This is a genomic window from Pseudomonas sp. HD57-3 (assembly GCF_056113135.1).
This window is the reverse complement of the sequence record NZ_CM148568.1, coordinates 1,396,084-1,511,426: the sequence shown is the minus strand read 5'-3', so window position 1 is coordinate 1,511,426 and position 115,343 is coordinate 1,396,084. Positions and strand designations below refer to the sequence as shown.

Below are 115,343 nucleotides of genomic sequence, written 5' to 3'. Positions count from 1 at the left end.
GCGACGCAGCGTCGAGCGCACTTTCGAGGCCAGCGGGTCGTTGAAGGTGCGGTTGAGGTCGCAGACCTGAATCAACGTTGGATCGATCTGTCCGCCAGCTCCACCGGTGGTGATGATCTGGATCTTGCGCCGCTTGCACCAGGCGATCAGCGCAGCCTTGGCGTTGACCGCGTCAATGCAGTCGATCACACAGTCGATGTTCGGCGTGATGTATTCGGCCATGGTGTCGCGGGTGACGAAGTCCGCCACGGCGTGCACCTTGCAGTCCGGGTTGATCCCGCGCAGACGCTCGGCCATCACCTCGACCTTGGGTTTGCCGACGGTGCTGTCCAGCGCATGCAGCTGCCGGTTGGCGTTGCTGACGCAGACGTCGTCGAGGTCGAACAGCGAAATCTCGCCCACCCCGCAACGGGCCATGGCTTCCGCCGCCCAGGAACCGACGCCGCCGACGCCGACAATCGCCACATGGGCTGCACGCAGGCGCTCGAGGCCCTCGATGCCATACAAACGGGCGATGCCTGCAAACCGCGGATCTTCTGTACTCATGACCATTACCCTAAAAACCGGCGCGCATTATAGGGCCGTCGGCGGCCAAGAGCATCTTTGCGCTATGAACGGCGAACGCGCCTGCTTTAATTAAAGCTGCACGTAACAAAGATTTGTCTCACACGCTGAAACGAAAGAACTTAAGTCAGGTTGGATTGCCCAACGTCCGGCATTTCCCCGTCTCTTGTAGGACTCGGCGAACTGCCGGTGTAGGATGCGCGCCCTCTTGGCGCCAATCAGCCGACCCTTCGTTCCACAGCCTTTGGAACCCGACACAGCTATGTCATCGCGTAAATTTGGACTCAACCTGGTGGTGGTTCTGGCAATCGCCGCCCTGTTCACCGGTTTCTGGGCGCTGATCAACCGCCCCGTCTCCGCGCCGAACTGGCCGGAGCAGATCTCCGGTTTCTCCTATTCACCGTTCCAGCAGGGACAGTTCCCACAGAAAGATCAGTATCCGTCCGACGATGAAATGCGCCGCGACCTGGAGATCATGAGCAAGCTGACGGACAACATCCGCATCTACTCGGTCGACGGCTCCCTGCAGGACATCCCGAAACTGGCGGAAGAATTCGGCCTTCGCGTGACCCTGGGGATCTGGATCAGCCCCGACCAGGAGCGCAACGAGCGGGAAATCACCCGCGCCATCGAACTAGCCAACACCTCGCGCAGCGTGGTCCGTGTAGTGGTCGGCAACGAAGCGATCTTCCGCAAGGAAATCACCGCCGAACAACTCAGTGTTCTGCTCGATCGCGTTCGCGCGGCAGTAAAAGTGCCGGTGACCACCTCCGAACAGTGGCACGTCTGGGAAGAGCACCCGGAGCTGGCCAAGCACGTCGACCTGATCGCCGCGCACGTGCTGCCGTACTGGGAATTCATTCCGGTGGACAAGGCCGGGCAGTTCGTTTTCGACCGCGCCCGCGACTTGAAAAAGATGTTCCCGAAAAAACCGCTGTTGCTGTCCGAAGTAGGCTGGCCGAGCAACGGCCGCATGCGTGGTGGCGCCGATGCGTCGCCGGCGGATCAGGCGATCTACCTGCGCACGCTGGTCAACAAACTCAACCGCCAGGGCTTCAACTACTTCGTGATCGAAGCGTTCGACCAGCCGTGGAAGGCCAGCGATGAAGGTTCGGTCGGCGCCTACTGGGGCGTGTTCAACGCCGCGCGCCAACAGAAATTCAACTTCGAAGGCCCGGTGGTGGCGATCCCGCAATGGCGCGTGCTGGCCATCGGTTCGGTGGTGCTGGCGCTGTTGTCGCTGACCCTGCTGATGATCGACGGCTCGGCCCTGCGTCAGCGCGGTCGTACGTTCCTGACCTTTATCGCGTTCCTGTGCGGTTCGGTGCTGGTGTGGATCGGTTACGACTACAGCCAGCAATACAGCACGTGGTTCAGCCTGACGGTGGGCTTCCTGCTCGCGCTCGGTGCGCTCGGGGTGTTCATCGTGTTGCTGACCGAGGCCCACGAACTGGCCGAAGCGGTGTGGATTCACAAGCGTCGCCGTGAATTCCTGCCGGTGGTCGGCGACTCGGACTACCGCCCGAAAGTCTCGATTCACGTGCCCTGCTACAACGAGCCGCCGGAGATGGTCAAACAGACCCTCAACGCCCTGGCCAACCTCGACTATCCGGACTTCGAAGTCCTGATCATCGACAACAACACCAAGGACCCGGCGGTCTGGGAGCCGGTGCGCGACTACTGCGAAACCCTCGGCCCGCGCTTCAAGTTCTTCCACGTCTCGCCCCTGGCCGGTTTCAAGGGCGGCGCGCTGAACTACCTGATCCCGCATACCGCCAAGGATGCCGAAGTGATCGCGGTGATCGACTCGGACTACTGCGTGCACCCGAACTGGCTCAAGCACATGGTGCCGCACTTCGCCGACCCGAAAATCGCCGTGGTGCAGTCGCCGCAGGACTACCGCGACCAGAACGAAAGCACCTTCAAGAAGCTCTGCTACGCCGAGTACAAAGGCTTCTTCCACATCGGCATGGTCACCCGCAACGACCGCGACGCGATCATCCAGCACGGCACGATGACCATGACCCGTCGCTCGGTGCTTGAAGAACTGGGCTGGGCCGACTGGTGCATCTGTGAAGACGCCGAACTCGGTCTGCGGGTATTCGAGAAAGGCCTGTCGGCGGCGTATTACCACGACAGTTACGGCAAGGGTCTGATGCCGGACACCTTCATCGACTTCAAAAAGCAGCGTTTCCGCTGGGCCTACGGTGCAATCCAGATCATCAAGCGCCACACCCGCAGCCTGCTGCGCGGCAAGGACACCGAGCTGACGCGCGGCCAGCGTTACCACTTCCTCGCGGGCTGGCTGCCGTGGGTCGCGGACGGCATGAACATCTTCTTCACCGTCGGCGCGCTGTTGTGGTCGGCGGCGATGATCATCGTGCCGCAACGGGTCGATCCGCCGCTGCTGATCTTTGCGATCCCGCCGCTGGCGCTGTTCGTGTTCAAGGTCGGCAAGATCATCTTCCTCTACCGTCGCGCCGTGGGCGTGAACCTCAAGGATGCGTTCTGCGCGGCACTGGCCGGCCTGGCGTTGTCGCACACCATCGCCAAAGCGGTGCTGTACGGCTTCTTCACCAGCAGCATTCCGTTCTTCCGCACCCCGAAAAACGCCGACAACCATGGTTTCTGGGTGGCGATTTCCGAGGCCCGGGAAGAGCTGTTCATCATGCTGCTGTTGTGGGGCGCGGCGCTGGGGATCTTCCTGGTGCAGGGGATTCCGAGCAACGATATGCGCTTCTGGGTGGCCATGCTGCTGGTGCAGTCGCTGCCGTACGTGGCGGCGCTGATCATGGCGTTCCTGTCGTCGCTGCCAAAACCATCGGCTGCGCCTGAACCGGCACCGGTGGTCTAAATCCTTCCGGATGCACTAAACGGCGGCCAATGGTCGCCGTTTTGCTTTAAGATAACCGCCATTTTGCGCGCCTTGCCCCCCAGCTTTCGGAGTTTTCCATGACGGCCCACGCCGACCTTTCGCCGACCCTCCAACTCGCCATCGACCTGATCCGCCGTCCGTCCGTGACGCCGGTCGACGCCGATTGCCAGAAGCAGATGATGCAGCGCCTGGGCGATGCCGGTTTCCAGCTGGAACCGATGCGCATCGAAGATGTGGATAACTTCTGGGCGACTCACGGCAAAGACGACGGCCCGGTGCTGTGCTTCGCCGGCCACACCGACGTGGTGCCGACCGGCCCGGTGACTGCCTGGCAGATCGACCCGTTCAACGCGGTGATCGACGAGCACGGCATGCTTTGCGGTCGTGGCGCGGCGGACATGAAAGGCAGCCTCGCCTCGATGACTGTGGCGGCCGAGCGTTTTGTCGCCGACTACCCGGATCACAAGGGCAAGGTCGCGTTCCTGATCACCAGCGACGAAGAAGGCCCGGCGCATCACGGCACCAAGGCTGTGGTCGAGCGTCTGGCAGCCCGTAACGAGCGTCTGGACTGGTGCATCGTCGGCGAACCGTCGAGCACCACGCTGGTGGGCGACGTGGTGAAGAACGGTCGTCGCGGCTCCCTCGGCGCCAAACTGACCGTGCGCGGTGTGCAGGGCCACGTGGCCTATCCGCACCTGGCGAAGAACCCGATCCACCTCGCTGCCCCGGCTCTGGCCGAACTGGCCGCCGAGCATTGGGATCACGGTAACGACTTCTTCCCGCCGACCAGTTTCCAGATTTCCAACGTCAACTCCGGCACCGGCGCGACCAACGTGATTCCGGGCGATCTGGTGGCGGTGTTCAACTTCCGCTTCTCCACCGAATCCACCGTCGAAGGCCTGCAGAAACGCGTCGCCGACATCCTCGACAAGCACGGCCTGGACTGGCACATCGACTGGGCGCTGTCCGGTCTGCCATTCCTCACCGAGCCGGGCGCGCTGCTTGACGCTGTGTCGTCGAGCATCAAGGACATCACTGGCCGCGAGACCAAGGCGTCCACCAGCGGCGGCACCTCCGATGGCCGTTTCATCGCGACCATGGGCACCCAGGTTGTTGAACTGGGCCCGGTCAACGCGACCATCCACCAGGTCAACGAGCGCGTGCTGGCGGCCGATCTCGACCTGCTGACCGAAATCTACTACCAGACCCTGATCAAGTTGCTCGCCTGATGCTCGCGTGCCCGATCTGCAGTGAACCGCTGACCGCGGTGGACAACGGCGTGGTCTGCCCCGCCGGCCACCGCTTTGACCGCGCGCGCCAGGGTTACCTGAACTTGCTGCCGGTGCAGCACAAGAACAGCCGCGATCCCGGCGACAACCAGGCGATGGTCGAGGCCCGCCGCGACTTTCTGAACGCCGGGCATTACGCGCCGGTGGCCAAGCGTCTGGCGGAGCTGGCGGCGGGTTACGCGCCGGCCCGCTGGGTCGATATCGGTTGTGGCGAGGGTTACTACACCGCGCAGATCGCCGAGGCTTTGCCCGATGCTGACGGTTATGCGCTGGATATCTCGAAGGAAGCGGTCAAGCGCGCCTGCAAACGCAATCCTTCGCTGACGTGGTTGATTGCGAGCATGGCCCGGGTGCCACTGGCTTCCGGCAGCTGCCAGTTTCTGGCCAGTGTCTTCAGTCCGCTGGACTGGGAAGAGGCCAAGCGTCTGCTCAGTGTTGGCGGTGGCCTGATGAAAGTCGGCCCGACCAGCGGCCATCTGATGGAACTGCGCGAGTGCCTGTACGACGAAGTGCGCGAATACACCGACGACAAGCATTTGGCCCTGGTGCCGAAAGGCATGGCGCTGGCGCACAGTGAAACCCTGGAATTCAAACTGACGCTGGACAAGCCCGAGGATCGCGCCAACCTGCTGGCGATGACACCCCACGGCTGGCGCGCCAGTGCCGAGCGCCGCGCGGCGGTCATCGAACAGCCCGAGCCGTTCGTGACCACCGTCTCGATGCGCTACGATTATTTCGTTCTTCAATAACTTTTGGTCTCGGGCAACGACCCGGGGCCGGCTAAATCCGCGAATGGATTTTTCAGACCCGCAGTGAGGACATCCATGCGCCAACCGGACATCGAGATTTACCTGAAAGACGCCGACGTCGACCACAAGGCCATTTCCGCCTGGCTGGGCGCCGCCCTCGGCCCTTGCAGCGACTGGGTACAGAAAGGTCAGACCTACAAGTGCAAGGCCGGCAACATCCCGGTGACCTGGCTGCCGAAAGCCGTGGGCAAGTGGAACAGCCTGTACCTTGAAAGCGACCAGACGCCGTGGGACGACGACATCGCCTGCGCCCGCGCAGCCTTTGCCGCGCTGAACGTTGAAGTGCGTTGCGCGCCGGGGACGTGGGTCGAGGAAGAAGGTGAGGAAACGGCGGATCGCTGGATTCGCATCAGCGCCGATGGTGAAGAAGAGATCACCTGGAAAACAGCCTGACTCTCATTGATCGTTCCCACGCTCTGCGTGGGAATGCAGCCCGGGACGCTCCGCGTCCCAAAGCGGACGCAGAGCGTCCATTGAGGCATTCCCACGCAGAGCGTGGGAACGATCATCAGAGCCCTACAACGTCTTCAGCCTGCAAGCCCTTCTGCCCTTCCACCACCGCGTATTCAACCTGCTGACCCTCGGTCAGCGAACGGTGGCCTTCGCCGCGGATCGCGCGGTAGTGCACGAATACGTCCACCCCGTCTTCGCGCTGAATGAAGCCGTAGCCCTTGGCGTCGTTGAACCACTTCACGTTGCCGGTTTCACGTGTTGCCATCTGTTCATACTCCTTTTTTATTATTGAACAGGCTTTTCGCAGGAAAGCCTTTGAGGAACGTCAGCCTGCGTCCGACGTCCATAAAAGGGCCCCGGCGACAGATCGCCGAGTATATGACAGGCGGCAAAACTCTCAACAGGAGATTACTTCGCCGCTTTTTTGCCGATTTTCCATGAATCCGGCACACTATCGACCGCCCGAGCAAACGCTCGGTTTATCCACTCACGCAGAAGCCGTATGACCCGTTCCCCGTTCCGCCGTCTTGTGTTTGGCACCTTGCGCCGACTGTTGTATCTCTGGGTTCGCTCCGAGACGATCAACCAGTCGTCGTTCACCCTCAACCTCGACCGCAGTCGTCCGGTGTTCTACGTCCTGCAAAACCCATCGCTGACTGATCTGGCGGTGGTCGACACCGAGTGCACCAAGGCCGGCCTGCCGCGTCCGGTGCTGCCGGTATCCGTGGGTTCGCTGATCGAACCGGCGGCGTTCTTCTACCTGACGCCGGACCCGGACTGGCTCGGCCGTCAGGACAAGCGCGGTGCGCCACCAACCCTGACCCGACTGGTCAGCGCCCTGAGCCAGAATGCTGCCGAAGACGCGCAGATCATTCCGGTCAGCGTGTTCTGGGGCCAATCACCGGACAGCGAAAACAGCCCGTGGAAACTGCTGTTCGCCGACAGCTGGGCCGTCACCGGGCGCCTGCGTCGTCTGCTGAGCATCATGATTCTGGGGCGCAAGACTCGCGTGCAATTCTCCGCACCGATCCACCTGCGCGAGCTGATCGAACACAACAAGGGCCACGAACGCACCGTGCGCATGGCCCAGCGGATCCTGCGGGTGCACTTCCGCAATCTGAAAGCTGCGGTGATCGGCCCGGACATTTCCCACCGCCGCAACCTGGTCAAAGGCCTGCTCAACCAACCGCTGGTCAAGCAAGCGATCCTCGACGAAGCCGAGCGCGAAAACATTTCCCCGGAAAAAGCCAAGGCTCAGGCCCTGCGCTACGGCAACGAGATCGCCTCGGACTACACCTACACCGCGATCCGTTTTCTGGAAGTGGTGCTGAGCTGGTTCTGGAACAAGATCTACGACGGGATCAAGGTCAACCACATCGAAGGCGTGCAGAAGGTCGCCCAGGGTCACGAAGTGATCTACGTGCCGTGCCACCGCAGCCACATCGACTACCTGCTGCTTTCGTACCTGCTGTTCCGCAATGGCCTGACCCCGCCGCACATCGCCGCCGGCATCAACCTCAACATGCCGGTGATCGGCAGCCTGCTGCGCCGTGGCGGGGCGTTCTTCATGCGCCGCACGTTCAAGGGCAATCCGCTGTACACCTCCGTGTTCAACGAATACCTGCACACCCTGTTCACCAAAGGCTTCCCGGTCGAGTACTTCGTCGAAGGCGGCCGCTCGCGTACCGGACGCATGCTGCAACCGAAAACCGGGATGCTCGCGATCACCATGCGCAGCTTCCTGCGTTCGTCGCGGATGCCGATCGTGTTCGTGCCGGTGTACATCGGTTACGAGCGCGTGCTCGAAGGCCGCACCTACCTCGGCGAACTGCGTGGCGCGAGCAAGAAGAAAGAATCGATCTTCGACATCTTCAAAGTCATCGGCGCACTCAAGCAGCGTTTCGGCCAAGTGGCGGTGAACTTCGGCGAGCCGATCAAACTCGCGGAATTCCTCGACAGCGAACAGCCGGACTGGCGTCAGCAGGAACTCGGCCCGCAGTACAAACCGGCCTGGCTCAACGAAACCACCAACCGCCTCGGCGAGAAAGTCGCGCAGCACCTGAACGAAGCCGCAGCGATCAACCCGGTCAACCTGGTGGCGCTGGCGCTGCTGTCGACCACTCGCCTGGCGCTGGATGATCGCGCCATGGCGCGGGTGCTGGATCTGTATCTGGCATTGCTGCGCAAAGTCCCTTACTCGCCGCATACCACGTTGCCGGAGGGCGATGGCCGGGCGCTGATCGAGCACGTGAAGGACATGGATCTGCTGTCCGAGCAGAACGACGCGCTGGGCAAGATTCTGTATCTGGACGAGCAGAACGCCGTCCTGATGACCTACTACCGCAACAACGTGCTGCACATCTTCGCCCTGCCGGCGCTGCTGGCGAGTTTCTTCCAGAGTACTTCGCGCATGAGCCGCGAACAGATCCTGCGCTACACCCGTGCGTTGTATCCGTACCTGCAATCGGAACTGTTCATCCGCTGGACCCTGGACGAACTGGATGCAGTGATCGATCAGTGGCTGGAAGCGTTCGTCGAACAAGGCCTGCTGCGTTTCGAGAAAGACGTTTACCTGCGCCCGGCGCCGAGCTCGCGGCATTTCGTGCTGCTGACGCTGCTGTCGAAGAGCATCGCCCAGACCCTGCAACGCTTCTACATGACCGTGTCGTTGCTGCTCAATGCAGGCCAGAACACGATCAGCGCCGAAGAACTGGAAGACCTGTGCACGGTCATGGCCCAGCGCCTGTCGATCCTGCATGGCCTCAACGCCCCGGAATTCTTCGACAAGAGCCTGTTCCGCCACTTCATCCAGACCATGCTCGACCTCGACGTACTGCGTCGCGACGAAGCCGGCAAGTTGAGCTACCACGAACTGCTCGGCGAGCTGGCCGAAGGTGCGGCCAAACGGGTACTGCCGGCGGAGATTCGCCTGTCGATCCGTCAGGTGGCACTGCATCGCAGCGAAGATGCGGCCGATCAGCCCGCTGCCCCTGTGCAAAGCGACTAAATTCCTACAGGCGCCAGGCTTCTTCTGGCGCCGTCGATACGGAGATCTCCGATGAAAAAACTTTCCCTTCTTGCCGCCGCCACCCTGCTCAGCGCCTGCCAGTCGACCTCACCGGCCGGCAAGGTCAGCCTCGACGGCGAAGTGTTCTACCTGCAACGCATCGCCCTGCCACCCAGTGCAACCTTGAGCGTGAGCCTGCAGGACGTCTCGCTGGCCGACGCTCCGGCCGTGATACTCGACGAACAGAAAGGCCCGGTCAAAGGCCAGGTGCCGCTGCCGTTCCACTTGAGCTACGATCCGGCCCAGGTCAAACCCGGCCACCGCTACTCGGTCAGCGCACGCATTGAAGTCAACGGCGAGCTGATGTTCATCACCACCGAAAACCATGCCGTGCAGCTTGATGGCAAGGATCCGCAGCCGCTGAAGATCCGCGTCGATGCCGCCCGCTAACTCTCTCCGAACAAGGAAGCCGCCATGCTCCGCCCTACCCTTCGCTTCGCCGGCCTATGTGCGGGCCTGATGATCTCTGCCAACGCCCTGGCCCTGTCCCTCAGCGACCTGTCGCAAGGCGACGCCACCGGCGGCCTCAAGGACGCCCTGACCCAGGGCGCGCAACTGGCCGTCAAACAACTCGGCACCCCGGGCGGCTTCAGCAACAACCCGGACGTGAAGATCGAACTGCCGGGCAAACTCGGCAAAGTCGCCGGCAAGATGAAAGCCTTCGGCATGGGCGCCCAGGTCGACGAACTGGAAACCGCCATGAACAAGGCCGCGGAAACCGCCGTCACCCAGGCCCAACCGATCCTCGTCGACGCCGTGAAGAAAATGAGCGTGGAAGACGCCAAAGGCATCCTCAGCGGCGGCAACGACTCCGCCACCCAATACCTGGACAAATCCAGCCGCGAACAGATCCGCACCAAATTCCTGCCCATCGTCAAACAAGCAACCGACAAAGTCGGCGTAGCCCAGAAATACAACGCCTTCGCAGGCCAGGCCGCGACCTTCGGCGTGGTGGATGCGAAGAGCGCCAACATCGAAAGCTACGTGACCGAACAAGCGCTTAATGGTCTGTTCGAAATGATCGGCAAACAGGAAGAAACCATCCGCAAGAACCCGGCCGCTGCGGCGACGAGTCTGGCGAAAAAGGTGTTCGGTACGCTCTAAGCCGACACGACACGGGAGTGAGCTGTCTCACTCCCGTTACTCAATCCGCCACCAGCAGATACACGTAAAAAGTACACCCACTCGCGCCCCATTTTCTTCTTCTCGAAAACCTGCAGCTCAACCAACCCGCTCAACGCCGACACCGCTGTGTTGTAGGCACAACCAAGGTGCTCCTTGACGTTCCCCGCCGTGAACTCCTTCGCCACCCCACTTCTGGCCACCTGATAAATCGCTCGCTGCCGCTCTGTCAGCCGATCAAAAAAACCCGAACAGGTCAGCCAGTGCTCGAAGTCTTCGCTGTACGCCACACTCTTGCGATACACATCGGTAAACCCCTCGACCGCCCGCAGAATCACCGAACACTGAAACTCGATGAAGTACGTCAGATCGAGTTCATCAGCCTCGCTGTGCAAATACGACCGCCCGTACTTCACAGGCGCGTTGCGCAGTAAAAGACTGATCGCGATATAGCGGAACGCCGAAAACTCGTGTTTGAACATGAACCAGTAAAACAGCGCCCTGGCGACCCGCCCGTTACCGTCACGAAACGGATGTTCGTAACCCAGGGCAAAGTGCAGCGTGATCGCCTTGATCAGCGGATGCAGGTATTTTTTTTGCCGAGGTGAACCCTGTGGTTGATTGATCCACTGCGAGAGCAAATCCAGTCGCCTCACCAATCCGGCGGCAGGCGGTGGCGTGTGTACGGTATTCCCTTCGCCGTCCTGCACCACCACTTCATCGTTGGTCCTGCAAAGCCCCGGGTCGTACTGCTCGTCATCAATGCCCTCGACACCAACTCGATGGATCGACGCAATCAACTCCACGCTCAATGGCTCGTAACGTTTTTCCCAGGCGAAATTCATCATCCGGTAATTACCCATGACCATCCGCTCATCCGGCGTACGCGGCTGACGCCGCTGCTTGAGCATGTCTTTGGCAACTCGAGTGGTGGTCGCGGCGCCCTCCAGCTGACTGCTGCTGATCGCCTCATCCTCGATCAGATCGTTAAGCAAATAACTGAAATGCGCCCGCTCGCCTATCTGGCTGGTCATGTACTCCAGCGACGCCGTCGTGGTTTGCCGATCAACCACTGAAAGGGCCTTCTGCGCGGTGGGCGTCGGCACAAACTTCCCCCACTGCGCCGGCTCCCCCAGCGGCAGAAGATGAATGTACTGAGCGACCCGCGCCTTCTTGACCAGCGCCCAACACAAACGCGAATCCAGCCCGCTGGCCCAGCGATAACGCAAATCTTCAAAAGGCAGATACCGCCCCTGATCATCCAGCGGCTTGAGCAACGCAAGATAATCCGCCAGACGCTGCTTGTGAGGCGCGCGCATCAACAACTCAAAGACCGGATCGGCCCGACCCTTCAATACCGGCGGTTTCTTCATCAACACTGACTCAAACAAGGCTGAAAAACAGCCTCGAGTACAGCACCGCCAACACAGCGACTCAATATCGGAGCCGTCTGAAAAACATGTAGGAGAGAACACCCCCTCCTACAACGAGCAAATAAAGGCGTAAACCACAATGAGCGTTAGCTCGAGTAACGCTTTTGACGTGCCGGCCCCTTCGGCCGGCTGAGTGGAGGGATTTATCCGGGGGTAGGCGCGCAGCGCCGTTCGACGAAGTCGAACACATCGAGAGGAGGTGCAGCGAAGCAAACCGGAGGCGATGCCCCCGGATGAATCCCGGAGCGAAGGAACCCCGAGCCCCAGCGAGGGGCCGAACGCCGGGGCCCAGCGTTTTGCTTACTTTTGGGCGTCTGCAAAAGTGAGCCGCTGTAAGAGCGGAACCGCCAGCCGCAACACTCGCAGAAACGGATATTCACCCAAACCACCCAGAGCATGGTCGGCCCAAAGGCCGCCACGCTCAAACAGCCTCAAGCCTCCTTGCGAACCCTGAACCAAGCCGCATACAACGCCGGCAAAAACAAAAGCGTCAAAGCAGTAGCAACAATCAACCCCCCCATAATCGCCACCGCCATCGGCCCAAAAAACACACTGCGAGAAAGCGGAATCATCGCCAGCACCGCCGCCAAAGCCGTCAACACAATCGGCCGGAACCGCCGCACGGTCGCCTCGATAATCGCCTGCCAGGGCCTGAGCCCTGCCGCGATATCCTGCTCGATCTGATCCACCAGAATCACCGAGTTACGCATGATCATCCCCGACAGCGCGATCGTCCCCAGCATCGCCACAAACCCGAACGGCTGGCGGAACACCAGCAGAAACAGCGTCACCCCGATCAACCCCAAAGGCGCCGTCAGAAACACCATCGCCGTGCGCGAAAAACTGCGCAACTGCACCATCAGCAACGTCAGCACCACGACAATGAACATCGGCACCCCGGCGTTCACCGACTTCTGCCCACGCTCCGAATCCTCCACCGTACCGCCGACATCCAGCAGATAGCCGTCCGGCAATTCGGCGCGGATCGGATCGAGCGTCGGCATGATCTGCTTCACCAGCGTCGCCGGCTGCTCCTTGCCGTAGATGTCCGCGCGCACGGTCACGTTGGGCAGGCGATTGCGGTGCCAGATGATGCCTTCCTCGAAGCCATATTCCAGCGTGGCAATCTGCGACAGCGCAACGCTGCGACCGTTGTCGGTCGGCACCGCCAGACTCGGCAGCAACGACAGTTCGGTGCGCTCGTGCACGGTGCCGCGCAGGAGGATTTCGATCAGTTCGTTGTCCTCGCGGTACTGGCTGACACTGGATCCGGTCAGCGAACTCTGGAGGAATTTCGCCAGATTCGCCGTGCTCACGCCCAACGCCCGGGCGCGATCCTGATCGATGTTCAGGTACACAACCTTGCTCGGCTCTTCCCAGTCCAGATGCACGTTCACCACATGCGGGTTCTCGCGCACTTTGGCTGCGACTTTCCGGGCCAGTGCACGGACTTCCTCGATGTGCTCGCCGGTGACGCGGAACTGCACCGGGTAACCGACCGGCGGGCCGTTTTCCAGGCGCGTGACCCGCGAGCGCAGGGACGGGAACTGCTCGTTCAACGTGTCGATCAGCCACGTGCGCAGCGCTTCGCGCTCCTCGATGGTTTTCGCCAACACGACGAACTGGGCGAAGCTCGCCGCCGGCAGTTGTTGATCCAACGGCAGGTAGAAACGTGGCGAACCGGTGCCGACGTAAGCGACATAGTTGTCGATGCCGGCGTGATCCTTGAGCATCGCTTCCAGGCGTTTGACTTCGCCCGTGGTATTGGCCAGCGAGGCGCCTTCGGCAAGCTTCAGATCGACCATCAATTCCAGTCGCCCGGAGGCCGGGAAGAACTGCTGCGGCACAAACCGGAACAACGCCACCGACGCCACGAACAGCAGCACGGTGAGCACGATCACAGTTTTGCGCCGACGTACGCACCACTCCACCAGACGCCGCACACGTTGGTAGAACGGCGTGCCATAGGGATCGGTCTGGCCGTCAGCCGTACCGTGTTTGGCTGCGTGAATCTTCGCCAGATCCGGCAGGAGTTTTTCCCCCAGATACGGTACGAACACCACGGCCGCCACCCAGGATGCGAGCAAGGCAATGGTCACCACCTGGAAGATCGAGCGGGTGTATTCGCCGGTGCCGGACTGCGCCGTGGCAATCGGCAGGAAACCGGCGGCGGTGATCAGCGTACCGGTGAGCATCGGGAATGCGGTGCTGGTCCAGGCGTAACTGGCGGCCTTGATCCGGTCGAAACCCTGCTCCATTTTGATCGCCATCATTTCCACGGCGATGATCGCGTCGTCCACCAGCAAGCCCAGCGCCAGCACCAGCGCGCCGAGGGAGATCTTGTGCAGGCCGATGCCGAGGTAATACATGCAGGCGAAGGTCATCGCCAGCACCAGCGGAATGGTCAGCGCCACCACCATGCCGGTGCGCACCCCGAGGGAGAAGAAGCTCACCAGCAACACGATGCCCAGCGCTTCGACCAGCACCTGGACGAACTCGCCGACACCGGTTTTTACTGCTGCGGGCTGGTCGGAAACCTTGCGCAACTGCATGCCGGCCGGCAGGTTTTTCTGAATGCGGGCGAACTCGATTTCCAGGGCCTTGCCCAGCACCAGAATGTCGCCGCCATCCTTCATCGCCACCGCAAGACCGATGGCGTCTTCGGCCATGAAGCGCATGCGCGGCGCCGGAGGATCGTTGAAACCGCGCCGCACGTCGGCGACATCGGAGATGCGGAACGTACGATCACCGACCCGGATCGGAAAGTTCTTGATCTCGTCGACTGTCTGAAAATTCCCCGAGACCCGTAGCTGCAATCGCTCACTGCCGGTTTCGAAGAAGCCGGCGGTGGACACCGCGTTCTGTTCTTCCAGCGCCTGCTGCACCGCTGCCAGCGGCAGGCCGAGGGTGGCGAGTTTGACGTTGGACAGCTCGACCCAGATCTTCTCGTCCTGCAAACCGAGCAGATCAACCTTGCCCACGTCCTTGACCCGTTGCAGCTGGATCTGGATGCGGTCGGCGTAATCCTTGAGCACCGCGTAGTCGAAACCGTCGCCGGTCAGCGCATAGATATTGCCGAAGGTGGTGCCGAACTCATCGTTGAAAAACGGCCCCTGAATGCCCGGCGGCAGGGTCTGGCGAATGTCGCTGACCTTCTTGCGCACCTGATACCAGAGATCCGGAATCTCCACCGAATGCATGGAGTCGCGGGCAATGAACGTGACCTGGGACTCACCGGGGCGCGAGAACGAAACAATCCGCTCGTACTCGCCGGTTTCCATCAGTTTCTTTTCGATGCGCTCGGTGACCTGGCGCGAGACTTCCTGCGCCGTTGCGCCGGGCCAGCGGGTCTGGATGACCATCGCCTTGAAGGTGAACGGCGGGTCTTCGCTCTGGCCGAGCTTGGTGTAGGACAAGGCGCCGACGATCGCCAGCAAAAGCATCAGGAACAGTACGATCTGGCGATTGCGCAGCGCCCAGGCGGAAAGATTGAAACCCATCGGGGATTACTCCTTGTCCGCCAGATTGACCACGCGGTTGGAGCGATCCACCGGACGCACCTGCTGCCCTTCCAGCAGCACATGCACGCCAGCGGCGACCACCCAGTCGCTGGCGTTCAGGCCTTCGAGCACCGGCACGGTTTTCTCACCGAAGGGGCCGGTGCGCACCGGGGTCTTTTTCAGGGTGTTGTTGGCGCTGACGACCCAGACGTAGGTCGCGCCGTTTTCGGCGGTCAGTGCCGAGAGCGGCACCGACAGCGGGATGACATCGGCGGTCTGCACGAAGACCCGGGCGCTCTGGCCCAGTTCTGCCGGGACTTTGCCGGAGGTGAATGAAATGCGTGCGGCGAAGGTGCGGGATTTCGGATCGGCGGCCGGCGACAGCTCGCGGATCTGTCCGGCGAAGCGCTGGTTCTGTTGCGTCCACAGCTCCACCGAGACCGGCTGACCGACCTTGAAGCGGCCGAAGCTCTGCTCCGGCAGGCTGATCAGCACTTCCCGTTCGCCGTCAGTGGCGAGGGTGAAAACGGTTTGCCCGGCGGCGACCACTTGCCCGACTTCCACCGAACGCTTGGCCACCACGCCATCCTGCGGCGCGCGCAGTACGGCGTAACTGGCCTGATTGGTCGAGACGTTGAATTCGGCTTTGATCTGTTTGAGGCGGGCTTCGCCGGAGCGGTAGAGGTTCTCGGCATTGTCGTAGGCCGAGCGGCTGACCATCTGCCGTTCCATCAAGGTCTTGTAGCGATCACGCTCGGCGCGCACCAGATTCAGGTTGGCTTCGGCGGCCGCGACCTGGGCCCGGGTGGCTTCCAGTTGCAGGCGTACATCCTGCGGATCAAGTTCGGCGAGTGGTTGATCGGCCTTCACGCGCTGGCCTTCCTCGACCAGTCGTCGGCTGACTTTGCCGCCAATGCGGAACGCCAGATCGGGTTCGTAGCGGGCACGAACCTCGCCCGGATAACTTTCCATCGCCTGCGCCGACGGCTCTGGCTGCACCACCATGGCCGGTCGCACGCTGACTTGCGTCACCTCTTCCTTGCCACATGCCGACAATAAAAACGCCAGACTGACTGGCACCGCAAAGGACAACGCATGGCGGAACATGGTGAAGGACCTTTCGCTAAGGAGGCTTGGAATAATTATACTGGCCGGTATGTTATTAATAGCAAACTCACCAGTCCAGTATTAAAAGCGAAGAATGTCGAACAATCTTTCAGCTCCAAACGGCCCCGGCCGCCCGAAGGATCCGGCCAAACGCCAGGCGATTCTCGAGGCGGCGAAAATCCTGTTCCTGAGTCATGGCTATGCCAACACCAGCATGGACGCGGTGGCCGCCGAGGCCGGGGTGTCGAAGCTGACGGTCTACAGCCATTTCAACGACAAGGAGACGCTGTTCTCCGCCGCCGTGGTGGCCAAATGCGAGGAGCAATTGCCGCCGCTGTTCTTCGAATTGCCGGACGGCATCGCGGTGGAAAATGTGTTGCTGAACATTGCGCGAGGGTTTCACCACCTGATCAACAGCGATGAATCGGTGAACCTGCATCGTTTGATCATGGCGCTGGGCAGTCAGGATCCGAAGCTGTCGCTGATCTTCTTCGAGGCCGGCCCGCAGCGCATGGTGCAGGGGATGGAACGGTTGCTGCGGCGGATTCACGAAACCGGCGTGCTGAGCATCGATAACCCGCACAACGCCGCCGAGCACTTCTTTTGCCTGATCAAGGGCGCGGGGAATTTCCGCCTGTTGTACGGCTGCGGTGAACCGCTGACCGACGAGGCGGCGGAAAGTCATGTGCAGGAAGTGGTCGGGCTGTTCATGCGGGCCTTTCGACACTGAAAACAAAAATCCCACGCCATGCGTGGGATTTTCTTATGCGACGGCTCAGGCCTTGAGCGCTTTCTTCGGGTAGATGTCATAACGGCTGGATTTGCCATCCAGCGCATGACTCGGTTTCGGCCCTTCGATGCACGGCGCCTTGCGCGGGCGCTTGACCACCACCCGGTGCGTGGCCAGTGCCAACGCCGCTTCCAGCAACGCCGGTGCATCCGGATCATCGCCCACCAGCGGGCGGAACAGGCGCATTTCCTTCTTCACCAGCGCGGTTTTCTCACGATGCGGGAACATCGGGTCGAGGTAGATCACCTGCGGCGGCTCGCCCTCCCAGTTGCGCATCACGTCGATGGAGTTGCCCTTGAGCAGCTTCATCCGCGCCACGATCGGCGCCACATCGAAGTCTTCCGCCGCACGCGCCAGACCATCCTCCAGCAAGGCGCCGATCAATGGCTGGCGCTCGATCAGGCTCATCTCGCAGCCGAGACTGGCCAGCACGAACGCATCTTTCCCGAGCCCCGCCGTCGCATCCAACACCCGAGGACGTACGCCCTGGGCGATGCCGACCGCCTTGGCGATCATCTGCCCGCTGCCGCCGCCGTACAACCGGCGATGGGCCGCGCCACCTTCGACGAAGTCGACCCGCACCGGGCCCGGCGCATCCGGCCCCAGCTGTTGCAGCTGCAAACCCTGCTCGCCGACCTGCAGGGCAAACTCGCCGTCAGCCACCTGCAACGGCAGGTTCAGGCGCTGCGCCCACTGCTCGGCCTGCGCTTCGAACGTCGGGCCGAGGGCCTCGACATGGATGCGGCAGGCCGCGGGTTGCTCAATCATGGAAAACACGCTCAAAAAAGTTAAGGATCGGCAAAATCCGCCGATAACCCAATCAACGCGCATTTTGCCAGAGCTGAGCGTCAACCGAAAAAAATGTCAGGCATTCTTCCCACATCGATTGGCTACATTTCGCCCACAGGCGACTTCAGCCGTCATAACACTCAAGCATTGGGCGGCGTCAGCCACCTGTGGCAGGATTTCTTTGCCCAGGCACTGGCCGAACAATCGAGTGATGTGGTGCCGGCCTGCGGCACTTTCCCGCCGGTTGATCTGGAAAGTCCTGACGAACCGACCGTCGGCAGCGAACTGCACGCGCACATCATCAGCCAGCGTGAATGCGATGTGGTTGAAACCGAGGTGCGTCCGCCGGAGCCGCTGTTCCTGCCGATCGCCGAAATCGACATGACACTGGCCGAGCCGTACCCTCCGTTCCCGGCAGAAGAAATCAAGACTCAGCAAAAGCAGCAGGATTTCGACAGCAGCTGGGTTCGTCCGGTCGTGATCAACAACGGCCAGCCGATTCCGGAACCGGGCCCAGCCCCGCAGAAAAAACCGCTGTACCTGCCGATTGCCGAGTTCGACCTGGACCTGCTGCAGCCTTATCCGCCGTTCCCGCCGGAAAAGATCGTCGAGCAGCAGAAAGCCCTGGACTTCGATAACGGCTGGGTGCGCCCCATCGTTCAGCAGAACCTGCGCATCGCCGCCTGATCCCTCAGCGACACACGCTCCAGCGCCCGACATCGACATGAAAGTGATTGCGATGGGCTGTGTTGTAGTCCGGACTCAACACCACACTGAACGCCTCGCAGGCACCGTCGCGTACCTGACGTAGAAACTGCGCGTCCTGGTTTTGCTTCGGCCAGTCCTTGAGCACACTGATCGCGCGACCATTCGCCAACCGGAAGCCGGCGATGTCCAGCGCATCGGCGCTGGCATGGCGGCTGAGCGCGCCGTTCTCGCGGTTGTAAACGTTGCGACAGGCAAAGCTGCCGAGGTGATCGACCCGCGCAACAGCCTGGCCGTAGGCCTGCTGCGCCGCCGGTTGCAGCGTATGGCGCTCGAACATCGCAAACGCCACGGCCAACGGGCAACTGGCGAGAAAGCTGCTGCTGAGCCCCACCCCGCCGCCCTGCACGCGCAAGGCGCCGATCAGCGGGCATTTGGCATCGGGACTGTCGGCCTGTGGCGAAACCCGCAGGCCGGAGCTGCCCAATGCCTGCTCACACAAGGCCGGATCGCTGCGCAGGCGCATCAACTTGTAGCCCGTGAGCCAGTTGGGCGTCGCCTGCACGTCCAGCGGCGCCCACGGGTTCCACTGCGGCGGCACATCGAGCCAACCGCGCCAGACGCCGATCAGCCCGCCACCAATGATCAGCAGCCCCGCCAACAGCAGCCAGCGCCCCATGCTCATCCCTTGAAGAATTGATTGGCCTTGGCGTACGGCATCGAACGAGAGGTAAAGGTGAACGTGCCGGACTGCTGGATTTCTTCAGCCGCGCGGAAAAACTCGCCGAACGCCGCCAGTGCCAGCGCCGAACCGGTGCTGATCCGCTTCACGCCCATTTCTTCGAGCTGCTGCACGGTCAGTTTCAAGCCGCCGGACATCAACACATTGACCGGTTTCGGCGCCACCGCGCGCACCACCGCCAGGACTTCTTCAGCCGTCCTCAAACCCGGAGCGTACAGCACGTCGGCGCCGGCTTCGGCAAAGGCCTGCAAGCGGCGGATGGTGTCGTTGATATCGGGATTGCCATGCAGGTAGTTTTCCGCACGGGCCGTCAGCATGAACGGAAAGGGCAAGGTGCGCACGGCAGCGACGGCGGCTTCGATCCGCGCCACGGCGTGTTCGAAGCAATAGATCCGCGACTCCTGCCGGCCGGTGGCATCTTCGATCGAGCCGCCCACGGCACCCGCCTCGGCTGCGCGGATCAGACTTTGAGCCGATTCGGCCGGGGCGTCGGCGAACCCATTTTCCAGATCCACCGCCACCGGCAGATCGGTGGCCGCAACAATCGCCCGGACATTGGCCAGCGTATCGTCGAGACTCAGGCCGCCATCGGGCTTGCCCTGGGAGAACGCATAACCGGCGCTGGTGGTCGCCAGCGCCTGATAGCCAAGACTGGCGAGCATCTTCGCGGAACCGGCATCCCATGGATTGGGAATCACGAAAATCCCGGGGCGTTCGTGCAGCGCTTTGAAAGTTTCGGCTTTACGGGCTTGAGCGTCCATCGGCAGGCTCCTGGGCAGGAAAAGAATCCGCCTCAGAGCAGGCCAAGTTGCTCAGCGGCGGGTTCTCTGTATAGCTCAGGCAAGGATTGCAGGCCAGGCAAACGTTGCATCAGTTGTGCGTGAAAACGTTGCGCCAGCTTCGCCGCGAGGAGGTTGTCGGCGGTGTGCAGGAAGATGTATGGCGTGCGGCCCTCTTCGATCCACTCGGCGATCTTCGTCACCCACGGCACCAGGAACGGGTCATTGGCCTCAAGCTCCGGATGGCCGATGAAGCGCACCTGCGGGAATTGAGTGAACGCTGCCGGACGCGTTGGTACGCGGGGCTTTTTCGATTGGGCGTGGATCACCGATGATTCGGTGGACAGACAACTGAACAGCGCGCGCGGATCGAGACAGATGCGCTCCACGCCGCGATCCAGCAAAAGCCGATTGAGCAGTCGCTCACTCTCACCCTTGGCGAAGAACTGTTCGTGGCGCACTTCCACCGCCAGCGGACAATCCAGCGCATCGATGAACGCGGCGAGCTCCGGCAAGCGGTGCGGGGTGAAGCTTTTCGACAGTTGCAGCCACATTGGCGAGACGCGCTCACCGAGCGGCTTGAGTAACTGGAGGAAGGTTTCAGCGGCGGTCAGTTGATCGCGCAAGTCGCCGCTGTGGCTGATGTCACCGGGGAACTTGGCGGTGAAGCGAAAGTGCTCAGGCATCACCTCGGCCCAACGCTGCACGGTGGCCGGCGACGGGCTGGCGTAGAAGGTCGTGTTGCCTTCCACGGCGTTGAACACTTGTGAATAGAGTCCGAGGAAATCGGAGGTCTTGGCGTCTACCGGATACAGATACTCGCGCCAGGCGTTTTCGCTCCAGGACGGGCAACCGAGGTAGTAAGGCAAACCCATCAGATGTACAGATCGAGGCCCAGCACGTCAGCATCCCAATCGACAAAACCGGCGGTGCTCAGGTAGCTGGCCAGGGCCATGGCCACGCTTTTCTTCATCGCACGGTGATAAATCATGTCTTGTTGGCGGGCGGGCAGATTGCTCAGGCGTTGCGCGGTGGCTTTGGCGGCACGGGCAGCCAGTTGCTCTTCGGTCGGGAATTCCAGCTCGCCGTCGATATCGTCGACAGACTCATCCAGCGCCGGATTGCCTTTGCGAGGCTTGCGCTTGATGGGGTAGGAATGAGTGGAAACGCCGTCTATACGCATAAAGTCATGCTCGGTATCGATGATGGCAATTTAGCGGCACCTGACCGACTTAGCAAATCGCCGAGTGATAACTAGAACACATAAAAGGCAAAAGGTTTAAAGCGCGGGGTTAGAAACGGACGATTGGCGTTTGCCGATGAGCGCATCGCGAGCAGGCTCGCTCCAACATGATTTGCGACACTCATGTGGGAGCGAGCCTGCTCGCGATTGGGAAAACTTGATTTCGAGGATCAACGAGCCTTGGGGGTGGCCACTTTGTCGCGCAGGTAAACCGGCTGGGCGTCGTCTGCCGGAATCGCTTCACCGCGCTCCCAGGCAAATCGCGCCAGGGTCAGCAGGTCTTCGGCATGGGGCAGCATGCCGGCATCGGATCCGCTCAGGTTTACAGCGATGCGTTCGCCATAACCCCAGCCCGTGCCGGCACCGAACCAGTCACCCGAAGCATCGTCCGGCAGCGCAGCGACTTCCGGCGGCAGCACCGCCTCGGCGCCGACCAGACGCATCTCCCCGGCCGTCTCGCGGTAGCAGCCCCAATACACCTCGTCCATCCGCGCATCGATGGCGGCCGCGACCTGGCTCACGCCGTGCTCGCGATAAGCCCGTTGCGCCAGCACGGCCAGGTTCGACACCGGCAACACCGGGCGATCCAGCGCAAAGGCCAGGCCTTGCACCACGCCAATGGCAATCCGCACACCGGTGAATGCGCCCGGGCCACGTCCGAAGGCGATGGCGTCCACCGCTTGCAGGGTGGTGCCGGCGTCGGCCAGCAGTTGCTGGATCATCGGCAGCAGTTTCTGCGCGTGCAGGCGCGGGATCACCTCGTAATGGCTCGTGACCTTGCCGTCATGCAGCAAGGCAACGGAGCAAGCTTCAGTCGCGGTGTCCAGGGCCAGCAAGGTGCTCATCGATGTGTCCGTAAATCAGGTGGGGAAAAGTGCGCCAGTATAAACAACTACGGCCCGCAAGCGGGCCGTGGATGATGCAGCGGATCAGGTTTTTCAGCTCAGGGCTTCAAGCACCTTGGCAGTGATCGCTTCAACCGAACCGACGCCAGGGATATGGCTGTACTTCGGCTTGCCACCGTTTTTGGCGGACAGGTTCTGGTAGAACTCCACCAGCGGCTTGGTCTGCGAATGGTAGACCGACAGGCGATGACGCACGGTTTCTTCGGTGTCGTCCTTGCGCTGCACCAGCTCTTCGCCGGTGATGTCGTCTTTGCCGGCCAGTTTCGGCGGGTTGTAGACGATGTGGTAAACGCGGCCGCTGGCCTCGTGAACGCGACGACCGGCGATACGCTGAACGATTTCTTCGTCTTCAACGGCGATTTCGACCACGGCGTCCAGCTCGACACCGGCAGTCACCAGCGCTTCAGCCTGAGGAATGGTGCGCGGGAAGCCATCGAACAGGAAACCCTTGGCACAATCGGCTTGAGCGATACGGTCCTTGACCAGCGCGATGATCAGGTCATCCGACACCAGGCCGCCGGCATCCATGATGCTCTTGGCCTTGATGCCCAGCTCGGTGCCGGCCTTGACCGCAGCACGCAGCATGTCGCCGGTGGAGATTTGCGGAATGCCGAATTTCTCGGTGATGAACTTAGCCTGAGTACCTTTACCGGCCCCGGGAGCTCCCAGCAGAATGACGCGCATCGATGTGCTCCTCAATTTTTTATATAAAAAACAATGGATTCGCCTCGTGGGGCCAATCTCATAAAACGGGTCGTGGCCGCCCAAACGGCCAAAGGCTGATCAAGATACACAGCAGGCTGCGCCCACACAAGACGCCAAAAGTCGGAGAAACCGGCGCCCGCCGCGACCTTGCGACGTGGTTCCCCAAGTCGCAACCCCATCATTAACTGTCGCCTGACCGCATTTTTCCTACAGTCAATAAACGGCACCCGAGGTTCGCCCCGGGTGCCCCGCCCCACGCAGAAAACCTTAGCCGGTATTTCGCAAACCGGCGGCAATCCCCGCCACAGACACCAGCAACGCCTGTTCCACCGGGCTGCCCTGCTCGACATTCTGCTGCCGCGAACGCGCCAGCAACTCGGCCTGCAATAGATGCAGCGGGTCGAGGTAGGTGTTGCGCAGACGGATGAATTCCAGGGTGTCTGGGCTATGTGCCAGTAGCTGCGACTGACCGGTCAGGCCGAGGACAACGGAACAGGCCTGCGACAATAGGTCGCGTAAGTGCGCACCCAACGGCAGCAACTCCGGCTCCACCAGACGCTCGTCGTAGGACTGCGCGATATCGGCGTCGGCCTTGGCCAGCACCATTTCCAGCATGTCGATGCGGGTGCGGAAGAACGGCCACTGCTCGCGCATCTGCCCCAGCAACTCGCCTTCGCCGCGCTCCAGCGCATTGTTCAGTGCGGTTTCCCAGCCGAGCCAGGCCGGCAGCATCAGGCGGGTCTGGGTCCAACCGAAGATCCACGGAATCGCCCGCAGGCTTTCGATGCCACCAGCACGGCGCTTGGCCGGACGGCTGCCCAATGGCAAGCGGCCCAACTCCTGCTCCGGTGTGGACTGGCGGAAATACTCGACGAATTGCGGATTCTCCCGCACCACCGCACGGTAAGCAGCGACGCCGTCGGCGGCCAGTTCGTCCATCAGATGCCGCCATTCGGGAGTCGGTGGCGGCGGAGGCAACAGGGTCGCTTCGAGCACCGCCGCCAGATACAGATTGAGGTTTTGCTCGGCGATGTCCGGCAGGCCGAATTTGAATCGAATCATTTCCCCCTGCTCGGTGGTGCGGAAACGTCCGGCCACCGACCCCGGCGGCTGCGACAGAATCGCCGCGTGCGCCGGACCGCCACCCCGGCCCACGGTGCCACCGCGACCGTGGAACAGCAGCAGTTCGACTTGCTGCTCACGGCAGATTTCCACCAGCCGCTCCTGCGCCCGGTACTGCGCCCAGGCCGCGGCGGTAGTGCCGGCGTCCTTGGCCGAGTCGGAATAGCCGATCATCACTTCCTGCGGGCCTTGCAGGCGCGCGCGGTAACCCGGCAGCAGCAACAGGCGCTCGATCACCGGGCCGGCGTTGTCGAGGTCGGCGAGGGTTTCGAACAGCGGCACCACGCGCATCGGCCGCAGTACGCCGGACTCCTTGAGCAGCAATTGCACCGCCAGCACATCGGAAGCGGCACCGGCCATGGAGATCACGTAGGAGCCCAGCGAAGCGCCCGGCGCGGCGGCGATTTCCTTGCAGGTGGCGAGCACTTCGGCGGTGTCGGCCGAGGGTTTGAAATGCGCCGGCAGCAGCGGCCGACGGTTTTGCAGTTCGCGGGTCAGGAAGCTGATGCGCTGTTCTTCGTCCCACTCCTCGTATTTGCCGAGGCCGAGGTAATCGGTGATTTCGCTCATGGCCGCGCTATGGCGGGACGAGTCCTGACGCACATCGAGTCGCACCAGGAACAGACCGAAGGTCACGGCCCGGCGCAGGCAATCGAGCAACGGCCCGTCAGCGATCACGCCCATGCCGCATTCGTGCAGCGAGTTGAAACACAGCTCCAGCGGATCGAGCAGGTCGCGGTTGTTGTGCAGCACGTCGGCCGGTGCCGGGGTGGTTGCGGTCAGCGATGCATGGGCCCAGTTACGTGTGGCGCGCAGCCGTTCACGCAATTGTTTGAGCACTGCCCGATACGGCTCGGCACTGTCGCCGGCCCGGGCCTTGAGCGCTTCGCTGGCCTGCTGCATCGAAAGTTCGGCCGCCAGGTGATCGACGTCACGCAGGTACAGATCCGCCGCCATCCAGCGTGCCAGCAACAGCACTTCGCGGGTCACGGCAGCGGTCACGTTCGGGTTGCCGTCACGGTCGCCGCCCATCCACGAAGCGAAGCGGATCGGCGCGGCTTCCAGCGGCAAGCGCAAACCGGTGGCGGCGAACAGCGCCTGATCGGCCTTACGCATATGGTGGGGAATCGCCTGCCACAGCGAATGTTCGATCACCGCAAACCCCCACTTGGCTTCGTCCACCGGGGTCGGTCGGGTGCGGCGGATTTCTTCGGTGTGCCAGGCTTCGGCGATCAGGCGTTGCAGGGTGTTGTGGATCTGCTCGCGTTCGGCCGTGGTCAAGTCACGATGATCTTGGGCTGCCAGTTGCGCGGCAATCGCGTCGTACTTCTGGATCAGCGTGCGCCGGGCCACTTCGGTCGGGTGCGCGGTGAGCACCAGTTCGATTTCCAGCCGCGCCAGTTGCCGGGCCAGGGATTCGGCGCTGTGCCCTTCGTTGCGCAGGCGGGCGAGCAGTTCCGGCAGCACGCGGGACTCGAACGGCGCGGCCTGGGTCTCTTCGCGGCGATGAATGAGCTGGTACTGCTCGGCGATGTTCGCCAGGTTGAGAAACTGGTTGAAGGCCCGCGCCACCGGCAGCAGTTCGTCTTCGCTCAATTGATTGAGGCTGGCGCTGAGTTCGGCGTCCATCGAGCCGCGCCGGTCGGCCTTGGCGCCCTTGCGAATCTGCTCGATCTTGTCGAGAAACGCCTCGCCGTACTGGTCACGAATGGTGTTGCCCAACAGTTCACCGAGCAGGTGAACGTCTTCGCGCAAGCGTGCATCAATATCGGTCATCAGCATCTCTCCAGCAGTAATCGGTGACGGATCGCAAGTGAGTGGATGAACAGAGAGTGCCGCTCTGGGACGCTTCTTACAAGCAGACGACGAAGGGACTTTAAACCTTGAGCGTTAAAGCTAGTCTCAACCGTAAGCCGCACAACGGCTTGCCGCCGGCTGACGCCGGACACTCACCAAGACCTGCCATGAGCAGGTGCGACATGAGGTTTTTATGAAAATCCGTGAACTCGCCCAGCATTGGGAAGAAACCGCCAAGGGTCGCCTGACCGATACCGGCTACACGATTCATCTGGATGTGGAAGCTGCCGCACGGCTGGCGGCGATCGCCGAGATGTACCCCAAACGTCACGCCGAAGAACTGCTCGGTGAATTGATCGGCGCCGCCCTCGAAGAGTTCGAAGCAAGCCTGCCGTATGTGAAAGGTTCGACCGTGGTCGCCACCGACGAGGAAGGCGATCCGCTGTATGAGGATGTCGGCCCGACGCCACGTTTTCTCGCGTTGTCGCGGCGTCATCTGCATGACTTGTCGGCGGCTGCCGGCAAGCAAAAACACTGACACTACAAAAATCGAAACGTGGGAGCGAGCTTGCTCGCGAAAGCGGTATGTCAGGCACTGTAGTGGTGACTGATCCATCGCTATCGCGAGCAAGCTCGCTCCCACATTGACTGTGTTCAGACTCAAAAAACGCACGCTTTATTACCCCGCGCGTACCACTCTCCCCCGTCAAAGTTCCCGGTTTAGAGCCTTGTCCACTTGGTCAGAATATTTTTTGGCGATGAGCCATCTTTTCTGAACTTTTGAAAATTGCCTTCGGTCGGAACAGGTAACCACGCCTGGAACGAGCGTTTCAAAACGCACTTGCACATGACGGTTGCGGCTCCGCTACCAGGATGGATTTCGAAGCTTTCAAGGAGTTAACCAATGGAGTTGAAGACCATGAAGACCCAAACCTCGTTCTCCCACCTGCGCGGTCTGAAACTGGCCGCTCTCGCCATCGGCACCAGCTTCGTGCTGGCCGGTTGCGCCGGCAATCCACCGACCGAGCAGTACGCCGTGACTCAATCGGCGGTCAACAGCGCGGTCAGCGCCGGCGGTACCGAATTCGCCGCCGTCGAGATGAAGCAAGCGCAGGACAAACTCAAACAAGCCGAAATCGCCATGCACGACAAGAAGTATGACGAGGCTCGCACATTGTCCGAACAGGCCGAGTGGGACGCTCGCGTAGCGGAACGCAAGGCTCAGGCGATGAAAGCCGAACAAGCGGTGAAGGATTCCCAGAAAGGTGTTCAGGAACTGCGTCAGGAAAGTCAGCGCACCGTGCAGTAAGCGCGCATCCCGACCGCAAGGCTGAAACTCTTATCGATAGAAAGGACGAACGATTATGCGTAAACAACTGATGATCCCCGCTCTCCTGGCCGCAAGCGTTGCCCTGGCTGCCTGCTCGACGCCGCCGAACCCGAACCTGGAACAGGCACGCACCAACTACGCCGGCCTGCAAGCCAACCCGCAGGCCAGCAAAGTCGCGGCGCTGGAAACCAAGGATGCCAGTGATTACCTGGACAAGGCCGACAAGGCTTATCTGGACAAGGAAGACCAGCACAAGGTCGACCAGCTGGCCTATCTGACCAACCAGCGCGTGGAAGTGGCCAAGCAGACCATCGCTCTGCGTACCGCTGAAGCCAATCTGAAGAACGCCGCCGCCCAACGTGCCCAGGCCCGTCTGGACGCTCGCGATCAGCAGATCAAGCAGCTGCAGGACAGCCTCAACGCCAAGCAGACCGATCGCGGTACTTTGGTGACCTTCGGTGACGTGCTGTTCGCCACCAACAAGGCCGACCTGAAATCCAGCGGTCTGGTGAACATCAACAAACTGGCGCAGTTCCTCCAGGAAAACCCAGATCGCAAAGTGATCGTCGAGGGCTACACCGACAGCACCGGCACGGCGAACTACAACCAGTCGCTGTCCGAGCGTCGCGCTACCTCGGTGCAGGTTGCACTGATCAAGATGGGTGTCGACCCATCGCGCATCGTCGCCCAGGGTTACGGCAAGGAATACCCGGTAGCGGATAACACCTCCGTCTCGGGCCGTGCCATGAACCGTCGGGTGGAAGTGACCATTTCCAACGACAACCAGCCAGTGGTACCGCGTTCGGCCGTGAGCTCGACCACGCACTGATTCGCTGAGCTGTAAATGAAAAGCCCCGCCTGAGTGATCAGGCGGGGCTTTTTTGTCTGACGCAGATTTACTCTTCGAGCTTCTGCGGCGTCTCCTGGCCCATGCAGCGCACGGCCTTTTTCTGGCTGTTGACCAGCACCCCGGTCAGGCCTTTCTGTTCGGTGTCGAACAGCACCAGCACGCCATCGATGCACTGCGCCACTTGCGGCGCCGGGGTCAGGGAGACTTTGTAGTCTTCGCCGGGAATGGTCTTGAGCATGGTGAATTCGTTGAGCAGCAACGCATCCTCGGGTTTGGCGAAGTGCAGGTAGCCGTAGTACCACAGGGCGCCGACGGTGCCGAGGATGCTGCAGATGCCGGTGATGATCAGCGGGATGGCGTTACGTTCTTCACTCATTGCGGACTCTCTGGTGGTTCGTCTTCAGAATTCGGGGGTGTCGGATAATTCGGGATCTCGCCGAGGCGGCGCAGGCCGTTGAAGTGTTCGGGATCGTCAAGGTAGCGCAGCATCACCTGACGCCAGACCGGATCGCCGAAGGTCTGCACATGGCCGCCGCGAGTCAGTTGCAGCACGCGCGGTGGCGGCGCAGCTTGATACAGACGGATGCCGTTGGAAAGGGGCACCAGAGGATCGTCAAGGCTGTGGAAGATCAGTTTCGGCACGCCGTTGAGCTGCGGCATCGCGTTGATCGCACTGTCGCCATCCGGCACCAGCCACGACAGCGGCACCTGAAACGGCCAGGTCAGCCACGAAGTGCTGAGGGCGTATTGGCCGACGCTGCGGTAACTGGCAGGCACACCGTCGAGCACCAGGGCCTTGAGCTGTTTTTGTCTTTCCGGATGTTGCACCAGCCAATGCACGGCCATTGCACCACCCAAGCTCTGGCCGAGCAGGATCAGCGGTTTGCCTTTGACCTCAGGCGCCTTGTCCAGCCAGGCGAAGGCGGCATCGATGTCCTGATAGATCGCCGGCAGGCTCGGTTCGCCCTCGGACAAGCCGTAACCGCGATAGTCCACCAGCAGCACTTGATAGCCGTTTTTCGGCAGCCACCAGCTTCCGCCCAGGTGCATCGGCAGATTGCCGCCGTTGCCGTGCAGATGCAGCACCGTGCCCTTGACCTCGACCCCGGGCTTGGCCGGCAGCCACCAGGCGTTCAGTTTGAGGCCGTCGGCGGTGGTCAGGGTGACGGTGCGGTATTCGAGTTTGGCCTTTTCCGGGGTGAAGATCTGACCGGGCTCGGGGTAGAACAGCAAGGAGCTGCAACCGCCGAGGGTCAGGAGCAGGCAAAGGATGCCGAGGATTCTCATCCGGTGAAACCTCGCAAAATTTCGGGTTGGAATTCAGTAGATCGCTCCCATGCTCTGCGTGGGAACGCCGCCATGGACGCTCCGCGTCCACTGTGACGCGGAGCGTCACGGGATGCATTCCCACGCAGAGCGTGGGAACGATCAACGTGGGAACGATCAATCGGTGTTGTTACAGGATGTTGGAGTAATCCGCCTCGATCCGGTCCAGGCTCAAGTGATTGAGGAAGTTGGAGAAGCACATCCACGCCGACAGCGCGTTCATGTCGCGGAACTGGTCCGGCAGGTACTTGGGCGGCACCACCAGGCCTTCGTCCACCAGCTGACGCAGGGTTCGCATGTCCTCAAGCGTGGTCTTGCCGCAGAACAGCAACGGGATCTGTTCGAGCTTGCCCTTGCGCACGGCCAACTGAATGTAGTTGTAAACCATGATGAAGCCCTTGAGGTAGGACAAGTCTTTGGTGAATGGCAGACCGGTCGGTGTCGATCCACGGAAAACCCGACTGGCGTTGCCGTAGCTTTCCGCCATCTCGAAGCCCTGCTCGCGGAAGAACTCGAAGATCTGCAGGAAGTCAGCGCCCTCCTCGACCATGTGAATGGCGCGGGTGCGGTTGGTCAGTTTGCGCAGGCGGCTCGGGTAGGAGGCGAAGGTGATGATTTCCATCAGGATCGCCAGACCTTCCTGAGTCACCGTCGACGAGGGCGGGCCCTTAGACAGGAAGGTGCAGATCGGCTGGTTCAAACCGTTGAGCGTGGTGCCGACATGCACCAGGCCTTCGTGGACTTCCAGCGCCCGCACGTCACGGTCGTTGAACATCGCGTCGGTGCGGATCTTGATGTAGTCGGCGCCCGCCGCCGCGTCGGCGACGATGCCGTCGGACTCGAACACGCGGATGGTTTCCTCGGCCTCGCCGAACACCTTGTTCAGACGAGTTTGCAGCAGGTGCACGGCGTCCTTGGCGGTAAGGGTCTTCGGTTCGTCCTTCAGATCGCCACGACCGTCGATGTTGTTCAGGTAATCCGACATCATCAGGCCGAGGTCGGCCAGGGTCGGGTCACCGGCGTGGAACGCGTCGGACGCGGCGCCATACAGTTCCTGGGAAATCAGGCCGAAATCCTCGGTGCCGCGCGCTTCGAGCATGCGCACCACCATCCGGTATTCCTTGCACATGCGACGCATGATCTGGCCGACCGGGTTGAACTGGCCGAGCTGACGGGTGATGTCGCGCTCGATGTTCTGGAATTCCAGCTTGACCTTGCTCGAATCGAAGGACAGCGGCCGGTTGAGGTAGTAGTCGCGATCCACCGCCGGCAATTCCTTACCCTTGGCCTTGAGGAAACCCTTGCGGATGTTCTCGTCCCACTTGACCGCGTCGAGCACGCGGATCGGCGTCTGCGCCAGCACTATGCGATCGGACAGAATGCGTATCGTCTGCTGGTAATCGTCCACCCGAAACTCCTGTAGAAAACGTGACGAACTGAATTATTTGGCTTTGGCCTGATGCTGATAGCGCGCCGCTTCGACGAAAACGTCGGAATTTGCCGGGTCGTCGAGGTAAGCAAAGACCTTTTCAAGCGGGCTGTCGACCTGCACGCCCTCGCCGTCATCGGTCTGGAAGCCTTGGCCGTCGAGGGTCTTCTGGGCGATGGCCTGGTTGATCTGTTCGAGGTCGAGGTTGTAGATCACCAGTTCGCGCTTGTCGGTGATCTCGAAGCCGGCGATGGTGAAGTGCCCGCCGTATTGCGCCGGCACCTTCGCCGACAGGTACCAGCGGCTGCCGTGGCGCGACACCGTGAACGGATAGGCTTCACGCTCGCGGGGTTTGGCTTTGAAGTATGCAACCGCCTGATAGCGATCGTTGCCCAGGCGCGTCAATTCCAGATTCATCGGCTCGCCCCAGGCATTGGTGCTCGACCATTGGCCGAGCAGGCCCTTGGGCGCCGGTTCACTGGCGGGCAGCGGTTCGCGGAAGGTCACCAGACAACCGCTGAGCAGCAGGAACGACAAGGCGATCAGCACGCCACGCCAGGCTTTCATTCGACACTCCCTTGAACACCCGTTTCTTCTGATCGTTCCTACGCTCTGCGTGGGAATGCATACAGTGACGCTCTGCGTCACAGTGGACGCGGAGCGTCCATGGCGGCATTCCCACGCAGAGCGTGGGAACGATCAACCAGGGATTGCGTTACACCGACGCGAGTACCAGGTGCATATAGCGCGTCAGAATGCCGAGCATGTCCTCTTCGGCCAAAGGCTCGGCGTCGTTGAGCAGGCCCTGATATTCCATCCGTCCGATAATCGCCGTCAACACCTTGGCATCCTGCTGCGGCTCGCGCGAGCCCAATACCTGGAACAACTGGCAGGTGCCCTGCAGCAGAATCTGCTGGTGGGAACGCACCAGTTCCGCCAGACGCGGGTTGAGCAGCGCTTCCTGGCGGAACGCCTGCTCGGCCATCAAGTGCTCGCGACGGTTGACCAGTTGCCGATGCACGTAGTCAGCCATCAACCGCGCGATATCGTCGGCCAGTTGCGAACGCGACTCCGGGCTGCCGTCGCCACTGACCACCATTTCGCGCAGCAGGCCTTCGTTGTTGATCCACAGCTTGGCCATGTAGGCCGCGCTGCGTTCGACGTACTGGGCGAAGGTATCGGTGAGCAGGTCATCGATGTCCTTGAAGTAATACGTGGTGGCCGACAGCGGCACGCCGGCCTCGGCCGCCACCGCCCGGTGACGCACGGCCCGCACACCGTCGCGCACGACAATGCGCATCGCCGCATCGAGAATGTCCTGTCGACGCTGTTCACTGCCCTGCCGGCTGGCCTTGCGGCCCTGGTACTGAACACTTTCAGCGACCGCAGTGGCGATTCCCGCTGCACCCTCTTGAGCCATTGCACCGATCACGACAGGCATACCTCTGTTGTTTTCTTCAAAATTAACCATTTGATACGTTTGTACCAGACAGGCAATAAAAAGCCGCCCATTTCAGGCGGCTTTTTTATTGAAACACTTACGCTTGTGGCCGCATGTGCGGGAACAGGATCACGTCGCGGATCGACGGGGAGTTGGTCAGCAGCATCACCAGACGGTCGATGCCGATACCTTCGCCGGCCGTTGGCGGCATGCCGTACTCCAGCGCGCGAACGAAGTCGGCGTCGTAGTGCATGGCTTCGTCGTCGCCGGCGTCCTTGTCGGCCACCTGCGCCATGAAGCGCTCGGCCTGGTCTTCCGCATCGTTCAGCTCGGAGTAGGCGTTGGCGATTTCACGGCCGCCGATGAACAGCTCGAAGCGGTCGGTGACGTTCGGGTTGTCGTCGTTGCGACGGGCCAGCGGCGACACTTCGAACGGGTACTGGGTAATGAAGTGCGGCTGTTCCAGCTTGTGCTCGACCAGCTCTTCGAAAATCATCACCTGCAGCTTGCCCAGACCTTCGAAGCCCAGCACCTTGGCACCGGCCTTCTTGGCGATGGCGCGAGCCTTGTCGATGTCGTTCAGGTCATCGGCGGTCAGCTCAGGGTTGTACTTGAGGATCGAGTCGAACACCGACAGGCGCACGAACGGCTCGCCGAAGTGGAACACCTTGTCGCCGTACGGCACGTCGGTGCTGCCCAGAACCAGCTGCGCCAGTTCGCGGAACAGTTCTTCGGTCAGGTCCATGTTGTCTTCGTAGTCGGCGTAAGCCTGGTAGAACTCCAACATGGTGAATTCAGGGTTGTGACGAGTCGAAACGCCTTCGTTACGGAAGTTGCGGTTGATCTCGAACACTTTTTCGAAACCGCCAACCACCAGACGCTTGAGGTACAGCTCTGGGGCGATACGCAGGAACATTTCCATGTCCAGCGCGTTGTGGTGGGTTTCGAACGGCTTGGCCGCGGCGCCGCCAGGAATGGTCTGCAGCATCGGCGTTTCGACTTCGAGGAAGTCGCGCTTCATCAGGAAGCTGCGGATGTGCGCGATCACTTGCGAACGGACGCGGAAGGTCTGGCGCACGTCTTCGTTGACGATCAGGTCAACGTAGCGCTGACGGTAGCGCTGTTCGGTGTCGGTCAGGCCGTGGTGCTTGTCCGGCAGCGGGCGCAGGGATTTGGTCAGCAGGCGCACGCTGGTCATCTCGACGTACAGATCGCCCTTGCCGGAGCGGGCCAGGGTGCCTTCGGCGGCGATGATGTCGCCCATGTCCCAGGTTTTCACCGCGGCCAGGGTTTCTTCGGACAGGGTCTTGCGGTTGACGTAGACCTGGATGCGACCGGTCATGTCCTGGATCACCATGAACGAGCCACGGTTGAGCATGATGCGACCTGCAACCTTGACCGGGATCGCAGCCTCTGCCAGCTCTTCCTTGGTCTTGTCCGCGTACTGTTTCTGCAGTGCTTCGCAGTAGTTTTCGCGGCGGAAGTCGTTCGGGAAGGCATTGCCCTTGGCGCGCTCGGCAGCAAGCTTTTCCTTGCGCAGGGCGATCAGGGAGTTTTCTTCCTGTTGCAGGGCTTGCGGGTCGAGTTGTTGGTCGCTCATGTCTTTAAATATTCCATCACAGGTTCGTTGCCCCCGCCGATGGCGGGGGACTTGAGGTCGGGTGAAAGCTTACAGGCCCGATTTCAGGCTGGCTTCCAGGTATTCGTCGATGTCGCCGTCGAGCACCTTGTCGCAGTCACTGCGTTCGATGTTGGTGCGCAGATCCTTGATCCGCGACGCATCGAGCACGTACGAACGGATCTGGTGACCCCAGCCGATATCCGACTTGGTGTCTTCCAGCGCCTGGGACGCCGCGTTGCGCTTCTGCATTTCCTGCTCGTACAACTTGGCCCGCAGCATTTTCATGGCGGTGTCCTTGTTGGCGTGCTGGGAACGTTCGTTCTGGCAGCTCACCACGGTGTTGGTCGGTACGTGGGTGATACGTACGGCCGAGTCGGTGGTGTTTACGTGCTGACCACCGGCACCGGAGGAACGATAGGTGTCGATCCGCAAGTCTGCCGGGTTGATTTCGATTTCCACCTTGTCGTCGATCTCTGGCGAGACGAAAACCGCGGAAAACGAGGTGTGGCGACGGTTGCCGGAGTCGAACGGGCTCTTGCGCACCAGACGGTGCACGCCGATCTCGGTACGCAGCCAGCCAAAGGCGTATTCGCCCTTGATGTGCACGGTCGCACCCTTGATCCCGGCGACTTCACCGGCCGACAGCTCCATGATGGTCGCGTCGAAACCGCGTTTGTCGGCCCAGCGCAGGTACATGCGCAGCAGGATGTTGGCCCAGTCCTGGGCTTCGGTGCCGCCGGAACCGGCCTGGATGTCCAGGTAGGCGTTGTTCGGGTCCATCTCGTGGCTGAACATACGGCGGAATTCGAGCTTGGACAGGGACTCTTCGAGACCTTGAAGGACTTCGACGACGTCGTTGACCGCGCCCTCGTCGTTCTCTTCAACGGCCATGTCCAGCAGCTCGCGGCAATCGGCCAGGCCACCGTTCAGTTCGTCGAGGGTATCGACGATCTGCGCCAGCGCAGCGCGCTCGCGGCCCAGTTCCTGGGCGTATTCAGGTTTGTTCCAGACTGCAGGATCTTCAAGCTCGCGATTGACTTCGATCAGACGCTCATGCTTTTGATCGTAGTCAAAGATACCCCCGAATAGTTTCGGAGCGCTCGGACAGGTCCTTGATGGTGTTCAGGATCGGGTTGATTTCCATGACGGGCAGCACTCGTTGGCGAACTTTTGAAAGCCGGCGAGTATAACGTAATCAAGCTGTCACGGCAGCCCGTCTGGCGGCTCTTGAGGCGAATGAACCCAATGGTTCATTCGATCCCCACCTGATTGCGCCCGTTGTTCTTGGCCAGGTACAGGCCGCGGTCCGCCGCCGAGATCAGCAGCCGGCAGTCGCTGCCCGACTCCGGCACCATGGTTGCCAGGCCGATGCTGATGGTCAGGCTCGAGCCTTCAGCGGGGGCATTGTGCGGAATCTTCAGCGCCGCGACCGTCTGGCGCAGCTTTTCCGCCACCAGTCGGGCCCCGCCCGGCGAGGTGTTGGGCAACACCAGCGCAAATTCTTCGCCGCCATAACGCGCCGGCAGATCGGACGGCCGGGCACTGGCCTCGCGGATCGCCGTGGCGACCTTGCGCAACGCTTCGTCGCCTTCAACGTGGCCGAAGGTGTCGTTGTAGGACTTGAAGTAATCGACGTCGATCATCAGCAGCGACAACTGGCTCTGGTCGCGCAACGAACGGCGCCATTCCAGCTCCAGGTATTCATCGAAATGCCGGCGGTTGGACAGCCCGGTCAGGCCGTCGGAGTTCATCAGCCGTTGCAGGACGAGGTTGGTATCAAGCAATTGCTGCTGGCTGACCCGCAACGCGCGGTACGCCGCGTCCCGTTGCAGCAACGTCATGTAGGAGCGCGAGTGATAACGGATGCGCGCCACCAGCTCGATGTTGTCCGGCAGCTTCACCAGATAATCGTTGGCCCCGGCCGAGAACGCCGCGCTCTTGATCAGCGGGTCTTCCTTGGTCGACAGAACGATGATCGGAATGTCCTTGGTCGCCGGGTGATTGCGGTATTCGCGCACCAGGCTCAGGCCGTCGAGGCCGGGCATCACCAGATCCTGCAGGATCACGGTCGGCTTGATCCGCACCGCGTGGGCCACGGCAAGATGCGGGTCGGAGCAGAAGTGGAAGTCGATGTTCTCTTCATTCGACAGCCCACGGCGTACGGCTTCGCCGATCATCGCCTGATCGTCCACCAACAACACCATGGCGGCGTTCTCGTCGGTTTTGATGTCATCGATCTGTAAGTCATTCATGGGCGGTCACCTGAGTGCTGCGGGGGCCAGGATTGCGGATGGATGTGTTCATTTGGGGAAAATCTCCAGCAATCGTGGCGCTATCTTTTCCAGTGGACGGATTTCTACGGCCGCGTCGATGGCTGCGGCAGCCTTGGGCATGCCGTACACCGCACTGCTTTGCTGATCCTGCGCGATGGTCAGGTAACCCTGTTGGCGCATGAGCTTAAGCCCTTGAGCCCCGTCGCGTCCCATCCCTGTCAATAAAACCCCTACTGCGTCACCGTTCCAGTAATTGGCGACGCTTTCGAAAAACACGTCGATCGAGGGGCGGTAGATCTCGTTGACCGGCTCGGCGGTGTAGGCCAGCGTGCCGTTCTTGAGCAAACGAATATGGTGGTTGGTGCCGGCCAGCAGCACCGCGCCGGCCTGCGGCGGTTCGCCTTCGCGGGCCAGACGCACGTCCAGGCCGCTGGCGCTGGCCAGCCATTCAGCCATGCCGGCGGCAAACACCTGGTCGACATGCTGCACCAGCACGATGGCCGCCGAAAAGTGGCGTGGCAGGCCTTTGAGCAAGACCTCCAGCGCCGCCGGGCCACCGGCCGAAGAGCCGATCGCCACCAGCCGCTGGCGCGAGGCGGTACTGCGTGGTGTCGCAGGTGCGGGACGTGAGCGGGCGGTTTTCTCGCCGATCAGCCAGCCGATATTGAGGATCTTGCGCAGCAGCGGCGCCGCCGCTTCCTGAGGATTGCCACCGCCGATGGCCGGGGTGTCGACCACATCCAGCGCGCCGTGGCCCATGGCTTCGAACACCCGGTGCACGTTCTGCTGGCGGTCCACGGTGACGATGACGATCGCGCACGGGCTTTCAGCCATGATCCGGCGGGTGGCCTCGACGCCGTCCATCACCGGCATGATCAGGTCCATCAGGATCAGGTCCGGAGTGTTTTCCGCGCACAGGCGCACCGCTTCGGCGCCGTTGCTGGCGACCCACACCACCTGATGCGCCGGCTCGAAGGCCAGCGCACGGCGCAGGGCCTCCACCGCCAGAGGCATGTCGTTGACGATTGCGATCTTCATGCCCGCGCTCCTCCGATGAGCTCAACCACCGCGTCGAGCAGGGCGTCGTCATGAAAACTGGCCTTGGCTAGATAATAGTCGGCGCCGGCGTCCAGTCCACGGCGGCGGTCTTCCTCGCGATCCTTGTAGGACACCACCATCACCGGCAGCGATTGCAGACGGTTGTCGCGGCGCAGCAGCGAGACCAGTTCGATGCCGTCCATGCGCGGCATGTCGATGTCGGTGATCAGCAGATCGAAGTCCTCTGAGCGCAGGGCGTTCCAGCCGTCCATGCCGTCCACCGCGACGGCCACGTCGTAGCCGCGATTGAGCAGCAGCTTGCGTTGCAGTTCGCGCACGGTCAGCGAATCGTCGACCACCAGAATCCGCTTGCGTGCCGCTTCTGCGGCCTGATGGCCGTGACGCGCGATGCGCTCCAGACGCCCGGTGTTGAGCAGTTTGTCCACCGAACGCAGCATGTCTTCGACGTCGACGATCAGCACCACCGAGCCATCGTCGAGCAAGGCACCGGCGGAAATGTCCTGCACCTTGCCCAGCCGTTCGTCCAGCGGCAGCACCACCAGCGTGCGCTCGCCGATGAAGCGCTCGACCGCCACGCCGTAGATTGCATCGCGCTCGCGGATCACCACGACTTTCAGGGTATCGCCGCTGTTCTGACTGGCCGGACGCTGCAACAACTGACTGGCCGCAACCAGCCCGACGTGCCGGCCTTCGTGCCAGAAATGCTGGCGCCCTTCGACCTGCACAATGTCCTCCGGCGCCAGGTCGCACATGCGCTCGATGTGCGCCAGCGGGAAGGCGTAGGCCTCGTCGCCGACTTCCACCACCAGGCTGCGTACAACGGAAAGCGTCAGCGGCACTTCCAGATGGAAACGACTGCCCTCGCCCGCCGTCTGCTCCAGCACCACCGCACCGCGCAACTGGCGGACCATGTGCTGAACGGCGTCGAGGCCGACGCCACGGCCGGACACTTCGGTGACCTTGTCGCGCAGGCTGAAGCCCGGCAGGAACAGGAAGGTCAGCAGTTCTTCTTCGCTCAACTGGGCGGCGGTTTCGGCCGGCGACAACTGGCGTTCAACGATGCTGCGGCGGACCTTTTCCAGATCCACGCCATTGCCGTTGTCGCTCAACTCCAGCACCAGCAGACCGGCCTGATGCGAGGCACGCAGACGGATCAGGCCTTCTTCGGACTTGCCTTTGAGCCGGCGTTCTTCCGGGGTTTCGATGCCGTGATCGACCGCGTTGCGCAGCAGGTGCGTCAGCGGTGCTTCGAGTTTTTCCAGTACATCGCGGTCGACCTGAGTCTTCTCGCCCTCGATTTCCAACCGCACCTGTTTGCCGAGGCTGCGACCGAGGTCGCGCACCATCCGCACCTGCCCGGACAGCACATCGGCGAACGGCCGCATGCGGCAGGCCAGCGCGGTGTCGTAGAGCACTTGCGCGCGCTGACTCGCTTGCCAGGCGAACTCGTCCAGTTCGGCGTTTTTCTCTGCCAGCAACTGCTGGGATTCGGCGAGCAAACGGCGCGCGTCTTCCAGCGCCTCTTGAGCCTCAAGGCTCAGGGCGTGTTCCTTGAGATGAACGTTAAGACTTTCCAGCGCCCGCAGGCCGTTGTTCTGCATGCGCTTGAGGCGCTGCATGGTGGCCAGGTGCGGTTTGAGGCGCTGGGTTTCCACCAGGGATTTGCTCGACAGATCGAGCAGGCTGTTCAGGCGTTCTGCCGTGACCCGAAGCACCCGCTCGCCACCTTCGGTGGTGCGCTTGCTCTTGCGCGGTGCGGGTTCCGGCTCGGCAACCTCGACAGGAATTTCAACCGGTGCGGGCTCAACCACCGGCGGTGGCTGAAGCTGCAACTCCGCCATCACTGGAGCACTCGGAGCGGCGGGCACCACGGCCGGTGCCGTCGGATCGAGCAAACCGCCCATCAACGCCACGTAAGCCTCGATGTCCGCCGGCTGCGGGCCATTGGCCGGGGTGGCGATGCGCATCAGCAAATCGGTGCCCTGCAACAACGCGTCTATATGTTCCGGGCGCAGGAACAACCGCCCTTCCTGAGCGCTGACCAGACAATCTTCCATCACGTGGGCGACGCTGACGCCGCTGTCGATGCCGACGATCCGCGCCGCGCCTTTCAGCGAGTGCGCCGCACGCATGCACGACTCGAGCTGATCGGCCTGGGTCGGGTTGCGCTCCAGCGCCAGCAGCCCGGCGCTGAGCACCTGGGTCTGGGCTTCGGCTTCGAGGCTGAACAGCTCGAGCAAGGAGGCGTCGCGCATTTGCTCGGGGGTCATGTGAGGCTCCGGGACACGGCGGACAACAGCTGTTCTTCATCCAGCCAACGCAGGCTGCGACCTTTGAAAGGCAGCACGCCTCGGGTGTATTTGGCGCTGGCCTGTGCGCCGGAACGTGACGCGGCATCGAGGATTCGCTCGTCGATGGCGTGAATCCCGTCGACTTCGTCCACCGGCACCACCACCGGCCCGCCCTGGGCCGAGATGATCAGCATGCGCGGCATGATTCGCGCGCCGGTCGCCGGGGCTACGTTGCTGTCGAGGTCGAGCAGTTCGACCAGCGACAGACACGCCACCAGCGCACCGCGCACGTTCGCCACGCCGAGCAAGGCTCGGGAGCGCTGGTGCGGCAGCGAGTGAATCGCCTGCAACGGCGCAACCTCCACCAGACTGCGGGTGGCCAGGCCGAGCCATTCTTCGCCGAGGCGGAACATCAATAGCGAACGGGTCTTCAGCTCGGCTTCGACCTGGGTCGCCACCGGATCACGCTCATCCTGCTGCAACGCATAGCGGTCGAGCAAACGCGTGGCCGCGGCGGAATACACCGAGCAATTGCGGCAATGGATGTGCTCGCCCAGCAGCGGACAGGACTTGTCGCCGTGGATGCCGATGCGATTCCAGCAATCGTCGATGGCCCGGGCGTCTTCGTGGGTGACGTTCAAGGTGTCGGACGGGATCATCGTTTACGCTCACTGTCGGCGGTGCGGTCGCTGCGGGCGGCGCGCTCCTGCAATCGTCTGGCGCCGGCCGTGTCGCCCTGGGCCTGCAGCAATGCAGCCAGGTGCATCAAGGCTTCGGGGTGTTGCGGTTCGAGGTACAGCGCCTTGCGGTAAAAGCCCTGGGCTTCGAGGGCGCTGCCGGCGACATCGCTCAGCAGGCCGAGCCAGTAAAACACCTGGGCCACCGGCTCATGACTGCGCAAATACTGTTCGCACGCGGCCCGGGCCTCGGCACTTTTGCCTTCGTTGGCCAGGGCGGCGATGTTGGCCAGCAACGTCGCGGCGTCGGGATTAGTGCTTTTAGCTGTCGCCGGCATCGGCGTCACGCCAGCAAACGGACGATTGCGCACCGGCGGCGGTGGCGTGCTGCGCACCGGTTGGCGCACAGGCAACGGCACCGGAATCGCGGTCGGCATCGGCAACGGTTCGAGCTGCGGCTCGCTATGACGACTGAAGGCGAATGACTGCGGAATCCCGATCGAACGCATGCCCAACCGCCCGAGCAGGCTGCCCTCGGCCGGGCCGATAAACAGCACGCCATCGACATGGGTCAGGCGCTTCAGCACTGCGAACACCTGCTGTTGGGTTGGCTGATCGAAATAGATCAGCAGGTTGCGGCAGAACACGAAATCGAACGGCGGCTCGTTGACCAGCAATGAAGGATCAAGCACGTTGCCGACATGCAGGCGCACCTGCTCGCGGACAATTTCATTCACCCGATAGCCTTCGTTCTCGGCGAAAAAATGCCGCTCACGAAAGTCCAGTTCCTGGCCGCGAAATGAGTTCTTGCCGTATAGCGCGCGCCGCGCCTTGTCCACTGACAAGGGGCTGACGTCCATGCCATCGACTTTGAATTGATGGGGCTTGAGGCCCGCATCGAGCAAGGCCATGGCAATCGAATAGGGTTCTTCCCCGGTGGAACACGGCAGGCTGAGGATGCGCAGCGCACGCATGTTGTTCAGTTCGCCCAGACGTTTGCGCGCCAGTTTGCCGAGGGTGGCGAAGGATTCCGGGTAACGGAAAAACCAGGTCTCGGGGACGATCACCGCTTCGATCAGCGCCTGCTGTTCATCCCGCGAGCCTTGCAGCGTCTGCCAGTACTCATCGGCATTCACGGTTTGCGACAGGGTGATGCGCTGGCGCACGGCCCGTTCGATGATCGCCGGGCCGACCGAAGCGACGTCGAGGCCGATGCGTTCCTTGAGGAAATCGAAGAAGCGCTGGTCGCTGCTCATGGCTGCTCCTCAAGCCGCGCCGGGTCCAGCGGTGGCGACGGGAACAGCAGCGTACGCACCGACTCGTCCAGCAAGTCGTTGACCCGCACCCACTGCACCAGCCCTTGGGCGTCTTCACGCACCGGGCCGAGGTACGGCGCCTGACGATTGTCGAGGCCGTACGGCCGGAAATCCTCCGGGTTGCAGCGCAGGGTGTCGGTGGCCTGTTCAAGGATCAGGCCCAGCCATTGCGAGGGTTGCGAGTCATCTGCGTGGTAATGCACCAGTACCAGTCGCGTGCTGGTGCGCGCTTCGGCAGGATGGCCGAAGGTCAGGGCACTGAGGTCGATCACCGGCACCACCGTGCCGCGATAGGCAAACACCCCCGCCACCCAGTGCGGCGCCCGGGCAATCGGCTTCAACGGCAGGCGCGGCAGCACTTCGGCCACTTCCGTGGCGCGCAAGGCGTAGCGTTCGCTGCCGATGCGAAACAGCAGGAACAACGCCTGCTTCGCCACCGGTGCAGCGCTGCGTTTGGCGGTGATTTCGCTCATCAGACTTTGAATCGCGAAACGCCGCTGCGCAGGCCCACGGCCACCTGGCTCAGTTCGTCGATGGCGAAACTGGCCTGACGCAACGACTCGACCGTCTGGCTGCTGGCATCACCCAGCTGCACCAGCGCGTGGTTGATCTGCTCGGCACCGGTGGCCTGGGCCTGCATGCCCTCGTTGACCATCAACACCCGCGGCGCCAGCGCCTGCACTTGATGGATGATCTGCGACAGCTGCTCGCCGACCTGCTGCACTTCGGCCATGCCGCGACGCACTTCCTCGGAGAACTTGTCCATGCCCATCACCCCGGCGGACACCGCCGACTGGATCTCGCGGACCATCTGTTCGATGTCGTAAGTCGCGACAGCGGTCTGATCCGCCAGACGCCGCACTTCGGTGGCGACCACGGCGAAACCGCGACCGTATTCGCCGGCCTTCTCCGCTTCGATCGCGGCGTTCAGGGACAGCAGGTTGGTCTGGTCGGCGACCTTGACGATGGTCACGACCACCTGATTGATGTTGCCGGCCTTCTCGTTGAGGATCGCCAGTTTGGCGTTTACCAGATCCGCCGCGCCCATCACCGAGTGCATGGTGTCTTCCATGCGCGCCAGGCCTTGCTGCCCGGAACCGGCCAGCACCGAGGCCTGATCGGCGGCGGTGGAGACTTCGGTCATGGTGCGCACCAGATCACGGGAGGTCGCCGCGATCTCGCGGGACGTCGCGCCGATTTCAGTCGTGGTGGCGGCGGTTTCGGTGGCGGTCGCCTGTTGTTGCTTGGACGTAGCGGCGATCTCGGTCACCGACGTGGTGACCTGCACCGACGAGCGCTGGGCCTGGGACACCAGCGAAGTGAGCTCGGTCATCATGTCGTTGAAGCCGGTTTCCACGGCGCCGAACTCGTCCTTGCGGTCGAGGTTCAAGCGGCTGCTGAGGTCGCCGGTGCGCATGATTTCGAGGATCTGCACGATGCGGTTCATCGGCGCCATGATCGCGCGCATCAGCAGCAGACCGCAGAGGCCGGCCGCCAGCACGGCGATCAGCAACGAGATGAACATGCTGACCTTGGCCGCCGATACCGCTTCGTCAATGTTGGCCATGGCCTGATCGGCGACTTTCTTGTTCTCGCCAATGATGTCGTTGAGTTTCATCCGGCCGCTGTACCAGGTCGGCGTCAGTTTCTCATTGAACAGCTTGACCGCATCGGCTTCCAGATTGCGTTTGTGCAAGTCCAGAACCGAGTTCTGGATCTGCATGTAAGCGTCGTGATACTTCTCGAAAGCAGCGAATTCGTTACGGTCTTCATCCGTCGCCATAGTGCTGCGGTAGTTGGCCATCTGCTCCTGCAAGCGGGTTTCGAACGCCTTGTAGTCCGCCGCATCTTCAGTGCTGATGCCCTCGCCCTGCTTGAGGCCGAGCAACTCCTGGGTCTGCAGATAACTGTCGACCCACGCGCCACGAATCATCGAGCTGTAATAGACGCCGGGAATCGCGTCGTCACGGACGCTGTTTTCACTGGCTTCGATCTTCAGCAGCCGCGAATACGAGACGACCACCATCAGCAGCATGATGGCGATAATCACCGCAAAGCTCGCCAAAATGCGTTGGCGCAACGTCCAGTTCTTCACAGTCAGTCCTCGGGGCGGGTCGAAATGCGGGGGAGTATAGCTGAGGGCGGTGTTTCATTTATAAGACGGTTTGCCGCGCTCTGGCCTTCCGGTCATAAAACACGACGGGCTCTGGACTGGGACTTTCCGGCAATCAGCGGTCGGCGTACCAGTGACGCAATGGCAAAAAGGGGCGATGGATTGGCCATTTCAGCTGCCGCAACGAAAGAACCCGCCATCCTGTGCGGGATCGCGGGTTCTGATATCGCTGACAGCGGCTTCACTGGGTAGCTACACGGACCTGCTTCTCCAGCTCCACCTTCAACCCAGGCTCCAGCTTCAACTGCCGCGCCAGTTCATCCAGATAGCTCTTCTCCATGAAGTTCTCCTCATCCACCATCATCACGCTCGCCACGTACATCTCGGCCGCCATCTCCGGCGTGCTCGCCACGCGGGCGACGTCGGTGGGGTCGAGGGGTTTGTTGAGTTCGGCGTGGAGCCAGTGTTTGAGTTCCTGATCGTTGTCGAGTTTGGTGAATTCGCCTTCGATCAGTTGGCGTTCGCGGTCGTCGATGTGGCCGTCGGCTTTGGCGGCGGCGACCAGGGCTTTGAGGATGGCCTGGCTGTGTTGTTCGACTTGCGCCGGTGGCAGGCGATCGAGGGTTTGCGGTTCGCTTTGCGGGGCGGTGCCTTTTTGGGCGTTCCAGTTGCCGTAGGCTTTGTAGGCGATCACGCCGAGGGCGGCGAGGCCGCCGTAGAGGGCGACTTTACCGCCGACCTTGCGGGCCTTTTTACTGCCCAGCAGCAGGCCCATGGCGCCGGCCGCCAGAGCACCGCCGCCTGCGCCTGACAGCAAACCGCCGAGTGCGCCATTACTGGAAGATCCGCCCAGCAAGCCGCCCAAACCACCGGCGGCCGGTTTGTTCTGCGCTCCGCCCGCCTTGTTCTGCAGCAGATCCTGGCCGGACTTGAGGAGTTGATCGAGCAATCCACGGGTGTTCATGTTCCGTCTCCAAACTGGGGTTATCCGGATCAATAAGGCCCTCAGCCTAGTTCGAAAGTGCCCGTCACTTGGGTGCGAGTGTGCTTCCAGATGTTGCCTGGCCCACCGCAGCCCTTCGCGAAAATAGATATACACTCGAGGCAATCTATAAAAACCGCCCACCGGGTAATCCTTCCATGATGACCTTGCGTCAGATCCGCCATTTCATCGCCGTGGCCGAGACCGGCTCGATCTCCGCCGCCGCGCAAACCGCGTTCATTTCTCAATCGACCCTGACCCTGGCCATCCAGCAACTGGAGGAAGAGATCGGCGTCAGCCTGTTCAATCGCCACGCCAAGGGCATGACGCTCACTCATCAGGGCCACCAGTTCCTGCGCCAGGCGCACCTGATTCTGGCCACCGTGGACAACGCCAAACGCAGCCTCCAACAAAGCACCGATCAGGTCGCCGGGCAATTGATCGTCGGCGTGACCAGTCTGGTGGCCGGTTATTACCTGGCGGATTTGCTCACCCGTTTTCAGCGCGCGTATCCCAATGTCGAGATCCGGGTGATGGAGGACGAGAGGCCGTACATCGAGCATTTGCTGGTCAGTGGCGAGATCGATGTCGGGGTGCTGATCCTCTCCAACCTCGAAGACCGCCACGCCCTGCAGACCGAAGTGCTGACCCACTCGCCGCACCGTTTGTGGCTGCCGGCCCAGCATCCGCTGCTGGAACACGACAGCATCAACCTCGCCGATGTCGCCCGTGAGCCGCTGATTCAACTGAACGTCGACGAGATGGATCGCAACGCCCAACGTCTATGGCGCGGCGCCGGACTGCAACCGAAGATCACCCTCAGAACTGCGTCCACCGAAGCCGTGCGAAGTCTGGTGGCTGCGGGATTGGGCGTTTCGATCCAGCCGGACATGACCTACCGCCCGTGGTCGCTGGAAGGCGACATCATCGAGGCGCGGCCAATTGCCGACCTCAACCAGACCCTCGACGTCGGTCTGGCCTGGCGTCGCGGCACCGCCCGCCCTGCACTAGTCGATCCCTTCCTGACCGTGGCCCGCGAGCAGCCTCACGGCGGACGCAAGCCATCTATTTAATCGAATGCCACCTTCAGTATTTAGAATTTGTCGACCCCGGAGCCGCGCACTAGTCTTGCTGCATCTATAGGACGGTCGGCTCCCGGAACAGGGAGCAACATGGCCATACAAGAAAAGAGATCACGGAAAATGGCTGGCGCGCAGACCCACATGCACACCGCGTTGCTGATCGACGGCGAACTGGTCGCCGGCCAGGGTTTTGTCGAACCGATCCTCAACCCGGCCACCGGCGAAGTCCTGACCCAGATCGCCGAAGCCAGCACCGAGCAAGTCGAAGCCGCCATCCTCGCCGCCCACCGCGCCTTTGCCGAGTGGTCGCGCACCACCCCGCAACAACGCTCGAACCTGCTGTTAGAAATCGCCAACGCTGTCGAAAAACACGCCGATCACCTCGCCCGCCTCGAAGCCCTGAACTGCGGCAAGCCGCTGCATCTGGCGCGGCAGGACGACTTGACCGCGACCGTCGATGTGTTTCGCTTCTTCGCCGGCGCCGTGCGCTGCCAGACCGGCCAGCTCAGCGGCGAATACGTGCCGGGCTACACCAGCATGGTGCGCCGTGATCCGATTGGCGTTGTCGCCTCGATTGCACCGTGGAACTACCCGATCATGATGGCCGCGTGGAAGATCGCTCCGGCCCTCGCCGCCGGCAATACGCTGGTGTTCAAGCCGTCCGAGCACACGCCGCTGTCGATTCTGGCGTTGGCGCCAGCGCTGGCCGAAATCTTGCCGCGCGGGGTGATCAACATTGTCTGCGGTGGCGGCGAAGGCGTCGGCAGTCACCTGGTTGGCCATCCGAAAGTGCGCATGGTGTCGCTGACCGGCGATATCGTCACCGGCCAGAAAATCCTCCAGGCCGCCGCCAAAACCCTCAAGCGCACCCACCTCGAACTCGGCGGCAAGGCCCCGGTGATCGTGTGCAACGACGCCGACATTAAAGCCGTGGTCGAGGGCGTTCGCACTTATGGCTATTACAACGCCGGGCAGGATTGCACGGCGGCTTGCCGGATTTACGCCCAGGCCGGGATTCACGACAAATTGGTGGCTGAACTCGGCGCAGCGGTCAGCAGTTTGCGCTTCGCTGGCAAACGCGATGCCGACAACGAAATCGGCCCGCTGATCAGCACCCGTCAGCGCGACCGCGTGGCCAGCTTCGTCGAGCGCGCCCTCGGCCAGCCGCATATCGAGCGGGTGACCGGCGCGGCGGTGCATTCCGGCGCCGGGTTCTTCTATCAGCCAACGTTGCTGGCCGGTTGCAAACAGAGTGATGAAATCGTCCAGCGCGAAGTGTTCGGCCCGGTGGTGACCGTGACCCGCTTCGACGAACTGGCACAAGCGGTGGACTGGGCCAACGACTCGGAATACGGCCTCGCCTCGTCGGTCTGGACCCAGAACCTGGACAAGGCGATGCAGGTCGCCGCACGCCTGCAATACGGCTGCACCTGGATCAACAGCCATTTCATGCTGGTCAGCGAAATGCCCCACGGCGGGCTGAAACGCTCCGGCTACGGCAAAGACTTATCCAGCGATTCGCTACAGGACTACAGCGTGGTGCGGCACATCATGGCCCGCCACGGCCAGCATCTCTGACTACGCTAATAACAAGCCGACCACGGCATGCTTCACCGCGTTCACAACTGCCCCGACCATAATTTAAAGAAGAGGGTTCACCATGTTCGTGCACAAGACCGCACTGCTCAGTGCAATCACCACGGCCCTGCTGGCCAGCGCCAGCCTGCAGGCCGCCGAGCCGCTGAAAGCCGTCGGCGCCGGCGAAGGCCAGCTGGATATCGTCGCCTGGCCCGGCTACATCGAACGCGGTGAAAGCGACAAGGCCTACGACTGGGTGACCGGTTTCGAGAAGGAAACCGGCTGCAAGGTCAATGTGAAGACCGCCGCCACCTCTGACGAAATGGTCAGCCTGATGGCCAAGGGCGGTTACGACCTGGTGACCGCGTCGGGCGATGCCTCGCTGCGGTTGATCGTCGGCAAGCGTGTGCAACCGATCAACACTGCGTTGATTCCGAACTGGAAATCCCTCGACCCACGCCTGAAAGACGCGCCGTGGTACGTGGTCAACAACCAGACCTACGGCACCCCGTACCAGTGGGGCCCGAACGTGCTGATGTACAACACCAACGTGTTCAAGACTGCGCCAACCAGCTGGAACGTGGTGTTCGACGCGCAGAACCTGCCCGACGGCAAGCCGAACAAGGGCCGCGTGCAGGCCTATGACGGCCCGATCTACATTGCCGACGCGGCGCTCTATCTGAAATCCACCAAGCCTGAGCTGGGGATCAAGGATCCGTATCAACTCACTGAAGATCAGTACAAGGCTGTGCTGGAACTGTTGCGCGCCCAGCAGAAGCTGATTCACCGCTACTGGCACGACACCACGGTGCAGATGAGCGACTTCAAGAACGAAGGCGTGGTCGCGTCCAGCGCCTGGCCGTATCAGGTCAACGGCCTGATCAACGAGAAACAGCCGATCGCTTCGACCGTGCCGAAAGAAGGCGCCACCGGTTGGGCCGACACCACCATGCTGCACGCCGAGGCCAAGCACCCGAACTGCGCCTACAAGTGGATGGACTGGTCGCTGCAGCCGAAAGTCCAGGGTGATGTGGCGGCGTGGTTCGGTTCGTTGCCGGCGGTGCCGGCGGCGTGTCAGGGCAGTGAATTGCTCGGCGCTGAAGGCTGCAAGACCAACGGGTTCGATCAGTTCGACAAGATCGCCTTCTGGAAAACCCCGCAGGCTGAGGGTGGGAAGTTTGTGCCGTATAGCCGGTGGACGCAGGACTACATTGCGATTATGGGCGGTCGCTGACACGCCGCTCTAGCCCGATCGTTCCCACGTCGAGGCGTCGAACCGTCCGCGTGGGAATGCATCACCGGACGCTCCGCGTCCATTCGCATGAGCTGACGCAGAGCGTCACGGGCTGCATTCCCACGCAGAGCGTGGGAACGATCAATTCGAATACTGTTTTTCAGAAGTCCAGGCAGGGCCGCTGCGACGGCCCTCGCCTTTTTGGAGCACCGCATCATGACGCTTGCAGTCCAGTTCACCAACGTTTCCCGGCAGTTCGGCGAAGTGAAAGCCGTTGACCGGGTTTCCATCGACATCCAGGACGGCGAGTTCTTTTCCATGCTCGGCCCCTCCGGTTCGGGCAAGACCACGTGCCTGCGCCTGATCGCCGGGTTCGAGCAACCGAGCGCGGGCTCGATCCGCATTCACGGCGCCGAAGCCGCCGGTCTGCCGCCCTATCAACGCGACGTAAACACGGTGTTTCAGGATTACGCGCTGTTCCCGCACATGAACGTGCTGGACAACGTCGCCTACGGCCTGAAGGTCAAAGGCGTGAACAAGACCGAGCGCCACAAGCGCGCCGAAGAAGCGTTGGACATGGTCGCCCTCGGCGGCTACGGCGCCCGTAAACCGGTGCAGTTGTCCGGCGGTCAGCGCCAACGTGTCGCCCTCGCCCGCGCGCTGGTCAATCGCCCGCGAGTGCTGTTGCTTGATGAGCCGTTGGGCGCTCTCGACCTGAAGCTGCGGGAACAGATGCAGAGCGAACTGAAAAAGCTGCAACGCCAGCTCGGCATCACATTCATCTTCGTCACCCACGATCAGACTGAAGCGCTGTCGATGTCCGACCGCGTGGCCGTGTTCAACAAGGGTCGTATCGAACAGGTCGACACCCCGCGCAATCTGTACATGAAACCCACCACCACCTTCGTCGCTGAATTCGTCGGCACTTCGAACGTGATTCGCGGCGATCTGGCGCGCCAGCTCAGCGGCCACCCGCAGCCGTTTTCGATCCGCCCGGAACACGTGCGGTTCGCCGAAGGCCCGTTGGCCAGCCATGAGATCGAAGTCACCGGCCTGCTCCACGACATCCAGTATCAGGGCAGCGCCACGCGCTATGAACTGACCCTGGAAAACGGCCAGACCCTGAGCATCAGCCAGGCCAACAATCAATGGATCGACAGCAGCGCGCAGCACCAGACCGGTCAGCGCATCAGCGCTCGCTGGGCGCGGGAAGCGATGATTCCGCTGCACGACACCGTTGCGAGCGGGGTGTGACATGACCGCCCTCGCCCTCCCTCAATCGGCGCCGTTGCGCAGGTTTTCCAACCTGCTCTATCGCAAGCCGAACCTGTATCTGTCGATGCTGCTGATACCGCCGCTGCTGTGGTTCGGCGCGATCTATCTCGGCTCGCTGCTGATGCTGCTGTGGCAAGGTTTCTACACCTTCGACGACTTCACCATGGCGGTCACTCCCGACCTGACCCTGGCCAATTTCGCCGCACTGTTCCAGCCGTCGAACTTCGACATCATCCTGCGCACCCTGAGCATGGCCGTCGTGGTGTCGATCGCCAGCGCCATCGTCGCGTTCCCGATTGCCTACTACATGGCGCGCTACACCACCGGCAAGACCAAGGCGTTTTTCTACATCGCGGTGATGATGCCGATGTGGGCCAGTTACATCGTCAAGGCCTACGCCTGGACGCTGCTGCTGGCCAAGGGCGGCGTCGCGCAGTGGTTCGTTCAGCACCTGGGGCTGGAGCCGGTTCTGCAGTTCATTCTGGGGATTCCCGGGGTCGGCGGCAGCACCTTGTCGACCTCGCATCTGGGCCGGTTCATGGTGTTCGTCTACATCTGGCTGCCGTTCATGATCCTGCCGATCCAGGCCTCGCTGGAACGCCTGCCGCCGTCGTTGCTGCAAGCCTCCGCCGACCTCGGGGCCAAGCCGCGCCAGACCTTCATGCAGGTGATTCTGCCGCTGTCGGTGCCGGGGATTGCCGCAGGCTCGATCTTCACCTTTTCGCTGACCTTGGGCGACTTCATCGTGCCGCAACTGGTGGGCCCGCCGGGCTACTTCGTCGGCAGCATGGTCTACGCGCAGCAAGGTGCAATCGGCAACATGCCAATGGCTGCGGCGTTCACGCTGGTGCCGATCGTACTGATCGCTATCTACCTGTCCATCGTCAAACGACTGGGGGCCTTCGATGCACTCTGAGCGCGCGTCATTAGGTTTGCGCATTGCAGCCTGGGGCGGGTTGGTGTTTCTGCACTTCCCGATCCTGATCATCTTCCTCTACGCCTTCAACACCGAAGACGCGGCGTTCAGCTTTCCACCGAAAGGCTTCACGCTGCACTGGTTCAGCGTGGCGTTTTCCCGGCCGGACGTGCTGGAAGCGATCAAGCTGTCGTTGCAGATTGCGGCCATCGCCACGCTGATTGCGATGGTGCTCGGCACCCTCGCTTCGGCGGCGCTGTACCGCCGGGACTTCTTCGGCAAACAGGGCATTTCACTGATGCTCATCCTGCCGATTGCACTGCCGGGGATCATCACCGGGATCGCGCTGCTGGCGACCTTCAAGACGTTGGGCATCGAGCCGGGGATGTTCACCATCATCGTCGGCCACGCGACCTTCTGCGTGGTGATCGTCTACAACAACGTCATCGCCCGTTTGCGCCGTACCTCGCACAGCCTGATCGAGGCGTCGATGGACCTCGGCGCCGACGGCTGGCAGACCTTCCGTTACATCATCCTGCCGAACCTCGGTTCGGCGTTGCTCGCCGGCGGCATGCTCGCGTTTGCGCTGTCGTTCGACGAAATCATCGTCACCACTTTCACCGCCGGCCATGAACGCACCTTGCCGCTGTGGTTGCTCAACCAGTTGAGCCGCCCACGGGATGTGCCGGTGACCAACGTCGTGGCGATGCTCGTGATGCTGGTGACCATGCTGCCGATCCTCGGCGCCTACTACCTGACCCGGGGTGGCGAGAGCGTGGCCGGCAGCGGCGGCAAATGATTTCCCTGACCTTCCCCACCCTGAATTTGCAGTAGAAAGAGGACAACAACATGCAAACCAAACTCTTGATCAACGGCCAACTGGTCAACGGCGAAGGCCCCGCGCAACCGGTGCTCAATCCGGCGCGCGGCGAAGTGCTGGTGGAAATCAACGAGGCCACCGAAGCCCAGGTCGATGCCGCCGTGCGCGCTGCCGACAGTGCCTTCGCCGAATGGTCGCAGACCACGCCGAAAGACCGTTCGCTGCTGCTACTCAAACTCGCCGACGCCATCGAAGCCCACGGCGAAGAGCTGGCGAAACTGGAATCGGACAACTGCGGCAAACCCTACAGCGCCGCGCTGAACGACGAGATTCCGGCGATTGCCGATGTGTTCCGTTTCTTCGCCGGCGCCAGCCGTTGCATGAGCGGTTCGGCCGGTGGCGAATACCTGCCCGGCCACACTTCGATGATCCGCCGCGACCCGGTGGGCGTGATCGCCTCCATCGCGCCGTGGAACTACCCGCTGATGATGGTCGCCTGGAAAATCGCCCCGGCCCTCGCCGCCGGTAATACCGTGGTGCTCAAGCCGTCGGAACAAACCCCGCTGACCGCGTTGCGCCTGGCCGAACTGGCGTCGGATATTTTCCCGGCCGGCGTACTCAATCTGGTGTTCGGGCGTGGGCCGAGCGTAGGCAGTCCACTGGTGACCCATCCGAAAGTGCGCATGGTGTCGCTGACCGGCTCCATCGCCACTGGTTCGAACATCATTTCCAGCACCGCCGACAGCGTCAAACGCATGCACATGGAACTGGGCGGCAAGGCCCCGGTGATCATCTTCGACGACGCCGACATCGACGCGGCGGTCGAGGGCATTCGCACCTTCGGTTTCTACAACGCCGGCCAGGACTGCACCGCCGCGTGCCGGATCTACGCGCAGCAAGGCATCTACGACAAGTTCGTCGAGAAACTCGGCGCGGCGGTCAGCAGTATCAAATACGGCTTGCAGGATGATCCGTCGACCGAACTGGGGCCGCTGATTACCGCCCAGCATCGCGACCGCGTGGCCGGGTTTGTCGAACGCGCTGTGGCGCAACCGCACATTCGTTTGATCACTGGCGGCAAGGCTGTGGACGGCAACGGTTTCTTCTTCGAACCAACCGTGCTGGCCGACGCCCAGCAGGACGACGAAATCGTCCGTCGCGAAGTGTTCGGGCCGGTGGTGTCGGTGACCAAGTTCACCGATGAAGCCCAGGCGCTGGAGTGGGCCAACGATTCGGACTACGGCCTGGCGTCCTCGGTGTGGACGGCGGATGTAGGACGCGCCCATCGCCTGTCCGCTCGGTTGCAGTACGGCTGCACCTGGGTGAATACGCACTTCATGCTTGTCAGCGAAATGCCTCATGGCGGTCAGAAACTGTCCGGCTACGGCAAGGACATGTCCATGTACGGGCTGGAGGACTACACCACGGTTCGGCATGTGATGTTCAAGCACTAAAGGCATCCCCCGGCTTCAAGGCAGAAACCGGTCATCCGCATCACCAGGCATTCAAAACAATAACTACCGATCCGGGCGGCGCCTTCACGGCCCCGCCACGGTTTCGGCCATCCGAAATCTGCCGATTTCACGGAGCAAACACACATGAGTGCATCACCCGATCTCTCAGCCGCCGTTGCCGACAGCGATGCCGAACAACTGCGCCAACTGGGCTACACCTCCAACTTCAACCGCAGCATGAGCCTGTGGGAAAACTTCGCGCTGGGCTTCACTTATCTGTCACCGGTTGTAGGGGTTTATACCCTGTTCGGCCTGTGCCTGGCCGCCGGCGGGCCACCGATGTTCTGGGCCTATTTGCTGGTCGGTTGCGGGCAATTGCTGGTGTGCCTGATCTTCGGCGAAGTGGTTTCGCAGTTCCCGATTTCCGGGGGGGTCTACCCGTGGGCGCGGCGTCTGGTGGGCAAGAAATGGGCGTGGATGGTCGGCTGGATCTACTCCATCGCCCTGTGCGTGACCATCGCCGCCGTTGCGGTCGGCGCCGGCCCGTACCTCGCGGCTATGCTGGGTTTTGAGCCGAGCAACAACACCAACATCGTCATCGCCCTGGTGCTGACGCTGTTCGCCACGCTGGTGAACCTCAGCGGCACCAAAGTGCTGGCGCGGATCGCCATGTTCGGCTTCCTCTGCGAACTGGTGGGCGCGGTGATCGTCGGCGTGTACCTGCTGATTTTCGAGCGTCACCAGCCGATCAGCGTGCTGTTCAACACCTTCGACATCAGCGTCAACGGCTCCTACCTGCCGGCGTTCCTCACCGCGTCGCTGGCGGGGATGTTCCTCTACTACGGCTTCGAGGCCTGCGGCGATGTGGCCGAAGAAACCCCGAACCCGAGCAAGAAAATCCCGGTGGCCATGCGCATGACCATCTACATCGGCGGCATCGCAGCGATGTTCGCTTGCCTGGCGCTGATCCTCGCCGTGCCGGACATGCAAGCGGTGATCAACGGCACCGACAAAGACCCGGTCACCACCATCCTCAACAACGCCTTCGGCCCGGTCGGCTCGAAAGTGGTGATGGGCGTGGTGATGATTTCCTTCATCTCCTGCGTCATCAGCCTGCAAGCGGCGGCGAGTCGTCTGCTGTATTCCTACGCTCGCGATGAAATGGTCATCGGCAGCCGACTGCTGAAAAAGATTTCTCCTACGACCCAAGTGCCAGTTGCTGCGCTGTTCGTGTCCGGCGTCCTGCCCGGCCTGATCATCGCCCTCGGCTTCTTCCTGCAAGACGCCGTGGCCACCATCGTCAGCTTCGCCGCCATCGGCATCTACCTCGCGTTTCAAATGATCGTCCTCGCCGCCCTGTACGCCCGCAGCAAAGGCTGGAAACCCAGCGGCAAATTCACCCTCGGCGCCTGGGGCTGGCCGGTGAACATCGGCGCGCTGGTCTACGGTGTCGGCGCAATCATCAACATGGCCTGGCCACGCACGCCGGATGCCGCGTGGTACATCAACTACGCGATGGTGCTGAGCACGGCGATCGTTATTGGGCTGGGGTTGGTGTACATGTGGATTGGCAAGCCGTATGACCATGGGAAGGCGCCGGCTGGGGATGCGTGGAAGGTGGGTCGGTAACAGAGCACAACCTGCCCGCAGGGATGCGGGCATGGTTCGCATGACTAGATCAATTGGGGTTTGGAGAGAGCTTCAAACTCATCCATGAGTAAATGGATCTCGCTACTTGGGTTGGGCTCACCACTGACAGAAACATCCTCAAGAATTTTCGGTGCCAGCGTTCTCGCCACATTGAATGGTTCTCCAAGCAGTTGAGTGAAATAGCTGATGTCCCTTCCCTTTTCATATCTAAACATGCCGGGCTTCGCTCTCAGGCTTTTGGTAACCAGATCACCCGGAGAGTTTTTCCCGACCGCCCTGAAAGGCTTTCGATTGAAACCAAAGTGCAGCAGAAGCCAAAACTCAAAACATGGATACGAGGCGATGACTGTGATCCTGGGATGAGACCTCGCAACATTCAGTGCCCGCTCGAAGCACAAGTGAGTATCACGATCCAACACACAGAACACTTTGTCGAACTGCTTTTGTCGCACAACCGCGCGCTCGACTATCCCGCTCGGATGCGTAATACCGCAATGGACGATTTCAACTTGTGCCTTGGCCCGAAAATAAAACGCGGCCTCCTCCAGATAACGCTTCCCTGACTTACTGTCCTCACACAAGACCAACACTTTCGGCTGCGCCTTGAAACGTGAACCCTTTCGATCAAACGACCTGTTCGAGCCCACCATTCTCAATCCCGCCTTATCAGCGGCAATCCGCGATAGCGGCCTTCGAAATAGCGTTTCTCGACATCCTCACTTTCCCGTCCCTCAAAATCGTGCACGGAAAACAGGCAGGTAGCGCCGTGGGCATCGCGTTCGGTGATCCAGAACTGATCCCGCCTGAGAATCTTTTCATTCATCAAATGCGTGTCGTGAGTGGTAAAGATCAACTGAGTGTCCAGACCACTGCTCAAGTGCTTGCCAATCAAGTCAGCCACGATTTCAGGATGAAGGCTGCTGTCCAGTTCATCGACACACAAAACCCCGCTACCCCCGGCCTGATTCATCATGAACCAGGGTAGCCAGAAGCCGATCAGATTCTTTGTGCCACACGACTCTTCAGAAAAATCGAATTCGGCGTCACCTGAGACACTGGAATGCGTAAGGGTCAGCTTGTCCTTTTGCGCCGCCGCGAAAAACTCTTTCAAGGTCAGTTTTCCATTGCCCGAGGTCGCTATGTCTTCGTCCGCGTTGAGTTGAATGGCCGATACAGGAATATCCAGAGCCTTGAGAAAGTCGCGAAGATCACTCGTATGGTTCTTGACCATTTTCAGAAACCGAATCGACGCTGTGGACAAACCAAGCATGTTGTTCTGTTCCACTACCAGCAACCCGGTTTGAAACCAACTGAACGGTAAGCGCAACTGGCTCAACTCTTCGCTGCTATTGGCAACGGCTTGCGCGATAAACAACATCTTCGGACTGGTTAATCGACGCCAGGCATTGTGTACTTCCTTGCCACCCTCAAGGGTTTTACCAAACACATAGTGTTCGCCCTCGGCATCAAACTGGCGCCGATAGAGCTGGGTTTCCTTTCCTTTTGGATAGACGATCAATTGCTCTTGAACAACCCGCTGGGCAGTCAGTCCGAGCACGAACCGATAACGCAGCCCGGCTTGTATAAAGTCGTACTCAAAGAAGCTGGGGGCATCATTCAAAGCCCGGTCAAACCGGAAGGGTGAAACCGGCAGTGCATCGTCATTTGATCCCGAAGGAATTGCCATCAAGCGTCCCACGATCCCCATTGCGCGGATCAATGAAGATTTCCCGGCAGCGTTCGGGCCGTAGATTGCCGCGACCTTCAATAAATCAGGGAGTCTTTCAGCAGTGATGGGAGGCTTGAAGGTATTACGCGATTTGCTCAGACGAGGAGTGGCCGCCATGGACAGGGTTTGCCTATCCCGAAACGAGCGGTAATTGGAAACCGAAAATTCGATTAGCATGTAGAAAACCTGCAGTTCATTCCTGGAATCCGAATAAATAAAGGAAAAACTGCGGCTTAGGGGCTGCCTCTCTGCAGGACATGCAAAAACAGGAAATTCCTACAGATGTTGCTTACGAGAAAGATCTTCAATTCCTACAACCAGCGTCGTCAGAGTAGACCTGGCACCGCTAGCGCCTGACCGATAGGCTTTGTCCCGTTGCAGCCCAATTAGTAGCTGAGGTCGAAGCCGGAAATCTGTCAATACGGTGTTTGCCCTTCATTGAACTGTGGTTTTTCCGAACCTCAGTTCTGCGTTATGGCGAGCCACGTGGTGCGGGCCTTCCGGTTTTGCCGTGTTGACGGGAAGTATCCCGACTTCGAACGCCACTCGGTTCGCCACCCAACTGGTCGAAGGGGTTGATGCAACTGCAGCATCCCCGGTAAGTCTCAAGAATGAAAAAGGGGCGGACTTCACAGTCCGCCCCTTTGGTTTTTCACTTGTCTCGTCCTGAATAAGGTTTACACCTTCTGACCCATTCTCAGGAGGGAGTAATGAATTCAGGAAAAAGGCGCAGTCAGCGTGATTACACGCGGACCTTTAAATTGTCGGTCGTCGATCAGGTCGAAAAAAGGCGAGTTGAGTTATAAAGAGGCTCAAGAGCGCTATGGCATTCAGGGTAAATCGACCGTACTGAACTGGTTACGCAGGCATGGTCGGCAGGACTGGAGTCAAGGCGCGTCCATTCGCTCCAAGAGACCCCGTTCCATGGATGAGCCCGATAAACCACTGACACCCGAACAGCGAATCAAAGAGCTTGAAGAAAAGCTGGCCCAAGCCAACCAGAAAGCTCAGTTTTTCGAAGCTGTCGTTGATGTTTTAAAGAACGACTTCGGTGTTTCTGTCGTAAAAAAGCGATCCGGCAAGTCCTCTCCCAAGGGCAGATCCAAGACCTGAGCATTAGTCGGGCTTGCCAGTTCATGGGGATTTCCCGTCAGGCTTATTACAAGCGCAACCGGGCGTGTGATGCCCGGGCCCGTCATGCCCAGGAAGTGATGGGATTCGTGAGGGAGAAACGACTTAGGCAACCGCGCCTTGGCACCCGAAAACTTCACAATCTGATGCACACTGAGCCAGAAGTGTCCGTAAAGGTCGGTCGAGACCGGTTATTCGATATCTTGCGAGATCGGCGCGAGCTGGTTCCCCGCAGACGGGCCTACCACAAAACGACAGATAGCCATCATCGCTTTCGCCGGCACCCAAACCTGCTTAAAGATGGGCCGATTCAGGTAGTTGCCAAGGCGCCAGAGCAAGTATGGGTTGCGGACATCACCTACTTACCGACGCAAACGGGTGTGGCTTATCTGAGTTTGATCACCGATGCGTACTCCCGAAAAATCGTAGGGCACCATGTCCATGAAAGCTTGCACACCGAATCGGTGATCCAGGCGTTCAACAAAGCCCTCAAGCAGCGGACAACGAAGCAATGTTTGGTGCATCACTCGGATAGAGGCGTCCAATACTGCTCCGAGCTTTATCAGCGGCTGCATGCCAAATACGGCATCACCTGCTCAATGACCGATGGCTACGACTGCTACCAAAACGCGTTGGCTGAGCGTGTGAACGGGATTTTGAAAAACGAGTTATTGCTGCATCGCCCCAAAAATTTTGCAGAGGCCATCCGGATGGTGGACGAGTCGGTGCAGATCTATAACAACGAGCGGCCTCATCTGTCGCTGAAATACAAAACGCCCGATGCGGTGCATCGGGCGTTTTGAGGCTGAAACAGGTGTAAACCTATTTCAGGACTAGACAACTTCAAAACCGCGAAACACTCCTCATCGCATCCACCAGATACCTCATCGCAATCCGGTCGCTTTCCGACAACTCCCGGTAACGCTCCACCAGTTTCAGCTCGTCAGGACTGAGCCGGCGTCTTCGCCGGACGTTGGTGAGGCAGGGAAAGATGCCCAACATTTCGGTGATGCCTTGTCCTTTTGTCATGGACGATGTCCTTTTCCAGTACGTCAGAAATTTTCGAAAACCGCATCGCCCTGCTCCTTTAAGCAGCGATTTGAGCCCTGCCGGTCGGATGGGTCGTGACCGGCGATGCCCATAGAATAGAAATTAAATCGGCGCTGAAAAGCTGTTTTTAGAGTAATTAGTCGAAAAAAGCAGATATGCCCTATAAATCAGAAAAGGCTGTGGGATAAGTAACCGTAACGTCTTGTTTCATTGAGACGCTGTCGTCGTGCTATCAATGAATTTTGCAAAATCAGCGAACGGATTAAGCTATCGGGCATCTGTTACTAGTCCGTAGCGTTTGGCCGAAGGCTTGTCCGAACCGTAATTTCTGATCCAGTACGTGCCAGGAACGGCGCGGGATTGTCCACGACAGGTTGTATCTATGCACCGCAGGAATTTGCTCAAAGCGTCCATGGCCATTGCGGCTTACACCGGCCTTTCCGCCTCCGGCCTGCTTGCCGCACGCGCCTGGGCCGCCTCTGGCGGTGCCGCCGACGGTGAAGCCCAGGCCTTCGACTTCGAGACGCTGAAGCGCCAGGCCAAGCAACTGGCCGGCAGCGCGTATCAGGACACCAAACAGGTGCTGCCGCCGACCCTGGCGACCATGACCCCGCAGAACTTCAATGCGATCCGCTACGACGGCGAGCATTCGCTGTGGAAGGAGAACAAGGGTCAGCTCGATGTGCAGTTCTTCCACGTCGGCATGGGTTTCCGTCAGCCGGTGCGCATGTACAGCGTCGATCCGAAGACCCGCACGGCCCGCGAGGTGCATTTCCGCCCTCAGCTGTTCAACTATGAAAACACTTCGGTCGACACCCAGCAGCTCAAGGGCGACCTGGGTTTTGCCGGTTTCAAGCTGTTTAAGGCGCCGGAACTGGACCGGCATGACGTGGTGTCGTTCCTCGGCGCCAGCTACTTCCGCGCGGTGGATGCCACTGGCCAATATGGCCTCTCCGCCCGTGGCCTGGCGGTCGACACCTACGCCAAGAAACGCGAAGAATTCCCTGATTTCACCAAGTTCTGGTTCGAAACTCCGGATCAGAACGCAACCCGCTTTGTGGTCTACGCCCTGCTCGACTCGCCGAGCGCGACCGGCGCCTATCGCTTCGACATCGATTGCCAGGCCGAGCGCGTTGTGATGGAAGTCGATGCTCACATCAACGCCCGCACCGCCATCGAACAACTGGGCATCGCCCCGATGACCAGCATGTTCAGCTGCGGCACCCACGAGCGCCGGATGTGCGACACCATTCACCCGCAGATCCATGACTCGGATCGTCTCGCCATGTGGCGCGGCAACGGCGAGTGGATCTGCCGCCCGCTGAACAACCCGGCGACCCTGCAATTCAACGCCTTCGCCGACACCGATCCGAAAGGTTTCGGTCTGGTGCAGACCGACCACGAATTCGCCAACTATCAGGACACCGTCGACTGGTACAGCAAGCGTCCGAGCCTGTGGGTAGAACCTACAACCGCCTGGGGCGAAGGCTCTATCGATCTGCTGGAAATTCCTACAACCGGCGAGACCCTCGACAACATCGTTGCGTTCTGGACGCCGAAAAAGCCAGTGGCTGCCGGTGATTCGCTGAACTATGGCTACAAGCTCTACTGGAGCGCCCTGCCGCCGGTCGGCACGCCGCTGGCGCGGGTGCATGCGACCCGTTCGGGCATGGGTGGATTTGTTGAAGGCTGGGCACCTGGCGAGCATTATCCGCCGGTCTGGGCCCGTCGTTTTGCCGTGGACTTCACCGGTGGCGGTCTGGATCGCCTGCCGCAGGGCACCGGGATCGAACCGGTGGTGACTTGCTCCAACGGCAAGGTGCAGGATTTCAGCGTGCTGGTGCTGGATGACATCAAGGGCTATCGGATCCTGTTCGACTGGTACCCGACCAATGACAGCGTTGAGCCGGTTGAACTGCGTCTGTTCATCCGCACCAACGACCGCACGCTGAGCGAGACCTGGTTGTACCAGTACTTCCCGCCAGCGCCGGACAAGCGCAAGTACCCTTGATGCTTTGAGCCGTCAGGTCAACGGGCAGTACAAGTGGATATCGTGGGGTTCAAGATCAAACAGCTCGGGATCCGGTTGTTCCAACAACCGGCAACCCTGGCGCTGATAGAACTCCACGGTATTGCGTGATTCGGTTGCCGAGACATACAACGCCCCGGCGCCGACCTCCCGGCCATGCTCGCAAGCCAAGGCGAACAACCGCCCGCCCAATCCCTGCCCGCGCCAGGCACGGCTGATGTGCAAAAACTTCAATTGCCGCATCTTCAAACCCTGATTGTGAATAACCCGGTTATCCACAACCACCGCCGCCACCAACGTCTCTCCATTGAATAGTCCGTGTAGCCACCCGCCGCTGCGCCAGCATTTTTCCAATACCCGCGCATTTTCCTCCGCTTCCCCTTCGGGCCATCCGCGCATGTCGAAACGCGCCGGATACAGAACCAGCTCACCGTCTTCCACGCGATAACACTCCTCGACCAGTTCACTGCGGTCGATCAGCGCCAGCAGCAGCAAGTCCGATTCAGTCAGCTCTCGTTCGATCAACATTGCGATCCATTCCTTTGCGATTCCAAACGACAGGCAAGAAAAAACCCGCCGGTTCAATGGCGGGTTTTATAGGCTTTGCGACCAGTCGGAATCAATCCCGCAGATCAGACTCGTGAATCGGCTGATCCCGATGAGTCGCACGTTGATACTGCGCCGGCCACACCGCTTTGCGTCCGCCCAGGTCATCGTCGGCATGCAGCGGCCAGTACGGATCACGCAGCAGTTCACGGGCGAGGAAGATGATGTCGGCCTGACAGGTCCGCAGGATGTGCTCGGCCTGGGCCGGCTCGGTAATCATGCCCACGGTGCCGGTGGCAATGCCTGACTCCTTGCGTACCCGCTCGGCGAAGCGTGTCTGATAACCCGGACCCACAGGGATTTCGGCGTTGACCGCCGTGCCGCCCGATGACACGTCGATCAGATCAGCCCCCAAGGCTTTCAGGCGTCGCGCCAGCTCCACGGTTTCATCCGGATTCCAGCCGTCCTCGACCCAATCGGTAGCCGACAGGCGCACAAACACCGGCAGTTCTTCCGGCCACACCGCGCGTACCGCCTCGGTCACTTGCAGCACCAGACGAATGCGATTTTCGAACGAACCACCGTATTGATCGCGGCGCTGATTACTCAGTGGCGACAGAAACTGGTGCAACAGATAACCGTGCGCCGCATGCACCTCGACCACACTGAAACCGGCGGTCAGCGCGCGTTTGGCTGCTGCCACGAAGTCCTGAATGACCTGGGCGATCTGACTCTCATCAAGTTGTTTCGGTTGGGTATGTTGCGGGTCGAAGGCAATCGGCGAAGGACCCACCGGCGTCCAGCCGCCGTCATCCGGTTTGACGCTGCCATGTTTGCCGATCCACGGCCGATGGGTGCTGGCCTTTCGCCCGGCGTGGGCCAGTTGAATGCCGGCCACTGCGCCCTGAGCGTTGATGAAACGGGTGATGCGTTGCAGCGGTGCGATCTGTTCGTCGTTCCACAGGCCCAGGTCTTCGGCGGTGATCCGCCCGTCGGCCGTGATCGCCGTGGCTTCGGTAAATACCAGGCCAGCGCCCCCCACGGCACGGCTGCCGAGGTGCACCAGATGCCAGTCGTTGGCCAGGCCATCGACGCTGGAATACTGGCACATGGGCGACACGGCGATACGGTTGGACAGGGTCAGTTGGCGAAGGGTAAAGGGTTCAAGCAGCAGACTCATGGGGCACCTCTCAAATCAGTGGGCAGGCTCCAGGGTTCTGTTTGAAAAGTCGACGAGTGACAGGAAAAAGGTGCAGCACCCGCCCCCGCGGGCAAAAAATTCGACAAGACGTCACAAGGCCAATCAAGCAGTGCTTAGAGCCTAGACGACATCCGGGGATGAGGGAGGGTTCAGAAATGAAACAGCACAATTGAAGATGCCTGCGCCCCTTCAGTAAGGGGCGCAACGACCTTTAGCGCGGTTCGATGTGGGCGATCATCAGTTGCACGGTCTCATTGCCGCGAAACTCGTTCAAATCGAGTTTGTAGGCCAGTTCGACCCATTTGATTGTCGGGTTCGGCCAGATATCGCGATCAATCCCGAAGGCGATACCGTCGAGCTTCACCGAACCGCATTCGGTTTTCAGCACCACTTTCAGGTGCCGCTCGCCGACCACTCGCTGCTCGACCAACTGGAACACGCCGTGAAACAACGGCTCCGGGAAATGCTGGCCCCACGGCCCGGCGTGACGCAGGGCGCGGGCCAGTTCCAGATGAAATTCCTCGACCGCCAAAGTGCCGTCCGACAGCAGGCGCCCGGTCAGGTCTTCTTCGCGAAGCTGCCTACGTACCTCGGCGTCAAATGCCTCGGCAAACAACGGAAAATTCTCCTGCGGCAAGGTCAGACCGGCCGCCATCGCGTGGCCGCCGTACTTGGCGATCAGATCCGGATGCTGCGCCGCGACCACGCTCAACGCATCGCGAATATGGAAACCTTGAACCGAACGCCCCGAGCCCTTGAGCAAACCGTCGCCAGCATCGGCGAAGGCGATGGTCGGGCGGAAATAACGCTCCTTCATCCGCGACGCCAGAATACCGATGACACCCTGGTGCCACTCCGGATCAAACAGGCAAAGACCAAACGGCATCGACTCGACCGGCAAGTCCTTGAGTTGGGCCAGCGCTTCACGCTGCATGCCTTGCTCGATGGATTTGCGATCCTGGTTCATGCCGTCCAGTTGCGCGGCCATTTCACGGGCCAGTTCTGCATTCTGGGTCAGCAGACATTCAATCCCGAGGCTCATATCATCCAGACGCCCCGCCGCGTTCAGGCGCGGGCCGACGATGAAACCGAGGTCGGTAGACGTGATGCGCGAAGCCTCTCGCTTGGCCACTTCAAGGATCGCCTTGATCCCCGGCCGCGCACGTCCGGCGCGAATTCGTTCCAGGCCCTGGTGCACCAGAATCCGGTTGTTGGCATCCAGCGGCACCACGTCGGCAACGCTGCCCAACGCCACCAGATCCAGCAGTTCGCCGATGTTCGGTTGTGGCTTGCTCTCGTACCAGCCGAGGCTGCGCAGGCGCGCGCGCAACGCCATCAACACATAGAAAATCACCCCGACCCCAGCCAGCGCCTTGCTCGGGAACTCGCAGCCGGGCTGGTTCGGATTGACCAGTGCATCGGCTTGCGGCAGTTCATCGCCGGGCAAGTGGTGGTCGGTGATCAAGACCTTCAGACCGTGACGTTTCGCAGCCGCCACACCTTCCACGCTGGAAATACCGTTGTCGACGGTGATCAACAGTTGCGGCTCGCGGGTCATCGCGACTTCGACGATTTCCGGGGTCAGGCCGTAGCCGTATTCGAAGCGGTTCGGCACCAGATAATCAACGTGCGCCGCGCCCAACAGGCGCAAACCGAGCACGCCCACGGTGCTGGCCGTCGCGCCGTCGGCGTCGAAGTCTCCGACGATCAGGATCCGCTGACGCTGCTCCAGCGCCGTCACCAGAAGGTCCACCGCCGCATCGATCCCTTTGAGCTGCTGGAACGGAATCAGCCGCGCCAGGCTCTTGTCCAGCTCCGCCTCGGACTGCACGCCCCGCGCCGCATACAGGCGGGTCAGCAGCGGTGGCAGTTCACCGAGAAACGGCAGAGTGGCGGGCAACGGGCGAGGATCGATACGCATGGGGTGACAGAGGCTTCTCTTGAATACGTGGGATTTTTCGGGAGTAACGCGGACTTAGCCGCGCTCGCCTTGCAGCCAGGTGAGCTGGACTTCGTGCTGGCCACGATCATCAGTGACGAAGATCGTGCCTTCGCTGATCATCACGTCCCACTTGATGACGCGAGGCATGTCCTTGGCCAGGGTTTCCAGCACTTCCTGAGGAACAGCGGCAATGTTGACGTTCTTCAGATTTTTGATCGCCGGGATCACCTTGCCTTCCCAGACGCGCAGGCTGCCGTAGGCCAGCAGGCTGGTGCGTTCGGTGCGACGGGAGCACCAGGTCAGGCGATCCGCATCTGGCTGGCCGACTTCGATCCAGTGCAGGACACGGTCATCCAGGCTCTTTTCCCACAGCGCAGGTTCATCCACGTCCGACAGACCACGACCGAACGACAGCTGCTCGTTGTACCAGAGCGCGTAGGCCAACAGGCGTACGGTCATGCGTTCTTCGGTTTCCGAGGGGTGACGGGCGATGGTCTGCTTCACGTTCTCGTAGACACTGCGGTCAAGATCGGTGAGGTTCAGTTCGAATTTGTAGGTAGTGGACGGCTGGGCCATGAACGGGCTTCTTGATACGAGGAAAGTCGGCAAGTCTAACCGATGCTGTAGGCAATCCACGAATTGATGGCGATCAACCTTGCGCGACTGACAGCCGGCTATGTTAAAACGCTGTATCCGTTCAGCCTTGTCCTACAGGATCTCGCATGCCGTTCGCCAACAAACCGCTCAGCGGTCTGAAAGTCATTGAATTGGGTACTTTGATTGCCGGGCCGTTTGCTTCGCGCATCTGCGGCGAATTTGGCGCCGAAGTGATCAAGATCGAGTCGCCGGACGGCGGTGATCCGTTGCGCAAATGGCGCAAGTTGTACGAAGGCACCTCGCTGTGGTGGTTCGTCCAGGCACGCAACAAAAAGTCCCTGACGTTGAACCTGAAACATCCCGATGGCCTGGCGATCCTGAAAAAACTGCTGGGTGAAGCCGATATCCTGATCGAGAACTTCCGCCCCGGCGTCCTGGAAAAACTCGGCCTGAGCTGGGAAATCCTGCACGCACTGAACCCGAAACTGGTGATGGTGCGCCTGTCCGGTTTCGGCCAGACCGGTCCGATGAAGGATCAGCCTGGGTTCGGAGCGGTCGGCGAATCCATGGGCGGCCTGCGCTACATCACCGGTTTCGAAGACCGCCCGCCAGTGCGTACCGGGATTTCCATCGGCGACTCGATCGCCGCCCTGTGGGGTGTGATCGGCGCGTTGATGGCCCTGCGTCATCGCGAGGTCAACGGCGGTCTCGGCCAAGTGGTCGATGTGGCGCTGTACGAAGCGATCTTCGCCATGATGGAAAGCATGGTGCCGGAGTTCGATGTGTTCGGCTTCATTCGTGAACGCACCGGCAACATCATGCCGGGCATCACACCCTCGTCGATCCACACCAGCGCCGACGGCAAACACGTGCAGATCGGCGCCAACGGCGATGCGATCTTCAAGCGCTTCATGCTGATCATCGGCCGTGAAGATCTGGCCAATGACCCGGCGCTGGCCAGCAACGACGGGCGCGACACCCGCCGCGATGAGTTGTACGGTGTCATCGACCGCTGGGTCAATTCGCTGCCGCTGCAAACCGTGCTGGATCTGCTGAACCAGGCCGAAGTGCCGGCCAGCCGGATCTTCAGCGCCGAAGACATGTTCAACGATCCGCAGTACCTGGCCCGGGAAATGTTCCTGCACGCCAAACTGCCGGACGGCAAACCCTTCAAGATGCCGGGCATCGTGCCGAAACTCTCTGATACACCCGGCACGTCCGAATGGGTCGGACCGCAGCTCGGTGAACATAATGCGCAGGTACTCCACGATCTTGGCTACGACGAGAAGCAGATCGCCCGGCTGCGCGAAGACGGAGCCATCTGAGCTGAAGCGCCTGATGCCCTCGGCCTCGAACCGCGCCCACCATTGGTGGACCTGGCGGTTGTTCGGCCTGCTATTTCTGCTGGTGCTGCCGGCGTGGGCGCAGGCCAAACCGACGTTGATCTGGCTGTTGCGCGACCTGCCGCCGCTGACGATCTTCGAAGGCCCGAAAAAGGGCCAGGGCGTTATCGATCAATTGATGCCGATGCTGATTGCCGGCATGCCGCAATACGACCACACCTTGATGCGGGTCAATCGTGCCCGTGGCATTCAAATGCTTCATGAACATCCCTTCGCCTGCGATCCGTCGCTGATCTGGAACAAGGAACGCGCCCAGTGGATTGCGTTCTCCATTCCCGCGTTTCGCGCGGTCAGCAATGGTCTGGTGGTGCGTCAGAGAGATCGCGAAGTGCTGGAGCCGTTTCTGGTCGAGGACGAAGTCGATCTGTCGGCGTTTCTGGCCAACGGCGAGCGAAAAGTCGGAGTGGTGGCGGAACGCAGTTATGGCGAGTACATCGATACATTGCTGCATCAGGCACCGAGCGGCGCGCTGACGCCCCACTACGGCAACGATGCGCTCAGCAGCCTGCTGTCGATGCAGCGTCTGGGGCGTTTGCAGGTGGTATTGGGTTACTGGCCGGAAATCCGTTACCAGGCGCGCCAGGCCGAGATCGCCGAAGACGAACTGCTGTTCTTCCCGATTCGCGGCACGGGCAAGTACCTGTCGGGCCATGTCGGCTGCACCGACACCACGGCGGGCCGGCAGGCGATCACGGAGATCAACCAACTGTTGCGCACCCTGCCCCACGACCACCTCAACCAGCTCTACGCCGACTGGCTCGATCCCGAGCGGCGCCAGGATTATCTGGAACAGGCGCGGATTTTCTTCCAGCAACAGGCCGCGCAGTGAAATCCGGGCAAAAAGAAACCCCGAGAAGTGGGGAGACGACTCGGGGTTAAACGTGGTCTGTATCAAAGACCCGTAGCAGCAAGCGACAAGCACCGGAGCACAATGCTTGATCCTGCTGTTACGGGGTCTGACTGATCGGGATGCAGGAAGGTTCCCACAATTGAAAAATCAGTTTTCAGAGGGACGGGTGCTTGTCGAGGGCTGCGTTTCGCAACGCGGCGATCACACAGGGTTCCAGCCGGCCTTCTGCAATCAGGATGTCACGGTGCAGGCCGTCGACCACATCCGTCAGTTGGCGCTTGTCGCTCAATTGCGCCTGATTGAATTCGCGCTCCACCACGATCGCGCCGCTGCCGTTCTTCAAGGTCACCAGGCATTCGCCGTGGCGACCGCGAGGGGTCAACGTCACCTGATACGGGCTCAGAGCCTCACCGAGCAATAGACTGATACTTTCCATCTCGATCTCCACTCAATAGTCCGAAAACACAGTGTCTGGGGCGTGTTCACAGTAAATGACAACCGGCCCGAGAGGAAAGTTCTGCTCGTCGCCGGCCTCTCCCGGAGCGTCACCGGCCTATCGGAGCATGCATGGTGACGATGACAGAAAAATAACCACAAGGCTCAAGCGTCGACGGATTGCCTAGGGATGGTCATGTAGGTGTCCAGCAACGCCCTCATCAATACCGCCGAGACCGGCGTGTGAAGGCGGCCCAGCAAGGTGATCCGGTGCTCGCCCAGCAAGGCTTCCAGATCATCCAGCATGGCGGGCGCCACAGCCCCCACCATAATCAGTGCCCGCGCTGCTTGCCGGTCGGCCAGATGCCGGATCAGCGCCAACCCGTCGCCGCTCTGCAACTGTGGATTGCACACGGCGATGTCGACGGTTCCGCGGCGCTCCAGTGAACGCTTTGCCGAACCCAGCGACGGTGCGGTCAGCACATCGTAGATACCGATGGCGTTGAGCATCTGGTGCAACGCCATCAACTGGAACGGGTTGGGTTCGAGAATCAGGATCTTGAGCGAGCGCATGGGACGACCTCTGGAACGACAATCGCGGATTCACGCCGCAGTGGCTTGTCACTCTAGGGTGTTCGTCCTAAGCCTCCCATCAGAAAAGTAGCCGCGTTTTATAGGACTTTTCCCATCTTTAATGCAGACATCGACACCCGCTCTCCTTCCGCCGCTCGGTGATGTCCGTCCAGCCCCCGAGCAGGCCGCGCAGTTTTCCATCGACACTGTAAAACGGCACCGTCCATTGATAGATCTGACGGGGGCCGCTCTTGAACATCAGTTGCCGCTTGCTGAAGCGTGTTTTACGCGTACCCAGTTGCGCCATGAATTCGTCATGCAGCATCAATGCCGTGGCCTGTGGCAGTGCATCGAATTCGAACAGCATTCGGCCCTGCACCTGCTCCAGCCGGACCGACAGCGCATCTTCATAACTGCGGTTGCACATGATCAACCGGCCCTGCAGATCGCGAACGAACACAGGGTCAGGCATCGCATCGATCAATGCGTGTTGAAAGGCCAGTTGATCACCCAGGCCCTTTTCAGCCTCCCTGCGCTGTTTTATTTCAGTAGCGAGTCGACGATTCCATAGCAGCGAAAGCAGGCCTAACAACCCGAGTGCCCCCATCCCCCAGCATCCCCACTCGATCAGCCGAGCGCGGAACGACGGTGCCGGCGCAGGTGATACTCCGTCCAGCCACTTCAGGCGCATGGCACGCAGTTCGGCCGCCGAGAAAGCGCCCAAGGCTTTGTTGAGGATGCTCACAAGCTCGGGTAGCCCCTTGCGTACCGCCAGATGGTCGGCCTCCCACTTGCCCTCGACGAGACCACCGACCCTGAGCAGGCCGGAGGGAAACAGCTGCGCGCCGATCTCGTTTTCGATAGTGGCGTAAGCCTCGCCGCTTTCGACCAGCGCCCGGGCCTCGGCATAGGTCTTGACCGAGCGGATCTCGATCGACGGGTAGTCACGTCGAATGCTGTCCTCCAGCGCATGTCGGGCCGGCAGCACCAGGACTCGCTTGGCCAGCATCTCGAGCGACCGTATTGCCGGCTCGCCCGAATGACCGACGAACACCCACCCGGCACCGCCAAACGCGTGACTGAACTCCAGAAACGCCTTGCGCTCGTCGTTCATTGCCAACGTCGTGCTGATGTCGGCCACGCCACTCTGGAGCCGTTCAAGCATGTGGTCGGTGGAAAACGATTCCTGATGAACGAACTGCAATCCGGTCATGGCGCTGATGTGCTTGAGTACATCGTTGTTCAAGCCGCTCCACTGGCCATGCTCGTCCTGAAACAGATACAACGGGTATTGCACCGAGGCGACGGTCACCCGTGGGTTATCTCGAATCCACTGACGCTCATGCTCATTCAGCTCGATGGGCTGAACCGCCTCCAGCGCATCGGAATGCTTCGTCAGATGGGCTGCTTCGATCCACTGCGACAACCCGAAGCATCCCAATAAAAACAACCAGCACAGAGCTGGTTTCAATCCTGAAAAAAACCGCATTGCCACATCCTTCGTCATCGACTCGCCCGTCCTTGGTGGGCGAAACGCGCGCAGTGTGGCATGCAAAAACAAGAAAGCCCGTCAGGAGACGGGCTTCAAAATGTGACAGCTTTGCGGGCTTAAAGAGGCTTGCCGCGGTTGCCATGCTGGCTGACAAAGGCTTGCACGGCTTTGAGCTCGTTCGCCAGCACAGTGCAGCGCTCTTCTCTCTCAAACAAATCAGAAAGATGTGTAGGTAGTTCGAGAGCTTTTCCTACACCGGCTTTCTCCACCGCGTCCGGGAACTTGACCGGATGCGCCGTGCCCAGAATCACCATCGGGATGTCCAGGCTGCGGCGGCATTCGCGAGCGGCTTTCACGCCGATGGCGGTGTGCGGATCCAGCACTTCACCGGTCTGCTCGTAGACTTCGGCGATGGTTTCGCAGGTTTGCGCATCGTCCACGGCCAGCGAGTCGAACAGTTTGCGCGCCTCGGTCCAGCGTTCCTGTTCGACGCTGAAACCGCCGCCCTGCTTGAACGAATCCATCAGCCCGGCAATCGCCGCGCCGTTGCGACCGTGCAGGTCGAACAGCAGGCGTTCGAAGTTCGACGAGACCATGATGTCCATCGACGGCGACAGCGTGGCGTGCAGGGTTTCCTTGACGTACTGGTTGCCGCTCATGAAGCGGTGCAGGATGTCGTTGCGGTTGGTGGCGACGATCAACTGGTTGATCGGCAGGCCCATGTTGCGTGCCAGGTAACCGGCGAAGATGTCGCCGAAGTTGCCGGTCGGCACCGAGAACGACACCGAACGCGCCGGGCCGCCCAGTTGCAGGGCTGCGTGGAAGTAGTAAACGATCTGGGCCATGATCCGCGCCCAGTTGATCGAGTTCACTGCCACCAGACGGGTGCCCTTGAGGAAGCTCTGGTCGGCGAAGCTGGCCTTGACCATTTCCTGGCAGTCATCGAAGTTGCCTTCGATGGCGATGTTGTGGATGTTCTCACCGAGGATGGTGGTCATCTGCCGACGCTGCACTTCAGACACGCGGTTGTGCGGGTGCAGAATGAAGATGTCGACGTTTTCGCAGTGCTTGCAGCCCTCGATGGCGGCCGAACCGGTGTCACCGGAGGTGGCGCCGACGATGACCACGCGCTCGCCGCGCTTTTCCAGCACGTAGTCGAGCAAACGACCGAGCAGTTGCAGGGCGAAGTCCTTGAACGCCAGGGTCGGGCCGTGGAACAGCTCCAGCACCCATTCGTTGCCGTTCAGCTGACGCAGCGGCGCCACGGCGTTGTGGGCGAACACGCCGTAGGTTTCTTCAAGAATCTTTTTGAAATCGGCGTCCGGAATGCTCCCGGTAACGAACGGGCGCATGACGCGGAAAGCCAGCTCGTGGTACGGCAGGCCGGCCCAGGAAGCGATTTCTTCCTGGGTGAAACGTGGCAGGTTTTCCGGGACGTACAGACCGCCGTCGGTGGCAAGACCGGCCAGCAGGACATCTTCGAAATTCAGGGCCGGTGCCTGGCCGCGGGTACTGATGTAACGCATGACTGACTCCAATGGACAGTGTTCACGACACCGGCCCCGCTGGCGGGACCGGTGAAGGAGATCGGCTTAGTTCAAGTGCTCGACGCGGATCCGCACAACCGGACCGACCACGCCCGCCAGCGCTTCGAGGGCGGCGATCGCATCGTTGATGTGCTGTTCCAGCACGCGATGGGTCAGCAGGATCATCGGCACCAGGCCGTCGTGTTCCTCGACTTCCTTCTGCATGATCGACTCGATGTTGATGCCGCGCTCCGAGAGGATGCTCGCCACCTGAGCGAGTACGCCCGGGTGGTCCTTGGCCTGAATGCGCAGGTAGTAGGCGCTTTCGCAGGCTTCGATCGGCAGGATCGGATGGGCCGACAGCGAGTCCGGCTGGAAGGCCAGGTGCGGCACGCGGTTCTCCGGGTCGGAGGTCATGGCGCGAACCACGTCCACCAGATCCGCGATCACCGACGAAGCAGTCGGCTCCATGCCGGCGCCGGCGCCGTAGAACAGGGTCGAACCGGCAGCGTCACCGTTGACCATCACCGCGTTCATCACGCCGTTGACGTTGGCGATCAGACGATCGGCCGGGATCAGCGTCGGGTGTACGCGCAGCTCGATACCGGCGGCGGTGCTGCGTGCAACGCCCAGGTGCTTGATGCGGTAGCCCAGCGCTTCGGCGTAGTTCACGTCGGCGGTGGTCAGCTTGGTGATGCCTTCGGTGTAAGCCTTGTCGAACTGCAGCGGAATACCGAACGCGATCGATGCCAGGATCGTCAGCTTGTGCGCGGCGTCGATGCCTTCGACGTCGAAGGTCGGGTCGGCTTCGGCGTAGCCCAGCGCTTGCGCCTCGGCCAGCACGTCTTCGAAGGTGCGCCCCTTCTCGCGCATTTCGGTGAGGATGAAGTTACCGGTGCCGTTGATGATCCCGGCGACCCAGTTGATACGGTTGGCGGACAGGCCTTCACGGATCGCCTTGATCACCGGAATGCCGCCGGCTACCGCCGCTTCGAATGCCACGATCACGCCTTTCTCGCGTGCCTTGGCGAAAATTTCATTACCGTGAACGGCAATCAGAGCCTTGTTCGCGGTGACCACATGCTTGCCATTCTCGATGGCCTTGAGTACCAGCTCGCGGGCAACGGTGTAGCCGCCCATCAGCTCTATGACGATGTCGATCTCAGGGTTCGTGGCCACTTCGAAGACATCGTTGGTAATCGCAATACCGGTCGTCTGGAACTGAGGCTTTGGCGTGCGCATGGCAATTTGTGCCACTTCGATTCCACGCCCGGCACGACGAGCAATTTCCTCGGCGTTGCGCTGAAGTACGTTGAAGGTTCCGCCACCGACGGTCCCTAACCCACAGATGCCTACTTTGACCGGTTTCACTGTGAACTCCCCATAAAACGGCCGACACGAGGCCGGCCGTGAAAACAACCGCAGGTTCGCGGCTCTCTGTTGATGGCCCGGCAATCCTGCCGCCGGACCACGCTCGTCAACGCCTGAGCGTGACGATGCGAATTACTTCGCGCCCAGCGCCAGTTTGGCGACTTGTGGCGCAGGCTGGTAGCCCGGAATGACTTGTCCGTCGGCCAAAACGATGGCCGGTGTGCCGTTCACGCCGATCGACTGACCGAGGGCGAACTGCTTGGAAACCGGGTTCTCGCACTTGGCGGCCTTGATTTCCTTGCCATCGACCATTTTGTCCATGGCGGCTTTCTTGTCTTTCGAGCACCACACGGCTTGCAGCTGTTCGTCACCCGGCGAGCCCAGGCCCTGACGCGGGAACGCCACGTAACGCACTTCGATGCCGCGCTTGTTCAGCTCGGGCACTTCGGCGTGCAGCTTGTGGCAGTACGGGCAAGTGGTGTCGGTGAACACGGTGATGTGCGACTTGGTTTCGCCCACGGCCGGATAAACCACGGTCTCGGCCACCGGGATCGCATTGATCAGTTTGGAAATGCCCAGGCGCTCGGTCTTCTCGGTCAGGTTGACCGGTTTGCCGTCCTTGAGCTGGAACATGTAGCCCTGAACGATGTACTGGCCGTCGGCGCTGGCGTAGAGCACGCGGCTGCCCTTGAGCTTGACTTCATACAGGCCCGGCAGCGGGCTGGCGGTGATGGTGTCCACCGGCACGTCGAGCTGGAGGTTTTCCAGGCTTTGGCGAATCGCTTTGTCGGCCGCGTCATCGGCGACGGCAAAGGTGCTGACCAACGCAATGGCTGCGGCGGCGAAAATCTGGGTCAGACGCATGAGAACTCCTGAAGGCGGACAAATGGAACGATCAGAACGCCCGTGCCGGAACACCGGGTCATAACCGCCCATCGTGCAAACCGGCAAAGCCTACCACATAAGGCTCCCGTGGCCGAATGCGCCTGTCGCAAGACAAATGGCGCTCAGCCGCGCGGGTGATGTTTGGCATGCAGATCCTGCAACCGCGCCCGGGCGACGTGAGTGTAGATCTGCGTGGTCGACAGGTCGCTGTGGCCCAACAGCATCTGCACCACCCGCAAGTCGGCGCCATGGTTGAGCAGGTGTGTGGCAAACGCGTGACGCAAGGTGTGCGGCGACAGCGATTTACCAATGCCGGCGACCTTGGCCTGATGCTTGATGCGGTGCCAGAAGGTCTGCCGAGTCATCTGTTCGCCGCGCTGGCTGGGGAACAGCACATCACTGGGGCGCCCGCCCAGCAGTTCACCGCGACCATCGCGCAGGTAGCGTTCGACCCAGACAATCGCTTCCTCGCCCATCGGCACCAGCCGTTCCTTGCTGCCTTTGCCCATCACCCGCAACACGCCCTGACGCAGGTTGACCTGTTCCAGGGTCAGGCTGATCAGCTCGGTGACACGCAGGCCGCAGGCATACAAGACTTCGAGCATGGCGCGATCGCGCTGGCCGATGGCTTCGCTGAGGTCTGGCGCCTTCAGCAGGGCTTCGACGTCGGCTTCCGACAGGGATTTGGGCAATGGCCGACCGAGCTGTGGCATATCCACGCGCAAGGTCGGATCGACCGAAATCAGTTTTTCCCGCAGCAGGTAGCGATAAAAGCCACGCACACCGGAGAGAAATCGCGCAGTGGAACGGGGTTTGTAGTTCTGTTCCAGACGCCAGGCCAGGTGATCGAGGATCAGTTCGCGACCGGCATTGATCAGTTCGAGACCTTTCTCCTGCAACCAGCCATTGAACAGCGCGAGATCGCTGCGGTAGGCATCGCGAGTGTTGTCGGAGAGACCTTTTTCCAGCCAGAGGGCGTCGAGAAACTGGTCGATCAGTGGGTGGTCGATGGCAGGCATGGGCGCTCAAGACACGCAGGCTTGGCACTGCGCGCAAATAAAGAGTGAACGGTTGAAATGGCCGCTAGTCTTTCATAGCCCGCTATTTCAAGGAACAGGGAGCTTCAATGAACGAGCAGCAAATTCTGTTGGCTTTCGGTGGTATCGGTGCCGCCGCGCTGGGCTGCCAATGGCTCGCCTGGCGCCTGAAGCTGCCGGCGATTCTGTTTCTGCTGCTGACCGGCATTCTGGCGGGCCCCGTGCTGGGATGGCTCGACCCGCAGGAAATGTTCGGTCCGTTGCTGATGCCACTGGTGTCGCTGGCGGTAGCGCTGATTTTGTTTGAAGGCAGCCTGACCCTGCACCTGTCGGAATGGCGCGAGATTGGCAGCGTCGTGCATCGCCTGGTCACCATCGGAGCGCTCTCGACCTGGGTAGTGATTGCGGTCGCGACCCACTGGCTGCTGGGCTTCGACTGGCTGCTCGCCATCCTGTTCGGCAGCCTGACCCTGGTCACCGGGCCGACCGTGATCGTGCCGATGCTACGGGTGGTGCGGCCAAAGGCTTCGATCGCCAACATCCTGCGCTGGGAAGGGATTGTGATCGACCCGATTGGCGCGCTGCTCGCGGTGGTGGTCTACAGCTTCATCATCGCCCGGGCCGAAGGTCATGGTCTGGAACAGAGCCTGCTGACGTTTGGCGGAGTGATTGTCTGCGGCAGCGCGTTCGGCGTCGCCGGTGGCTGGCTGCTCGGCACGATCATCCGGCGCCAATGGCTGCCAGAGTATTTGCACAATCTGGCATCGCTCGCCGCGGTGCTGGGAATATTCATCGCCGCCAACCAGGTCATGCACGAATCCGGGCTGCTGGCGGTGACGCTGATGGGCATGTGGCTGGCGAACATGAAGGGCGTGGACGTGCGGCACATCCTGCACTTCAAGGAAAACCTCAGCGTGCTGCTGATTTCCGGGCTGTTCATTTTGCTCGCGGCGCGACTGGATCTGAACGCGTTGATCGGTCTCGGACCGCTGGTGCTGATTCTGTTGCTGGTGATTCAGTTGATCGCCCGACCGCTGAACGTGGTGCTGAGTACCGCAGGCTCCAGCCTGAGTTGGCGGGAGCGCGCATTGTTGTGCTGGATTGCCCCGCGCGGGATCGTCGCAGCGGCAGTCTCGGCGATCTTTGCGATTCGCCTGGATGAAGCGGGCCATGAAGGTGCGCTGTTGCTGGTACCGCTGACCTTCGCCGTGATCATCGGCACCGTCGTGCTGCAAAGCGCGACTGCCCGGCCACTGGCGCGTCTGTTGAAAGTAGCAGAGCCGGCGCCCAGTGGCTTCCTGATCGTCGGGGCGAACGGACCTGCACGTCTGCTTGGCAAGTCGCTGCAACAGCTGGGCAGCCGGGTGCTGCTGACAGATTCAAGTTGGGAAAACATCCGCGCGGCGCGCATGGATGGCTTGCCGACCTACTTCGGCAACCCGGCCTCGCAGCATGCCGATGCGCATCTGGACCTGGTCGGGCTGGGGCATTTGCTGGCGCTGTCACCGTCGGGCGAACTCAATACGCTGGCAGCCATGCGCTTTCGTCATGACTTTGGCCATCAACGCCTGTTCGGGCTGGCCAGCGGTCAGGAAAGCCGTCGCAGCGACAAGCACCGCGCCAGCCTCGAACATCGCGGCAATCAACTGGGGAGCGAGGCGCTGACTTACGCCAGACTCGCCAGCCAACTGGGTCAGGGTGCCGACCTGTACAGCACGACGTTGACGGACGGGTTTGGCTGGGACGATTACCGGGCGCTGCATGGTAATCGCGCGACCCTGCTGTTCATGCGCGATGACAGCGGCTGGGTGCATGTGGTGTCGCCGGAAACCGTGCTAAAGCCGGGGCCGGGGTGGACGCTGGTGGCGCTGATTCAGCCGGAGAGTGGCAGCGCCTGACAGATCAAATCGCGGGCAAGCCCGCTCCCACAGTGTCCGTGTCGAACGCAACATCAGCGGACAACACAAAATCTGTGGGAGCGGGCTTGCCCGCGAATGCCGCGGCTCGGTGCTAAATCAGGTCGCGAAACCCGGCAGCACCGGCACCGGACGCTTGTCATCATCAATCGCAACAAAGCTGAACTGCCCGTGAATGGCTTTCTCACGTCCGTCACAGCTCATGCTTTCGACGAACACTTCCACCTCGACCTTGAGACTGGTGTTGCCGACCTTGATCACCCGCCCGACCAGCTCGACGATGGAACCTGCCAGGATCGCGTGATTGAAGTCGATGCGATCGGTCGACACGGTCACCAGCGGCAAACGGCAGAAGCGCGTGGCAGTGATGAACGACACTTCGTCCATCCAGGCCAGCGCCGTGCCGCCGAACAGGGTGTTGTGGTGGTTGGTGGTCGGCGGGAAAACCGCCTTGGTCACGCGGGTCACCGAGAGTTCGGTGCGACGTTCGATTTCTTGCTCGCGAGGGGTCATGGGTCAGGCCTGAAACGGAATGCTGGGGATAAATTGCGGGCAACAAAAAAGCAGCCCGTAGGCTGCTTTTTTCTGCATCGGAAGCTGGACTTAAGCCAGTTTTTCCTTGATGCGAGCTGCTTTACCCGACAGGTCGCGCAGGTAGTACAGCTTGGCTTTACGTACGTCACCGCGACGTTTAACAGCCATGCTGTCGATCTGCGGGGAGTAGGTCTGGAAAGTACGTTCTACGCCAACACCGTTGGAGATTTTACGAACGGTGAACGCACTGTTCACGCCGCGGTTACGCTTGGCGATTACAACGCCTTCGAACGCTTGCAGACGGGAACGATCGCCTTCCTTCACTTTCACCTGAACGACGATGGTGTCGCCCGGGGCAAAGGTAGGGATTTCTTTGGTCATCTGCTCTGCTTCGAGTGCAAGGATGATTTTGTTGGTCATGCTGTGCTCCTAAGGTAAATCGTTTGATCTACCATCGATACGTTGTTAACTATCGTCCCGCTCGCGGATGTATTCCTCGAGCAGCTTCTTCTCTTCTCCAGAAAGCGAGCGGCTTTCCAGAAGATCGGCGCGTCGTTCATAGGTCCTACCAAGGGACTGCTGTAAACGCCAACGCCGGATATGCGCGTGATTGCCACTCAGCAACACGTCGGGAACACGCTGATCCGCATACACCTCAGGTCGGGTGTAGTGCGGGCAATCCAGCAGACCATCCGTAAAGGAATCTTCCTCAGCGGAATCCGCATGCCCTAAAGCTCCGGGCAGCAGTCGTGTAACCGCATCGATCATGACCATGGCCGGCAGCTCGCCGCCAGACAACACATAGTCACCAATCGACCACTCTTCATCGACATGAGCATCAATAAAACGCTCGTCAATGCCTTCATAGCGACCGGCAATCAGGATCAATGCATCCGATTTCGCCAGTTCGCGTACCGCCGACTGAGTCAGTTGACGGCCTTGGGGGGACAGGTAAATCACCTTCGCCGCCTCCCCGGCTGCTGCCTTGGCCTGAACCAGAGCATCTTCCAGGGGCTTGATCTTCATCACCATGCCCGGACCACCGCCAAACGGGCGATCGTCCACAGTGTGATGCCGATCCGTCGTGTAATCCCGCGGATTCCAACAGGTCAGCTGCAAGAGCCCCTGTTTGACCGCACGACTGGTAATGCCGTACTCACTGATGGCCGAGAACATCTCGGGGAACAGCGTAATGACGTCTACGCGCAGGCTGGCCATTGCTTAGAAGTCCGCGTCCCATTCCACCCTCATCACGCCTGCTTCCAGGTCGATTGCCAGCACGCATTGCTCCGTATAGGGCAACAACCGCTCGCGATCATCCAGGCTGCCGACGCAGGGTTTGACCACCAATACATCGTTCGCGCCGGTCTCCAACAGGTGATCAACCTTGCCGAAGAATTCTTCGTTCTGGTTGATGACACTCAGACCCTGCAACTGGTACCAGTAGTACTCGTCGCCAGTCAGGTTGGGCAAAAGGCTTCGCGAGATGCAAATCTCGTAACCGCTCAGAAGACGGGCTTCATCGCGATCGTCGAGGCCTTTGAGCTTGGCAACCAGATCCTTTTGAGTGGATCGGCCGCTGACCAGCTCGACCTGCTTTACCACGCCTTCGCGCCGAAGCGTCCAGTTGCGGTAGTTCAACAGGTTTTCAATCGGATCGGTAAAGGAAAAGACCTTCACCTCGCCGCGAACGCCGTGAACCGAAAAAATCTTGCCGACAACGATCAGGTCATCAGCTTTTTCTGGCGTCGCGCTCATACTGCTCAGGCTGCAGCCTTGGCAGATTCCTTCAGCAACTGAGCAACACGCTCAGAAGGCTGTGCACCAACGCTCAGCCAGTAGGCAACGCGCTCTTGGTTCACGGACAGACGAACTTCCTGACCACGTGCAACAGGGTTGAAGAAACCAACCTGTTCTTTGTGGGAACCGTCACGCGGGTTGCGGGAGTCGGTTACGGTCAGGTGGTAAAACGGGCGCTTTTTGGAGCCGCCAAGGGCAAGACGGATTGTTAGCATGTGAACATCGTTCCTGTAGTCGGTGCTGCAAATCTAAATGCACAGCGGGCATGGGTGCCCGAAAGGCCGCATATTCTAAGGAATATCCGGACTTTTGCAAATGACTTTTTCCGGCGCCTATGGCATGCCGTGCAGATTTGCATATGGGGCCGTCGTTCAAAACGGCCGATCAGCTCCCGCCGAGTGCGGGTTTGCTGTTGATCCTGCGTCCTTGCAGGGTCTGCGCCAGTACGACGACCGGCGCGGATTCTAGTGTCCCGCCTCATCCATTTCGCTCACTTTTGGCGAGTGGCTGATGCCCTCAAGCAAGGCGCCGCGACGAGTCATAGCCCGCTATGGCGAGGAGCGGCAACGCAGCATGAGGGCATCAGACGCCGCCATAAGTGAGCAGAATGGGTGAGACGGGACACCTTACATTTTTGGCATGCCGCCGCCGGGCAACATACCGCCCATGCCGCGCATCATTTTCGCCATTCCGCCCTTGGCGGAGAATTTCTTCATCATCTTCTGCATCTGCTTGTGCTGCTTGATCAAGCGGCCGATGTCCTGCACCTGGGTGCCGGAACCCATGGCGATCCGGCGCTTGCGCGAACCGCTGATCAGCTCAGGGTCGCGGCGCTCGGCCGGGGTCATGGAGTTGATGATGGCTTCCATCTGCTTGAACTGCTTCTCTGCAGCGTTCTGGGCATTGCCCATTTGCGAGAGATTGACGCCGCCGATGTTCGGCAGTTTGTCCATGAGCCCGCCGAGGCCGCCCATGTTCTTCATCTGCTGCAGCTGATCACGGAAGTCTTCGAGGTCGAAGCCCTTGCCCTTCTTCAGCTTCTTGGCCAGTTTGTCGGCCTTGTCCTTGTCGAGGGTCGCTTCAGCCTGTTCGATCAGGCTGAGCACGTCGCCCATGCCGAGGATCCGCGAAGCGATACGCTCCGGGTGGAACGGATCGAGCGCTTCGCTCTTCTCGCCCATACCGATGAACTTGATCGGCTTGCCGGTGATTGCGCGAACGGACAGCGCGGCACCGCCACGGGCATCACCGTCGACCTTGGTCAGGATCACACCGGTCAGCGGCAGCGCATCACCGAAGGCCTTGGCCGTGTTGGCCGCGTCCTGACCGGTCATGGCGTCGACCACGAACAGGGTTTCAACCGGATTGATCGCGGCGTGCAGCGCCTTGATCTCGCCCATCATCTCTTCGTCGATGTGCAGACGACCGGCGGTGTCGACGATGACCACGTCGATGAATTTCAGTTTTGCTTCTTTAATAGCCGCGTTGGCGATGTCGACCGGCTTCTGGCTCAGGTCGGACGGGAAGAACGTCACGCCGATGTCGTTGGCCAGGGTTTCCAGCTGTTTAATAGCAGCGGGACGGTAGATGTCCGCCGACACGACCATGACCGACTTCTTCTTGCGCTCTTTAAGGAAGCGCGCCAGTTTGCCGGCGGTGGTGGTTTTACCCGCACCCTGCAGACCGGCCATCAGAATGACGGCAGGCGGCACGGCGCTCAGGTTCAAGTCTTCGTTGGCCGCGCCCATCAGGCTTTCGAGTTCGGCCTGGACGATCTTCACGAACGCCTGGCCCGGCGTCAGGCTGCGCGACACCTCGGTGCCGACAGCGCGTTCCTTGACCGAATTGACGAAGTCCTTGACCACCGGCAGGGCGACGTCGGCTTCGAGCAACGCCATGCGCACTTCGCGCAGGGTGTCTTTGATATTGTCCTCGGTCAGCTTCGCCTTGCCGGTGACATGGCGCAGCGTCTGCGAGAGACGGTCGGTTAAGTTTTCAAACATTGCGCGATCCTTTCAGGCCCTGTGTAGACCGGGATAATGGCGGCCCAGACCGGAATCAACATGTGCTCGGCGAGCCTGCGGCGTGGGCAGGTCGCGGATTATAGCGAAGACTGCGTCTGGCGGACACCTCGCTGTCAGCTTGCCGGTCTTTCGTGCAATGGCGGTTCTATGCCAAACTCAGCCCCTTTCGGGCTTGCCTAACAGGATTTATGCTCCCCTTGTCACCGAGTTTGCTGACCACCCTCGCCGCCGCCCTTCTCTATGCCGCTGCGACTCTCTATCAGGGCACCCGCCTGGCCACTGGCGCCAAGGCCAACAAGCGCCTGCTGGTCTCGCTCGGCGTCCTCGCCGTGCTGGCCCACAGCGCCAGCCTGCTCACCCATTTATTGACGCCGATCGGTCTGGGCCTGGATTTCTTCAGCGCCTCGAGCCTGATTGCTGCGGCTGTCATCGCCCTGACCCTGCTGGCCTGCTCGCGGATCCCGGTGGAAAACCTGCTTGTGCTGCTGTTCCCGCTGGGTGCGATCACGGTGCTGCTGGCGCAGTTCGCGCCGACCGGCACGGTGCAGGTGATCGATGAAGAACCGGGCATCCTCGCGCACATCCTGCTGTCGATCCTCGCCTACGGCATGTTCACCATCGCGGTGTTCCAGGCCTTGTTGCTGCTGGTGCAGGATCACCAGCTCAAGCACAAGCACCCGTCCGGACTGATCAAGAACTTCCCGCCGCTGCAAACCATGGAAAGCCTGTTGTTCGGTTTCCTCTGGGCTGGCTGGACTTTGCTGTCGCTGTCGCTGATCTCCGGCTGGCTGTTCGTCGAGAACCTGTTTGCCCAGCACCTGGTGCACAAAACCCTGCTGGCCTGCCTGGCCTGGATCGTGTTCAGCGTCCTGCTGTGGGGCCGTAACCGCCTCGGCTGGCGCGGGCACAAGGCAATCCGCTGGACCCTCGCCGGTTTCTGCCTGCTGATGCTCGCGTATTTCGGCAGCAAATTGGTTCGTGAATACATCCTGCACATCTGACGGGCGGCATAAATGGACGGTTTGCCCATAGGGCCGATGCTCGCGGTATTTGTCCTGCTGATTCTCTGGTCGGGACTGTTTACCGCCGTTGAAGCGGCGCAACAGCACCTGCTCGCGCAACGTACCGCCTCCCGCGCCAGCGACAAGCCGCTGGCGAAGCTCAGCTTCCCGCTCGACAGCCTGATCCTCTGCAATACCCTGTGCCGCGCCCTGGCCGTCATTCTGGCCACGCTGCTGGCAATCTTTCTCTGTGAAGAAAACGGCCCCTGGGCGGCTTGTCTCGGCGCCGGCGCCCTGCTGCTGGTTTTTGCCGACTATTTCCCTCGCGCCCTCGCCCAGCGTTATCCGGATGCGGTGTTGTCGTTCGGCAATACGCTGCTGGCGGTCCCGCTGAAGGTCGTTTACCCACTTGCCTGGCTGCTCAGCCGCATCAGTGGTTTGCTGATGCGTCCGTTCATCCGCAAGACCCAGGTGGTGCAACAGAGCGAAGACGATGTACCGGCGGAGCGTCAAGACGATCCGGATCATCCGGTGCGTCCGCATCCGGTTTCAGGCATCCATGCGCTGGACAACATCACGGTCAACGACATTCTGGTGCCGCGCAGTGACGTCGACGGCATCAACCTCGACGATCCGATCGAAGAAATCATCGAGCAATTGCGCAAGAACCGGCGCACTCGCCTGCCGGTCTTCCACAGCGATATCAATCAGGTCGAGGCGGTGCTCAACACTCGGCAGATCCGCCACCTGCTGGACAATGGCAGCTTGACCCGCGAAGCCTTGCTGGCGGCCAGTTACGAGCCGTATTTCGTCCCTGAAAGCACCCCGCTGCAACTGCAACTGCTGAACTTCCACAAGCAGCAGCGGCGTCTGGGCATGGTGGTGGACGAGTACGGCGAAGTCCTCGGTATCGTCACCCTGGAGGACATTCTCGAAGAGATCGTCGGCGAATTCGAAAGCGAGCACAGCCTCGACAATCCGCACATCCACCCGCAGGCCGATGGCCGAATGGTGATCGATGGTGCGGCGTCGATCCGCGAGCTGAACAAATGCCTGGGCTGGCACCTGCCCAGCGACGGCCCCCGGACCCTCAATGGCCTGGTGACCGAGGCGCTGGAAACCATTCCGGAAAGCGCGGTCTGCCTGAAGATCGGCCGCTACCGGCTGGAGATTCTCGAAACCGAGGAAAACCGGGTGAGCAAAGTCCTGATCTGGCACACCTCTTCCGTTCCGGCGCTGGCCACGGCGCGCTAGACAGCCCCTTGTTCAATCGTTAGCCACCTTCCTATAATCGCGGAGCTTACCCAAGCCCCGCCGAACCGCGTGCTTACCCCGCACCCGACAAATTCCGGCCGGTTCATCGGCAATATCCGCACCACACCGACGACTGTTCCTACCTGAAGCAGCGATCGCGCCTCATCCCACATCCCTGGGTGTTCGACCATAATAATTCGCTCCAACGGAGCTCATGACTGTCAGGGATCACCGCATGACGACCAGTACCGCTTACAGCGACACCACGCCTGCCCAACCGACCAACTCCGCCACCCGCGTGGCCACGGCGAGTTTCATCGGCACGGCCATCGAGTTCTACGATTTCTACGTCTACGCCACCGCCGCTGCGCTGGTGATCGGGCCGGTGTTCTTCCCGCAGACCTCCGGCACGGCGCAGATGCTCTCGGCGTTCCTGACCTTCGGCATCGCCTTCCTCGCCCGACCTTTGGGTTCGGCACTGTTCGGCCACTTCGGCGACCGGATCGGGCGCAAATCGACTTTGGTCGCTTCGCTGCTGCTGATGGGTGTCTGCACCACGCTGATCGGCGTGCTGCCGGGTTACGACAGCATCGGGGCCTGGGCGCCGATCCTGCTGTGCGTGCTGCGCTTCGGTCAGGGCCTGGGATTGGGTGGCGAATGGGGCGGCGCAGCGCTGCTGGCGACCGAAAATGCCCCGAAAGGCAAACGGGCGTGGTTCGGCATGTTCCCGCAGCTCGGCCCTTCGATTGGCTTTCTGGCTGCCAACGGCCTGTTCCTGACCCTGGCCATGACGCTCAATGATGAACAATTCCGTAGCTGGGGCTGGCGGATTCCGTTTCTGCTCAGTGCGGCGCTGGTGATGGTCGGCTTGTACGTGCGCCTCAAGCTCCACGAAACCCCGGTGTTCGCCAATGCCATCGCCCGTCAGGAGCGAGTGAAAGTGCCGCTGGTCGAGCTGTTCAGTCAGTACTGGGCACCGACGTTGCTGGGCGCCGCCGCCATGGTGGTGTGCTATGCGCTGTTTTACATCTCGACCGTGTTCTCCCTGAGCTACGGCGTATCCACATTGGGATATAGCCGCGAGACATTCCTCGGACTGCTGTGCTTCGCAGTACTGTTCATGGCAGCCGCGACACCGTTGTCAGCCTGGGCCAGTGACCGTTACGGGCGCAAGCCGGTGCTGATCGTCGGCGGTGTGCTGGCGATTCTCTCCGGGTTTCTGATGGAGCCGCTGCTGACTCAGGGATCGACCTGGGGCGTGGCGCTGTTCCTGTGCATCGAGCTGTTTCTGATGGGCGTAACGTTCGCCCCGATGGGCGCATTGCTACCGGAGCTGTTTCCGACGCACGTGCGGTATACCGGCGCATCGGCAGCCTACAACCTCGGCGGGATTGTCGGAGCCTCGGCGGCGCCGTTCTTCGCGCAGAAACTGGTGGCGATGGGTGGTTTGAGTTACGTCGGCGGGTATGTGTCGGCGGCAGCGGTGCTCAGCTTGATCGCTGTGCTGTGCCTGAAGGAAACGCGCAATAACGATTTGAATCAGGTGTCGTAAATGCCCTGATCGCTCCCGCCCGATGCGGGAGCGATCAGGTTGCGAGATTACAGCTCTACAACGACCGCCCGGGAAGCACGGGTCGCCTTGGCACGAGCGGCTTCAATCGACTCGTCACGGGCCAGTGCAACACCCATGCGGCGCTGACCATTGACTTCAGGCTTGCCGAACAGACGCAGCGCGGTATCCGGCTCGCTCAGTGCAGCGCCGAGGTTGGCGAATGCGGTCTGGGTCGACTGACCTTCCACCAGAATCACCGCCGAAGCCGATGGGCCGAACTGACGGATCAGTGGCACCGGCAGGCCGAGGATTGCCCGGGCGTGCAGGGCGAACTGCGACAGGTCCTGGGAAATCAGGGTCACCAGACCGGTGTCGTGCGGACGCGGCGACACTTCGCTGAACCACACCTGATCGCCTTTGATGAACAGCTCGACGCCGAACAGGCCACGGCCGCCCAACGCTTCGGTCACGGCTTTGGCTACGCGCTCGGATTCAGCCAGCGCCACCGGACTCATGGCCTGTGGCTGCCACGATTCCTGATAGTCGCCCTTCTCCTGACGGTGACCGACCGGCGCACAGAAAGTCGTGCCGCCGACATGACGCACGGTCAGCAGAGTGATTTCGTAGTCGAAATCGATGAAGCCTTCGATGATCACGCGACCTTTGCCGGCGCGACCGCCCTCTTGGGCGTAATCCCAGGCTTTCTGCACGTCATCGGCGCTGCGCAGTAGGCTCTGGCCCTTGCCCGACGAGCTCATCACCGGTTTTACGACGCACGGGAAACCCAGGTCCTGAACGGCCTTGCTGTAATCCTCGAAGGTGTCGGCGAAGTGGTATGGCGAAGTCGGCAGGTCCAGCTCTTCGGCGGCCAGGCGACGGATGCCTTCGCGGTTCATGGTCAGTTGCGCAGCGCGAGCGGTCGGGATCACGGTGAAGCCTTCGGCTTCCAGTTCGACCAAGGTGGCGGTGGCGATGGCTTCGATTTCCGGCACGATGAAGTGCGGCTTCTCGGCTTCGATCACGGCACGCAGGGCGGCGCCGTCGAGCATGTTGATCACGTGGCTGCGATGCGCAACCTGCATGGCCGGCGCATTGGCGTAACGGTCAACGGCGATCACTTCAACGCCCAGGCGTTGCAGTTCGATCACCACTTCCTTGCCCAACTCACCACAGCCACACAGCAATACGCGGGTCGCGGTCGGCGACAATGGAGTTCCGATACGGGTCATCTCAGGTCCTCAAAGAAGCGGATCATCGAGGAAAGCAACGCCAGACGCGCTTTCCATGGGGAGAAAGCGCGGCATTTTACATGAACCTGAGGGTTTGGCTTCAGCCGGCGACAGCCTGTTTGCGTTCGCGCCAGGCCATGATCAGCCAGACCGCGGTGACACCGGCGAACTTCGAGGCCAGGGCCGTGATGATCACCGGCGGTGTCAGCAGATCGATCATGCCGAAGAAGATGAAGGTATCGAGGGGAATGCTCAGCGCCGAGCTGATCCACAAGCGGTCACGCAGCGGGCGCTTGGTGATGGTGAACACCAGCCAGTCAATGCACTCCGAGACCGCGAATGCCGTGGCGCTGGCCAGCGCAATCGACGGATCGGACGTGACATAGGACAGCACCAGCGCCGCCAGCATCGCCACGATCGCGCCGTGGCCGAAGCGAATCTGCACCATGTCGCGCAGCACGAACACCAGCCCGCCCCAGGCCGACCAGATGATGTCCAGGTGCGGCGCGGTGGAGAAGGCGAAGTTGATCAGCACGACGCTGCTGATGTAAGCGATGAGGAAAATCATGGGCGTGACCTGTCAATTTGGCGCACAGGTTACTTCAGCCCTTCGATGACGCCAATCAAATCGGTTATTGCCCTGGCGTTTTGCCGATCATCCAGACCAGGCCACTGGCCTTCGCCCGCTCATGGCAGAGCCCGAGCACAACCCGGCGTTCATCATTCGTCATCCGGCTCCAGCGAGTGATTTCCTCGACAGTACGCTGGCAACCGGTACAAATATCATCCTCATCCAGCGCGCAAATGCTCACGCATGGCGAGGCGACGGGTCTTTCCGGGGTTGTCATTCTTCCTGCTCGACCAGATCGCGCGCGTAGCGCTGGGAGTTATGCACATAGTGCGCGGCACTGGCTTCGAGCATCTTCTTCTGCGGCTCGGTGAGTTCGCGCACGACCTTGCCCGGCGAGCCCATCACCAGCGAGCCGTCAGGAATTTCCTTGCCTTCGCCGATCAGCGAATTGGCGCCGATGATGCAGTTCTTGCCGATTTTCGCGCCGTTAAGAATCACGGCGTTGATGCCGATCAGGCTGTAGTCGCCGACCGTGCAGCCGTGGAGCATGGCGTTGTGGCCGATGGTCACGCCGGTGCCGATGGTCAGCGGATAACCCATGTCGGTGTGCATCACCGTGCCGTCCTGCACGTTGCTGTTCTTGCCGATCAGGATCAGTTCGTTATCGCCGCGCAACACGGCGTTGAACCAGACGTTGGCGCCCTCTTCCAGTTTGACCTTGCCCACCAGCACGGCGTTGGGGGCGACCCAGCTCTGCGGATGGGTTTCGACACGGGCGTCGCCCAGGCGGTATTTCATCTTGTTTTCCTCAGGGCTCACGATGGCTGGCCATTCGAGCGATGGCTTCAGGTATGGATGAAGCTTTTGGGCGGCTGATGCAGGCTGATTTTGGCGTCATAGAGCAGGTTGATCAACTCGACGATCATGATCGCCGTCAGCCCCCAGATCTTGTATTCGCCGTAACGGTAGCTCGGCACGTACCAACTGCGACCCTGATAGTCGATGCGGTGGGTGTGTTCGCGCGGATCCTTGCGGAAGAACTCCAGCGGCACGCTGAACACCGCAGCGATCTCGGCATCATTGGCCTGGTATTCGACAAAGTCGGGAATCACCCCGACATACGGCGTGACCTTGATGCCATGCAGGGAAATCAGCGGACTGAGCGGACCGATCACTTCGACCAGTCCCGGCGGCAGGCCGATTTCCTCTTCGGCTTCACGCAGGGCGGTGAAAATCAGGTCCGGGTCTTCCGGATCGCGTCGTCCACCGGGGAAGGCGACTTCGCCGCCGTGGGTCGAGAGCCCGCTGGCGCGCAGGGTGAGGACAAGTTCGGGTTCGTCACTGCGAGTAATCGGCACCAAGACAGCGGCCTCGGGGAAACGCGTGTCGGTCTCCAGCGTGCGCGGCGTGTGATTGCTTACCCGGTGCAGTAGCTCGTCCAGCATAAGTGTTCTCGATCGGTGCCTTACCCTGCATCATGCACCAATCATTGCGACCGCCCAAGCCCCGAACAGGCGTCATGTCGCGAAACGACAACTTGCCGACTGACACCGCTGCACGCCAAGATAGGCGCAGCATTCAGGAACCCCAGCATGAAATTTTGCAGCCAGTGCGGCAACCCGGTGACCCAGCGCATTCCCGAAGGCGACTCGCGGCTGCGATTCGTCTGCGACAGCTGTCAGACGATTCACTACCAGAACCCCAATATCGTGGCCGGTTGCGTGCCGACCTGGGGCACCAAAGTCCTGCTGTGTCGCCGCGCCATCGAGCCACGCCTCGGTTACTGGACGCTGCCCGCCGGTTTCATGGAAAACGGCGAGACCATCGAGCAGGCCGCCATCCGCGAAACCGCCGAGGAAGCCTGCGCCCGGGTGCGCAACCTGAGCATCTACACCCTGATCGACGTGCCGCACATCAGTCAGGTGCATGTGTTTTTCCGCGCCGAGCTGGCGGATCTGGACTTCGCCGCTGGCCCTGAAAGCCTGGAAGTACAACTGTTCGACGAAGCCGACATTCCCTGGGACGAGCTGGCTTTCCGCACGGTGGGCCGTACTTTGGAATGCTTCTTTGCAGACCGGCGCGTCGAGGTCTATCCGGTTCGCTCCGAATCGATTCCGCCGCTCGCTCAACCGGCCATTACTTGATTTCGACGGCGGCCGGCCGATAACCGGCTAACGCAGCCCGCGACAGCGCCTGCACACTATCTATAAATAAAGTATCTGCTTCATTTCTGGGGAATCGTTTCAATGCGCTGGTTGCTTGCCCTGTTCTGCCTGTCGTTCGTCACCGTCTCCCAAGCGTCATTCGTGACCACCGTGACGCCTTCGAACACCCCGCTCATCGAAAAAGTACTGGTGCTGAAATCGGCCCATCAGCTGCAGTTGATCGCTGACGGCAAGCCGCTCAAAAGCTATCGCATCTCCTTGGGCAAGGGCGCGAAAAAAGGCCCGAAGCTGATTGAGGGCGACAAACGCACACCGGAAGGTTTCTATTGGATCGACTGGCGCAAGACCAGCGACAAATTCAACCTGTCGATGCACATCTCTTACCCGAACATCAGCGACTCCGCCCGCGCCCGCCGCGAAGGCGTCGAGCCTGGCGGCATGATCATGATCCACGGCACGCCGGACTCCGAGGACAACCCCGAACAACTGTTCCACACTCTGGACTGGACCGACGGCTGCATCGCCATGCGCAACGTCGACATGCGCGAAGTCTGGAACCTGGTGCCGGACGGCACGATGATCGAAATCCGCCCCTGATTCTGTCATCCAGGGAGCACGCTCCCGAGGGGCCGCAAACGGCCCTTTCTCCCGACCATTGGTCGCCCGCAAAAAATAAATCAAAAAGATCGCAGCCTGCGGCAACGTCTGAACGGTGATACCACTTTCACCCGCCAGAACTGCCGCAGACTGCGATCTTTTGCTTTCCATAGCCCACCGCTAATACCACTTGAAACCACCCGCCCTGAAACACCCGATTCCAAAGGACTACAGGCCTTTCCGCTGCGTTGACATGGTATGCAAGTGGTATTAGTTTTCGCCGAAACAGCGAGCGACAACAAACCAATATCAGCTCCGGAAGTGCCTTGCATGAACGATCTCCACGCCCTGCGCCCTGACGACTCCCAGCCGACGCCGCTGTACCTGCAACTGGCGCGCAACCTGGAAGCGGCGATCCATGCCGGCCAGTGGAAAGCCGAACAGGCGATGCCGTCGGAGCGCAATCTCAGCGAGATGCTGGGGATTTCCCGGGTCACCGCCCGCAAGGCGCTGGAAGTCCTGCTCGATCAAGGTTTGATCCGCCGCCTGCAAGGTTCCGGCACCTTCATCACTCCACGCCTCGAACAACCGCTGTCGCGCCTGTCGGGTTTCAGCGAGATGCTGCGCCTCAAGGGCTTCGTGCCCAGCTCGCAATGGCTGGAGCGGGAAATCACCCTGCCGACCCACGAAGAACTGATCCGCCTCGGCCTGTCGCCGAACGACAAGGTCGCGCGCATGAAACGCCTGCGCAAAGCCGACGACACCGTGATGGCCATCGAGATGAGCACCCTGCCCGCCTCGATCATGCCCAAGCCACAGGTGGTGGGCGATTCCCTCTACGAACACCTCGACAGCATCGGCAAACCGATCGTGCGCGCCTTGCAGCACATCCAGGCGATCAACGCCTCGGACGAGTTCGCCGCACTGGTCGGCATCGCCCCCGGCACTGCGATGCTGCTGATGACCCGGGTCGGCTACCTGGAAGACAACACGCCGATCGAAGTCACCGACACCTATTGCCGCAACGACTACTACGACTTTGTTGCAGAGCTTCGCCGCTGATCAGCAGCCAGGCCAAACGAGAGAAGCGAAATGTCTGAAGACAACATCCTCACCGCTGACGGCTGGATTCGCGGCCGGCTGATCCACGAACACGGCAGAGTCGTGTCGATCGAAGGCGTGCCTTGCGATCCGGCGACCAATGACTTGCCGTATCTGCTGCCGGGTTTCATCGACCTGCACGTCCACGGCGGTGGCGGCAAGGACATCATGGAAGGCGCCAGCGCGTTCGAGACCATCACCCGAACCCACGTGCGCTTCGGCACCACCTCGCTGCTGGCCACCACCATGACCGCGCCGAGTGCCGAGATTGCCAGCGTGCTCAAGGAGGTCGGCGAGTTCTGCGAACAGCGTCCGAAAGGCGCCGCCCGGGTGCTCGGCGTTCACCTCGAAGGCCCGTACATCAATCCCGGCAAACTCGGCGCCCAGCCGAACTTCGCCCACACCGCGTTGATGGCTGAGGTCGAAGACTATCTGGCACTGGCGCCGATCCGGGTGATTACCATCGCCCCGGAAATCGCCGGCCATGACGGTTTGATTCGTGAACTCAGCAGCCGTGGCATCCGCATGCAGATCGGCCACACCCTCGGCAGTTACGAGGAAGGCGTCGCCGCCCTCGAAGCCGGCGCCACCAGTTTCACCCACCTTTATAACGCCATGAGCCCGCTGCATCACCGCGAGCCGGGCATCGTCGGCGCGGCGCTGGCCCACGCCAAATTCGCCGAACTGATTCCGGACTTGCTGCACGTACACCCCGGCGCGATCCGCGTGGCCCTGCGCTCGATTCCATGCCTGTATTGCGTCACCGACTCGACCGCAGCCGCCGGCATGCCCGATGGCGAGTACAAGCTCGGCAGCCACACCGTCACCAAATGCCTGGGCGGCGTGCGCCTGCCCGACGGCACGTTGGCCGGCAGCACCCTGACCATGGATCAGGCCCTGCGCAACCTGGTGAAGATCGGTCTGCCGATCGCAGAGGCCTCGCAACGTCTTTCGCAATTCCCCGCCGACTACCTCGGCATCACCGAACGCGGGCGCCTTGCACCTGGCGCCTGGGCCGACTGCGTGCGGCTGGATCGCTCACTCACACTGACCGCCGTCATGGTCGAAGGAGAAGACATTGACTTCAAAAATGCTTGAGGAGGCGCTGTCCTCGTTCGAGGCCGTGCAAGCCCAACTGCAGCAGCTCGACCCGCAAATGATCGAGATCGCCGGGCGCCTGCGCCGTCAGCCGCCGCAAGTGGCGATGACCGTTGCTCGTGGCAGCTCCGACCATGCGGCGAGCTACTTCGCCTACCTGACCATGCAGCAACTTGGCGTACCGGTGGCATCATTGCCGATGTCGGTGGTGACCATGCAACAGGCGCCGTTGAAGGTCAGCGGTCAGGTTGCGTTCGCGTTTTCCCAGTCGGGCCAGAGCCCGGATCTGGTCAACAGCCTGCGTCTGCTGCGCAAGCGCGGCGCCCTCAGCGTGTCGATGGTCAACGCCGCCGATTCGCCGCTGGAAGCTGCCTGTGAATTCAGCCTGCCGTTGCTGGCCGGTACCGAAAGCAGTGTCGCCGCGACCAAGAGTTTCATCGCCACCCTCAGCGCCAGCGCTCGTCTGATCGCCCACTGGAAAGAAGACAGCGAATTGCTGGAGGCGCACAACGCCCTGCCCGAGGGCCTGCGCGAAGCCGCGCAACAGGACTGGAGCCTGGCCATCGACGCCCTGCGCGATTGCGAGCGGTTGATGGTGATCGGCCGTGGCGCCGGTTTTGCCATTGCCCAGGAAGCCGCGCTGAAATTCAAGGAAACCTCGGCAATCCAGGCCGAAGCCTTCAGCAGCGCCGAAGTCCGCCACGGCCCGATGGCCCTGATCGACGAACACTACCCATTGCTGGTGTTCGCCCCGCGCGGTGCCGAACAGGCCGGTCTGCTGAGCTTGGCAGCCGAGATGCGCCAGCGTGGCGCCCGCGTGCTGCTGGCCGCCCCGGATGACGTGATCGAACGTGACCTGACGTTGAGCCGTGCCGAGCACCCGGCCCTCGACCCGATCCTGGCGATCCAGAGTTTCTACGTGATGGCGGCCGGTCTGGCCGTGGCCCGTGGCATGGACCCGGATCAGCCGCGACACCTGAGCAAAGTCACCCGTACGCACTGAGTCCGAACCGAACGTTTTCCTGATGAGACCGAGCCATGCACAACAACAATAAAGAGCTGACTTTAAGCGCCCCGCTCAGCGGCCCGGTGCTCACGCTCGCCAAAGTTCCGGACGCGGTGTTCGCCAGCGGCGCGATGGGCGACGGCATTGCCATCGATCCGCTGAACGACACCCTGTATTCGCCCTGCGCCGGCGTGGTGATTCACGTCGCCCGCACCGGCCATGCACTGACCGTTCGCGCCGACAACGGCGCCGAGCTGTTGCTGCACCTTGGTCTGGACACGGTGGAGTTGCAGGGCGAAGGCTTCTCGATGCTGGTCAAGGAAGGCGCGCGGGTCAGCAATGGCCAGCCGCTGCTGCGCTATGACCTGGACAAGGTCGGCCGCCAGTGCAAAAGCCTGGTCAGCCTGCTGATCCTGACCAACAGCCAGGATTTCCAGGCGCGCCCCATCACCCTGAAAACGGTGAAGGTGGGTGAACCGCTGCTGCACATCGTCGCTCGTCACAGCGCAGCGGCGAACACAGAGGAACTCGGCGGCCCGGAAGTTCACGGCCACGTGCAGGTCGCCCATCGCGGCGGTCTGCATGCACGCCCGGCGGCGTTGATCCGCCAGACGGCGCAAGGTTTCAAGAGCCAGTCGCAGCTGCATTTCGCCGGTAAGTCGGCACCGTGCAACAGCCTCATCGGTTTGATGGGCCTTGCGATTGGCGAGCAGGACGAAGTGCAGGTCACTTGCCAGGGCCCGGACGCACAGGCGGCGTTGCAAGCCTTGCTCACCGCACTGGCCACCGCCCTGGCCGAAGATCATCACGCCGCCGCACCGGTTGCCACCACACCACGCAATCGTCCGGCCGAGGCTGGCGTGTTGCACGGTGTTTGCGCCGCACCGGGCCTGGTCGGCGGGCCGCTGTTTCGTTTGAACGCGATCAGCCTGCCGGCCGACACCGGCAATCATCAGCCCGAGCACCAATTGCAGATTCTCGACACCGCGCTGAATCAGGTCCGCAGCGAAATCGACGGCACCCTCGCCCAGGCGAAAAAACACCGCAATGCCGACGAAGAAGCCATCTTCGCCGCGCATCTGGCCTTGCTGGAAGACCCGGCCCTGCTCGACGCCGCCCAGCAATCGATTGAAACCGGCACCGCGGCGACCCACGCCTGGAGCCAGTCCATCGACGCGCAATGCGAGGTTTTGCAAAACACCGGCAGCCCGCTGCTGGCCGAACGCGCCAACGATCTGCGCGACCTCAAGCAACGGGTGCTGCGTGCCCTGCTCGGCGAAACCTGGCACTACGAAGTGCCGGCCGGCGCCATCGTCGCCGCCCACGAACTGACGCCGTCGGACCTGCTGCAACTCAGCGCGCAAGGCGTCGCCGGTTTGTGCATGGCCGAAGGGGGCGCAACTTCCCACGTGGCGATTCTGGCCCGTGGCAAAGGCTTGCCATGCATGGTCGCATTGGGCTCGGCACTGCTCGATCAGGCGCAAGGCCAATCGGTGGTCCTCGACGCCGACGGCGGTCGCCTCGAACTGACGCCGAATGCCGAGCGTCTGGCCGAAGTCCGCCAGGCGCAGATCGACCGCCAACAACGGCGCGATGCCCAGCAAGCTCAGGCCCATCTGCCGGCGGAAACCCGGAACGGCGTGGCCATCGAAGTGGTCGCCAACGTCGCGTCCAGCCATGAAGCGGCGGATGCGTTTGCCAACGGCGCCGACGGCGTCGGCCTGTTGCGCACCGAGTTCCTGTTCGTCGATCGCCACACTGCGCCGGACGTCGAAGAACAACGCGCTGCCTATCAAGCCGTGATCGATGCCATGGGCGACAAGTCAGTGATCATCCGCACCATCGACGTCGGCGGCGACAAACAACTCGACTACCTGCCGCTGCCAGTGGAAGCCAACCCGGTACTCGGCCTGCGCGGTATTCGCCTGGCCCAGGCCCGCCCGGAAATCCTCGATCAGCAACTGCGTGCGCTGCTGCAAGTCAGCCCGTTGCAGCGTTGCCGGATCCTGCTGCCGATGGTCACCGAAGTCGACGAACTGCTGCACATCCGCCAGCGGGTCGATGCGCTGTGCCTAGAGCTGGGCATCAATCAACGTCCGGAAATCGGCGTGATGATCGAAGTCCCGGCCGCCGCGCTACAGGCCGAGCAACTGGCCGAGCACGCGGACTTCCTGTCCATCGGCACCAACGACCTGTCGCAATACACCCTGGCCATGGACCGCGACCACGCCGGCCTCGCCGCACGGGTCGATGCCCTGCACCCGGCGCTGCTGCGCCTGATCGCCATGACCTGCGAAGGCGCGGCGGTGCATAAACGCTGGGTCGGCGTGTGCGGCGCCCTGGCTTCCGATCCGCTGGCGACGCCGGTGTTGATCGGCCTGGGCGTGACCGAACTGTCGGTGAGCCCGGTACAGATCGGCGAAATCAAGGACCGCGTGCGCCAGCTGCACGAAGCCGAATGCCAACGCCTCGCCCGGGACTTGCTCAAGCTGAGCAGCGCCGCCGCGGTGCGTCATGCCTGTCATCAACATTGGCCTCTGCGCTAACAAAAACAACAAGGACAAACGCCATGTACCAACTCTTCATCGAAGGCCTGCAACGCCTCGGCCGCGCGCTGATGCTGCCGATCGCGATCCTGCCGATCGCCGGCCTGCTGCTGCGCCTGGGCGACACTGACCTGCTGAACATCGCGATCATCCACGACGCCGGCCAGGTGATCTTCGCCAACCTGGCAATGATCTTCGCCATCGGCATCGCGGTCGGCTTCGCCCGTGACAACAACGGCACCGCAGGCCTCGCCGGGGTGATCGGTTACCTGGTGATGATCTCCACCCTCAAGGTGCTCGACGCCAGCATCAACATGGGCATGCTCGCCGGGATCGTCAGCGGCCTGATGGCTGGCGCGCTGTACAACCGCTTCAAGGACATCAAGCTGCCGGAGTACCTGGCGTTCTTCGGCGGCCGGCGTTTCGTCCCCATCGTCACCGGTTTCAGCGCGGTCGGCCTGGGCGTGCTGTTCGGCTACATCTGGCCGCCGATCCAGCACGGCATCAACAGCTTCGGGACGTTGCTGATGGAAAGCGGCAGCTTTGGCGCGTTCGTCTTCGGCGTGTTCAACCGCCTGCTGATCGTCACCGGCCTGCACCACATCCTCAACAACATGGCCTGGTTCGTGTTCGGCAACTTCACCGACCCGACCACCGGCGCGCTGGTCACCGGCGACCTGTCCCGCTACTTCGCCGGCGACCCGAAAGGCGGCCAGTTCATGACCGGCATGTTCCCGGTCATGATCTTCGGCCTCCCCGCCGCCTGCCTGGCGATGTATCGCAACGCCCTGCCGGAGCGACGCAAAGTCATGGGCGGGATCTTCCTGTCGATGGCCCTGACCGCGTTCCTCACCGGCGTCACCGAACCCATCGAATTCGCCTTCATGTTCCTCGCACCGCTGCTGTTTCTGCTGCATGCGCTGCTGACCGGCCTGTCGATGGCAATCACCAACGCACTGAACATCCACCTGGGCTTCACCTTCTCCGGCGGCTTCATCGACATGGTGCTGGGTTGGGGACGCTCGACCAACGGCTGGCTGGTGGTGCCGGTAGGCCTGGCGTATGCGGTCATCTACTACGCGGTGTTCGATTTCTGCATCCGCCGCTTCAACCTGAAAACCCCGGGCCGCGAAGACGTCGCCACCGCCGACAAAGCGGTCCTGACCGAAAACGAACGCGCCGGGGCTTACATCAAGGCACTTGGTGGTGCGGAGAATCTGGTTACGGTTGGCGCGTGCACTACGCGGCTGCGACTGGAAATGGTCGATCGCAACAAAGCGTCGGATGCTGATTTGAAAGCGCTGGGCGCAATGGCCGTGGTACGCCCGGGCAAGGGCGGCAGTCTGCAGGTGGTCGTCGGACCGATGGCCGACAGCATTGCCGACGAAATCCGCCTGGCGATGCCCGAATTGGGTCGTGCAGTGGCGACTGCCCCCGTCGCAGTTGTCGAAACCAACGAACCCGTCGCAGTCTCCACACCCCAGGCCCAGCAATGGCTGACCGCTCTGGGCGGCAGCGACAACGTGCTGCAACTCGACTGCATCGCCATGAGCCGGATCCGCCTGCAACTGGCCGATGGCAAAGCGCTGTCGGAAAGCCGATTGAAAGAGCTTGGGTGTCTGGGTGTGAGCGCGCTGGAAGATGGCGTGTGGCATCTGTTGGTGGGTGACCGGGCGCAGAGTTTGAGTGTGGCGCTTGAAGGATTGGTTAATCGGAGTGAGGTGAGTGCTAAAGTCTGATGGTTGCCATCAAGTTTCGACTTGAAGCGATTAAAAACAAGAAATCCGGCCTAGGCCGGGTTTTCTGTTTATGCGCATTAACCTCAAGACAGCTTTCCTCGCTGTTCTGCCTCGTAGTGCCGGGTCTGGAATGGCATGAGTGTCTGAACTTTCAAACCCAGACTTTCTTTCAATCCCCAAGCGACAGCCAACTCATCACAACGATTGCGTAAAGAAACCGCTTTTTGAGGCGTCACGTTCCGCTTGGGTGTTGAATGGGTGAAAAGCTCAAGCGCGTGAAGAGTTTCCACTACGCGGTTATCCGATACGCAAGCAAAACGAGTGAATCGCTCAAGCAGATAAGCCGCCCGACGGCGCTCGGTTTCATCGCAATGAAACGCGAGGAAGGTTTTGACCTCACTCTCAAGATTCGACTCTGAATACCAGACTTCCTTGGCGGCATTCACCAACGCTACCCCATCAGCCTGATCCAGAGGGCTTCTGACCAAAGTGTCCAATGCGGATGAAAGGACGTGATCGTCAAATGACTTCAACATCTGATTCCTCCAGGTAGTCTTGCAAAATATTGGTCAGCACCGAGGTAGGCGGCTCTTTGTTGCCAACATATACATCAATGGCCTGCAATGCCAGACGCCGGAACTCACTGGACAGAATGAAACCGGATCGAAGAAGCGCGTTGATATTCCCAATGTCGTGATCTGTAGCCCTCCCAAGCTTTGTTATAGCAACGTCGACAGGCGCTGCAATGTGGACCTGTAGTGGAGACATCTGTGAAAACTCTAAAAGCGGGATACTACGTGCCCAGTAGTCCTCATGAATCGGACCAAAACTCGTGTTGTATTGCAGGTCATAGTTCAGCTCCATCATTCGAGCTGATTGCTCGTCCATAAAAGGCTCCGGGACCTGCGCGAGCAGGGCTTGAAGATCTAGCCCGTCAGGAATGCAAGCTTCATAAATCTCAGCGTCAACATCGATGGAAATGCGGTGATTTGTATAGAGATGAACTGCGCATCCTCCGAACACAATGATCTTCACTGCACCGAAGACAGCATTCTCTTGCATCAACTCTGCTTCGACCGACTTGAACATCGAAATCAAAGCCTGCCCCAATCCAGTACTCGTATTGATGCGAGGAGTGACTACATCAAGCAATTCCATTTTAAACCTCGGATCCTGGCGATTGTTTCAACAACGAGATCGCCAAGGTAGGGATGTGATTTCCGAGGGACAACCTGAAAAAGTGGTAGGAAAAATGGTGGGTTTATCAGCTTGCAGTAAAAATTCTGACGCCCATCAAAGCTAGTCACTGTTGCGACCTCAGGTTTGAGGATCGTCCCCGATTCACCACCCGGTTTGCGGTGAGCCGGGGCGTGGGTAGACGTGCATACTGCTCTTAGAAACTCACCTGCCACTGCCCGATCAATGCGTGATTGCGACTGTTGCTGCTGAGGTCCGCGCTATACCCGACGCTGAGGGTATGACGCGCCGAAAGCCCGACATCCAGCCCGGCCTCCACCGCCAGGCTGTCTCGATCCAGCGGCGTACCTTCAACCTTGAATGCGTTACCACCCAGCACGAACGCCTGCCGGGTCTGACTGTCGACATCACCGTAAGTATGACGCCAGCCCAAGCTGGTACGCGGCTTCAGGCTGATGCCGTTCGGCAGTTGATGGCGTTGCGCCAATCGCACGCCGAACGTACTGCTTAAATTGTCCTGAGTCTGAGCATCGACAGCCAGCGCCGACATTCCACCTTTCTCGGTGAATTGATCACGGTGATACCGCTGGTATCCCAGGCTCGCGAACGGCTCGACGCTCCATCGTCCGCTGCCCAGTCGATAACCCGCCTCGGCAAATGCCTGCTGGCTGTCGGCGTCATATCGGCCTTTGGGGCGTTCGCTGAAACCGGTAAATTCAACGGTGCGTCGGTTATCCCCGTCATGACTGCTGTAAGCCGCTCCCAGGCGTAAAACAAACGGGCCGTCCTCGCGCATGGCGTAAGCACCGACATGTCAACTGCGAAGTTGGCCATCGAGGTTATGGCTATCCAGATTACTTTTCGAATAGCCGCCTAGAACGCCTATTCGCCACAAGGACGAGAGCGACCAGTCAACCCCCAGCACGCTGCCGACGGTACGTTGTTCAAGACTGTCGGTACCATGCTCGCCGTCGAGCCTGCCGTAGTTGCCTGTACCTTGCAGCCATACCCGACCCTGTGCGCCAGGATTGTTCAAGTTGCGTAAAGCGCTTGGCACACCGGAGTCTGCGAGAAATGGGGTTTGCGATGAATCCAGCCCCACCGGCAAACCACTGTCACCGTCTATTGGCTGCATCGCCATACGCATGCTGTTGATCACCGACGAACTGGCCGCAAGAGTGGCGCTGCTCAGGTTGGCGTTACTGCCAGCTGCCAGGCTTTCGATGGCCACACCAACGTCGGCAGCACTTGGGGATAGCGCGATGATCATGTTGGAAAAGACGTTGTATTGACCCCCATTTACCGGAAATCCGTGTCCTGGAGGCCCATAAATCGGGTCCGAATCAAGTAAAACACTGATTGATTGAATGCTCTCAGCGGCACGGGCACCGTTGGCCGTCCGGGCATAACTCTTGAGGTTGGCATCACGCATGTCAGGAAGGCCAACGCTATTCTGGGTATCGCCTAGCGTCTCTGCTGAACTCACCTGACTCAACAGGCCACCCAACACAACCGTTGCGACACACAGGGCTAAACGATGACAAGCAAACAGCATTTGATAATTCCTTTTTTCATTATGCCCTCATCATCGTATATAGCCCTTTGGCATTACCAGTTAAAAAACGGAAACAAAAAACCCGCTGAAATCTCTCTCAGCGGGTTTCCCGTTTCAGCAGCCAAGGAAGATCAAAAATCCTCCAACCGCCACACTTCATAAGCCGGCGTCTCGTAGGGATGGCTCAACTTAAGAGCCGCCACTACCGAGCGAATCAACTCATCGCCAACAACAAGCTCAACCTTCCACTCTTCGACCCGCTCAACCCGCCCCGCCTCACCCATGAACGGCTGACTCCCGTCCAAAGGCCGAAACTGACCAGATCCAAGCACCTGCCACGCACAGTGGTCATAATCACCGATCCGCCCACCACCGGCAGCGAACACAGCCTCCTTGACCAACTCGACATGACTGTCGGGAACAAAAAAAGCGAGCTTGTACACAGCGCTTAGTTCACCCACACACGAGCATTACGGAACATACGCATCCAAGGCGCGTCTTCGTTCCAGTCTTCCGAACGCCACGAGTTCTGCACGGCACGGAACACACGCTCCGGGTGCGGCATCATGATCGTCACACGGCCATCACGGCTGGTGAGACCGGTGATCCCGCGCGGCGAACCGTTCGGGTTAGCCGGATAGGCTTCAGTGACCTTGCCATGGTTGTCGACGAAACGCATCGCCACGCAACCGGACAGATCAGCTTCCAGCAGTGCTTCTTCGCTGGAGAACTCGGCATGGCCTTCACCGTGAGCGATGGCGATCGGCATGCGCGAACCGGCCATGCCCTGCAGGAAGATCGAGTTCGACTCCTGAACCTGAACCATCGCCACGCGCGCTTCGAACTGCTCGGAGCGGTTGCGCACGAAGTGCGGCCAGAACTCGCTGCCCGGGATCAGCTCGTGCAGGTTGGACATCATCTGGCAACCGTTGCACACGCCGAGGGTGAAGCTGTCGTTACGTTCGAAGAAGCCCTGGAACGCATCGCGGGCACGGCTGTTGAACAGTGCGGACTTGGCCCAGCCTTCACCGGCGCCGAGAACGTCGCCGTAGGAGAAACCACCGCAGGCCACCAGACCTTTGAACTCGTTCAGGTTGACACGGCCGGCCAGAATGTCGCTCATGTGCACGTCGATCGCGTTGAAACCGGCGCGGTCGAACGCAGCGGCCATTTCCACCTGACCATTGACGCCCTGCTCACGCAGCACGGCAACCTGTGGGCGAATGCCTTTCTTGATGTAAGGCGCAGCGATGTCCTGGTTGACGTCGTAGCTCAGCTTGACGCTCAGGCCCGGGTTGTCTTCTTCCAGCAGCGCATCGAACTCTTGCTCGGCGCAGTCGGCGTTGTCGCGCAGACGCTGGATCTGGTAGCTGGTCTCGGCCCACTGACGTTGCAGCAGACGACGCTGGCCTTCGAACACGGTGTCACCGTTGAAGGTGATGTTGATCTGGCCATTGTTGATCGGCTGACCGATCACCGACACACAGTCGCCCAGACCGGCAGCGCTGAATTGCGCGAGGATGTCCGGGGTGGCGTCCTGGCGAACCTGGATCACGGCACCCAGTTCTTCGTTGAACAGGATGGCGGCGATTTCAGCGGAGCTTTCGGCAACGCTGTCCAGGTTAAGGCTCAGACCGCAGTGACCGGCGAAGGCCATTTCCACCACGGAGGTCAGCAGACCACCGTCGGAACGGTCGTGGTAAGCCAGCAGGTGACCGTCGGCGTTGAGGCCCTGGATCACTGCGAAGAAGGCTTTCAGGTCTTCGGCGTCGTCGACGTCCGGAGCCTGCTTGCCGAGCTTGCCGTGAACCTGCGCCAGGATCGAGGCGCCCATGCGGTTCTGGCCGCGACCGAGGTCGATCAGGATCAGGTCGGTGGTGCCCTTGTCCATGCGCAGTTCCGGGGTCAGGGTCTGACGGATGTCAGCCACTGGCGCGAAACCGGTCACGATCAGGGACATTGGCGAGGTGACAGTCTTGTCTTCGCCGTTGTCGTTCCAGCGGGTGGCCATGGACATCGAGTCCTTGCCGACCGGGATGGTGATGCCCAGCTCAGGGCACAGTTCCATGCCGACCGCTTTCACGGTGTCGTACAGACGCGCGTCTTCGCCCGGGTGGCCGGCAGCGGACATCCAGTTCGCCGACAGTTTGATGTCGGAGAGCTTGTTGATGCGCGAGGCGGCAATGTTGGTCAGGGTTTCGCCGATGGCCATGCGGCCCGACGCCGGAGCGTCCAGCAGCGCCAGCGGAGTGCGCTCGCCCATCGCCATCGCTTCACCGGTGTAGACGTCGAAACTGGTGGCGGTGACGGCAACGTCGGCCACCGGAACCTGCCATGGGCCGACCATCTGGTCACGGGCCACAAGGCCGGTGATGGTGCGGTCGCCGATGGTGATCAGGAAGCTTTTGCTTGCCACGGCCGGGTGGTGCAGGACGCGTTCGATGCTTTCGCCGATGTCGAGGTTCGACGGATCGAAGTCATCACCCAGCTCGGCTTCGCGAACCACCGAACGGTGCATGCGCGGGGCCTTGCCCAGCAACACTTCCAGTGGCATGTCCACCGGGTTGTTGCCGAAGTGGCTGTCGGTCACGGTCAGTTGCGGCTCGGCGGTAGCTTCACCGACAACGGCAAACGGGCAACGCTCACGTTCGCAGATCGCCTTGAAGCGCTCGAAATCGGCCGGGCCGACCGCCAGAACGTAACGTTCCTGGGATTCGTTGGACCAGATTTCGTGCGGGGCCATGCCCGGCTCGTCGTTTGGAATGTTGCGCAGTTCGAAACGGCCACCGCGGTCGCCGTCGTTGACCAGTTCCGGGAAGGCGTTGGACAGACCGCCCGCACCCACGTCGTGGATGAAGCTGATCGGGTTCTTGTCGCCCAGCTGCCAGCAACGGTCGATGACTTCCTGGCAGCGACGCTCCATTTCAGGGTTTTCACGCTGAACCGAAGCGAAGTCCAGATCTGCAGAACTGGTGCCGGTGGCCATGGAGGAAGCAGCACCGCCGCCCAGACCGATCAGCATCGCCGGGCCGCCGAGGACGATCAGCTTGGAGCCGACGACGATCTCGCCTTTCTTGACGTGTTCTTCACGGATGTTGCCCATGCCGCCAGCGAGCATGATCGGCTTGTGGTAACCGCGAACTTCGTCACCGTGCGGGGTGGTGATCGATTGTTCGAAGGTACGGAAGTAGCCGGTCAGGGCCGGACGACCGAATTCGTTGTTGAACGCGGCGCCGCCCAGCGGGCCTTCGATCATGATGTCCAGCGCGTTGACGATGCGCTCAGGCTTGCCGTACGGCACTTCCCACGGCTGTTCGAAGCCCGGGATCTGCAGGTTCGATACGGTGAAACCGGTCAGGCCGGCCTTCGGTTTGGCGCCACGACCGGTTGCACCTTCGTCGCGGATCTCGCCGCCGGAACCGGTGGACGCGCCCGGGAACGGAGCGATCGCGGTCGGGTGGTTGTGGGTTTCGACCTTCATCAGGATGTGCACCGGTTCCTGCACCGCGCCGTACTGGCGGGTTTCCGGATCCGGGAAGAAGCGGCCGGCGACGTTGCCGACGATCACCGAAGCGTTGTCCTTGTAAGCGGACAGCACGCCTTCGCTGTGCATCTGATAGGTGTTCTTGATCATGCCGAACAGGCTTTTTTCCTGGCTCTCGCCGTCAATATCCCAACTGGCGTTGAAGATCTTGTGGCGGCAGTGCTCGGAGTTGGCCTGGGCGAACATCATCAGTTCGATGTCGTGCGGGTTGCGCTTGAGACCGTTGAAGGCGTTGACCAGATAATCGATCTCGTCTTCAGCCAGGGCCAGACCCAGTTCGACGTTGGCTTTTTCCAGTGCGGCGCGACCTCCGCCGAGGATGTCGATGGCGGTCAGCGGTTTCGGTTCGGCGTGGCTGAACAGACCGGCGGCCTGCTCGAGGTTGGCCAGAACGATCTGAGTCATGCGGTCATGCAGTACGTCTGCAATCTGCTGCGCTTCGGTTTCGCTGAACTGACCGGCCACGTAGAACGCGATGCCGCGCTCCAGGCGCTGGATCTTGCTCAGGCCGCAGTTGCGGGCGATGTCGCTGGCCTTGCTCGACCATGGCGAGATGGTGCCGAAACGCGGCAACACCAGGAACAGACGACCGGTCGGCTCTTGAACCGGAACGCTTGGACCGTACTTCAGAAGGCGCGCAAGCACCTGCTGTTCGTCGCCGGTCAGGACGCCGGTGACTTCGGCGAAGTGAGCGAATTCAGCATACAAGCCACTGACAGCCGGAACCTTCTGGCTCAGTTGCTCAAGGAGTTTGCTGTGGCGAAAGGCAGAAAGGGCAGGAGCGCCGCGCAGGATCAACATCTTCGGGACAGCCTCGGGAAGGGGTGTGCTTTGAGGCCGTGCATTCTAGCCTAAACCGCCCTCAACATCACCCGAAACGCTACGCACGGTTGCACCCGGATGTCGAGTGGTGTTCCTGCCTTGAGGGTCAAATTTACGGGGTGTCGGAACGCGGGTTATTTTTTCTGTCACAAAATGCCTTTCGGGCCCATTCCTGCGGGGTTTCGAGCGGTTTTGTGATCCCTAGCAGACAACCCTGCAACTGTCGAGATATGGCGCCCGTTGTCCTTTGCGTATACTGCGCACATGTTTTCCCCAACGGCTTTGCGTCCGCGGTACGCCAAATGGCTGATCGCTACCGGACTCTTCCTGATGCTCAGTGGCTGTGTTGATAAACCCAACACACTCGAGCGCGTAAAGGAGGATGGCGTGCTGCGGGTGGTCACCCGAAACAGCCCCGCCACCTACTTTCAGGATCGCAGCGGTGAAACCGGCTTCGAATACGAGCTGGTGAAGCGCTTCGCCGACGATTTGGGGGTCGAGCTGAAGATCGAAACCGCCGACAACCTCGACGATCTGTTCAACCAGGTCGGCAAGCCGAACGGCCCGGTACTGGCGGCCGCCGGTCTGGTCAGCAGCGAACAGCGCAAGAAACAGGTGCGCTTCTCCCGCTCCTACCTCGAAGTCACCCCGCAGATCATCTATCGCAACGGCCAATCTCGTCCTACCGACGCCGGCGATCTGGTGGGCAAGAAGATCATGGTGCTCAAGGGCAGCACCCACGCCGAACAACTGGCGGAGCTGAAACAGAAATATCCTGGCATCCAGTACGAAGAATCCGACGCCGTTGAAGTGGTCGACCTGCTGCGCATGGTCGATGAAGGTCAGATCGACCTGACCCTGGTCGATTCCAACGAAGTGGCGATGAACCAGGTGTACTTCACCAACATCCGCGTGGCCTTCGACCTCGGCGACGCACGCAGCCAGAGCTGGGCCGTGGCGGCCGGCGAAGACAACAGCCTGCTCAACGAGATCAACAGTTATCTGGACAAGGTGCAGAAGAACGGCACCCTGCAACGTCTGAAGGACCGTTATTACGGCCACGTCGACGTCCTCGGCTACATGGGCGCCACCACCTTCGCCCAGCACTTGCAGCAGCGGCTGCCCAAATACGAACAGCACTTCAAGGCCTACGCCAAGAAAGAGAAAGTCGACTGGCGCCTGTTGGCGGCGATCGGTTATCAGGAATCGCTGTGGCAACCGGCGGTCACCTCGAAGACCGGCGTGCGCGGGCTGATGATGCTGACCCAGAACACCGCCCAGGCCATGGGCGTGTCCAACCGCCTCGATCCGAAGCAGAGCATCATGGGTGGCGCCAAGTACCTGGCCTACATGAAGGATCAGCTCGACGAGTCGATCCAGGAACCGGATCGCACCTGGTTTGCCCTGGCGGCCTACAACGTCGGCAGCGGTCATCTGGATGACGCACGCAAACTGGCGGCCAAGGAAGGGTTGAACCCGGACAAGTGGCTGGATGTGAAAAAGATCCTGCCGCGCCTGTCGCAGAAGCAGTGGTACAGCAAGACCCGCTACGGCTACGCCCGGGGCGGCGAACCGGTGCATTTCGTGGCGAACATCCGCCGCTACTACGACATCCTCACCTGGGTGACCCAGCCGCAACTCGAGGGCGATCAGGTCGCCGAAGGCAATCTGCATGTGCCGGGGATCGACAAGTCGAAACCCGCTCAAGAGCCCGCCCCGCTTTAACCCATCCCCAAAACAAATGTGGGAGCAAGTTTGCTCCCACAAGATGTTGCGACTTAGTGTTTGGCAGCCGCCAGGATCAACGCCTTCATCTCCGACACCGCCGACTTGAAACCCACGAACAACGCGTGCGCCACCAGCGCATGGCCGATGTTCAGCTCGTTGATGCCCTTGATCGCGGCAACCGCCTCGACGTTGTGATAGTGCAGGCCATGGCCGGCATTCACGATCAGGCCTTGGGCCAGACCGAAGGCCACGCCGTCCGCCACACGCTTGAGCTCTTCCGCCACTTCGGTCGGCGTTTCGGCATCGGCGTAACGCCCGGTGTGCAGTTCGATGGCCGGTGCGCCGACGCGCTTCGACGCAGCGATCTGCCGCTCGTCGGCGTCGATGAACAGCGATACCTCGCTGCCGATCTTCGACAAACGCTCGACCGCCGCCCTGATCCGCTCTTCCTGCCCCGCCACATCCAGACCGCCTTCGGTGGTCAATTCCTGCCGGGTTTCCGGCACCAGGCAGATGTGCGCCGGACGGATGCGTTCGGCGAACGCCATCATTTCTTCGGTGACGCCCATTTCGAAGTTCATGCGGGTTTGCAGCACGTCCTTGAGCAGTAGCACGTCGCGCTCCTGAATGTGCCGACGGTCTTCGCGCAGGTGCACGGTGATGCCATCGGCGCCCGCCTCTTCCGCGTCCAGCGCAGCCTTGACCGGATCCGGATAGCGCGTGCCACGGGCCTGACGCAGGGTGGCGACGTGGTCGATGTTCACGCCAAGAAGAATGCGATTGCTGGTGGTCACGGATGCGCTCCTGAATGGAAAGATTCGGCGCACAGCATACGGTGAGATCAGGGCTTGCGAAACAGCTCGCGACTGACGAGGGGACGACCGCCCAAGTGAACAGCCAGCGCCTGACGCATCAAGCGCTTGGCGGCGGACAACGCGCCGGGGGCCGACCAGTCGGCGTCGGCCATGGCCAGCAGTTCGGTGCCGTTGAACAGGCCGGGTTGCAGCAGATAGACCCGTTCGAGTCCGGCATCCACCTGCAAGCGATAGAGACCGTCCGCAGCGATAGGCTCGTCATTGATGTCGGTATTCAGGGAAAAGCCATAACCGAGATCGTCAAGCAGCCGCCATTCGAAGGAACGCAGCAGCGGCTCCAGCGGCCGGCCTTCGGCCAATGCCAGCAATGTCGCGGCGTAATGATCAAACACCGCAGGATGCGGATCTTCGGCGGGCAACAGGCGAATCAGCAATTCATTGAGATACAGGCCGCTGAACAGCGCCTCGCCGACCATCCACGTTGCGTTGCCGACGCTTTCCATGCGCCCGACATTCTTCAACTCACCCTTGCCGCGAAACTCCACTTCCAGCGGCACGAATGGCCGCGCCAGCGTACCGGCCTTGCCCCGCGCACTGCGCAACACCGCCCGCAGTCGACCTTGCGGCGTGAGAAAGTCCACCAATGCGCTGGTTTCGCGGTAGGCGCGGGAGTGCAGGACGTAGGCGGGTTGGGCGGGAGGCGCTTGAGACATGGATTTCTCGTTGAGGGAAACGCGGTTTACTCATCACCCAAAACCAATGTGGGAGCGAGCTCGCTCGCGAAAGCGGTGAGTCAGTCAAAGTATATGTCGACTGATCCGGCGCATTCGCGAGCAAGCCCGCTCCCACAGGGGGTTCTCTGGTGTAGCAGAAAACCGATGTTACAGGTCGCCGTAACCCAGCGAACGCAGCGCGCGCTCGTCGTCGGACCAGCCGCCCTTAACCTTGACCCACAGGTTGAGCATGATCTTGGAGTCGAACAGCAGCTCCATGTCCTTGCGCGCCTCGGTGCCAATGCGCTTGATGCGCTCGCCCTTGTCGCCAATGATGATTTTCTTCTGGCCGTCACGCTCGACGAGGATCAGCGCATGGATGTGCAGCGTCGCACCCTGCTGCTTGAACTCTTCGATTTCCACGGTGATCTGGTACGGCAGCTCGGCGCCGAGCTGGCGCATAATCTTCTCGCGCACCAGTTCGGCGGCGAGGAAGCGGCTGCTGCGGTCGGTGATCTGGTCTTCCGGGAAGAAGTGATCGTTCTCCGGCAGATGATCGGCGATGACTTTTTCCAGCGCATCGAGGTTGTGCCCGTGTTGCGCCGAGATCGGAATGATCTGCGCATTCGGCAGCTGTTCCTGCAACCACGACAGGTGCGGCATCAGCTCGGCCTTGTCTTCGATGCGGTCGGTCTTGTTCAGCGCAACGATCAGCGGGCCGGTCACGTACTGCACGCGCTCCAGAACCATCTGGTCTTCTTCGGTCCACTTGGTGCGATCGACCACGAAGATCACCACGTCGACGTCTTTCAGCGCGGCCGAAGCGGTCTTGTTCATGTAGCGGTTCAGGGCCTTTTCGCCACCCTTGTGCATGCCAGGGGTGTCGACGTAGATCGCCTGCACGTCGCCCTCGGTCTTGATCCCGAGCATGTTGTGGCGAGTGGTCTGCGGCTTGCGCGAGGTGATCGCGAGCTTCTGGCCGAGGATGTGGTTCAGCAGCGTGGACTTGCCCACGTTGGGACGGCCGACGATGGCAACATAGCCACAGCGCGTTGCGTTTGTATCAGTCATTGCCATTCTCCACACCCAGGGCAATCAGTGCTGCGGCGGCCGCTACCTGTTCGGCAATACGACGACTCACACCCTGACCCCGGCTTTTTTCATTCAATAGGACAACTTCGCACTCGACGAAGAAGGTACGGCAGTGCGGCTCGCCCTGGATATCCACCACTTCATAACGCGGCAGTTCGCAGCCGCGCGATTGCAGGAATTCCTGCAGGCGGGTCTTCGGATCCTTGTTGGTATCGACCAGCGTCAGACCTTCGAACTCGCCGGCCAGCCAGGCCAGTACGCGCTCGCGGGCGACTTCCATGCCGGCGTCGAGGTAGATCGCACCGATCAGCGCTTCAAGGGCGTCGGCCAGAATCGATTCGCGACGGAAACCGCCACTCTTCAACTCGCCGGAACCCAGACGCAGGTAATCGCCCAGATCGAAACCGCGGGCCAGCACCGCCAGCGTCTCACCTTTTACCAGCCGTGCGCGCAAACGCGACAACTGGCCTTCGCGAGCCAGCGGGAAACGGTCGAACAAGGCTTCGCCGGCAACAAAGTTGAGGATCGCATCGCCGAGGAATTCCAGACGCTCGTTGTTGCGTCCGGCAAAGCTGCGGTGCGTAAGGGCCAGGACCATCAGTTCCTGGTCCTTGAAGGTGTAACCGAGCTGACGCTCGAGACGGCTTAGAGAAACGCTCACGGTTTACCCACGCTGAGTTCGTGGCTGGATTCCACCGCCATCGCCGGGATACGGCGCAGGCCTGGGACAATTAACGCTGTGTTCAAAAATGACGTCCTGAATATCGTGGCTTCATGCCCCGGAGCCGGTTGTGCCGACGCCAGAAATGCATTCGGCGCTGTGGTCAACAGCGCCGTGTTTGTTTACTTGATCAGGCCGACCCGCGAGAAGTTCGGCAGGTGGCTGAGTTTCGGTTCCGGCCAGCTCATCCAGACCGCGAAGGCCTTGCCGACGATGTTCTGGTCGGGAACCATGCCCAGCAGATCCTTGGGAATGTTCGGATCATCCCAGTAGCGACTGTCGTTCGAGTTGTCGCGGTTGTCGCCCATCATGAAGTAGTGCCCGGCCGGCACGGTCCAGGTATGGTCCGGCGTGGCGCGGTAGCGGCTCATTTCCTTGCGGATCAGGTGCTCGGCGACGCCGAGTTTTTCCTTGTAGAGTTCCGCGCTGCCAAGGGTGCCCGGCTCGGAGCCGACCAGTTGCTCGGCAATCGACTCGCCATTGACGAACAGGCGCTTGTCGGCGGTGTACCGCACGGTGTCGCCCGGCAGACCGACCACACGCTTGATGTAGTTGACGTTCGGGTCGCTCGGGTAGCGGAAAACCATCACATCGCCGCGCTGCGGGTCACCGACTTCGATGATCTTCTTGTCGATCACCGGCAAACGGATCCCGTAGGAAAACTTGTTCACCAAAATGAAGTCGCCAACGTCCAGAGTCGGTTTCATCGAGCCGGACGGAATCTGGAACGGTTCCACCAGGAACGAACGCAGCACCAGCACGATGAACAGCACCGGGAAGAACGACTTGCCGTACTCGACCAGCAGCGGTTCCTTGTTCAGCTTCTCGACCACCACCCCATCAGGCTGGCTGACGCTGCCCTGATAGGAGGCGATGGCGGCACGCCGACGCGGTGCCAGGATCAACAGATCGAGCAACGCCAACAGACCGCAGACGAACACGGCAATGACCAGCAACAGCGGGAAATTTAGTGACATAGGACCTGACTATTCCAACCTGAGCACGGCGAGGAAGGCTTCTTGTGGAATTTCCACGTTGCCGACCTGTTTCATGCGTTTCTTACCGGCCTTCTGCTTCTCAAGCAGTTTTTTCTTACGGCTGACGTCGCCGCCGTAGCACTTGGCCAATACGTTCTTTCTGAGTGCCTTGACGGTTGTCCGGGCGACGATCTGACCGCCAATGGCAGCCTGGATGGCCACGTCGAACATCTGACGAGGAATCAGTTCTTTCATCTTCTCGGTCAACTGGCGACCTTTGAAGTGCGAATTGTCACGGTGCACGATCAGCGCCAGAGCGTCGACCTTGTCGCCGTTGATCAGCACGTCCAGTTTCACCAGATTAGCCGATTGGTAACGATCGAAATGGTAGTCCAGCGAAGCATAGCCGCGGCTGGTGGATTTCAGACGATCGAAGAAGTCCAGGACCACTTCGTTCATCGGCAGGTCGTAGGTCACTTGCACCTGATTGCCGAGGAACAGCATGTCGACCTGCACACCGCGTTTCTCGATGCACAGGGTGATGACGTTGCCCAGGTGCTCCTGCGGTACCAGGATGTTGGCGCGCACGATCGGCTCGCGCATGTCTTCGATTGCAGACACGTCCGGTAGCTTCGACGGGTTGTCGACGTAAATCGTTTCACCGGTTTTCAGCACCAGTTCGAAGATTACCGTCGGCGCCGTGGTGATCAGGTCCAGGTCGTATTCGCGCTCCAGGCGCTCCTGGATGATCTCCATGTGCAGCATGCCGAGGAAGCCGCAACGGAAGCCGAAGCCCAGTGCATCGGAGCTTTCCGGGGTGTACTGCAGCGACGAGTCGTTCAGGGTCAGCTTCTGCAGCGCTTCGCGGAAGTCCTCGAAGTCGTCGGAGCTGACCGGGAACAGACCGGCGTAAACCTGCGGCTGGATGCGTTTGAAACCTGGCAGCACCGGAACGTCCGGGGTGGAGCTCAGGGTCAGGGTGTCACCGACCGGCGCACCGTGAATGTCCTTGATGCTGGCAATGATGAAGCCCACTTCGCCGGCTTTCAGGTCAGCGGTGGCGGTGTGTTTCGGGTTGAACACACCAACGCTGTCGACCAGATGCACCTTGCCGGTGGACTTGACGAGGATCTTGTCGCCCTTCTTCACGCGGCCGTGACGCACGCGCACCAGGGAGACAACGCCCAGGTAATTGTCGAACCAGGAGTCGATGATCAACGCTTGCAGCGGATCTTCGATGTTGCCGGTCGGTGCAGGAATGGTCGCGACCAGACGCTCGAGCACTTCGTCGACACCCAGGCCGGTCTTGGCGCTGCAGGTGACGGCGTCGGTGGCGTCGATGCCGATGATCTTCTCGATCTCGTCCTTGACGCGATCAGGCTCGGCCTGTGGCAGGTCGATCTTGTTCAGGACCGGCATGACCTCGAGGCCCTGCTCGATGGCGGTGTAGCAGTTGGCCACGGATTGGGCTTCAACGCCCTGCCCCGCATCAACCACCAGCAACGCACCTTCACAGGCCGCCAGGGAACGGCTGACTTCGTAGGTGAAGTCGACGTGGCCCGGGGTGTCAATGAAGTTCAGCTGGTAGGTGACGCCGTCTTTGGCCTTGTAATAGAGGGTAACGCTGTGGGCCTTGATGGTGATCCCGCGTTCGCGCTCCAGATCCATGGAGTCCAGTACCTGGGCTTCCATTTCACGCTCGGCCAGGCCACCGCACATCTGGATGAAACGGTCAGCCAGCGTCGACTTGCCATGGTCAATGTGGGCGATGATGGAGAAATTGCGGATATGACTCAAATCACTCACGGATCAACACTCAAAAAGGCTGCAGGCTTGGCCCGCCGAAAAATAGCCGGGAATTGTACCTGATACACGGCGCAAGCGTCACGTTCGCCTGTCACCCGGATTGCATGCAAAAACGCCCCGGTCTGGCGACCGAGGCGTTTTCAAGGCTAAAGCGTAGGTGAAACCTTGTTCATCAACCGGCTCGACGCAACAGCCAGACACCCGCCAGCGCACACACGCCAGCCGGCACCAGCACCGCGAACAGTGGCGAGAAGCCGAACACCAGACTGGATGGACCCAGCAGATCCTGAACGATGCGGAAGGTGAAGCCCACCAGCACGCCGGTGAACACCCGCTGACCGAGGGTCACCGAACGCAGCGGACCGAAGATGAAGGAGATCGCCATCAGCACCAGCGCGGCGGTCACCAACGGCTGCAACACCTTGACCCAAAATGCCAGCCAGTAACGACCGTTGCTCAGGCCCTGATCGGCCAGATAGTGGATGTAACCCCACAGACCGGTGATCGACAGCGATTCCGGCGCCATCACCACGGTGCTCAGCAATTGCGGGCTCAGCGAGACATCCCAGCGCTCGACCGGCGTATTGACCACTTCAGTGCTGCGCTCGTGGAATTTGGTGGTGGTCACGTCGGTCAGCTGCCAGTGATCGGTGTCGAACTCGGCGCGCTTGGCGAAGCTCGAGCTCAGCAGATGACGCTCTTTGTCGAAGTGATAACGGGTCACGCCATACAGGCGACCGTTGGGCTGCACGGAGTTGATGTGAATGAACTCCTCGCCCTGACGGTGCCACATGCCGTGCTTGGCGCTTTGCGCGTCGCCGCTGCCTTGCGCCAGCGAACGATTGGCCTGGGCCATGCTTTCGGTGGCCGGTGCCACGTACTCGCCGATCAGCACGCCGGCCAGCATCAGCACCAGCATCGGCTTCATCACCGCCCAGACGATGCGCCCGATGGACACACCGGCAGCGCGCATGACGGTCAGCTCACTGCTGCTCGCCAGACTGCCGAGGCCGATCAGGCAGCCGATCAGCGCCGCCATCGGCAGCATGTCGTACATGCGGCGTGGCGCGGTCAAGAGCACGAAACTCAGAACATCGACCAAGGTGTAGGTATCACTGACGTCGCCCATCTCGTCGATGAACGCAAACAAGGTTGCCAGGCCGAGAATGATCGCCAGCACCGCGATGATCGCCATGAACACGCTGCTGCCGATGTAGCGGTCGAGTTTAACCACGGGCCACCTCCAGCGCTGCGCTGCGACGGCTGGCCAGCTTCAGGCGCAGAGGTTCCCAGTACAACAGGCCGAGACCGATGACCAGGAAGATCGCGTGCACCCACCACAAACCGAGCGCCGGTGGAATCTTGCCTTTCTCGAGGGCACCGCGGGCGGCAATCAGGATGGTCAGGTAAGCCATATAAAGAAGAATCGCCGGCAGCAGCTTGAGGAAACGCCCCTGACGCGGGTTGACCCGCGACAGCGGCACCGCCATCAGGGTCACGATGAATACCAGCAACGGCAGCGAGAGGCGCCATTGCAGTTCGGTTTTCGAGCGAATGTCGTCGCTCCCCACCAGAGACGAGGTCGGCATGGCGTCACGGTCGGTAACTTCCTCGCTGACATCCGGCTTGGGCAGCAGCACGCCGTAGGTTTCGTAGTGGATGGCGCGATAGTTGGCCTGACCCGGGCTGCCGTCGTAGCGGTAGCCGTTGTCGAGGATCAGGTAGCGGTTGCCGTCGGGACGCACTTCCTGACGGCCCTTTTCCGCCACCAGCACGGAAATCCCGCGATCTTTCTGGTTGGCGCCGAGGTTCTTCTGCGAGATGAACACGCTGCCAAGGTTGACCCGATCGTCGCTCAGGGTTTCGGTGTAGGTCACCCGCGTACCGTCGCGCAGGGCCTGGAAGCGGCCGGGCTCGAGGGTGTCGAATTCGGTCAGGGCGTCCTGCTTGTTCAGCAGCAGCTGGAACTGGTTGGCGCCTTGCGGGGCCAGGCTCAGGCTCAGCCACGCCACCACCAGTGCCACCAGAGTGGCCGGGAACAGGGTCATGCGAAACAGACGCTGCTGGCTCATGCCGGTGGCCGAGAGCACGGTCATCTCGCTTTCCAGGTACAACCGGCCGTACGCCAGCAGGATCCCGAGAAACAGGCCCAGCGGCAGGATCAGTTGCAGGAAGCCTGGCAGACGGAAGCCCATGATCAGGAACAGCGATCCCGGATCGAGCTGGCCCGCGGCGGCCTGGGCAAGGTATTTGATGAAGCGACCGCTCATGATGATGACCAGCAGCACGGCGCTTACCGCACTCAGGGTCAACAGGACTTCGCGGGACAGATAACGGAAGACGATCAAACCAGACACTCCAGGGTTGTCAGGCTAAGGCGGCCAAACAAGCAAACGTATCGACGGGCCCGCAAGGCAGAGCCGTCGAAAAAAGATGCGGCATTATCCTGTGATTGAGGGCGCCTGTCACTGCGCACACTCACGCAAGCATGCAATCCGTTGAAGATCGTACAACCGAGGGTTGTCAGGCGCGGTGAGCGAGGTTCAAACTGCCGCCTCTGTCGCAGGCACTGGCCTGCGCCTCTTCTCTCTATAAGCAGGCGACGGCGGACACCGTCGAACGCCCGCGTGTTGACCATTCATTCAGGGATCCGGACATGGAACTGGTTGTAAAAAGCGTTAGCCCAGAAACGTTGAAAACCGCCACCCTGGTGGTTGCCGTCGGCGAAGGCCGCAAACTCGGTGTTGCCGCCAAACAGGTCGACGAACTGAGCGGCGGCGCCATCAACGCCGTGCTCAAGCGTGGCGATCTGGCCGGCAAGGTCGGCCAGAGCCTGTTGCTGCACAGCCTGCCGAACCTGAAAGCCGAACGCGTGCTGCTGGTCGGCGTGGGCAAGGATGAAGAACTGGGCGACCGTCCTTTCCGCAAGATCGTCGCCGGCATCCTCAACACCCTCAAAGGCCTGGGCGGCAGCGACGCCGTGCTGGCACTCGATGAAATCATCGTCAAGAACCGCGACAGCTACGGCAAGACCCGCCTGCTGGCCGAAACTCTGGTCGACGGCGAATACACCTTCGATCAGTTCAAGAGCCAGAAAGCCGAACCGCGCGCCCTGAAGAAAATCACCCTGCTGACCATCAAGGCCGCTCAGGCCGAAGTGCAACGCGCCGTGAACCACGCGACCGCGATCGCCAACGGCATGGCGTTCACCCGTAACCTGGGCAACCTGCCGCCGAACATCTGCCACCCGACTTTCCTCGGCGAGCAAGCCAAGAACCTCGGCAAAGAGTTCAAGGATCTGAAAGTCGAAGTCCTCGACGAGAAGAAGATCAAATCCCTGGGCATGGGTTCGTTCTACGCCGTCGGCCAAGGCAGCGCCCAACCGCCGCGCCTGATCGTCATGCAATACAACGGCGGCAAGAAATCCGAAAAGCCGTACGCACTGGTTGGTAAAGGCATCACTTTCGACACCGGCGGCATCAGCCTGAAGCCGGGCGCCGGCATGGACGAGATGAAGTACGACATGGGTGGCGCCGCCAGCGTGTTCGGCACCTTGCGCGCCGTGCTGGAACTGAAACTGCCGATCAACCTGGTGTGCATCCTGGCTTGCGCCGAGAACATGCCGAGCGGCAACGCTTCGCGTCCGGGCGACATCGTTACCACCATGAGCGGCCAGACCGTGGAAATCCTCAACACCGACGCCGAAGGCCGTCTGGTGCTGTGCGATGCCCTGACCTACTCCGAGCGCTTCAAGCCGCAAGCGGTGATCGACATCGCCACCCTGACCGGTGCCTGCGTCGTTGCTCTGGGCGCCCACACTTCGGGCCTGCTGGGCAACAACGACGAGTTGATCGAGCAACTGCTGAGCGCCGGCAAGGCTGCCGACGACCGCGCCTGGCAACTGCCGCTGTTCGATGAGTACCAGGAACA

101 protein-coding genes and 2 pseudogenes (2 of these 103 only partly in view) are annotated in these 115,343 nt (G+C 61.0%); 37 read left to right on the top strand and 66 right to left on the bottom strand.

All coding sequences use genetic code 11. The annotated features are described in order from the left end of the window. A protein-coding gene (gene tcdA / locus AC0R79_RS06700; protein ID WP_085647789.1) for a tRNA cyclic N6-threonylcarbamoyladenosine(37) synthase TcdA crosses the window boundary here: on the bottom strand, positions 1–552 show its 5' portion. The gene continues 267 nt to the left of window position 1, outside the view; only the first 552 of its 819 coding nucleotides appear in the window; it begins with the start codon at positions 550–552; its stop codon lies off the left edge, out of view. Between the two features lie 274 nt (positions 553–826). Here tcdA and AC0R79_RS06695 point away from each other — a divergent pair, with 274 nt between their 5' ends. The 4 genes from AC0R79_RS06695 (at position 827) to AC0R79_RS06680 (ending at position 5,930) form a co-directional block, all read left to right on the top strand. Then, on the top strand, positions 827–3,418 hold the full coding sequence (locus AC0R79_RS06695) for a glycosyltransferase (protein WP_074691288.1): 2,592 nt from the start codon (positions 827–829) through the stop codon (positions 3,416–3,418). A 98-nt stretch (positions 3,419–3,516) separates the two neighbouring features. After that, a complete protein-coding gene (gene dapE, locus AC0R79_RS06690; protein WP_474733791.1) occupies positions 3,517–4,668 on the top strand; it encodes a succinyl-diaminopimelate desuccinylase in 1,152 nt (383 codons plus the stop codon). Next, the gene (locus AC0R79_RS06685) at positions 4,668–5,477 is read left to right on the top strand and encodes a putative RNA methyltransferase (RefSeq protein WP_474733789.1); all 810 of its coding nucleotides are present in this window, start codon (positions 4,668–4,670) and stop codon (positions 5,475–5,477) included. Before dapE ends, AC0R79_RS06685 begins: the two co-directional genes overlap by 1 nt. 75 nt (positions 5,478–5,552) lie before the next feature. Next, positions 5,553–5,930: a hypothetical protein gene (locus tag AC0R79_RS06680; RefSeq protein ID WP_007954752.1), complete on the top strand. Its 378-nt coding sequence runs from the start codon at positions 5,553–5,555 to the stop codon at positions 5,928–5,930. A gap of 115 nt (positions 5,931–6,045) precedes the next feature. Here the strand turns inward: AC0R79_RS06680 and AC0R79_RS06675 are convergent, their stop codons facing one another. Next, entirely contained in the window at positions 6,046–6,255 is a 210-nt protein-coding gene (locus tag AC0R79_RS06675; RefSeq protein ID WP_007954750.1) for a cold shock domain-containing protein, read from the bottom strand. 237 nt (positions 6,256–6,492) lie between these two features. Here AC0R79_RS06675 and plsB point away from each other — a divergent pair, with 237 nt between their 5' ends. The 3 genes from plsB to AC0R79_RS06660 are packed head-to-tail and all read left to right on the top strand — an operon-like array spanning position 6,493 to position 10,161. Beyond that, a complete protein-coding gene (gene plsB / locus AC0R79_RS06670) occupies positions 6,493–8,997 on the top strand; it encodes a glycerol-3-phosphate 1-O-acyltransferase PlsB (protein ID WP_474733785.1) in 2,505 nt (834 codons plus the stop codon). A gap of 51 nt (positions 8,998–9,048) precedes the next feature. Beyond that, the gene (locus tag AC0R79_RS06665) at positions 9,049–9,447 is read left to right on the top strand and encodes a YbaY family lipoprotein (RefSeq protein WP_474733783.1); all 399 of its coding nucleotides are present in this window, start codon (positions 9,049–9,051) and stop codon (positions 9,445–9,447) included. Between the two features lie 24 nt (positions 9,448–9,471). Then, the gene (locus tag AC0R79_RS06660) at positions 9,472–10,161 is read left to right on the top strand and encodes a DUF4197 domain-containing protein (RefSeq protein ID WP_129974044.1); all 690 of its coding nucleotides are present in this window, start codon (positions 9,472–9,474) and stop codon (positions 10,159–10,161) included. Here AC0R79_RS06660 and AC0R79_RS06655 read toward each other — a convergent pair. The 3 genes from AC0R79_RS06655 to AC0R79_RS06645 form a co-directional block, all read right to left on the bottom strand. Next, positions 10,158–11,552, bottom strand: a complete 1,395-nt coding sequence (locus tag AC0R79_RS06655; protein WP_474733781.1) for a Fic family protein — start codon at positions 11,550–11,552, stop codon at positions 10,158–10,160. The two genes, AC0R79_RS06660 and AC0R79_RS06655, sit on opposite strands and share 4 nt — an antisense overlap. A 491-nt stretch (positions 11,553–12,043) precedes the next feature. Next, positions 12,044–15,112 (bottom strand): efflux RND transporter permease subunit, encoded by a 3,069-nt coding sequence (locus tag AC0R79_RS06650; protein WP_474733779.1) that lies wholly within the window; start codon positions 15,110–15,112, stop codon positions 12,044–12,046. 6 nt (positions 15,113–15,118) lie between these two features. Beyond that, the gene (locus AC0R79_RS06645; protein WP_007954740.1) at positions 15,119–16,219 is read right to left on the bottom strand and encodes an efflux RND transporter periplasmic adaptor subunit; all 1,101 of its coding nucleotides are present in this window, start codon (positions 16,217–16,219) and stop codon (positions 15,119–15,121) included. A gap of 94 nt (positions 16,220–16,313) precedes the next feature. Here AC0R79_RS06645 and AC0R79_RS06640 point away from each other — a divergent pair, with 94 nt between their 5' ends. Beyond that, positions 16,314–16,949, top strand: coding sequence for a TetR/AcrR family transcriptional regulator (locus tag AC0R79_RS06640; protein ID WP_375745654.1), 636 nt, complete (start codon positions 16,314–16,316; stop codon positions 16,947–16,949). A 45-nt stretch (positions 16,950–16,994) separates the two neighbouring features. Here the strand turns inward: AC0R79_RS06640 and AC0R79_RS06635 are convergent, their stop codons facing one another. Continuing rightward, positions 16,995–17,777 (bottom strand): class I SAM-dependent methyltransferase, encoded by a 783-nt coding sequence (locus tag AC0R79_RS06635; RefSeq protein WP_129974048.1) that lies wholly within the window; start codon positions 17,775–17,777, stop codon positions 16,995–16,997. A 93-nt stretch (positions 17,778–17,870) separates the two neighbouring features. Between AC0R79_RS06635 and AC0R79_RS06630 the strand changes: the two genes are divergently transcribed. Beyond that, positions 17,871–18,485, top strand: coding sequence for an energy transducer TonB (locus AC0R79_RS06630; protein WP_474733776.1), 615 nt, complete (start codon positions 17,871–17,873; stop codon positions 18,483–18,485). A gap of 4 nt (positions 18,486–18,489) precedes the next feature. On the opposite strand, the gene AC0R79_RS06625 is transcribed toward AC0R79_RS06630, so the two are convergent. The 7 genes from AC0R79_RS06625 to ppc all read right to left on the bottom strand — a co-directional run bounded on the left by AC0R79_RS06625 (position 18,490) and on the right by ppc (position 25,775). Further along, the gene (locus AC0R79_RS06625; RefSeq protein ID WP_375745649.1) at positions 18,490–19,182 is read right to left on the bottom strand and encodes an extensin-like domain-containing protein; all 693 of its coding nucleotides are present in this window, start codon (positions 19,180–19,182) and stop codon (positions 18,490–18,492) included. Between the two features lie 2 nt (positions 19,183–19,184). Beyond that, complete coding sequence (locus AC0R79_RS06620) at positions 19,185–20,006, bottom strand: isocitrate lyase/PEP mutase family protein (protein WP_474733772.1); 822 nt, start codon at positions 20,004–20,006, stop codon at positions 19,185–19,187. 32 nt (positions 20,007–20,038) lie between these two features. Continuing rightward, positions 20,039–20,899 carry a DUF72 domain-containing protein gene (locus AC0R79_RS06615; protein ID WP_474733770.1) on the bottom strand — a complete coding sequence of 287 codons (861 nt, stop codon included), beginning with the start codon at positions 20,897–20,899 and terminating at the stop codon, positions 20,039–20,041. Continuing rightward, complete coding sequence (locus tag AC0R79_RS06610) at positions 20,899–21,207, bottom strand: hypothetical protein (protein ID WP_007954720.1); 309 nt, start codon at positions 21,205–21,207, stop codon at positions 20,899–20,901. Before AC0R79_RS06610 ends, AC0R79_RS06615 begins: the two co-directional genes overlap by 1 nt. Before the next feature lie 230 nt (positions 21,208–21,437). Beyond that, the gene (tsaB, locus tag AC0R79_RS06605) at positions 21,438–22,112 is read right to left on the bottom strand and encodes a tRNA (adenosine(37)-N6)-threonylcarbamoyltransferase complex dimerization subunit type 1 TsaB (RefSeq protein ID WP_007954718.1); all 675 of its coding nucleotides are present in this window, start codon (positions 22,110–22,112) and stop codon (positions 21,438–21,440) included. A gap of 93 nt (positions 22,113–22,205) precedes the next feature. Beyond that, positions 22,206–22,856 (bottom strand): adenylate kinase, encoded by a 651-nt coding sequence (gene adk, locus AC0R79_RS06600; RefSeq protein ID WP_064593717.1) that lies wholly within the window; start codon positions 22,854–22,856, stop codon positions 22,206–22,208. 288 nt (positions 22,857–23,144) lie between these two features. Then, a complete protein-coding gene (ppc, locus tag AC0R79_RS06595; RefSeq protein WP_474733767.1) occupies positions 23,145–25,775 on the bottom strand; it encodes a phosphoenolpyruvate carboxylase in 2,631 nt (876 codons plus the stop codon). Between the two features lie 214 nt (positions 25,776–25,989). Between ppc and AC0R79_RS06590 the strand changes: the two genes are divergently transcribed. The 3 genes from AC0R79_RS06590 to lptF (AC0R79_RS06580) all read left to right on the top strand — a co-directional run bounded on the left by AC0R79_RS06590 (position 25,990) and on the right by lptF (AC0R79_RS06580) (position 27,955). Continuing rightward, positions 25,990–26,334, top strand: a complete 345-nt coding sequence (locus tag AC0R79_RS06590; RefSeq protein ID WP_011332654.1) for a hypothetical protein — start codon at positions 25,990–25,992, stop codon at positions 26,332–26,334. Between the two features lie 366 nt (positions 26,335–26,700). Then, positions 26,701–27,105 carry a DUF4398 domain-containing protein gene (locus AC0R79_RS06585; RefSeq protein ID WP_007954708.1) on the top strand — a complete coding sequence of 135 codons (405 nt, stop codon included), beginning with the start codon at positions 26,701–26,703 and terminating at the stop codon, positions 27,103–27,105. Positions 27,106–27,160: 55 nt separating this feature from the next. Further along, the gene (gene lptF / locus AC0R79_RS06580; RefSeq protein WP_085609173.1) at positions 27,161–27,955 is read left to right on the top strand and encodes a lipotoxin F family OmpA-related lipoprotein LptF; all 795 of its coding nucleotides are present in this window, start codon (positions 27,161–27,163) and stop codon (positions 27,953–27,955) included. 67 nt (positions 27,956–28,022) lie between these two features. Here lptF (AC0R79_RS06580) and AC0R79_RS06575 read toward each other — a convergent pair whose 3' ends face one another. The 15 genes from AC0R79_RS06575 to AC0R79_RS06505 form a co-directional block, all read right to left on the bottom strand. Then, positions 28,023–28,352 carry a PA3694 family proteiin gene (locus AC0R79_RS06575; RefSeq protein ID WP_085609172.1) on the bottom strand — a complete coding sequence of 110 codons (330 nt, stop codon included), beginning with the start codon at positions 28,350–28,352 and terminating at the stop codon, positions 28,023–28,025. Continuing rightward, on the bottom strand, positions 28,349–29,263 hold the full coding sequence (locus AC0R79_RS06570; protein ID WP_127797039.1) for an alpha/beta hydrolase: 915 nt from the start codon (positions 29,261–29,263) through the stop codon (positions 28,349–28,351). The genes AC0R79_RS06575 and AC0R79_RS06570 overlap by 4 nt, the downstream gene beginning before the upstream one ends. Before the next feature lie 169 nt (positions 29,264–29,432). Next, complete coding sequence (locus AC0R79_RS06565) at positions 29,433–30,710, bottom strand: flavohemoglobin expression-modulating QEGLA motif protein (protein WP_011332649.1); 1,278 nt, start codon at positions 30,708–30,710, stop codon at positions 29,433–29,435. Between the two features lie 33 nt (positions 30,711–30,743). Beyond that, complete coding sequence (locus AC0R79_RS06560; protein WP_474733763.1) at positions 30,744–31,298, bottom strand: hypothetical protein; 555 nt, start codon at positions 31,296–31,298, stop codon at positions 30,744–30,746. Between the two features lie 148 nt (positions 31,299–31,446). Continuing rightward, positions 31,447–32,151: a TetR/AcrR family transcriptional regulator gene (locus AC0R79_RS06555; RefSeq protein WP_011332647.1), complete on the bottom strand. Its 705-nt coding sequence runs from the start codon at positions 32,149–32,151 to the stop codon at positions 31,447–31,449. 118 nt (positions 32,152–32,269) lie between these two features. After that, positions 32,270–33,772: a lysine--tRNA ligase gene (gene lysS / locus AC0R79_RS06550; RefSeq protein ID WP_007954693.1), complete on the bottom strand. Its 1,503-nt coding sequence runs from the start codon at positions 33,770–33,772 to the stop codon at positions 32,270–32,272. A gap of 69 nt (positions 33,773–33,841) precedes the next feature. Continuing rightward, a protein-coding gene (prfB, locus tag AC0R79_RS06545; RefSeq protein WP_102621447.1) for a peptide chain release factor 2 occupies positions 33,842–34,937 on the bottom strand; the annotation gives its coding sequence in 2 pieces (ribosomal slippage) (positions 33,842–34,864 and positions 34,866–34,937; 1,095 coding nt in all). Between the two features lie 106 nt (positions 34,938–35,043). Continuing rightward, complete coding sequence (locus tag AC0R79_RS06540) at positions 35,044–36,045, bottom strand: response regulator (RefSeq protein WP_011332645.1); 1,002 nt, start codon at positions 36,043–36,045, stop codon at positions 35,044–35,046. A gap of 48 nt (positions 36,046–36,093) precedes the next feature. Further along, positions 36,094–37,104, bottom strand: coding sequence for a chemotaxis response regulator protein-glutamate methylesterase (gene cheB / locus AC0R79_RS06535; RefSeq protein WP_007954689.1), 1,011 nt, complete (start codon positions 37,102–37,104; stop codon positions 36,094–36,096). After that, on the bottom strand, positions 37,101–39,395 hold the full coding sequence (locus AC0R79_RS06530; RefSeq protein WP_474733759.1) for a response regulator: 2,295 nt from the start codon (positions 39,393–39,395) through the stop codon (positions 37,101–37,103). The genes cheB and AC0R79_RS06530 overlap by 4 nt, the downstream gene beginning before the upstream one ends. Further along, positions 39,392–40,075 (bottom strand): chemotaxis protein CheW, encoded by a 684-nt coding sequence (locus AC0R79_RS06525; RefSeq protein ID WP_127797036.1) that lies wholly within the window; start codon positions 40,073–40,075, stop codon positions 39,392–39,394. The genes AC0R79_RS06530 and AC0R79_RS06525 overlap by 4 nt, the downstream gene beginning before the upstream one ends. Beyond that, positions 40,072–41,349 (bottom strand): CheR family methyltransferase, encoded by a 1,278-nt coding sequence (locus AC0R79_RS06520; protein ID WP_221532933.1) that lies wholly within the window; start codon positions 41,347–41,349, stop codon positions 40,072–40,074. Before AC0R79_RS06520 ends, AC0R79_RS06525 begins: the two co-directional genes overlap by 4 nt. Then, positions 41,346–41,882 (bottom strand): chemotaxis protein CheW, encoded by a 537-nt coding sequence (locus AC0R79_RS06515; protein WP_474733757.1) that lies wholly within the window; start codon positions 41,880–41,882, stop codon positions 41,346–41,348. The genes AC0R79_RS06520 and AC0R79_RS06515 overlap by 4 nt, the downstream gene beginning before the upstream one ends. After that, positions 41,882–43,504, bottom strand: coding sequence for a methyl-accepting chemotaxis protein (locus AC0R79_RS06510; RefSeq protein WP_127797034.1), 1,623 nt, complete (start codon positions 43,502–43,504; stop codon positions 41,882–41,884). Before AC0R79_RS06510 ends, AC0R79_RS06515 begins: the two co-directional genes overlap by 1 nt. Positions 43,505–43,763: 259 nt before the next feature. Beyond that, complete coding sequence (locus AC0R79_RS06505; RefSeq protein WP_127797033.1) at positions 43,764–44,486, bottom strand: tellurite resistance TerB family protein; 723 nt, start codon at positions 44,484–44,486, stop codon at positions 43,764–43,766. Positions 44,487–44,662: 176 nt separating this feature from the next. Here AC0R79_RS06505 and AC0R79_RS06500 point away from each other — a divergent pair, with 176 nt between their 5' ends. From AC0R79_RS06500 to AC0R79_RS06465, 8 genes are all read left to right on the top strand, one after another. Next, entirely contained in the window at positions 44,663–45,577 is a 915-nt protein-coding gene (locus tag AC0R79_RS06500; protein WP_007954670.1) for a LysR family transcriptional regulator, read from the top strand. 99 nt (positions 45,578–45,676) lie between these two features. Then, positions 45,677–47,164: a gamma-aminobutyraldehyde dehydrogenase gene (locus tag AC0R79_RS06495; protein ID WP_085609163.1), complete on the top strand. Its 1,488-nt coding sequence runs from the start codon at positions 45,677–45,679 to the stop codon at positions 47,162–47,164. A gap of 82 nt (positions 47,165–47,246) precedes the next feature. Then, entirely contained in the window at positions 47,247–48,398 is a 1,152-nt protein-coding gene (ydcS, locus tag AC0R79_RS06490; protein WP_085609162.1) for a putative ABC transporter substrate-binding protein YdcS, read from the top strand. A 216-nt stretch (positions 48,399–48,614) separates the two neighbouring features. Continuing rightward, a complete protein-coding gene (locus AC0R79_RS06485) occupies positions 48,615–49,652 on the top strand; it encodes an ABC transporter ATP-binding protein (RefSeq protein WP_474733754.1) in 1,038 nt (345 codons plus the stop codon). 1 nt (position 49,653) lies between these two features. Further along, a complete protein-coding gene (locus AC0R79_RS06480) occupies positions 49,654–50,589 on the top strand; it encodes an ABC transporter permease (protein WP_127797030.1) in 936 nt (311 codons plus the stop codon). Then, positions 50,579–51,388 (top strand): ABC transporter permease, encoded by an 810-nt coding sequence (locus tag AC0R79_RS06475; protein ID WP_102688605.1) that lies wholly within the window; start codon positions 50,579–50,581, stop codon positions 51,386–51,388. The genes AC0R79_RS06480 and AC0R79_RS06475 overlap by 11 nt, the downstream gene beginning before the upstream one ends. A gap of 50 nt (positions 51,389–51,438) precedes the next feature. Further along, positions 51,439–52,863, top strand: a complete 1,425-nt coding sequence (locus AC0R79_RS06470) for a gamma-aminobutyraldehyde dehydrogenase (RefSeq protein WP_007954662.1) — start codon at positions 51,439–51,441, stop codon at positions 52,861–52,863. Between the two features lie 144 nt (positions 52,864–53,007). Continuing rightward, a complete protein-coding gene (locus AC0R79_RS06465; protein WP_375745624.1) occupies positions 53,008–54,492 on the top strand; it encodes an APC family permease in 1,485 nt (494 codons plus the stop codon). Positions 54,493–54,536: 44 nt separating this feature from the next. On the opposite strand, the gene AC0R79_RS06460 is transcribed toward AC0R79_RS06465, so the two are convergent. Next, a complete protein-coding gene (locus tag AC0R79_RS06460; protein ID WP_474733751.1) occupies positions 54,537–55,163 on the bottom strand; it encodes an RloB family protein in 627 nt (208 codons plus the stop codon). 2 nt (positions 55,164–55,165) lie between these two features. Next, a complete protein-coding gene (locus AC0R79_RS06455; RefSeq protein WP_474733749.1) occupies positions 55,166–56,419 on the bottom strand; it encodes an AAA family ATPase in 1,254 nt (417 codons plus the stop codon). A 533-nt stretch (positions 56,420–56,952) separates the two neighbouring features. Here AC0R79_RS06455 and AC0R79_RS06450 point away from each other — a divergent pair. Beyond that, positions 56,953–58,176, top strand: a pseudogene (locus AC0R79_RS06450) (IS3 family transposase). A 40-nt stretch (positions 58,177–58,216) separates the two neighbouring features. On the opposite strand, the gene AC0R79_RS06445 reads toward AC0R79_RS06450, so the two are convergent. Further along, complete coding sequence (locus tag AC0R79_RS06445; protein ID WP_007954656.1) at positions 58,217–58,402, bottom strand: hypothetical protein; 186 nt, start codon at positions 58,400–58,402, stop codon at positions 58,217–58,219. A gap of 403 nt (positions 58,403–58,805) precedes the next feature. Between AC0R79_RS06445 and AC0R79_RS06440 the strand changes: the two genes are divergently transcribed. Then, a complete protein-coding gene (locus tag AC0R79_RS06440) occupies positions 58,806–60,434 on the top strand; it encodes a glucan biosynthesis protein D (RefSeq protein WP_007954654.1) in 1,629 nt (542 codons plus the stop codon). Positions 60,435–60,446: 12 nt separating this feature from the next. On the opposite strand, the gene AC0R79_RS06435 is transcribed toward AC0R79_RS06440, so the two are convergent. The 4 genes from AC0R79_RS06435 to AC0R79_RS06420 all read right to left on the bottom strand — a co-directional run bounded on the left by AC0R79_RS06435 (position 60,447) and on the right by AC0R79_RS06420 (position 64,717). Next, positions 60,447–60,980 (bottom strand): GNAT family N-acetyltransferase, encoded by a 534-nt coding sequence (locus AC0R79_RS06435; protein WP_474733746.1) that lies wholly within the window; start codon positions 60,978–60,980, stop codon positions 60,447–60,449. A 91-nt stretch (positions 60,981–61,071) separates the two neighbouring features. Next, positions 61,072–62,178 (bottom strand): NADH:flavin oxidoreductase/NADH oxidase, encoded by a 1,107-nt coding sequence (locus AC0R79_RS06430; protein ID WP_085609151.1) that lies wholly within the window; start codon positions 62,176–62,178, stop codon positions 61,072–61,074. Positions 62,179–62,410: 232 nt separating this feature from the next. Further along, complete coding sequence (gene recJ / locus AC0R79_RS06425; RefSeq protein WP_127797024.1) at positions 62,411–64,120, bottom strand: single-stranded-DNA-specific exonuclease RecJ; 1,710 nt, start codon at positions 64,118–64,120, stop codon at positions 62,411–62,413. A gap of 54 nt (positions 64,121–64,174) precedes the next feature. After that, positions 64,175–64,717, bottom strand: a complete 543-nt coding sequence (locus tag AC0R79_RS06420) for a YaeQ family protein (RefSeq protein WP_011332624.1) — start codon at positions 64,715–64,717, stop codon at positions 64,175–64,177. Between the two features lie 146 nt (positions 64,718–64,863). Between AC0R79_RS06420 and AC0R79_RS06415 the strand changes: the two genes are divergently transcribed. Together AC0R79_RS06415 and AC0R79_RS06410 are read left to right on the top strand one after the other, a co-directional pair. Then, on the top strand, positions 64,864–66,063 hold the full coding sequence (locus AC0R79_RS06415; protein WP_474733743.1) for a CaiB/BaiF CoA transferase family protein: 1,200 nt from the start codon (positions 64,864–64,866) through the stop codon (positions 66,061–66,063). 13 nt (positions 66,064–66,076) lie between these two features. After that, positions 66,077–66,970: a TIGR02285 family protein gene (locus tag AC0R79_RS06410; RefSeq protein ID WP_474733742.1), complete on the top strand. Its 894-nt coding sequence runs from the start codon at positions 66,077–66,079 to the stop codon at positions 66,968–66,970. A 175-nt stretch (positions 66,971–67,145) separates the two neighbouring features. Here the strand turns inward: AC0R79_RS06410 and AC0R79_RS06405 are convergent, their stop codons facing one another. The 7 genes from AC0R79_RS06405 to xerD all read right to left on the bottom strand — a co-directional run bounded on the left by AC0R79_RS06405 (position 67,146) and on the right by xerD (position 74,292). Then, positions 67,146–67,427, bottom strand: a complete 282-nt coding sequence (locus AC0R79_RS06405) for a DUF3509 domain-containing protein (RefSeq protein ID WP_007954641.1) — start codon at positions 67,425–67,427, stop codon at positions 67,146–67,148. Between the two features lie 164 nt (positions 67,428–67,591). After that, entirely contained in the window at positions 67,592–67,999 is a 408-nt protein-coding gene (locus tag AC0R79_RS06400) for a response regulator (protein ID WP_127797021.1), read from the bottom strand. Positions 68,000–68,117: 118 nt separating this feature from the next. Further along, positions 68,118–69,488 carry a transporter substrate-binding domain-containing protein gene (locus tag AC0R79_RS06395; protein ID WP_127800822.1) on the bottom strand — a complete coding sequence of 457 codons (1,371 nt, stop codon included), beginning with the start codon at positions 69,486–69,488 and terminating at the stop codon, positions 68,118–68,120. A 119-nt stretch (positions 69,489–69,607) separates the two neighbouring features. Then, positions 69,608–71,017, bottom strand: coding sequence for a threonine synthase (gene thrC, locus AC0R79_RS06390; protein ID WP_474733741.1), 1,410 nt, complete (start codon positions 71,015–71,017; stop codon positions 69,608–69,610). Between the two features lie 66 nt (positions 71,018–71,083). Further along, complete coding sequence (locus tag AC0R79_RS06385) at positions 71,084–72,388, bottom strand: homoserine dehydrogenase (RefSeq protein ID WP_018926703.1); 1,305 nt, start codon at positions 72,386–72,388, stop codon at positions 71,084–71,086. A gap of 132 nt (positions 72,389–72,520) precedes the next feature. Next, on the bottom strand, positions 72,521–73,252 hold the full coding sequence (gene dsbC, locus AC0R79_RS06380) for a bifunctional protein-disulfide isomerase/oxidoreductase DsbC (RefSeq protein WP_007954633.1): 732 nt from the start codon (positions 73,250–73,252) through the stop codon (positions 72,521–72,523). 143 nt (positions 73,253–73,395) lie between these two features. Beyond that, positions 73,396–74,292 carry a site-specific tyrosine recombinase XerD gene (gene xerD, locus AC0R79_RS06375; protein ID WP_007954632.1) on the bottom strand — a complete coding sequence of 299 codons (897 nt, stop codon included), beginning with the start codon at positions 74,290–74,292 and terminating at the stop codon, positions 73,396–73,398. 107 nt (positions 74,293–74,399) lie between these two features. Between xerD and AC0R79_RS06370 the strand changes: the two genes are divergently transcribed. Continuing rightward, a complete protein-coding gene (locus AC0R79_RS06370) occupies positions 74,400–76,208 on the top strand; it encodes a cation:proton antiporter (protein WP_085609145.1) in 1,809 nt (602 codons plus the stop codon). 117 nt (positions 76,209–76,325) lie between these two features. On the opposite strand, the gene AC0R79_RS06365 is transcribed toward AC0R79_RS06370, so the two are convergent. The 6 genes from AC0R79_RS06365 to ffh form a co-directional block, all read right to left on the bottom strand. Beyond that, the gene (locus AC0R79_RS06365) at positions 76,326–76,739 is read right to left on the bottom strand and encodes an acyl-CoA thioesterase (RefSeq protein ID WP_474733739.1); all 414 of its coding nucleotides are present in this window, start codon (positions 76,737–76,739) and stop codon (positions 76,326–76,328) included. 90 nt (positions 76,740–76,829) lie between these two features. Further along, positions 76,830–77,180 (bottom strand): 50S ribosomal protein L19, encoded by a 351-nt coding sequence (gene rplS / locus AC0R79_RS06360; RefSeq protein WP_003175895.1) that lies wholly within the window; start codon positions 77,178–77,180, stop codon positions 76,830–76,832. 45 nt (positions 77,181–77,225) lie between these two features. Then, a complete protein-coding gene (gene trmD / locus AC0R79_RS06355; RefSeq protein ID WP_007954629.1) occupies positions 77,226–77,978 on the bottom strand; it encodes a tRNA (guanosine(37)-N1)-methyltransferase TrmD in 753 nt (250 codons plus the stop codon). A gap of 3 nt (positions 77,979–77,981) precedes the next feature. Further along, positions 77,982–78,518, bottom strand: a complete 537-nt coding sequence (gene rimM, locus AC0R79_RS06350) for a ribosome maturation factor RimM (RefSeq protein WP_007954628.1) — start codon at positions 78,516–78,518, stop codon at positions 77,982–77,984. Positions 78,519–78,523: 5 nt separating this feature from the next. Then, positions 78,524–78,775 carry a 30S ribosomal protein S16 gene (gene rpsP, locus AC0R79_RS06345; RefSeq protein ID WP_003198088.1) on the bottom strand — a complete coding sequence of 84 codons (252 nt, stop codon included), beginning with the start codon at positions 78,773–78,775 and terminating at the stop codon, positions 78,524–78,526. Between the two features lie 411 nt (positions 78,776–79,186). Then, positions 79,187–80,563: a signal recognition particle protein gene (ffh, locus tag AC0R79_RS06340; protein WP_007954627.1), complete on the bottom strand. Its 1,377-nt coding sequence runs from the start codon at positions 80,561–80,563 to the stop codon at positions 79,187–79,189. A 209-nt stretch (positions 80,564–80,772) separates the two neighbouring features. Here ffh and AC0R79_RS06335 point away from each other — a divergent pair, with 209 nt between their 5' ends. The 3 genes from AC0R79_RS06335 (at position 80,773) to AC0R79_RS06325 (ending at position 84,391) form a co-directional block, all read left to right on the top strand. Further along, the gene (locus AC0R79_RS06335; RefSeq protein WP_007954625.1) at positions 80,773–81,585 is read left to right on the top strand and encodes a cytochrome C assembly family protein; all 813 of its coding nucleotides are present in this window, start codon (positions 80,773–80,775) and stop codon (positions 81,583–81,585) included. 12 nt (positions 81,586–81,597) lie between these two features. Next, the gene (locus tag AC0R79_RS06330; protein WP_474733732.1) at positions 81,598–82,839 is read left to right on the top strand and encodes a transporter associated domain-containing protein; all 1,242 of its coding nucleotides are present in this window, start codon (positions 81,598–81,600) and stop codon (positions 82,837–82,839) included. A 235-nt stretch (positions 82,840–83,074) separates the two neighbouring features. Then, complete coding sequence (locus AC0R79_RS06325; RefSeq protein WP_127797013.1) at positions 83,075–84,391, top strand: MFS transporter; 1,317 nt, start codon at positions 83,075–83,077, stop codon at positions 84,389–84,391. Between the two features lie 47 nt (positions 84,392–84,438). On the opposite strand, the gene purT is transcribed toward AC0R79_RS06325, so the two are convergent. The 5 genes from purT to AC0R79_RS06300 all read right to left on the bottom strand — a co-directional run bounded on the left by purT (position 84,439) and on the right by AC0R79_RS06300 (position 87,636). Then, positions 84,439–85,620 carry a formate-dependent phosphoribosylglycinamide formyltransferase gene (gene purT / locus AC0R79_RS06320; protein WP_474733731.1) on the bottom strand — a complete coding sequence of 394 codons (1,182 nt, stop codon included), beginning with the start codon at positions 85,618–85,620 and terminating at the stop codon, positions 84,439–84,441. A gap of 100 nt (positions 85,621–85,720) precedes the next feature. Continuing rightward, entirely contained in the window at positions 85,721–86,188 is a 468-nt protein-coding gene (locus AC0R79_RS06315) for a preQ0 transporter (RefSeq protein WP_127797011.1), read from the bottom strand. A 64-nt stretch (positions 86,189–86,252) separates the two neighbouring features. Further along, a complete protein-coding gene (locus AC0R79_RS06310) occupies positions 86,253–86,468 on the bottom strand; it encodes a DUF1289 domain-containing protein (protein ID WP_007954618.1) in 216 nt (71 codons plus the stop codon). Continuing rightward, positions 86,465–86,989: a gamma carbonic anhydrase family protein gene (locus tag AC0R79_RS06305; RefSeq protein ID WP_007954617.1), complete on the bottom strand. Its 525-nt coding sequence runs from the start codon at positions 86,987–86,989 to the stop codon at positions 86,465–86,467. The genes AC0R79_RS06310 and AC0R79_RS06305 overlap by 4 nt, the downstream gene beginning before the upstream one ends. Positions 86,990–87,036: 47 nt before the next feature. Further along, positions 87,037–87,636: a CoA pyrophosphatase gene (locus AC0R79_RS06300; RefSeq protein WP_474733725.1), complete on the bottom strand. Its 600-nt coding sequence runs from the start codon at positions 87,634–87,636 to the stop codon at positions 87,037–87,039. 147 nt (positions 87,637–87,783) lie between these two features. Between AC0R79_RS06300 and AC0R79_RS06295 the strand changes: the two genes are divergently transcribed. The 7 genes from AC0R79_RS06295 (at position 87,784) to nagE (ending at position 96,443) form a co-directional block, all read left to right on the top strand. Then, a complete protein-coding gene (locus tag AC0R79_RS06295; RefSeq protein WP_085608171.1) occupies positions 87,784–88,335 on the top strand; it encodes an NUDIX hydrolase in 552 nt (183 codons plus the stop codon). Positions 88,336–88,437: 102 nt separating this feature from the next. Next, the gene (locus tag AC0R79_RS06290; RefSeq protein ID WP_007954614.1) at positions 88,438–88,953 is read left to right on the top strand and encodes a L,D-transpeptidase family protein; all 516 of its coding nucleotides are present in this window, start codon (positions 88,438–88,440) and stop codon (positions 88,951–88,953) included. A gap of 330 nt (positions 88,954–89,283) precedes the next feature. Continuing rightward, positions 89,284–90,015, top strand: coding sequence for a GntR family transcriptional regulator (locus AC0R79_RS06285; RefSeq protein ID WP_007954613.1), 732 nt, complete (start codon positions 89,284–89,286; stop codon positions 90,013–90,015). A gap of 30 nt (positions 90,016–90,045) precedes the next feature. Then, a complete protein-coding gene (gene nagA, locus AC0R79_RS06280; protein ID WP_474733723.1) occupies positions 90,046–91,152 on the top strand; it encodes an N-acetylglucosamine-6-phosphate deacetylase in 1,107 nt (368 codons plus the stop codon). Further along, positions 91,133–92,155 carry an SIS domain-containing protein gene (locus tag AC0R79_RS06275; protein WP_474733721.1) on the top strand — a complete coding sequence of 341 codons (1,023 nt, stop codon included), beginning with the start codon at positions 91,133–91,135 and terminating at the stop codon, positions 92,153–92,155. The genes nagA and AC0R79_RS06275 overlap by 20 nt, the downstream gene beginning before the upstream one ends. A 35-nt stretch (positions 92,156–92,190) precedes the next feature. Next, the gene (ptsP, locus tag AC0R79_RS06270) at positions 92,191–94,704 is read left to right on the top strand and encodes a phosphoenolpyruvate--protein phosphotransferase (RefSeq protein WP_474733719.1); all 2,514 of its coding nucleotides are present in this window, start codon (positions 92,191–92,193) and stop codon (positions 94,702–94,704) included. 23 nt (positions 94,705–94,727) lie between these two features. Continuing rightward, positions 94,728–96,443, top strand: coding sequence for an N-acetylglucosamine-specific PTS transporter subunit IIBC (nagE, locus tag AC0R79_RS06265; protein WP_474733717.1), 1,716 nt, complete (start codon positions 94,728–94,730; stop codon positions 96,441–96,443). A gap of 83 nt (positions 96,444–96,526) precedes the next feature. On the opposite strand, the gene AC0R79_RS06260 is transcribed toward nagE, so the two are convergent. The 5 genes and pseudogenes from AC0R79_RS06260 to purL form a co-directional block, all read right to left on the bottom strand. Beyond that, on the bottom strand, positions 96,527–96,979 hold the full coding sequence (locus AC0R79_RS06260) for a hypothetical protein (protein WP_127797006.1): 453 nt from the start codon (positions 96,977–96,979) through the stop codon (positions 96,527–96,529). Then, positions 96,963–97,601 (bottom strand): DUF6036 family nucleotidyltransferase, encoded by a 639-nt coding sequence (locus tag AC0R79_RS06255; RefSeq protein ID WP_474733715.1) that lies wholly within the window; start codon positions 97,599–97,601, stop codon positions 96,963–96,965. Before AC0R79_RS06255 ends, AC0R79_RS06260 begins: the two co-directional genes overlap by 17 nt. A gap of 235 nt (positions 97,602–97,836) precedes the next feature. Beyond that, positions 97,837–99,087 (bottom strand): annotated as a pseudogene (locus AC0R79_RS06250) (autotransporter outer membrane beta-barrel domain-containing protein); the annotation flags it as partial. A gap of 239 nt (positions 99,088–99,326) precedes the next feature. Then, a complete protein-coding gene (locus AC0R79_RS06245) occupies positions 99,327–99,638 on the bottom strand; it encodes a YqfO family protein (protein WP_085608166.1) in 312 nt (103 codons plus the stop codon). A 5-nt stretch (positions 99,639–99,643) separates the two neighbouring features. Continuing rightward, entirely contained in the window at positions 99,644–103,540 is a 3,897-nt protein-coding gene (gene purL / locus AC0R79_RS06240; protein ID WP_474733713.1) for a phosphoribosylformylglycinamidine synthase, read from the bottom strand. Between the two features lie 285 nt (positions 103,541–103,825). On the opposite strand from purL, the gene mltF reads away from it, so the two are divergent. Further along, positions 103,826–105,286 (top strand): membrane-bound lytic murein transglycosylase MltF, encoded by a 1,461-nt coding sequence (gene mltF, locus AC0R79_RS06235; protein ID WP_011332593.1) that lies wholly within the window; start codon positions 103,826–103,828, stop codon positions 105,284–105,286. Positions 105,287–105,339: 53 nt separating this feature from the next. On the opposite strand, the gene pdxJ is transcribed toward mltF, so the two are convergent. The 8 genes from pdxJ to lptF (AC0R79_RS06195) all read right to left on the bottom strand — a co-directional run bounded on the left by pdxJ (position 105,340) and on the right by lptF (AC0R79_RS06195) (position 113,761). Continuing rightward, complete coding sequence (pdxJ, locus tag AC0R79_RS06230) at positions 105,340–106,083, bottom strand: pyridoxine 5'-phosphate synthase (protein WP_064382428.1); 744 nt, start codon at positions 106,081–106,083, stop codon at positions 105,340–105,342. Between the two features lie 47 nt (positions 106,084–106,130). Further along, a complete protein-coding gene (gene recO / locus AC0R79_RS06225) occupies positions 106,131–106,817 on the bottom strand; it encodes a DNA repair protein RecO (RefSeq protein WP_474733710.1) in 687 nt (228 codons plus the stop codon). 168 nt (positions 106,818–106,985) lie between these two features. Then, complete coding sequence (era, locus tag AC0R79_RS06220; RefSeq protein ID WP_039769512.1) at positions 106,986–107,888, bottom strand: GTPase Era; 903 nt, start codon at positions 107,886–107,888, stop codon at positions 106,986–106,988. Continuing rightward, on the bottom strand, positions 107,881–108,570 hold the full coding sequence (rnc, locus tag AC0R79_RS06215) for a ribonuclease III (protein WP_011332589.1): 690 nt from the start codon (positions 108,568–108,570) through the stop codon (positions 107,881–107,883). Before rnc ends, era begins: the two co-directional genes overlap by 8 nt. A gap of 182 nt (positions 108,571–108,752) precedes the next feature. Next, entirely contained in the window at positions 108,753–109,607 is an 855-nt protein-coding gene (lepB, locus tag AC0R79_RS06210) for a signal peptidase I (protein ID WP_007957367.1), read from the bottom strand. 9 nt (positions 109,608–109,616) lie between these two features. Further along, positions 109,617–111,413 (bottom strand): translation elongation factor 4, encoded by a 1,797-nt coding sequence (gene lepA / locus AC0R79_RS06205; protein WP_085608162.1) that lies wholly within the window; start codon positions 111,411–111,413, stop codon positions 109,617–109,619. A 172-nt stretch (positions 111,414–111,585) separates the two neighbouring features. Beyond that, complete coding sequence (gene lptG, locus AC0R79_RS06200) at positions 111,586–112,647, bottom strand: LPS export ABC transporter permease LptG (RefSeq protein ID WP_007957365.1); 1,062 nt, start codon at positions 112,645–112,647, stop codon at positions 111,586–111,588. Further along, positions 112,640–113,761, bottom strand: a complete 1,122-nt coding sequence (gene lptF / locus AC0R79_RS06195) for an LPS export ABC transporter permease LptF (RefSeq protein ID WP_007957364.1) — start codon at positions 113,759–113,761, stop codon at positions 112,640–112,642. Before lptF (AC0R79_RS06195) ends, lptG begins: the two co-directional genes overlap by 8 nt. Before the next feature lie 308 nt (positions 113,762–114,069). On the opposite strand from lptF (AC0R79_RS06195), the gene AC0R79_RS06190 reads away from it, so the two are divergent. Beyond that, a protein-coding gene (locus AC0R79_RS06190; protein WP_474733703.1) for a leucyl aminopeptidase crosses the window boundary here: on the top strand, positions 114,070–115,343 show its 5' portion. 217 nt of this gene lie beyond the right edge of the window; 1,274 of the gene's 1,491 nt are visible here — the first part of the coding sequence; the start codon lies at positions 114,070–114,072; its stop codon lies off the right edge, out of view.

What these genes read in the sequence shown, in the direction of transcription:
- cheB (WP_007954689.1), bottom strand. Translation starts at nt 37,104, where the DNA reads ATGAAGATCGCAATCGTCAACGACATGCCTCTGGCGGTGGAGGCCCTG.
- dsbC (WP_007954633.1), bottom strand. Translation starts at nt 73,252, where the DNA reads ATGCGTCTGACCCAGATTTTCGCCGCCGCAGCCATTGCGTTGGTCAGC.
- xerD (WP_007954632.1), bottom strand. Translation starts at nt 74,292, where the DNA reads ATGCCTGCCATCGACCACCCACTGATCGACCAGTTTCTCGACGCCCTC.
- nagA (WP_474733723.1), top strand. Translation starts at nt 90,046, where the DNA reads ATGTCTGAAGACAACATCCTCACCGCTGACGGCTGGATTCGCGGCCGG.
- rplS (WP_003175895.1), bottom strand. Translation starts at nt 77,180, where the DNA reads ATGACCAACAAAATCATCCTTGCACTCGAAGCAGAGCAGATGACCAAA.
- plsB (WP_474733785.1), top strand. Translation starts at nt 6,493, where the DNA reads ATGACCCGTTCCCCGTTCCGCCGTCTTGTGTTTGGCACCTTGCGCCGA.
- AC0R79_RS06410 (WP_474733742.1), top strand. Translation starts at nt 66,077, where the DNA reads ATGCCCTCGGCCTCGAACCGCGCCCACCATTGGTGGACCTGGCGGTTG.
- AC0R79_RS06695 (WP_074691288.1), top strand. Translation starts at nt 827, where the DNA reads ATGTCATCGCGTAAATTTGGACTCAACCTGGTGGTGGTTCTGGCAATC.
- AC0R79_RS06640 (WP_375745654.1), top strand. Translation starts at nt 16,314, where the DNA reads ATGTCGAACAATCTTTCAGCTCCAAACGGCCCCGGCCGCCCGAAGGAT.
- AC0R79_RS06515 (WP_474733757.1), bottom strand. Translation starts at nt 41,882, where the DNA reads ATGAGCGAAATCACCGCCAAACGCAGCGCTGCACCGGTGGCGAAGCAG.
- AC0R79_RS06525 (WP_127797036.1), bottom strand. Translation starts at nt 40,075, where the DNA reads ATGATCCCGTCCGACACCTTGAACGTCACCCACGAAGACGCCCGGGCC.
- AC0R79_RS06655 (WP_474733781.1), bottom strand. Translation starts at nt 11,552, where the DNA reads ATGAAGAAACCGCCGGTATTGAAGGGTCGGGCCGATCCGGTCTTTGAG.
- AC0R79_RS06575 (WP_085609172.1), bottom strand. Translation starts at nt 28,352, where the DNA reads ATGAGTGAAGAACGTAACGCCATCCCGCTGATCATCACCGGCATCTGC.
- AC0R79_RS06365 (WP_474733739.1), bottom strand. Translation starts at nt 76,739, where the DNA reads ATGACCCCTCGCGAGCAAGAAATCGAACGTCGCACCGAACTCTCGGTG.
- purL (WP_474733713.1), bottom strand. Translation starts at nt 103,540, where the DNA reads ATGTTGATCCTGCGCGGCGCTCCTGCCCTTTCTGCCTTTCGCCACAGC.
- era (WP_039769512.1), bottom strand. Translation starts at nt 107,888, where the DNA reads ATGACTGATACAAACGCAACGCGCTGTGGCTATGTTGCCATCGTCGGC.
- AC0R79_RS06460 (WP_474733751.1), bottom strand. Translation starts at nt 55,163, where the DNA reads ATGGTGGGCTCGAACAGGTCGTTTGATCGAAAGGGTTCACGTTTCAAG.
- AC0R79_RS06295 (WP_085608171.1), top strand. Translation starts at nt 87,784, where the DNA reads ATGAAATTTTGCAGCCAGTGCGGCAACCCGGTGACCCAGCGCATTCCC.
- AC0R79_RS06475 (WP_102688605.1), top strand. Translation starts at nt 50,579, where the DNA reads ATGCACTCTGAGCGCGCGTCATTAGGTTTGCGCATTGCAGCCTGGGGC.
- AC0R79_RS06400 (WP_127797021.1), bottom strand. Translation starts at nt 67,999, where the DNA reads ATGCGCTCGCTCAAGATCCTGATTCTCGAACCCAACCCGTTCCAGTTG.
- AC0R79_RS06370 (WP_085609145.1), top strand. Translation starts at nt 74,400, where the DNA reads ATGAACGAGCAGCAAATTCTGTTGGCTTTCGGTGGTATCGGTGCCGCC.
- AC0R79_RS06430 (WP_085609151.1), bottom strand. Translation starts at nt 62,178, where the DNA reads ATGAGTCTGCTGCTTGAACCCTTTACCCTTCGCCAACTGACCCTGTCC.
- AC0R79_RS06615 (WP_474733770.1), bottom strand. Translation starts at nt 20,899, where the DNA reads ATGGGTTTGCCTTACTACCTCGGTTGCCCGTCCTGGAGCGAAAACGCC.
- AC0R79_RS06645 (WP_007954740.1), bottom strand. Translation starts at nt 16,219, where the DNA reads ATGTTCCGCCATGCGTTGTCCTTTGCGGTGCCAGTCAGTCTGGCGTTT.
- AC0R79_RS06415 (WP_474733743.1), top strand. Translation starts at nt 64,864, where the DNA reads ATGCCGTTCGCCAACAAACCGCTCAGCGGTCTGAAAGTCATTGAATTG.
- AC0R79_RS06405 (WP_007954641.1), bottom strand. Translation starts at nt 67,427, where the DNA reads ATGGAAAGTATCAGTCTATTGCTCGGTGAGGCTCTGAGCCCGTATCAG.
- dapE (WP_474733791.1), top strand. Translation starts at nt 3,517, where the DNA reads ATGACGGCCCACGCCGACCTTTCGCCGACCCTCCAACTCGCCATCGAC.
- AC0R79_RS06665 (WP_474733783.1), top strand. Translation starts at nt 9,049, where the DNA reads ATGAAAAAACTTTCCCTTCTTGCCGCCGCCACCCTGCTCAGCGCCTGC.
- recJ (WP_127797024.1), bottom strand. Translation starts at nt 64,120, where the DNA reads ATGCGTATCGATCCTCGCCCGTTGCCCGCCACTCTGCCGTTTCTCGGT.
- AC0R79_RS06675 (WP_007954750.1), bottom strand. Translation starts at nt 6,255, where the DNA reads ATGGCAACACGTGAAACCGGCAACGTGAAGTGGTTCAACGACGCCAAG.
- AC0R79_RS06610 (WP_007954720.1), bottom strand. Translation starts at nt 21,207, where the DNA reads ATGCGTATAGACGGCGTTTCCACTCATTCCTACCCCATCAAGCGCAAG.
- AC0R79_RS06435 (WP_474733746.1), bottom strand. Translation starts at nt 60,980, where the DNA reads ATGTTGATCGAACGAGAGCTGACTGAATCGGACTTGCTGCTGCTGGCG.
- AC0R79_RS06680 (WP_007954752.1), top strand. Translation starts at nt 5,553, where the DNA reads ATGCGCCAACCGGACATCGAGATTTACCTGAAAGACGCCGACGTCGAC.
- AC0R79_RS06685 (WP_474733789.1), top strand. Translation starts at nt 4,668, where the DNA reads ATGCTCGCGTGCCCGATCTGCAGTGAACCGCTGACCGCGGTGGACAAC.
- AC0R79_RS06445 (WP_007954656.1), bottom strand. Translation starts at nt 58,402, where the DNA reads ATGACAAAAGGACAAGGCATCACCGAAATGTTGGGCATCTTTCCCTGC.
- AC0R79_RS06485 (WP_474733754.1), top strand. Translation starts at nt 48,615, where the DNA reads ATGACGCTTGCAGTCCAGTTCACCAACGTTTCCCGGCAGTTCGGCGAA.
- AC0R79_RS06305 (WP_007954617.1), bottom strand. Translation starts at nt 86,989, where the DNA reads ATGAAATACCGCCTGGGCGACGCCCGTGTCGAAACCCATCCGCAGAGC.
- AC0R79_RS06660 (WP_129974044.1), top strand. Translation starts at nt 9,472, where the DNA reads ATGCTCCGCCCTACCCTTCGCTTCGCCGGCCTATGTGCGGGCCTGATG.
- purT (WP_474733731.1), bottom strand. Translation starts at nt 85,620, where the DNA reads ATGACCCGTATCGGAACTCCATTGTCGCCGACCGCGACCCGCGTATTG.
- AC0R79_RS06620 (WP_474733772.1), bottom strand. Translation starts at nt 20,006, where the DNA reads ATGGACGCTCAAGCCCGTAAAGCCGAAACTTTCAAAGCGCTGCACGAA.
- ptsP (WP_474733719.1), top strand. Translation starts at nt 92,191, where the DNA reads ATGCACAACAACAATAAAGAGCTGACTTTAAGCGCCCCGCTCAGCGGC.
- ppc (WP_474733767.1), bottom strand. Translation starts at nt 25,775, where the DNA reads ATGACCGATATTGATGCACGCTTGCGCGAAGACGTTCACCTGCTCGGT.
- AC0R79_RS06315 (WP_127797011.1), bottom strand. Translation starts at nt 86,188, where the DNA reads ATGATTTTCCTCATCGCTTACATCAGCAGCGTCGTGCTGATCAACTTC.
- AC0R79_RS06440 (WP_007954654.1), top strand. Translation starts at nt 58,806, where the DNA reads ATGCACCGCAGGAATTTGCTCAAAGCGTCCATGGCCATTGCGGCTTAC.
- AC0R79_RS06420 (WP_011332624.1), bottom strand. Translation starts at nt 64,717, where the DNA reads ATGGCCCAGCCGTCCACTACCTACAAATTCGAACTGAACCTCACCGAT.
- AC0R79_RS06560 (WP_474733763.1), bottom strand. Translation starts at nt 31,298, where the DNA reads ATGAAAGCCTGGCGTGGCGTGCTGATCGCCTTGTCGTTCCTGCTGCTC.
- AC0R79_RS06310 (WP_007954618.1), bottom strand. Translation starts at nt 86,468, where the DNA reads ATGACAACCCCGGAAAGACCCGTCGCCTCGCCATGCGTGAGCATTTGC.
- mltF (WP_011332593.1), top strand. Translation starts at nt 103,826, where the DNA reads ATGTTTTCCCCAACGGCTTTGCGTCCGCGGTACGCCAAATGGCTGATC.
- AC0R79_RS06465 (WP_375745624.1), top strand. Translation starts at nt 53,008, where the DNA reads ATGAGTGCATCACCCGATCTCTCAGCCGCCGTTGCCGACAGCGATGCC.
- AC0R79_RS06300 (WP_474733725.1), bottom strand. Translation starts at nt 87,636, where the DNA reads ATGCTGGACGAGCTACTGCACCGGGTAAGCAATCACACGCCGCGCACG.
- AC0R79_RS06325 (WP_127797013.1), top strand. Translation starts at nt 83,075, where the DNA reads ATGACGACCAGTACCGCTTACAGCGACACCACGCCTGCCCAACCGACC.
- AC0R79_RS06500 (WP_007954670.1), top strand. Translation starts at nt 44,663, where the DNA reads ATGATGACCTTGCGTCAGATCCGCCATTTCATCGCCGTGGCCGAGACC.
- AC0R79_RS06585 (WP_007954708.1), top strand. Translation starts at nt 26,701, where the DNA reads ATGGAGTTGAAGACCATGAAGACCCAAACCTCGTTCTCCCACCTGCGC.
- AC0R79_RS06590 (WP_011332654.1), top strand. Translation starts at nt 25,990, where the DNA reads ATGAAAATCCGTGAACTCGCCCAGCATTGGGAAGAAACCGCCAAGGGT.
- AC0R79_RS06530 (WP_474733759.1), bottom strand. Translation starts at nt 39,395, where the DNA reads ATGACCCCCGAGCAAATGCGCGACGCCTCCTTGCTCGAGCTGTTCAGC.
- AC0R79_RS06635 (WP_129974048.1), bottom strand. Translation starts at nt 17,777, where the DNA reads ATGATTGAGCAACCCGCGGCCTGCCGCATCCATGTCGAGGCCCTCGGC.
- lptF (WP_085609173.1), top strand. Translation starts at nt 27,161, where the DNA reads ATGCGTAAACAACTGATGATCCCCGCTCTCCTGGCCGCAAGCGTTGCC.
- AC0R79_RS06480 (WP_127797030.1), top strand. Translation starts at nt 49,654, where the DNA reads ATGACCGCCCTCGCCCTCCCTCAATCGGCGCCGTTGCGCAGGTTTTCC.
- tsaB (WP_007954718.1), bottom strand. Translation starts at nt 22,112, where the DNA reads ATGAGCACCTTGCTGGCCCTGGACACCGCGACTGAAGCTTGCTCCGTT.
- AC0R79_RS06625 (WP_375745649.1), bottom strand. Translation starts at nt 19,182, where the DNA reads ATGGGGCGCTGGCTGCTGTTGGCGGGGCTGCTGATCATTGGTGGCGGG.
- AC0R79_RS06335 (WP_007954625.1), top strand. Translation starts at nt 80,773, where the DNA reads ATGCTCCCCTTGTCACCGAGTTTGCTGACCACCCTCGCCGCCGCCCTT.
- rimM (WP_007954628.1), bottom strand. Translation starts at nt 78,518, where the DNA reads ATGAGCGCGACGCCAGAAAAAGCTGATGACCTGATCGTTGTCGGCAAG.
- AC0R79_RS06650 (WP_474733779.1), bottom strand. Translation starts at nt 15,112, where the DNA reads ATGGGTTTCAATCTTTCCGCCTGGGCGCTGCGCAATCGCCAGATCGTA.
- rpsP (WP_003198088.1), bottom strand. Translation starts at nt 78,775, where the DNA reads ATGCTAACAATCCGTCTTGCCCTTGGCGGCTCCAAAAAGCGCCCGTTT.
- AC0R79_RS06395 (WP_127800822.1), bottom strand. Translation starts at nt 69,488, where the DNA reads ATGCGGTTTTTTTCAGGATTGAAACCAGCTCTGTGCTGGTTGTTTTTA.
- lysS (WP_007954693.1), bottom strand. Translation starts at nt 33,772, where the DNA reads ATGAGCGACCAACAACTCGACCCGCAAGCCCTGCAACAGGAAGAAAAC.
- AC0R79_RS06540 (WP_011332645.1), bottom strand. Translation starts at nt 36,045, where the DNA reads ATGAATGACTTACAGATCGATGACATCAAAACCGACGAGAACGCCGCC.
- AC0R79_RS06290 (WP_007954614.1), top strand. Translation starts at nt 88,438, where the DNA reads ATGCGCTGGTTGCTTGCCCTGTTCTGCCTGTCGTTCGTCACCGTCTCC.
- AC0R79_RS06630 (WP_474733776.1), top strand. Translation starts at nt 17,871, where the DNA reads ATGTCAGGCATTCTTCCCACATCGATTGGCTACATTTCGCCCACAGGC.
- AC0R79_RS06470 (WP_007954662.1), top strand. Translation starts at nt 51,439, where the DNA reads ATGCAAACCAAACTCTTGATCAACGGCCAACTGGTCAACGGCGAAGGC.
- AC0R79_RS06505 (WP_127797033.1), bottom strand. Translation starts at nt 44,486, where the DNA reads ATGAACACCCGTGGATTGCTCGATCAACTCCTCAAGTCCGGCCAGGAT.
- ffh (WP_007954627.1), bottom strand. Translation starts at nt 80,563, where the DNA reads ATGTTTGAAAACTTAACCGACCGTCTCTCGCAGACGCTGCGCCATGTC.
- AC0R79_RS06285 (WP_007954613.1), top strand. Translation starts at nt 89,284, where the DNA reads ATGAACGATCTCCACGCCCTGCGCCCTGACGACTCCCAGCCGACGCCG.
- AC0R79_RS06255 (WP_474733715.1), bottom strand. Translation starts at nt 97,601, where the DNA reads ATGGAATTGCTTGATGTAGTCACTCCTCGCATCAATACGAGTACTGGA.
- nagE (WP_474733717.1), top strand. Translation starts at nt 94,728, where the DNA reads ATGTACCAACTCTTCATCGAAGGCCTGCAACGCCTCGGCCGCGCGCTG.
- trmD (WP_007954629.1), bottom strand. Translation starts at nt 77,978, where the DNA reads ATGGCCAGCCTGCGCGTAGACGTCATTACGCTGTTCCCCGAGATGTTC.
- AC0R79_RS06260 (WP_127797006.1), bottom strand. Translation starts at nt 96,979, where the DNA reads ATGTTGAAGTCATTTGACGATCACGTCCTTTCATCCGCATTGGACACT.
- thrC (WP_474733741.1), bottom strand. Translation starts at nt 71,017, where the DNA reads ATGCGTTACATCAGTACCCGCGGCCAGGCACCGGCCCTGAATTTCGAA.
- AC0R79_RS06570 (WP_127797039.1), bottom strand. Translation starts at nt 29,263, where the DNA reads ATGAGAATCCTCGGCATCCTTTGCCTGCTCCTGACCCTCGGCGGTTGC.
- AC0R79_RS06455 (WP_474733749.1), bottom strand. Translation starts at nt 56,419, where the DNA reads ATGCTAATCGAATTTTCGGTTTCCAATTACCGCTCGTTTCGGGATAGG.
- AC0R79_RS06330 (WP_474733732.1), top strand. Translation starts at nt 81,598, where the DNA reads ATGGACGGTTTGCCCATAGGGCCGATGCTCGCGGTATTTGTCCTGCTG.
- AC0R79_RS06555 (WP_011332647.1), bottom strand. Translation starts at nt 32,151, where the DNA reads ATGGCTCAAGAGGGTGCAGCGGGAATCGCCACTGCGGTCGCTGAAAGT.
- adk (WP_064593717.1), bottom strand. Translation starts at nt 22,856, where the DNA reads ATGCGCGTCATTCTGCTGGGAGCTCCCGGGGCCGGTAAAGGTACTCAG.
- lepB (WP_007957367.1), bottom strand. Translation starts at nt 109,607, where the DNA reads ATGTCACTAAATTTCCCGCTGTTGCTGGTCATTGCCGTGTTCGTCTGC.
- recO (WP_474733710.1), bottom strand. Translation starts at nt 106,817, where the DNA reads ATGTCTCAAGCGCCTCCCGCCCAACCCGCCTACGTCCTGCACTCCCGC.
- ydcS (WP_085609162.1), top strand. Translation starts at nt 47,247, where the DNA reads ATGTTCGTGCACAAGACCGCACTGCTCAGTGCAATCACCACGGCCCTG.
- AC0R79_RS06495 (WP_085609163.1), top strand. Translation starts at nt 45,677, where the DNA reads ATGGCCATACAAGAAAAGAGATCACGGAAAATGGCTGGCGCGCAGACC.
- AC0R79_RS06520 (WP_221532933.1), bottom strand. Translation starts at nt 41,349, where the DNA reads ATGAGCAGCGACCAGCGCTTCTTCGATTTCCTCAAGGAACGCATCGGC.